This is a genomic window from Pseudomonas parafulva (assembly GCF_000800255.1).
GTDB lineage: Bacteria > Pseudomonadota > Gammaproteobacteria > Pseudomonadales > Pseudomonadaceae > Aquipseudomonas > Aquipseudomonas boreofloridensis.
Window position 1 is genome coordinate 4,448,076 of sequence record NZ_CP009747.1, and the last position, 115,343, is coordinate 4,563,418.

Genomic DNA, 115,343 nt, shown 5'->3' on the forward strand with positions numbered 1-115,343 from the left:
CAGGTCCGGCTTGCGGTCGACGATGATGGCATGGGCCTGCTGGGAGTTCTCCGCTTCGAGGCAGTCGTAGCCGGCCATTTCCAACGCAACGGCGATCATCTCGCGAATAGGCGCTTCGTCGTCGACGATCAGAATGTTCCTGCCAACCATGCTCAAACCTCTCCCATCTATGGTGTCTTGGCCCGCATTAGATAACGGAATTATTGCAGCTGTGTGACAGGGCGTTGGCCATTCTGGCGACATTGCATGAACGGAGGGGCCTCGCGGCGTGGCGGCGGCACCACTGAAAATCCGGTGCGGGAGGGGATGGAATACGGCTTGTCGGGGCGGCAGCCCATTGGCGATTGCGGCGCAGGCCGGTGCCTGCGCCGGCCAGGCGTTCAGCGCAGTGCGTAATCCAGTACCACGCCGATGAAGATCAACAGCCCCGCCCAGTGATTGTGCAGAAACGCCTTGAAGCAGGCGTCGCGCTGCCGTGTGCGGGTCGACCAGAACTCCCAGGCGAAACAGGCCAGCGCCGCCAGCAGCCCCAGGTGGAACCACCCTCCGAGCGCGAAGCGGCTGCCGGCCAGCAGCAGACAGCCCAGTGACAATACCTGCAGCGTGAGAATGATCACCCGGTCGGCGTCACCGAACAGGATCGCGGTGGACTTCACGCCGATCTTCAGGTCGTCGTCGCGATCGACCATGGCGTAATAGGTGTCGAACGCCACCGTCCACAGCAGGTTGGCGATGTACAGCAACCAGGCGGCGGCAGGCACATCGACGCCGGCCGCCGTGAAGGCCATGGGAATGCCCCAGGAATACGCCGCACCTAGGACCACCTGCGGGTAGTAGGTGTAGCGCTTCATGAACGGGTAGCAGAAGGCCAGCGCTGCGCCACCGAAGGACAGCCACACGGTACTGGCGTTGGTGCACAGCACCAGCAGGAAACTGATACCGGTCAGCACGGCGAACAGCAGGACCGCTTCGCGCGGTTTCACCCGACCGCTGGCCAGAGGGCGATCGGCAGTGCGTTTGACGTGGCCGTCCACCTTGCGGTCGGCGAAATCGTTGATCGCGCAGCCCGCCGCTCGCATCAGCGCTACGCCCAGGCCGAAGATCAGCACATTGGCCAGGGTCGGTGAACCGTTGCCAGCGATCCACACCGCCGACAGCGTTGGCCACAGCAGCAGGTAGATGCCGATGGGGCGATCCAGGCGACTGAGCTGCACGAAGTCCCAGGCCCGGGGGTGCAGGCGGTTCAGCGATTTGAGCAGGTTCAGGTACATCAGGACGACACCTCTTGCTCAGCCTGCCACAGTGCCGGCAGGAAGACCTCGGCGACCAGCAGGTCGAGGCCGTCGCGGGAGAAGCGCGAGCGTCGTCCCCACAGTCCGGCGCTGGCGCTGGGCGCGGGCAGCCAGGCTTCGGGATAGCGGCACACTTCGATGGGCTGGCGAACGAACGCCTGGTCGCAGAACAGCAGCTCGCCCAGCGAGCGGCTGCCCAGCGTTTCCAGATCCAGGCCACCACGCTCCAGCGCTGCACGGCTGGCGACGCTGCGGGCGAACACCCAGGGCTGATCGTGGCCGCGCAGGAACACTTCGCGGACCCAACCCTGGGCGCCGGGCTCCAGGCTCAGTGCCTGGCATTCGTCGGCACGCAGCGGCTGCCAGCCTTCGCTCAGGGGCGTCACGCAGAAGTGATCGTCGGACAGGTGTGTCAGGCGGCGGGTCAGGGAGCCCTCGTCGAACAACCAGTCGCGGGTGCGCGGGTCGAGCTCGCTCGCCAGCTGTGAATACGCCAGCCACGCGACAGCGGCTGCTTGCGGGGATTCGTACGGCACGTCGGTATGCTTGCTACATCCAGAGAGGCGGCGAGCTTAGCATGATTGCCCGGTAGGCTTGCATCCTGCCCGCCGGGCCAGTAAAAAGCCCCCATGAATTGCGCGGTGAGTGCAGTGCGGGCCTGCCCGCGCAGCCGTCACCCGACGCAACACGACGCCTGACCGAGGATCACCAATGAAGAAGTGGCAATGCATCGTCTGTGGCCTGATCTATGACGAAGCCGAGGGCTGGCCGGACGACGGCATCGCGCCCGGCACCCGTTGGGAAGACGTGCCAGACGACTGGCTGTGCCCGGACTGCGGCGTAGGCAAGAGCGACTTCGAAATGATCGCCATCGGCTGATCGAAGACCCTTTCAGAGAGGAACCCCGACATGACGTCACCTGTAGTGATCATCGGCACCGGCCTTGCGGGCTACAACCTGGCCCGAGAGTTTCGCAAGCTCGACAGCGAAACGCCGCTGCTGCTGATCACCGCCGACGACGGGCGTTCCTATTCCAAGCCGATGCTGTCCACCGGCTTCGCCAAGCAAAAAGGCGCCGACGAGCTGTGCATGGCAGAGCCCGGCGCGATGGCCGAGCAGCTCAACGCCGAGATCCGCACCCATACGCGTATCAGCGGTATCGACCCCGGCCACAAGCGCCTGTGGATCGGCGAGGAGGCTGTGGCCTATCGCGACCTGGTGCTGGCCTGGGGCGCACAGACGGTACAGGTACCGGTAGAAGGCGATGGTGGGCAGCACATTTTTCCGATCAATGACCTGGAGGATTACGCCCGCTTTCGCGCCGCGGCTGTCGGCAAGCGGCGCGTCCTGGTGCTCGGCGCGGGGCTGATTGGCTGTGAGTTTGCCAACGACCTCACCTTGGGTGGCTACCAGTGCGAGGTGGTCGCGCCGTGCGAGCAACTGATGCCGACGCTGCTGCACCCCGCTGCCGCGCATGCAGTGCAGGCTGGCCTGGAGCAGTTGGGCGTGCGCTTCCATCTCGGACCGGTGCTGACGCGACTGCAGCGTGTCGACGAGGGTTTGCAGGCGCAACTGTCCGATGGCAGCGTGATTGCCTGCGACCTGGTGGTATCCGCCGTGGGCCTGCGGCCTCGCACCGATCTGGCGGCGGCGGCTGGGCTGCTGGTCAATCGAGGCGTGGTTGTGGATCGCCAGTTACGCACATCCCACGCCAACATCTTTGCCCTGGGCGACTGCGCCGAGGTCGACGGTCTCAACCTGCTCTACGTCATGCCCTTGATGACCTGCGCCCGCGCCTTGGCGCAGACGCTTGCCGGCAATCTCACGGGCGTGACTTACGGACCGATGCCGGTGACGGTGAAGACGCCAGCATGCCCGCTGGTAGTTTCGCCCCCGCCACTGGGGCGAGAGGGGACTTGGCGTATCGAAGGGCAGGGCAACGACCTGAAAGTGCTGTGCCACAGCGCTGAAGGCGAGCTGCTCGGCTATGCGCTCACGGGCACGGCGGTCATGGAAAAATTGGCCTTGAATCGACGGCTGCCACCGCTGTTGGCGTGAATGGCGTCCGGAGTGTCCTTTGCGTCGTGTTCTAGACGCGACAATGGCCGCGCAGATACTGGCGCGCCCCCGGCCTGCATGCCATTCTCACTGGCGTCTGCCGCAGACTAGAGCCTGTGGCGCCTTGGGCGCTGCATTCGCAGGCAGTACGGCATAACAACAAAAAATCCCGTCTAAGAGGCTTCACTATGCGTAAACCAGAACTCGCCGCCGTCATCGCTGAAAAGACCGACTTGACCAAGGACAAGGCCAATCAGGTCCTGAACGCGATTCTCGACAGCATCACTGGCGCGCTCGACAAAGATACCGTCACGTTGGTTGGTTTCGGTACCTTCGAAAAACGTCATCGTGGTGCGCGCACTGGCAAGAACCCGCAGACTGGACAACCGGTCAAGATCAAGGCCAGCAATACCGTAGCGTTCAAACCGGGTAAGAACCTGCGTGACACCGTCATGACCTCCGGCAAGCCGGCTAAACCGGCGAAGAAAGCCAAGTAACCGACAGACATTACAGTGTCATCCAGACGGGCGCCTATGGGCGCCCGTCGTATTTGGCACAAACACCCCTGTGCGCACTGGCGTAATCGGTTCGATAAAAAGCTAGAATCCGCGCTTCGGTCACTTTTCCATCGAGGCACCCTGATGAAGTTTCGCTTTCTGCTCTGGGCCATGGGGCTGCTGATGGCCCGGGCCAGCCGCAACAATCCGGCGTTTCAGCAACAGCTTCGCGGCAAGGACTTGGTGTTCCAGATGCAGACGCTGGACGGCAAGGTGGCGCGGCACTTCAAGGTCAGTGGCGAGCGCATCAGCAGCAAGGGCGGCCTGCATCCTGATCCCGCCTTCGCCATCGCCTTCAAGGATGCGGCGTTCGGCTTCGCCACCTTGCAGGCGAGCAACAAGCAACTGGCCTTCATGCAGGGCATTCAGGACAAGAGCATCCAGATCAAGGGCAACCCGGCCCTGGTGATCTGGTTCCAGGGCCTGATGAAGTACCTCAAGCCGCGCAAGAAGGCGTGAGGCGGTCGCGCACGGTCAGTGCGGGGTGTGGAATTGCGAGGCCAGTTCGCGCAGCAGTGCTTCGGCCTCCAGCACCTTGCTGACCACCTCCTCGGCCTTGTTGCGTGTCAGCCCCAGGCGTTCGAGCAGCGCCTCGGGAATCTCCTCCTGTGGCCCCGCGCCGATGCCCCGCGAGCGCAGCAGCGAAGTGGCCAGGCTCACCAGGTTGGGATAGGCCGAATATTCCCCTTCATAGCTTGGATCGTGCTGGAAGCGCAGCGCCGTGGACAGTTCGTCCGGCATGTCCCACAGCTTCATCAGCCAGGCGCCGATCTGCTCGCGGCTGATGCCCAGCAGGTGCTGTTCGACGTAGCTGTGATAGAGGTGCGGGTTGACCTCCAGATGGCGACAAATCAGCGAGAAGTGCGGTGGGAACACGTGGGCCAGCAGCAGGTAACCGAAGTTGTGCAGCAGCCCGGCCAGGTAGGTAAGCCCCGCCTCTGGACGCTCGGTACGTGGCATCGCGCGGGTCAGGCCTTCGATCACCGCGGCGGTGTAGATCGATTGCTGCCAATATGGGGTGGCCTGCTGCGGATTGTCCTTGGGCAGGCTCAGGGTTTTGCCCAAGGCCAGACCCAACGCCAGGTTGATCACCAGATCGAAGCCCAGCACCCGCACGATGGCATCTTCCACCGAGCGGATCTTGCCCGGTGAAGCGTAGTAGGGCGAGGCGGCCCAACTGACCACCTGAGCGGCCAGCGCCGGATCGGTTTCCACCACGCCGGTGATGTCGTCGAGGCTGGCATTGGGGTCGACGCGCAGCTTGATGATCTTCTGCGCGGTGTCGGCCAGCGGCGGGATCTCGATGGTCTGTTCGAGGCGTTGCTGGATGCGTCGGGCGGTGAAGGCTTGAACCGCATGGGAAATCTCGCGGGTGTCGTCGTGCGGACGGTCGAGGTTGCGGCGGATGCCCTCGACTTCCACACCGAAGCTGCCGGCACTGGCCTTGCTCAGCATGCGCTTGAAATCGTCTCGGGCAATTTCCAGCAGCAGACCGGTTTCTCCCGACTGGATCAGCAGCGCATCGGCGCTCAGTAGCCGTTCATCGTACAGACAGGGGGAACTGGTCAGCGCGGGCAGCCCAGGCAGGGCCTTGAGCGAATGCTTGTCGAGCATCTTCCTCAGGCGCTCCACCGGGACCGCGGTCAGCGTGCGGCCGGTGAGCTCTTCGAGACGCTTGAGGTCGAGCAGTTGGCTCTGTGCGAACAGCACCATGAGTGCGCCGACTTCATCGTCCAGCAGGATCGCCTGGACACGCGAACTGGCAGGCAGGTGTGGGTGCTCCGGCACCTCGCGGTAGCCGATGCCAAGTTTTTCCAGCAGCAGCCGGATGACCGGCGGGGCGTGCGGGTGTGCGGTATCCAGGGCCACTTCAGTCATGGTCTGTTTTCCAATGTGTCTTTTTCAAATGCGAAGTATAACCATCCTGCGCCCCAAGCTGGGGCGCGAATGGGACCAAGGTCACACTTGGCCGTACTGTTGGCCGTGACGCAACCAGCGGTCGAGCAGTGGGCTGACATGCTCCGGCCAGCGTGACAGCAGGGCCTGCGCCGCATCGCGCACCGCTGGCAGCAGATCGGCATCGCGCATCAGGTCGGCCACCTTGAACTGCAACAGACCCGTCTGCCGGGTGCCGAGCATTTCTCCAGGCCCCCGCAGTTCCAGATCCTTTTCCGCGATGACGAAGCCGTCGTTGGTTTCGCGCATGATGCCCAGACGTTCGCGACCGATCTGCGACAGCGGCGGATGATAGAGCAGTACGCAGTGGCTGGCTGCGCTGCCCCGGCCGACCCGGCCGCGTAGCTGGTGAAGCTGAGCCAGCCCCAGGCGCTCGGGGTTCTCGATGATCATCAAGCTGGCGTTGGGCACGTCGACGCCCACTTCGATCACCGTGGTGGCGACCAGCAATTGCAGCCCGCCCGCCTTGAACTCGGCCATGACCGCAGCCTTTTCGGCAGGCTTCATGCGTCCGTGGATCAAGCCCACGCGCAGCTCGCCCAATGCGCTGCCCAGTTCCTCGAAGGTGCTTTCGGCCGCCTGGCAGGTCAGCTCTTCGGATTCTTCGATCAGCGTGCACACCCAGTACGCCTGGCGACCCTCGGCGCAGGCAGCGCGCACGCGCTCGACCACCTCGAATCGACGGCTGTCGGCTACCAGCACCGTATTGACCGGCGTTCGCCCGGGAGGCAGCTCATCGAGAATGGAGGTGTCCAGGTCGGCGTAGGCGCTCATGGCCAGGGTGCGCGGGATGGGGGTGGCGGTCATGATCAACTGGTGCGGACAGAGCAGACCATTCACGCCTTTCTTGCGCAGGGCCAGGCGCTGCTGCACGCCGAAGCGGTGCTGTTCATCGATGATCGCCAGGGCCAGGTTGCGAAAGACCACTTCCTCTTGGAACAGCGCGTGGGTGCCGACCACCATCGGTGCGCCGCCGGCGATCTGTTCGAGCGCGCTGGCGCGGGCCTTGCCCTTGAGCTTGCCGGCCAGCCAGGCGACCTCGATGCCCAGCGGTTCGAGCCAACGCTTGAACGTGAGGTAATGCTGCTCGGCGAGAATCTCCGTAGGCGCCATGAGCGCAACCTGGTAACCCGCCTCCAGCGCCTGCAGGGCGGCGAGCGCAGCGACGACCGTCTTGCCGGCGCCGACATCGCCCTGGACCAGGCGCATCATCGGCTCAGGCTGGCTGAGGTCGTAGGCGATCTCGTTGCCGACACGCTGTTGTGCACCGGTGGGGGCGAAGCCGAGATTGGCCAGGTAGCGCTCGGGCAGGCGGCTGGCCTTGGGCAGCGCCGGTGCCCGCAAAGCTCGCAGGCTTTCGCGCAGGCGCTGCTGGGAAAGCTGATGGGTCAGCAACTCCTCGAAAGCAAGCCGGTGCTGAGCCCAGTGCTGGCCTTCGGCGAGCTCGTCGAGGTCGGCGTCGGCAGGTGGGTTGTGCAGGTAGCGGATCGCATCGTCCAACGGCGCCAGGTGATAGTCGCGGGCCAGCTCGTCAGGCAGCCAGTCGGGCAGGCTGCGTGGCCCGAGCTTGCTCAGGCTGAGTTGGCAGAGCTGACGCAGACGCTGCTGCGTCAGGCCTTCGGTGGTCGGGTAGATCGGCGTGAGGGTCTGCTCGACTGGAGGCGGCGGCTCGTCGCCGTTGAGCGCCCGATATTCGGGATGGTAGATCTCCAGGCCCGAGGCGCCGGGGCGGGCCTCACCGTAGCAGCGCAGGTGGGTGCCGCGTTTGAGGCCCTCCTTCTGCGCATTGCTGAAATGATAGAAGCGCAGGCTCAGCACGCCGGTGCCGTCGCCCAGGCGCACGACCAGACTGCGGCGCTTGCCCATGGTCACATCGGCGCCGCTGACCACACCTTCGATCACCGCGTCCTGGCCAGGACGCAGCGCGCCGATGGGCACCACGCGGGTGCGGTCCTGATAACGCAGGGGCAGATGGAACAGCAGATCCTGCAGGTTCTCCAGCCCGACCTTGGCGAGCTTTTCCGCCATGGCCTCGCCGACGCCCTTGAGCTCGGTGACCGGAACCTTCGACAGCTCGGTCATGGGATCAGGCCGGCTGTTGCGTGGGCGTCTTGGCCACCGAGCACAGGCGGATCGAGTCGGCGAGGATCTCGATGGCCTTGGGCCGTGGGAAGCTGGCACGCCAGGCGATGGCCACGGTGCGGAACGGCGCAGGGGCGGTGAGCGGGCGTACTTCGATCACACCGGGTGCATAGTGGTGACTGTGCACGGCAGACAGCGGCAGGATGGAGACGCCCAGGCCGGAGGCGACCATGTGACGGATGGTTTCCAGCGAGCTGGATTCCACCGTGGTGTGCTTGGAGGCATCCGCACCCTTGTTCAGGGTCGGGCAGGCTTCGAGCACCTGGTCGCGGAAGCAGTGACCTTCACCGAGCAGCAGCAGGCTCTTGTCGTTGAGCAGAGCGGTGTCGATGGTCTTCTTCGCGGTCCATGGGTGATCGGCCGGCATCAGCGCGCAGAACGGCTCGTCGTACAGCGGCAGGGTGAGCACGTCGGCCTCGTTGAACGGCAAGGCGATGATCACTGCATCCAGCTCGCCGTTGCGCAGCTTCTCGCGCAGCACGTGGGTGAAGTTTTCCTCGATGTACAGCGGCATCTGCGGCGCGACCCGGTGCAGCTGTGGAATGAGGTGGGGGAACAGGTAGGGGCCGACGGTATAGATGGCGCCGACCTTCAGCGGGGCGGTGAGCTGGTTCTTGCCGGCCTGGGCCAGTTCGCGGATGCCCTGGGCCTGCTCCAGCACCTTCTGCGCCTGGGCGACGATGCTTTCGCCGACAGGCGTGAGGCGCACCGCACTCTTGCTGCGCTCGAAGATCAGCACCCCCAGCTCGTCCTCGAGCTTCTTCACACCGACCGACAGGGTAGGCTGGCTGACGTGGCAACGCTCAGCCGCGTGGCCGAAGTGTTGCTCCTGGGCGAGTGTGACGATGTAGCGGAGTTCTGTGAGGGTCATAACGTGCGTCCATGAAGTTGCGGCCCCAGCATAGCGGGTGCAATCGATAGACGCACGTTATCAGACTTGCGGCTGTGTGACAGATTCAATGTGTCAGCGCTTGTCCAGCGAGAAGACAAAGGGCGCGACCACTTCGATCTGACCGTTGTTCAGCAGCTCCGGCGGCGGCTTCGGCACCGTGCCCGCGCGGCGGATCATGTCCATGGTCGCTCGGTCCAGCGAAGCGCTGCCTGAACCTGCTGCCATCGAGTAGGACAGAATCTTGCCGTCGGCATCGACCACGAAACGCAGTCGGTTGATGCCTTGCAGGCCGCGACGGCGCGCGTCCTCCGGGTACTTCTTGTACTTGGCCAGATGGCGCAGCAGGTCACTCTGCCAGTTCGGCAGGGCATTGCTGTTGGACGCGATACTTGGCTGCGGTGCGACCGACTTCTGCGGTGGCGCATTGCTGGGCGGCGTATCGGCGACCTGCTCCTTGGCGGGAGGCTCGTCCTTCGGCGGCTCGGGCTTCTTCTCAGGCTTGGGCGGCTGCGGCTTGACCTTCGGCTTGGGCGGCTTGTTGATGGCGATCTTCGGCTTCGGCGCCTCGGCGACCTTCGGCAGCGGCGGCTCTTCGACCGGCGCCGGCGGCGGTGGGGCGACTTTCGGTGGCGGCGGCGGTGCCGGCTCCGGCAAAGGCGCCAATTCGACCATCATCGCTGCCGGAGGCAGTTCGATGGCCTGGGGCACCGTCCAATTGAGCATGAGCAGCACGGCGATCGCGTGCACACCCAGCACGACCGCCAGGCCTACACCGTAGCGCGCCAGGTTGGAGCGCGTCTTTGTCATTTCTTCGCTGCCGTCTCGAGTCCGACCAGACCGACCTTGAGATAGCCGGCCGCACGCATGGTGTTCATCACTTCCATCAGGTCGCCGTAGTCGACCCCCTTGTCAGCCTGGAAGAAGATGGTGGTTTCCTTGTCACCCTTGGTCTTGCCGTCGAGCATCGCGCCAAGCTGATCGGGTGTGGCCACCGGGTCATCGCCGACATACAGCTTCTTGTCGGCCTTGACGCTGACGAACACCGGCTTCTCCGGCCTCGGCGCCGGTTTGGCGGTGGAGGCGGGCAGATCGACCTTGATGTCGACCGTCGCCAAAGGCGCGGCAACCATGAAGATGATCAGCAGTACCAGCATCACGTCGATGAACGGGGTGACGTTGATTTCGTGGTTTTCGGCGAGGTCGTCGCCACCTTCGTTGAGATGCAGGCCCATGGCTTACCCCACTTTCACCATGTGCGGGGCGGCGCGATCGCCAGCCTGGTGGTCGAGGTCGCGGCTGACCAGCAGCAGGACCTGCGCCGAAGCGTCGGACACCTGCGCCTTGTAGCCGGCGATGGAGCGGGCGAAGACGTTGTAGATGACCACCGCCGGGATGGCGGCGACCAGACCCAGTGCCGTTGCCAGCAGGGCCTCGGCGATACCCGGTGCGACCACGGCCAGGTTGGTGGTCTGGGTCTTGGCGATGCCGATGAAGCTGTTCATGATGCCCCATACGGTACCGAACAGACCGACGAACGGTGCGGTGGAACCGATGGTCGCCAGTACGCCGGTGCCGCTGCTCATGGCGCGGCCGCTGGCGGCCACCAGGCGTTCCAGACGGAAGCTGACGCGTTCTTTGATGCCTTCTTTCTCGCGGCTGTTGGCCGACAGGCGCATTTCCTCGAGGGCGTCATGCACCAGGGTATGGGCCAGGGTGCCTTCCTTGTTGGCGACCGTGCTGGCCTCCTTGAGGCTGGCGGACTTCTTCAGCACGGCGATTTCGCCACGCAGACGGCGCTTGGCGCCCAGCAGCTCGAAGCCTTTGGCGATCCAGATGGTCCAGGTGATGATGGAGGCGATGGCCAAGCCGATCATCACGGCCTTGACCACCACGTCGGCGTTCTTGTACATGCCCCAGGGCGACAGGTCGTGAGCCATGCCCAGTGAGGTGTCCTCGACCAGCGCCTGAGTGCTGTCGTCGGCAGGTGCCGGGGCGTCGACGGGTGCGGCGGCGGTGTCTGTCGTCGACGGCTGGGCAGCAGTGGGGGCTGCCGGGGTCGCCGGGGCTGCGGCGGCTGGCGCGGCTGCGCCATTGGCGGCGGGCTCATCAGCCATGGCGGCCGGTGCCAGTACCAGGCTGAACATCAGCGCGGCGATGGCGCCCCAGGCGCGCGATGTGGTTGGCGAAGCGGAGGGTTGAGTACGAGTCATGCTGGCCGGACCTGATGAAGAAAAGAGGGTGACGTTCTTCACGGCCTCGAGGCAGGCCGAGAATTTTTCAGGGCGCCATTATTGCAACTAATTCTTGTTAACAAAAGCAATACAGTAACTTTTTTTATATGTTCCATAGCCGCTGATCGTCAGAAGGGGCTAGCCTGAGGCTTTGGAATTGGAGTGTGTGATGCCCGATTTATCCGCAATGATCGTAGGCTGCGGCGATGTAGGCGGGCGATTGGCTCGACAGTTGCTCGCGCGTGGCTGGCAGGTGCATGGCCTGCGAAGGTCCGTCGATCAACTGCCCAATGGCGTGCTGCCGGTGGCGGCGGACCTCGCCCAAGTCGAGATGCCAGCGGCTTGGCCCGAGGGCTCTTTCGATTACCTGGTCTACTGCGTGGCAGCCAGTCAGCACGACGAGCCCGGTTATCGTGCAGCCTATGTCGAGGGGTTGCGTAACGTGCTGTCGTGGATGGCGCAGCGGGCACAGCGGCCTCGCCGAATCCTCTTCGTCTCCAGCAGCAGCGTCTATGCCCAGAAGGATGGCGCCTGGGTCGATGAGCGTGCGGCTACCGAACCAGAGGCCTATTCCGGTCGAGTCATGCTTGAGGCTGAAAAGCTGGCACTGAACAGTGGCATGCCCGCCAGTGTGGTGCGCCTCACCGGCATCTACGGACCAGGCCGTGAATGGCTCTTGAGTCAAGTGCGTCAGGGCTACCGGGTGGCCGAAGAGCCGCCGTTGTACGGCAACCGAATCCATGCCGATGATGCCGCAGGTCTGCTGGCGTTTCTTCTGCAGGCCGATGCCGGTGGGCAGGTGCTGCAAGACTGTTATATCGGCGTCGATGACGATCCGGCGCCACTGGCCGACGTGGTCACCTGGTTGCGCCAGTACCTGGGCATCACAGAATGGTCGGACGAGCAGCGCGTGCGTCGTACCGGGAGCAAGCGGTGCAGCAACGCGCGTGCTCGGGCACTGGGCTGGGCGCCGCAGTATCCGAGCTACAAGGAGGGTTACGCCGCGATTCTGCTGGGTCAGGGTTAAGGCGGTGCCGCTTAGTTGCGCTGAAGTACCCACTGGCGCGGGCCAGGTGCCAGCTGTGGCATGTCATCGGGCTGGGCACGATTGATCGCGCGGAAGATCTCGAGTCGGTCGGGGCTGCGCCGGAAAATCCAAGGCCCGCCTTGTTGATCGCGCTCGAGCCATAGGCTGTCGTTGCCATTGCCGATGGTGGCGCAGTCGCCGGCCAGGCACAGCGCATAGCGGTCAAGCGCCGGCAAGCCAGTGACGCTGCCGTCATCGCCGAAGCGGACCTTGGCGCCTTGGCCCGGTCCTTCGGTGATCGTCCACTCACCGCCCAGGTAGGTCTGGTACAGCGTCTTTTCGAAGCTGCTGCCTACAGGTGAATCGGCCGCTTCGGGCAAGGTGCTGCGTATGAACGTCTGGCGGGTGCCGCTGGCGTCGGTCGTTTGCAGCTCGTTGCCGCTCAGGCTCAGCTGTTCGCTTTGGCCGCCTTCGAACGTGGCTTGCCATTGCTTGTCGTTGGCGAGCAAGCGGCCATCGACGGTCTCCACGCCATTCATGTAGCTGGCCTGTTGACCGGCGACATTGATCTTCCATTCGAAGACCGGACCATTGCTAGCCAGCGCATTGCGTAGGCTCTCGCCCTTGGCCGCTGCATCGATCGCTTTCTGATTGATCCAAGTACCGTTGTAGTCTTCGGGTTTGTGGCTGGCGCAGCCGCCCAGAATCAGGGCTGCCAGCGCGAGGGGCAGGGCATGACGCATGAGGGGAACCTTCAGGCAGGAGGAGCGGCAGGCGAGTGCCTGCCGCTTGGGCATCACTCGATGACGAGGATGGCGTCCATCTCGACTTGCGAGCCTTTTGGCAGCGCTGCTACGCCGATCGCGGCGCGCGCGGGGTAGGGCTGCTCGAAGTAACGGCCCATGACCTCATTGACCTTGGCGAAGTGGCTGAGGTCGGTGAGGAAGATGTTCAGCTTGACGATGTCTTTGAACGACCCACCAGCCGCTTCAGCGACCGCCTTGAGGTTCTCGAAGACCTGCACGGTCTGGGCCTCGAAGCCTTCGACCAGTTCCATGGTCTTGGGGTCCAACGGAATCTGCCCCGACATGTATACGGTATTGCCAGCCTTGATCGCCTGGGAGTAGGTGCCGATGGCGGCCGGGGCCTTGTCGCTGTTGATGACGGTCTTGGTCATGTTGACTCCTTGCGGTTGACGGACTACGCACGCGTGCGGGTAATGCGGACCACGCCGGTCAGGGTGCGCAGCTTCTTGATCACGCGCGCCAGGTGCACGCGGTCGCGCACGCTGACCACCAGCTGGACCACGCTGACGCGACCGTCGCGCTCATCCATGCTGATCTTCTCGATGTTGCCGTCGGCGGCATTGACGCTGCTCGCCAGCAGCGCGATCAGGCCGCGCTGGTGCTCCAGCTCGACGCGCAGTTCGACATTGAACTCGCCGGTGACGTCCTTGGCCCAAGAGAGCTGCAAGCACTTTTCCGGGTTGTGTCGGATTTCGCTGATATTTCGGCAGTCTTCCAAGTGAACGACCATACCTTTGCCTGCCGACAGGTGGCCCACGATGGGGTCACCTGGAATCGGTGTGCAGCACTTGGCGTAGCTGAGCACCAAGCCTTCGGTACCGCGGATTGCCAGTGGCCCTTCGGGCGATGGCAACTGCTCGCCCTCAGCGGACAGCAGGCGTCGGGCCACCACATAGGCCATGCGGTTGCCCAGACCGATGTCCTCAAGCAAATCCTCGATCAATTCCAGGCGGTATTCGCTGAGGATGGCCTGCACGCGCTCGCTCGGGATCTTGTCCAGGCTGCTGTCGAAGCCGGTGAGCACTTTGTTCAACAGGCGTTCGCCGAGATTGATCGACTCGGAGCGGCGTTGCTGTTTGAGGGCATGACGGATGTGGGTACGGGCCTTGCCGGTGACCACGAAGTTGAGCCAGGCCGGGTTCGGGCGCGCGCCGGGCGCGCTGACGATCTCCACCGTCGAGCCACTTTGCAGCGGTTCGGAAAGCGGCGCCAGGCGACGGTTGATGCGGCAGGCGATACAACTGTTGCCCACGTCGGTGTGCACGGCGTAGGCGAAGTCGACGGCCGTGGAGCCTTTGGGCAGCTCCATGATCCGGCCTTTGGGGGTGAAGACGTAGACCTCGTCGGGGAACAGGTCGATCTTCACGCTCTCGATGAATTCCAGCGAGTTGCCGGCCCGCTGCTGCAACTCAAGAATGCCTTTGACCCACTGGCGGGCACGGGCGTGGTTGCCCTTGGGCTGCTCATCCTCGTTGGACTTGTACAGCCAGTGTGCGGCGATGCCGTTGTTGGCCATCTCTTCCATTTCGCGGGTGCGGATCTGGATCTCGATGGGTACACCATGCATGCCGAACAGCGTGGTATGCAACGACTGATAGCCGTTGGCCTTGGGAATGGCAATGTAGTCCTTGAAGCGACCCGGCAGGGGTTTGTACAAATTGTGTACAGCGCCCAGTACGCGATAGCAGGTATCGACCTTGTCGACCACGATGCGGAAGGCGTACACGTCCATGATTTCGGTGAAGGCGCGGCGTTTGCCGCGCATCTTCTTGTAGATACCGTAGAGGTGCTTCTGTCGCCCACTGACCTCGCCGGCGATGCCGTCCGCTGCCAGGCAATTGGCCAGGGAGGTTTCGATCTTGGCGACGATTTCCTTGCGGTTACCGCGCGCACTCTTGACCGCTCGATGGATCAGCGCTGAGCGCATGGGGTGCATGGCCTTGAACCCCAGGTCTTCGAATTCCACGCGCACGGTGTGCATGCCCAGGCGGTTGGCGATGGGGGCGTAGATCTCGAGGGTTTCCTTGGCGATGCGCCGGCGTTTTTCCCCGGACAGCACTTCAAGCGTGCGCATGTTGTGCAGGCGGTCGGCGAGCTTGACCAGGATCACACGGATATCGCGGGCCATGGCCATGGCCATCTTCTGGAAGTTTTCGGCCTGCGCTTCGGCTTTGGTCTCGAAATTCATCTGGGTCAGCTTGCTGACCCCGTCGACCAACTCGGCGACGGTCTCGCCGAACTGCTGGCTGAGGGCTTCCTTGGCGATGCCGGTGTCTTCGATGACGTCGTGCAACATGGCTGCCATCAGGCTCTGATGGTCCATGTGCATGTCGGCGAGAATGCTGGCCACTGCCAGCGGGTGGGTCACGTAGGGCTCGCCACTGCGGCGGCGCTGCCCATCGTGTGCCTGCTCGGCATAGAAATAGGCCCGGCGAACCAGGTTGACCTGTTCGGGACCTAAGTAGGTCGACAGCCGCTCGGCAAGGGCTTCTATACCCGCCATGATTTCACCTCTTGCACAGGAAGAGGATCGGGTGCCGCGCGACGTCGACAGGGCATGAATCAGACGGCCTCGTTGTTCTCGTCCTCGAACGCGGCGAACACCGGATCCTCGGTGACGATCTCTTCAGCGGCGATGAATTCATTGGTCACGATGCCTTCGGCGATTTCGCGCAGGGCAACGACGGTCGGCTTGTCGTTTTCCCACGCCACGCGTGGTTCCTTGCCGCCGGTGGCCAGTTGGCGGGCGCGCTTGGTCGAGAGCATGACCAGCTCGAAGCGGTTATCCACGTGTTCCAGGCAGTCTTCAACAGTTACGCGGGCCATGGTGTTCCTCAGTAGCAGATGCGTTAGGCGTACAGCCCAGAATGGGCAGGCGGACTCGATAGTTTAAAAAATCACCAGCCAATAGGGAAGGACTGTTTCGCTCCACGCCCGGGTTTCGCCGGGCAGTGCCCACGAAACAGGCGCCGCAGACGGCCTTTTGCACGACGCTGACGATAACGCCTCCCGCCCCGCGAACACAACAGCCTCAACGCATCGCGTCACGCAGCCGCGGCGTCAGTTCCTCGAACAGGGTCTGCACCGAGCGCAGGGCCCGGCAGTCTGGGCGGGTGAGAAGCCATAACTGGGTGTCGCAGCCTGGCAGCGGGCCGCTCAGGGCCTCGACTCCGGGCAGGGTGTCGACCATGTAGTCCGCCAGCGCGGCCACGCCCATGCCGCTACTGACCAGTTGGGCGATGGTCGACATGCCACTGCATTGGTAGCGCGGAACGAGGTCGGGGTGGTGCTGCGTGCGCCAGATGACCGTGGGATGTTCGTGCATGCTGTCGTCCGGGGCGATCCAGGGCACGTTGTTCGGCGACTCGGTCAGGCGTTCGCGAAACGCCGCGTGGCCGCAGATCACGTAGGAGGTCGACCCCAAGCAACGCCCGACCAGATGTTCCGGCGGCGTGTTGGTCAAGCGCAGGGCGATGTCGGCGTCGCGACGGCTCAGATTGGCGAAGGAATTGGAGGTGCCCATCTCCAGCGAGAGTGCCGGGTAGTTGGGCATGAACTCGACCAGCGCCGGTAGCAGCAGACTGTGCAGCACCGCTTCCGTACAGGTCAGTCGCACGGTGCCGCTGACCACCTGTTCGCCGCTGGTCAGCGCGATTCGCGCCGCATCGAGCGCTTGTTCGGCACGTTCGGCCTGCTCGGCCAGGGCCTGGGCAGTGTCGGTCGGCAGATAACCCTTGCGGCTCTTGACGAACAACGCAGTCCCCAGCGCCGATTCCAGTCGACGGATGGAGCGAAACACCGTGGAAACATCGACCTTGAGCAGCTCCGCTGCTTTTGCCAGCGAGCGACCGCGCTCCAGCGCCAGCACCAGGGCCAGATCGGCATGAGAGATTTGATATTGCATGGTTGCACGCTCTGCTTGCTGGTCTGCCAATGTCTGTTGCATTGGAGCCCACTTTATAGTGCAACGACTGGCGTGAATCAATGTGGCGCCGCGCAACGCAATGCCCCTCGAATGGGGTCGTTAGAACAACAACCAGCGCAACCCTCGTCGCCTTCCAGGCGTCCTCCTATCCCTGAATCGTCGCTTTTGATCACAGGATGTACAGCCATGACGTCGGTCTTCTCGTGCCCCCGTTTCCGCGACATGATGCCTGCCGACAAGGCACGTCCATGAGCACTCGCAAGCCGCCCCTGATCGGCGTCAGCGCCTGCCGCCAGCAGGTCGGCCGGAACTCTTCGCACACGGTAGGCGCCAAGTACGTCGAGGCCGCAGCCTTTGCGGGGCTGCCGCTGATCCTGCCGGCCCGCGATACCCCCGACGAGCCGCATGCGCTGCTGGCGCACCTGAACGGCATTCTTTTCACCGGCTCGCCTTCAAATGTCGAGCCGCATCATTACAATGGCGCCCCCAGCGCGGTCGGCACCCGGCATGACGCTGCGCGCGATCGTTTGACGCTGCCGTTGCTGCAGTCGGCGATTGCCGCAGGCGTGCCGGTGCTGTGCATTTGCCGGGGCTTCCAGGAGCTCAACGTGGCCTTGGGCGGAACCTTGCACCCGCGTGTGCATGCGTTGCCCGGCCATCTGGACCACCGCGAGCCCGAGGAGGCGCCGCTGCAGGTGCAGTATGGCCCCCGGCATCGGGTCGACAGTGCGCCGGGCGGCCTGTTCGAGCGCCTGGGCCTGGCGGCGCAGTTCGAGGTCAACTCGCTGCACAGTCAAGGTATCGACCGTTTGGCGTGCGGCCTGCGAGTCGAAGCGCGGGCGCCGGATGGCTTGATCGAAGCGGTATCGATGCCGGGCGCACCGGGGTTCGTCCTCGGCGTGCAGTGGCACCCGGAATGGCAGCTCGCCGAAAACCCGGTCTCCCTACGTCTGTTTCAGGCGTTTCGCGAGGCCTGTATCGCCCATGCTGCAGGGGAGGGCGCGCGTTAGAAGGCATTCTGACGCGGCCCCAAGGTCGCGGACGACTCACCCCAGCAGCAAGCTTTCAATGAGTGGAAGCGGGCCTTGCGCGCAAGGTCTGTGAAAAAACAATACCAATAGCAACGGCAAATACTCATGAGCGAATACACAGAAACCGGCCGCCCTCCCGATGCGGCCGCCGATGCAGGCAGTACCGCCCAAGCCCCAGGCAAGGGCCTGGCCAAAGGCCGCCTGGGCCTGCTGGCCAGCGTCGTGCTGGGCATTTCCACCATCGCGCCGGTCTACACCCTGACCGGCGCGCTCGGCCCGACCGTGCGCGAAGTCGGCGCCCATCTCCCCGCGGTGTTCATCGTCGGTTTCCTGCCGATGCTGCTGGTCGCGTTGGGCTACCGCGAGCTCAACGCCGCCGAGCCCGACAGCGGCACCTCCTTCACCTGGTCAGCCCGCGCGTTCGGTCCGATGATCGGCTGGATCGGCGGTTGGGGGTTGGTGGTGGCGACCACCATCGTGTTGTCGAACCTGGCGGGCGTCGCGGTTGATTTCTTCTACCTGTTCATTGGCCAGATCAGCAGCCACCATGAGCTTGCCGCGCTGGCAGACAACTTGCTGATCAACGTCAGCACCTGTTGCGCCTTCATCGCCTTGGCGGTGTGGATCTGTTGCCGAGGCATGGGCACCACCATGACCGTGCAATACGGTCTGGTCGCCTTGCAACTGCTGGTGCTGGTGGGCTTCGGTTTTGCCGCGTTCGGCGAAACCACCGCACCGCCGCCGTTGGAATTCGACTTCGCCTGGTTCAACCCTTTCGGTGTCGAGTCGTTCTCGGCCTTCGCGGCCGGGCTGTCGTTGTCGATCTTCATCTTCTGGGGGTGGGACGTGTGCCTGACCGTCAGCGAAGAGTCGGTCGGCAGCGATGAGGTGCCTGGCAAAGCTGCCACCTGGACCGTGCTGCTGATATTGGGGCTGTACCTGTTCACTGCCATCGCCACGTTGCAGTTCGCCGGCATCAGCGACAGTGGTCTGGGGCTGGGTAATCCGCGTATCCAGGAGAACGTTTTCGCCCACTTGGCCGGCCCGGTGATGGGGCCGCTGGCGATCCTGATGTCGATCGCCGTGCTGGCCAGTACGGCGGCCTCGTTGCAGTCGACCTTCGTCTCGCCGGCGCGCACGCTGCTTGCCATGGGCTATTACGGCGCGGTGCCGCAGCGCTTCGCCAGTGTCTGTCCGCGCTCGCAGACACCGCGTTACGCGACCGTCTGCGCTGGGCTGGCGGCGGCGGTGTTCTACGTGACCATGCGCACCTTGAGCGAAAACGTGCTGGCCGACACCATCACCGCACTGGGCATGATGATCTGTTTCTACTACTCGCTGACGGCCTTCGCCTGCGTCTGGTATTTCCGCAGCAGCCTGTTCGACCGCCTGCGCCACTTCTTCATGCGCGGCGTGTGCCCGCTGGTGGGCGGTGTGATCTTGTCGGTGATCTTCGTGCGCACCGCGCTCGACAGCGCGTCGCCGGACTTCGGCAGCGGCTCGCACGTGGGCGGGCTGGGGCTGGTGTTCGTGATCGCGGCGATCATCTCGGTACTGGGCATCGTGCTGATGATGCTGTCGCGGCTGCGAGCGCCGGCGTTCTTCCTCGGCGCGACCTTGCAGCAGCAGGCCAAGCTGCAATTGCAGGAATGACCCAGGGGGCGCCGAGCGCCCCCGATGTCTTCAGCCGACCAACTGCTCGAGCAGCGCCGCATGGCGCTGTTGCTGTTTCTTGAGCAACAGGCGGTTGGCCCGGAACACCGATTGCAGATCGTCCAGCGCGTGGGCGAAATCGTCGTTGACGATGACATAGTCGAACTCGGCGTAATGCACCATCTCGCTGACTGCTTCCTTCATGCGGCCGGCGATGATGTCCTCGCTGTCCTGGCCGCGGCCGTCCAGACGCTGACGCAGTGCCTCTCGGCTGGGCGGCAGAATGAAGATCGACAGCGCTTCGGGCATCAGCTTGCGTACCTGCTGAGCGCCCTGCCAGTCGATCTCCAGGATCAGGTCGAAGCCTTGGGCGAGGGTTGCCTGCAGTGCGCTGCGCGAGGTGCCGTAGAAGTTGCCGAACACCTCGGCGTGTTCGAGGAAGTCGTCCTGGGCGATCAGCGTCTTGAAGGCGTCGTGGTCCACGAAGTGGTAGTTCACGCCGTGGGCCTCGCCGGGACGCATGGCCCGCGTGGTGTGGGACACCGAGACGCGGATCTGCGTGTCCTGTTGCCTGAGGGCGTTGACCAGGCTGGTCTTGCCGGCGCCCGAAGGGGCCGAGACGATGTAGAGGGTGCCGCTGGTGTGGGTCATGGTCGGGTTAGCCTTACTCGATGTTCTGTACTTGTTCACGCATCTGTTCGATCAGCACCTTCAGATTGACGGCCGCCTGGGTGCTGCGCGGGTCGAAGGCCTTGGAGCCGAGGGTATTGGCTTCGCGATTGAGCTCCTGCATCAGGAAGTCAAGCCGCCGTCCGGCCGCACCGCCGGACTTGAGCACCCGGCGTACTTCGGTGACATGGGTGCTCAGGCGGTCGAGCTCTTCGGCCACGTCGCTCTTCTGCGCCAACAGCACCATCTCCTGCTCCAGGCGCTGGGGCTCGAGCTCGGCCTGCATATCGGCGAAGCGGTCAAGAATACGCTGGCGTTGCGCAGCCAGCATCTGCGGCACCAGCGCGCGCAGGGTGGCCACTTCGTGGGTCATGGCCTCCAGGCGTTCGTCGATCAGCCGTGCCAGCTCCTGGCCTTCGCGCTGACGGCCAGCTTTGAGCTCGGCAAGCGCTTCGTCGAACAGCGCCAGGGCCTCGGCGTTCAGCGCCTGCGGGTCGGCGGCATCGGCCACCAGTACACCGGGCCAGGCCAGCACTTCGAGGGGGTTGAGCGGTGCCGGCTGGTTGATGAGCCCGGCCACGGTTTCAGCGGCGGCGACCAGTTGCGCGGCGCGCTCGCGATCGACCTGCAGTGGCTTGCCGCTGCTCTCTTCGCACAGGCGCAGGGTACATTCGACCTTGCCGCGCGAGAGCCCTTGGCGCAGGCCTTCGCGGACCGCGCCTTCGAGATCGCGCAGGGCCTCGGGCAGACGCAGGTGCGGCTCCAGGTAGCGGTGGTTGACCGAGCGCAACTCCCAGCTCAGGGTGCCCTGGCTGCCGGCGCGCTCGACGCGGGCAAAGGCGGTCATGCTGTGCACCATGGGGAGAACCTCGCGAATTTCGGGATGACGGAGCGCCTTTCGGCTGCAAGGCGCAGGATTGTAGCGCAGTGCGGCGACGGCGCCCAATCGCGCCGCGCCGCGCACCGGTGACAGAGCAGACAGGTCGACGGATGGCACGCCCGAGACATTAGGCATGTCCTCGTGCGTTTAGCAGCCCTATAATGGCCGCCTGATTCGCATTCCAGTACAGGTATCCCAGATGAAACGTCCAAGTGGTCGCGCCGCCGATCAGCTTCGCTCGATCCGCATCACCCGCAACTACACCAAACACGCCGAGGGGTCGGTACTGGTCGAGTTCGGTGACACCAAGGTCATCTGCACGGTCAGCGTCGAGAACGGCGTTCCGCGCTTCCTTAAAGGTCAGGGCCAAGGCTGGCTGACTGCCGAGTACGGCATGCTGCCGCGCTCGACCGGCGAGCGGAACCAGCGCGAGGCCAGTCGTGGCAAGCAGGGTGGTCGCACCCTGGAGATCCAGCGCCTGATCGGCCGCTCCCTGCGCGCCGCGCTGGACATGAGCAAGCTCGGCGATATCACGCTCTACGTCGATTGCGACGTCATCCAGGCCGATGGCGGTACCCGCACGGCGTCGATCACCGGTGCCATGGTCGCCCTGTGCGACGCGCTGGCGGTGATCAAGAAGCGCGGCGGCCTTAAGGGCGGCAACCCGCTCAAGCACATGATCGCGGCTGTCTCGGTAGGCATGTACCAGGGCGAGGCGGTGCTGGACCTGGACTATCTGGAAGATTCCGCCGCCGAGACCGACCTCAATGTGGTCATGACCAGCGCGGGCGGCTTCATCGAAGTGCAGGGCACTGCCGAAGGCGCGCCGTTCCAGCCTGAAGACTTCAATGCCATGCTGGCACTGGCCCAGAAGGGCATGACCGAGATCTTCGATCTGCAAACTGCCGCACTGGCCGACTGAGCGCTTCCCAAGAGGACCATTGATCCATGAATGAGCCAAATCCACCGATCGGAACCGTCAGCGCCGAAGCCCGGCAATGGGCGATGTTCTGTCACTTCAGTGCGTTTCTCGGGCTGGTGATGCCGTTGGGACATCTGCTCGGGCCGTTGGTGATGTGGCTCTGGAAGCGCGAATCGGACCCCTTCGTCGATGCCCAAGGCAAGGAGGCGCTGAATTTCCAGATCACCGTCACCCTGGCCGGGTTCATCTGCTTCCTGCTGATGTTCGTGGTGATCGGTGTCGTGCTGCTCGCCATCCTCGCGGTGGCGATGCTGATTCTGATCATTCTGGCCGGCGTTCGCGCGAACGAAGGCAAAGCCTATCGCTACCCGTTCATCTGGCGTCCGATCAAGTAACCGCTACGTTCAAGGCAGCTGCAAACCGCCGGCTGCCTTGTGCAACGCCCTCAGATGTTCGCCGATCTGCTTGACGTTGGTCTCGATAGCGGCAATTTCTTTGGCCCTCGCGGGCTCCAGCAGTGCTCTCACCTCCTTGTCCAGATCGGTGCTCAGGCGCAGCAATTGCGCCTGACGCTCGCTGCTGACTTTCTCCAGATGCGCGCGCTCTTGCGGTTGCGGCAGACCATAGCCCCGCGACTCCAGCAATTCGGCCGGCCGGCTGAGGAAGCCGCTGTTGGCGAGCATCTGCTGCAGAGTCGCATTGGCTTTGTCGATGCTGCCGTCCTTTAATGCGGCCGCGTTCAGATAACGCTGCTTGACCTCATCCTGTGCCAGTAGCAGTTGGCGACGCAGGCTGGCCTGCTCCAGCAGTAGCAGGGCCGCGCTGGTGCGCAGATTGGCCTGGGCGAACCAGGGCCGACGCTGTTCGGCGTCCTGTGCAAGCCAGTCCTCCACGGCGGTCTGCGGGATCGGGAGCTGTTTTCTCAACACCTCGAACATCGCCTGGTAGCGGTCTCGATAGGAGTCGAACCGATAGCCCAGGCGCAAGGCTTCGCGCGGATCGTCGAGCACGTGGGTATCGGCCAGGCCGCGGCCCTTGAGCACTTCCAGCAAGCCGTTGGGCATGATCGAATCGAGGTCGCTCAAGCGTGGATCGGCGGTGCCGCTGCGCATCAGCTTTAGGGTTTCCACCGCACAGTTGTTGGACAGGAAGTAGTAGTTGCCGTCATAGCTCCAGTGCATCTCCGCTGCCTGGCGCACCAGGTCCTCGATCTGCTGACGATCAAGCTTGAGCGGCACCGACGACAGGCTGCGCAGTTCGGTCTTGGTGTATTCGTCGATGACCTGGCCCAGCGGCAACACGAACAGCCGCGAGGGGTAGGCTCCGATCAGGCCGTCCCAACTGGACAATTGCACATCGTTGACGAAGGCACGGTAGGAAAGCACCAGGTGGCGGTCCAGGTCCAAGCGGCAGTCCGGACCGCGTGGCCGACCTGGGGCGCAGATCACCAGCCGCAGCATGCTGTGCCCCCAGCGGCTCACCCAGTTCTGGTTGGCTTCGGCGAGCAGGTAGTCGACCTGGTAGACGCGCTCGGGATCGATATCGCCCAGCGGCTCGCGGGCGAAGTCGCTGCCGGCATTCAGGAAGGGCAGGCCTTGGGCGCAGGTGTCTTGCGCCGGTGCCCAGGCGAAATGCTCGCGCAGGTATTGGTTCAGCGCTGGCCGGCGACAGCCGTAGCTCGGGTCGAGGAGGAAGTACTCCATGTTGACCGCGATGAATTCCTTGGGGCTGCTCAACTCGTAGGCGTCAGGCGTGCGCACCAACTGGCCGTTGTGCTGTTCGCGCTCGCCGCGACGGCCTACGTATTGTGGCCAGCCGGCCAGATCGAGCAAGCGTGGGTCGTCGCTGAGGGTGAAGCGGCGCTCGGTCTCGCCACGGCATTGCTGCGGTAGGCCGATATCGCCGAGCGTCGTGTACTGCCGCTTGCAGCGGGCGATGCGTGAGCGCTCCGCACCTTGCCATAGGCGTGCGCGGTCATAGATGTGGGTCAGCTCGTGGAGCACGGTGGCGAGCAGTTCTTCGCGGACCGTGCCATGGGGGCGCTGGGTCTTTTCAGTGGCGGCGCTGCCGTCGACCAGACCAGGCAGCAAGCGGCGATTGAGTTCCAGGCTGGCTACCGGCGACGCCTGCCCGTAGGCATCGGCCGGCATGCGGTCGCTCCAGCTGACGTCAATTCGCCGATCCAGGCGCTGCTTGAAGGTCGGCGGCAGTTTGGACAGGGCCTCATCGAGCAAGGCCTGGGACGCTTGCCGTTGGTGAGCGTCGAGACCGTGAGTCTGCAAGTCCAGTCGCAGGTCCGCCAGGGCGGGCGTGCCGAGCAGCGTCAGGGCGCAGCCGAGCAGCCAGGCACGCGCGCGCTTCACAGCGAGAGGATGGCTTCGGCCAGAACCTGATCGCTGGCGTCGCGTGCCTCGGGCACACGGTCGCGCAGGGTGTCGAAGGCCGCCTCGAGCTGAGCGCCGCGGATATCGCCGTTGCTGGCGACGAAGCTGGCCGCATCGTCACGGGCTTCGCGCACGACCTTGGAGTCGCGGATCGAGGTGGTGGTGTCGGAGGTGAAGTCGATCGAGCGGCCAAAGGCACGCACGATGATGTTGCTGGTGGCCACCAGGGTCTGTGCCTGGGCCAGGTCGGCCAGCAGCAGCATGCCGAGGGTGGCGGCGATCAGCGGTTTACGCATGGAGCATCTCCGAAGAATACGAGGAGTCAGGGGTGATCATTGGACGAGAATTGCCTCTGCCAGTTCAAGGTCGTCGTGATTGCCAAGCCAATGATGGCGGCGCAGTTCGACGAGCGCAGCCTGGAGACGGGCGCTGCGTATCTGTCCGCCACTGGCGACGAACGTGGCGGCGTCATCGCGGGCCATGCCGACGATCTTGCGATCGAACGGCGCGGTGGTCACTTGGGTGGTGACGTAGCCGGTCATGATTGGAAACTGAGTGGTGACGTCCATGGCGTGGACGCTTCCCACACTGGCGAAGGCAAGCAGCAGGGTTATCAGGTAACGCATGGGCTTAACGTTCTGTCGGCTGGGCGAGGCTTGCAGTGCAGTCGGTGTGTAACGCCGACTGCGCGAACCTGAAGGCGTAATCAATAGGCCAGGATGGCCTGGGCCAATTGTGCATCGCTCGCTTGCAGCGTCGGCACCTGCTCGCGGATGTGGGCAAAGGCGCTTTCCAGCTTGGCGCCGCGAATGGCGCCCTGACTGCCGACGAAGCTGGCGGCGTCGTCGCGTGCGGCTTCGACGATTTTCTTGTCACGCAGCGACGAGCTGGCGTCAGAGGTGGCGTCGGTGGACGCTGCGACCCCGCGAACAACGGTATCGGTGGTGACCACGAAGCTGCTGGCCTGGGCGGTGCTGGTCAGGGCCAGCAGCAGGGCTGCGCCGAACAGGGATTTACGGGACATGGATGGTGCTCCTGCGAAGGGACGGTTCTGGTTACTCGGACGCTTGCGGGACCGCACAGGATACCTGTGGGCACACTGACACGCGCGGACACGCTAACAGGCGGGTGACGCAAGCGTACCACGGGGCATTGTTTCAGGATGTTAAGGGAAGGTCGCTTCAAACTGTTTCGGTTATTTCGGATTTCATTCGAACTGTACCTGTTCAGCACGGTTTTACCATTCCCAATAAAAAACCCGTCACAGTTGCCTGTGACGGGTTTTCAAGAATGCAGTGCCGATCAGTGTCGGCACACCAGCGCTTAGCGCCAGAAAGGCTTGCTCAGCTCTTGGTAGCGCTGCGATTCGCTGATACCCGCATCAGCGAGCAGGCGTGCATCCAGGCGAGCGAGTTGACGACGACTGGCGATGCGGCGTTGCCACAGCAGCAGGGTCGAAACGACGCGCAGTGGCGCCGAGGCTTTGGATTCAGTGTTGTTGTCGAAAACCAGACCGGAACTGAGGGTACGTTCCATGATGTGTCATCCTTCCGCTTATGGCGGGACTAGATAGTGATTTAACTGGTGCCAATGATCCTCTCGTCTTGTCCAGTACAGTAGATACAGTTCAACAGTATTGAGTGGGCTCAGTTAACTGTTTGTGGGCACTGTTGCACTCAAAATTGGCGCAACTGTATTGGTGTGCGCCATTGTGGTGCGAATTTGGAGGGGTTAAGTCTTTTTAGTGAGTATGGGCGGGGGTTATTGCAATACAGTAGTACAGTTTTATTCGTCTGACTTGGGCCAACTGTTTTATGCCGGTCACCGCAGAGTGCGTCCGCGATGACCATCGCTGGAAAGCGTTCTGATCAGCCTGCCAGCATCCGCCCGTTCTCTTCCAGGTTTTCGTGCCAGCTCAGCGCCTCGCGCAGAATGTGCGGCGTATGCCCACCGCGCGCGCAGGCCCGTTCGAAGTAGTCGTTCAGCGCCGCGCGGTAGTCAGGGTGCACGCAATTGTCGATGATGACCCGGGCGCGCTCGCGCGGTGCCAGGCCGCGCAGGTCGGCAAGCCCTTGTTCGGTGACCAGGATGTCGACGTCATGCTCGGTATGATCGACATGGCTGACCATCGGTACCACGCTGGAGATCGCCCCGCCTTTGGCGATCGACTTGGTGACGAACACCGACAGATGCGCGTTACGGGCGAAGTCACCGGAGCCGCCGATGCCATTCATCATCCGCGTGCCGCAGACATGGGTGGAGTTGACGTTGCCGTAGATGTCGAACTCCAGCGCCGTGTTGATACCGATGATGCCCAGGCGACGGACTACTTCGGGGTGGTTGGAAATTTCCTGAGGACGCAGCACGAGCTTGTCTTTGTAGCGTTCCAGGTTGCCGAACACGTCGGCGTTGCGCCGGCTCGACAGGGTGATCGAGCTGCCCGAGGCGAAGCGCAGTTTGCCTGCGTCGATCAGCTCGAAGGTCGAGTCCTGCAGCACTTCGGAGTACATGGTCAGGTCTTCGAACGGCGATTCGATCAGCCCGCACATCACTGCGTTGGCAATGCTGCCGATGCCAGCCTGCAATGGGCCGAGGCTGTTGCTCATGCGCCCGGCGGCCACTTCGCGCTTTAGGAAGTCGATCAGGTGATTGGCGATGCCCTGGGTCTCGTGATCCGGCGGCAGCACGGTGGAGGGCGAGTCGGGCTGGTCGCTGATGACGATGCCGACGATCTTCGCCGGATCGATCGGGATAGCGGTGCTGCCGATGCGGTCATCGACCTTGACCAGCGGGATCGGCGTGCGGGTTGGACGATAGGTAGGAATATAGATGTCGTGCAAGCCTTCGAGATTGGGGTTGTGCGACAGGTTGATCTCGATGATGACGTGCTTGGCGAAGATCGCGAAGCTGGCCGAATTGCCCACCGAGGTGGTCGGCACGATGTGACCTTGTTCAGTGATTGCGACGGCTTCGATGACCGCGATGTCCGGTAGCGTCAGTTGCTTGTTGCGCAACTGCTCCACGGTTTCGGACAGGTGCTGGTCGATGAACATCACCTGGCCGTCGTTGATCGCCTTGCGCAACGTGCTGTCGACCTGGAACGGCATGCGCCGGGCCAGCACGCCGGCCTCGGTCAGTTGCTTGTCCAGGTCGTTGCCCAGGCTGGCGCCGGTCATCAGGCTGATCTTCAGTGGCGATTTTTTCGCCCGTTCGGCCAGGGCGTGGGGCACGGCCTTGGCTTCGCCGGCGCGGGTGAAGCCGCTCATGCCGACGGTCATGCCGTCCTCGATCAGGCCAGCGGCATCGGCCGCACTCATTACCTTGCTGTGCAGGGAGGACAAGCGGATACGATCACGGTACATGGGGTGTCATCTCGGGCTACTTGGCTACTGCAGCGCAGTCTAGTGATTTCGCCCGGGGCCGTCCCGCGACCATGGTCGTATGAGAAGCCCGGTCGTAGAGCCGTTGATCTGGATCAGCAAAACGACAAGGCCCCAGGAAAGATCTTCCTGGGGCCTTCTTCATGTCGCTCGGTTCAGCAGGAAAAGTGCTACTCCACGGCCTTGACCATGTCTTCGATGACCTTCTTCGCGTCACCGAACACCATCATGGTCTTGTCCAGGTAGAACAATTCGTTGTCGAGCCCGGCATAGCCGCTGGCCATGGAGCGCTTGTTGACGATGATGGTCTTGGCCTTGAAGGCCTCGAGAATCGGCATGCCGGCGATTGGCGACTTGGGATCGTTCTTCGCCGCCGGGTTGACCACGTCGTTGGCGCCAAGCACCAGCACCACGTCGGCTTGCCCGAACTCGGCGTTGATGTCTTCCATTTCGAAGACCTGGTCATAGGGGACTTCTGCCTCGGCCAGGAGCACGTTCATATGGCCAGGCATGCGCCCCGCCACCGGGTGGATGGCGTACTTCACGGTCACGCCGTTGTGCGTCAGCTTCTCCGTCAGTTCCTTCAGCGCATGCTGCGCGCGCGCTACCGCCAGGCCGTAGCCGGGGACGATGATCACGCTGTCGGCGTTGCTCAACAGGAAGGTCGCGTCATCGGCCGAGCCGGATTTCACCGGGCGCTGTTCCTGAGTGCCCGCCGAGGCGCCGGCACCGGCATCGCCACCGAAGCCACCGAGAATGACATTGAAGAACGAGCGGTTCATGGCCTTGCACATGATGTACGACAGAATCGCGCCGCTGGAGCCGACCAGGGAGCCGGCGATGATCAGCATCGAGTTGTTCAGCGAGAAGCCGATACCCGCCGCCGCCCAGCCCGAGTAACTGTTGAGCATCGAAACCACCACCGGCATGTCGGCGCCGCCGATGGGGATGATGATCAGCACGCCCATGATGAAGGCCAGCACCAGCATCAGGGTGAACGCGCTGTAATGGCCGGTGAAGGTGAACAGCAGGCCCAGGGCCAGTGTCGTGATACCCAGGATCAGGTTCAGCTTGTGCTGGCCTGCGAACTGGACCGGAGCGCCTTGGAAAAGGCGGAACTTGTACTTGCCCGACAGCTTGCCAAAGGCGATGACCGAGCCGGAGAAGGTGATAGCGCCGATGGCGGCGCCGAGGAACAGTTCGAGCCGGTTGCCGGTCGGGATCGGATCGCTGATGAGCGCGACGATGCCCAGCGACTGCGGTTCCAGCACTGCAGCGATCGCGATGAAGACCGCAGCCAGGCCGATCATGCTGTGCATGAAGGCGACCAGTTCGGGCATCTTGGTCATTTCCACGCGCTTGGCCATGATCGCGCCCGCGCTGCCGCCAATCAGCAGGCCGACGAGCACGTAGCCGATGCCTGCCGTGGCGCCGCCGTTGCCCACCGAGAGCGCGGCCAGCTTGTAGATCAGGCCGATGGTGGTCAGCGTGGCGATCGCCATGCCGATCATGCCGAACAGGTTGCCGCGTCGCGACGTGGTCGGGTGCGACAGGCCTTTGAGTGCCTGGATGAAACAGATCGAAGCGACCAGATAAAGGAGGGTGACCAGATTCATGCTCATGGTTGCTTCTGCCCCGCGTTCTTGGTTTTCTTCTTGAACATTTCCAGCATGCGGCGAGTGACCAGGAAGCCGCCGAACACATTGACCGCAGCCAAAGCCACGGCCAGTGTGCCCATCACTTTGCCGGCTGGCGTCACGGTCAGGGCGGCTGCGAGCATGGCGCCGACGATGACGATCGCGGAAATGGCGTTGGTCACGGCCATCAGTGGCGTGTGCAGCGCGGGAGTGACATTCCAGACCACGTGATAGCCGACATAGATCGCCAGCACGAAGATGATCAGGTTGTAGATGCCGTGGGAAATCAGCATGTCTTCCATAGTCGTATTCCTCAGCCGTTCTTGCGCACGATCTGGCCGTCGCGGCACATCAGGCACGCGGCGACGATGTCGTCTTCGAGGTTGATCGCCAGAGCGCCGTCCTTGTCGAACAGCAGCTTCATGAAATCCAGCAGGTTGCGTGCGTACAGCGCCGAGGCGTCGGCCGCCAGCTGTGCGGGAAGGTTGGTCGGACCTACGAGGGTCACGCCATGCGCCATCACCACCTGGTCGGCCACGGTGAGGGGGCAGTTGCCACCTTGGGCTGCGGCCAAGTCGATGACCACCGAGCCAGGCTTCATCTGCGCAACGGTTTCTGCGCTCAGCAGCGTCGGTGCCTTGCGTCCTGGAATCAGTGCCGTGGTGATGATGATGTCGGCCTGCTTGGCGCGTTCGTGGACCGCCTGTGCCTGACGCTGCATCCAACTGGCCGGCATGGGGCGGGCATAGCCACCGACGCCTTCGGCGCACTCGCGTTCTTCATCGGTCTCGTAGGGGACGTCGATGAATTTCGCACCCAGCGACTCGATCTGCTCCTTGACTGCCGGGCGTACGTCCGAGGCTTCGATCACCGCACCCAGGCGCTTGGCTGTTGCGATGGCCTGTAGCCCGGCGACACCAGCGCCCAGGATCAGTACGCGGGCAGCCTTCACCGTACCGGCGGCGGTCATCAGCATGGGCATGAAGCGCGGATAATGGTGGGCGGCAAGCAGTACGGCCTTGTAGCCGGCGATGTTGGCTTGTGACGACAGCACGTCCAGGCTCTGGGCCCGCGACGTGCGGGTGCCGCTTCTAGGGCAAAGGCCGTGATGCCGCGATCGGCCATCTTGGCGATCAAATCATTGTTGAAGGGGTTGAGCATGCCCGCCAGAACGCTACCAGGGTTGATCTGGCCTAATTCTTGGTCGTTGGGGGCCACCACCTTCAGCACCAACTGTGCGCCCAGTGCGTCGGCGGCCTCGCCCAGGGTGGCGCCTGCGGCTTCATAGGCCGTATCCGGAATGCTGGCCTTGAGCCCGGCCCCACGTTCGACGGTGATCCGATGGCCTTGGCCAACCAGTTTCTTGATGGTTTCCGGGGTCGCAGCGACCCTCGTCTCACCCGTCTGCGTCTCGAGAGGAACACCAATGTGCACGACTTTTTCTCCTGCGGTGACCTTTGTCATTGTTGATTTCCAGCCCACTTCGGGTGGTGCGGCTGGAGCGGTCGTTGAGCATGCATACCGCCGGTTCCGGGGCGGGCGAGGCATTTTGCAGAGGAACCGAAACGGCATCAACCAGTTCTGAAGCGAAACGAAGTTAAAACTACAAGTCACACTGTGACCATGTGTCGCAACGCATGGGCTTCGACGCGTCTAGAATGGGACATTCGCATCATAGATGAGGAAAACGAGATTTTTTCCTGTGTTTCGCTCACAGATTGGTGAATGTCGTAAATGTCACCTCTAGCTCACGCTGTGCGGGACGTTCAGAGATTTCGTCGAGGTCATAAGATTGTTTATGGATAGGCGACATATCCATACATCTGTAGGTTTGTCTGACTAGGAACTACAGCACAGGCGGGCTACATGAGTCGGGTGTAGGCGTGCGCTTGACCTATCAGCCAATCGCGGAAAGCACGAAGCGAAGCCGACTCGATCTTGCGCTCCGGAATCATCAGATGGTAGGCCTTGTCGCTGGTCAGCACATGCCTGTTTGCGACCACCAGGCGTCCGTCCTCCAGCTCGCGTTGGATGAGGAAAGGGGGGATCAAGGCGATGCCCATCTGGTGCATGGCCGCCTGGGCCAACATTGAGAACAGTTCATAGCGCGGCCCGGTCATGTCCCGCTCCACAGTCATGCCGAGACTGGTGAACCACTGTCGCCACGCGTAGGGGCGAGTGGTCTGCTGCAGCAAGGGTAGCTGTGCGATTTCTCCCGGCTCGATGCAGTCCTGCTTTTCGAGCCAGTGCGGACAGCACACCGGCACCGGGTTCTCGCCCATCAACCGGTGCGATTGGGTGCCAGACCAGTCGGCATCGCCGAAGTAGATGGCCGCATCAAAAGGCGTGTCGGCGAACAGGAAGGGCCGAGTACGGTTGGTCAGGTTGACCGTCACCTGCGGATGACGTTGCTGGAAATCCTTGAGTCGTGGCAGCAGCCATTGAGTGCCGAAGGTAGGCACCACGGCCAGTTCGATGACACTGGCGCCTTGCTGGCGCATCACCGACAGTGTGTCGCGCTCCACCGCATCGAGCTGCGCTGCCACCTGGCGGCTATAGGAAAGGCCGGCTTCGCTCAGCTTGACTCCGCGTTGCGAGCGTCGAAACAGCTCTACATTGAGGAAGCTTTCCAGGCTGGCGATCTGTCGGCACACGGCGCCCTGGGTCAGTGCCAGCTCCTGTGCGGCCTTGGTGAAGCTCTCGTGGCGGGCTGCAGCTTCGAAGCAGACCAACGCGGCGGTGCTAGGGATCTTCCGGCGCATGTACGTCAATCTCACTCATCAAGGGTCACTCAGGCGATTCTGTCCTCTCTTGGAGTGAGAAAACAACACAGGTAGGTGCGCAATCCTCGTTTGTCGTGCTGCCGATTCGGACCTAGGATCAACTCCAGCCCTATTCATCGGACATCTGCAGAGGACTCATCACATGGCCGGTAAAGCAAGCTTCAACTGGATCGATCCGCTGCTGCTGGATCAGCAGCTCACCGAAGAAGAACGCATGGTGCGCGACAGCGCCTACCAGTTCGCCCAGGACAAGCTGGCGCCGCGTGTGGTCGAGGCCTTTCGTCATGAGCGTACCGATGCAGCGATTTTCCGCGAGATGGGCGAGGTCGGTCTGCTGGGCGCAACCATCCCGGTGGAGTATGGCGGCAGTGGCCTGAACTACGTGTGCTACGGATTGATCGCTCGCGAGGTGGAGCGCATCGACTCCGGTTATCGCTCGATGATGAGCGTGCAGTCTTCCTTGGTGATGGTGCCCATCGATACCTTTGGCAGCGAGGCGCAGAAGCAGAAATATCTGCCGAAGCTGGCCAGCGGCGAATGGATCGGTTGCTTCGGTCTGACCGAGCCCAACCATGGTTCCGATCCTGGGGCGATGATCACTCGGGCACGCAAGGTCGAAGGTGGCTACAGCCTGACTGGCAGCAAGATGTGGATCACCAACAGCCCCATTGCCGACGTATTCGTGGTTTGGGCCAAGGATGATGCCGGTGATATTCGTGGCTTCATTCTGGAAAAAGGCTGGAAAGGCCTGAGCGCGCCGGCCATTCACGGCAAGGTGGGCCTGCGTGCTTCGATCACTGGCGAGATCGTCATGGACAGTGTGTTTGTGCCGGAGGAGAACATCTTCCCTGAAGTGCGTGGTCTCAAGGGGCCGTTTACATGCCTGAATTCAGCGCGATACGGCATCTCGTGGGGAGCACTGGGCGCGGCGGAAGCCTGCTGGCACACCGCGCGCCAGTACACGCTCGATCGCCAGCAGTTCGGCCGCCCGCTGGCGGCCAATCAGTTGATCCAGAAGAAGCTCGCCGACATGCAGACTGAAATCACCCTGGGCCTGCAGGGCTGCCTGCGTCTGGGGCGGATGAAGGATGAGGGCACGGCGGCGGTGGAAATCACCTCGATCATGAAGCGCAATTCTTGCGGCAAGGCGCTTGAAATCGCCCGTCTGGCCCGCGACATGCTTGGCGGTAATGGCATTTCCGATGAGTTCGGTGTGGCCCGGCATCTGGTCAACCTCGAAGTGGTCAACACTTATGAAGGTACCCATGACATTCATGCGCTGATCCTCGGGCGTGCCCAGACTGGCATCCAGGCGTTCTATTAATAGAAGGAGCAGGCCATGGGAGCGCTTTCTCACCTGCGGGTGTTGGATCTGTCTCGGGTGTTGGCCGGACCTTGGTGTGGACAGATTCTCGCCGACTTGGGCGCGGATGTGATCAAGGTCGAGCGTCCCGGCAGTGGCGACGATACACGCGCCTGGGGGCCGCCCTTCCTCAAGGATGCGCAGGGCGAGAGTACCAGTGAAGCTGCTTACTACCTGTCCGCTAATCGCAACAAGCGCTCGGTCACGATTGATTTCACCCAGCCCGAGGGTCAGCGCCTGGTGCGTGAGCTGGCGGCCAAGTCCGATATCGTCATCGAGAACTTCAAGGTGGGCGGTCTGGCCAGCTATGGGCTGGATTATCACAGCCTGAAGATGGTCAACCCCACCCTTATCTATTGTTCGATCACGGGCTTTGGCCAGACCGGTCCATATGCCAAAAGAGCGGGCTACGATTTCATGATTCAGGGGCTGGGCGGGTTGATGAGCCTGACCGGGCGCCCTGAGGGCGAGGAGGGCGCGGGGCCGATAAAAGTCGGGGTGGCGCTGACGGATATCCTGACGGGCTTGTATTCCACGGTTGCGATTCTGGCTGCGCTTGCCCATCGCGACCAGATGGGCGAAGGCCAGCATATCGATATGGCGTTGCTGGATGTGCAAGTGGCGTGTCTGGCGAATCAGGCGATGAACTACCTGACCACCGGAGTTGCACCGAAACGGCTGGGTAACGCGCACCCCAACATCGTTCCTTACCAGGACTTCCCCACTGCAGACGGCGATTTCATTCTTACCGTGGGGAACGATGGGCAGTTTCGCAAGTTCGCTGAGGTGGCGGGTCAGCCCCAGTGGGCGGATGACCCGCGGTTTGCCACGAACAAGCTGCGGGTAGCGCATCGGGCGGAGCTCATCCCGCTGATCCGTCAGGTGACGGTGTTCAAGACTACGGCGCAGTGGGTTGGCCTTCTGGAGCAGGCGGGTGTGCCGTGCGGACCGATCAACGACCTGGCGCAAATGTTCCAGGATCCGCAGGTGCTGGCCCGTGGGCTGGCGCTGGATGTGCCGCATGCGTTGGCGGGCAGTGTGCCGCAGGTGGCGAGTCCTATCCGGCTGTCGCGTACACCGGTGGAGTACCGTCACGCGCCGCCCTTGCTGGGTGAGCATACTCAGGCGGTACTCGAAGAGGTGCTGGGGCTGGAGGCGAGTGTCGTGCAAGGGTTGAGGGATGCCGGCGTGGTGTAGGTGGGGTGGTAGACCTCTCTATAAGTGAGTGGGGTGGCCGGTAGGCCACCCCGCTTTGTTTCAACTATTTGAATTTATTTGAAATTAAGCCTTGACCGCTGTTCAGATCCCCTTATAATGCGCCCCACTTCCGCAGCAAACGGAACGCGAAACTCCTTGAGAATCAACGAGTTAAGCGAGTTCGGCGCGGTGCGAAGGGCTTCGATCCTCGGGTTGAAAGCGGTGAAAAAGGCAGTTGACAGCATCGTTTGGTGCTGTATGATTCGCCTCCCGCTGCGAGAGATCGCAGCGAGTCAAGTGTTTGAAGCTAAACGAGTTTCTCGGAAAGAACTTCAAAATAAACGCTTGACACGAAGTAAGGCTGCTGTAGAATGCGCGGCCTCGGTTGAGACGAAACGCTCTTAGCCAAACGCTCTTTAACAAATCGAATCAAGCAATTCGTGTGGGTGCTTGTGAGTACGGACTGATCGTCGCCTAGATTATCAGCATCACAAGTGGCCATGCGAGAAATCACATAGTCATTTGAGATTGCTGAGCCAAGTTTAGGGTTTCTTAAAAACCCAAGCAGTATTGAACTGAAGAGTTTGATCATGGCTCAGATTGAACGCTGGCGGCAGGCCTAACACATGCAAGTCGAGCGGATGAGAGGAGCTTGCTTCTCGATTCAGCGGCGGACGGGTGAGTAATGCCTAGGAATCTGCCTGGTAGTGGGGGACAACGTTTCGAAAGGAACGCTAATACCGCATACGTCCTACGGGAGAAAGCAGGGGACCTTCGGGCCTTGCGCTATCAGATGAGCCTAGGTCGGATTAGCTAGTTGGTGAGGTAATGGCTCACCAAGGCGACGATCCGTAACTGGTCTGAGAGGATGATCAGTCACACTGGAACTGAGACACGGTCCAGACTCCTACGGGAGGCAGCAGTGGGGAATATTGGACAATGGGCGAAAGCCTGATCCAGCCATGCCGCGTGTGTGAAGAAGGTCTTCGGATTGTAAAGCACTTTAAGTTGGGAGGAAGGGTTGTAGATTAATACTCTGCAATTTTGACGTTACCGACAGAATAAGCACCGGCTAACTCTGTGCCAGCAGCCGCGGTAATACAGAGGGTGCAAGCGTTAATCGGAATTACTGGGCGTAAAGCGCGCGTAGGTGGTTTGTTAAGTTGGATGTGAAAGCCCCGGGCTCAACCTGGGAACTGCATCCAAAACTGGCAAGCTAGAGTACGGTAGAGGGTGGTGGAATTTCCTGTGTAGCGGTGAAATGCGTAGATATAGGAAGGAACACCAGTGGCGAAGGCGACCACCTGGACTGATACTGACACTGAGGTGCGAAAGCGTGGGGAGCAAACAGGATTAGATACCCTGGTAGTCCACGCCGTAAACGATGTCAACTAGCCGTTGGAATCCTTGAGATTTTAGTGGCGCAGCTAACGCATTAAGTTGACCGCCTGGGGAGTACGGCCGCAAGGTTAAAACTCAAATGAATTGACGGGGGCCCGCACAAGCGGTGGAGCATGTGGTTTAATTCGAAGCAACGCGAAGAACCTTACCAGGCCTTGACATGCAGAGAACTTTCCAGAGATGGATTGGTGCCTTCGGGAACTCTGACACAGGTGCTGCATGGCTGTCGTCAGCTCGTGTCGTGAGATGTTGGGTTAAGTCCCGTAACGAGCGCAACCCTTGTCCTTAGTTACCAGCACGTCATGGTGGGCACTCTAAGGAGACTGCCGGTGACAAACCGGAGGAAGGTGGGGATGACGTCAAGTCATCATGGCCCTTACGGCCTGGGCTACACACGTGCTACAATGGTCGGTACAGAGGGTTGCCAAGCCGCGAGGTGGAGCTAATCTCACAAAACCGATCGTAGTCCGGATCGCAGTCTGCAACTCGACTGCGTGAAGTCGGAATCGCTAGTAATCGCGAATCAGAATGTCGCGGTGAATACGTTCCCGGGCCTTGTACACACCGCCCGTCACACCATGGGAGTGGGTTGCACCAGAAGTAGCTAGTCTAACCTTCGGGGGGACGGTTACCACGGTGTGATTCATGACTGGGGTGAAGTCGTAACAAGGTAGCCGTAGGGGAACCTGCGGCTGGATCACCTCCTTAATCGAAGACATCAGCCTGCTGATGAGCTCCCACACGAATTGCTTGATTCATTGTGAAAAGACGATGCTGTAACGCGACCCTGTTATAGGTCTGTAGCTCAGTTGGTTAGAGCGCACCCCTGATAAGGGTGAGGTCGGCAGTTCAAATCTGCCCAGACCTACCAATTACTTGGTGCGGCCTACGAGATGTAGCAGATACACGGGGCCATAGCTCAGCTGGGAGAGCGCCTGCCTTGCACGCAGGAGGTCAGCGGTTCGATCCCGCTTGGCTCCACCACCTTTGTACAGCACTGTTAGAACTCAGAAATGAGCATTCGCGCGTCGCGTTGACGCCGCGTTGGAATGTTGATTTCTGGCTTTTGCCAGATCGTTCTTTAAAAATTCGGATATGTGATAGATACAGACTGATGACCAGTTTCACTGCTGGAAATCAGGCTGAGGTAAAATTTGTGAGTTCTGCTCGAAAGAGCGACGTGCGAATTTTCGGCGAATGTCGTCTTCACAGTATAACCAGATTGCTTGGGGTTATATGGTCAAGTGAAGAAGCGCATACGGTGGATGCCTTGGCAGTCAGAGGCGATGAAAGACGTGGTAGCCTGCGATAAGCTTTGGGGAGTCGGCAAACAGACTGTGATCCAGAGATCTCTGAATGGGGGAACCCACCTAGGATAACCTAGGTATCTTGTACTGAATCCATAGGTGCAAGAGGCGAACCAGGGGAACTGAAACATCTAAGTACCCTGAGGAATAGAAATCAACCGAGATTCCCTTAGTAGTGGCGAGCGAACGGGGACCAGCCCTTAAGTTGATTTGAGATTAGTGGAACGCTCTGGAAAGTGCGGCCATAGTGGGTGATAGCCCCGTACACGAAAGTCTCTTTTCAATGAAATCGAGTAGGACGGAGCACGAGAAACTTTGTCTGAACATGGGGGGACCATCCTCCAAGGCTAAATACTACTGACTGACCGATAGTGAACCAGTACCGTGAGGGAAAGGCGAAAAGAACCCCGGAGAGGGGAGTGAAATAGAACCTGAAACCGTATGCGTACAAGCAGTGGGAGCCTACTTTGTTAGGTGACTGCGTACCTTTTGTATAATGGGTCAGCGACTTATATTCAGTGGCGAGCTTAACCGAATAGGGGAGGCGTAGCGAAAGCGAGTCTTAATAGGGCGCTTAGTCGCTGGGTATAGACCCGAAACCGGGCGATCTATCCATGGGCAGGTTGAAGGTTAGGTAACACTGACTGGAGGACCGAACCGACTACCGTTGAAAAGTTAGCGGATGACCTGTGGATCGGAGTGAAAGGCTAATCAAGCTCGGAGATAGCTGGTTCTCCTCGAAAGCTATTTAGGTAGCGCCTCATGTATCACTGCTGGGGGTAGAGCACTGTTTCGGCTAGGGGGTCATCCCGACTTACCAAACCGATGCAAACTCCGAATACCAGCAAGTGCCGAGCATGGGAGACACACGGCGGGTGCTAACGTCCGTCGTGAAAAGGGAAACAACCCAGACCGTCAGCTAAGGTCCCAAAGTCATGGTTAAGTGGGAAACGATGTGGGAAGGCTTAGACAGCTAGGAGGTTGGCTTAGAAGCAGCCATCCTTTAAAGAAAGCGTAATAGCTCACTAGTCGAGTCGGCCTGCGCGGAAGATGTAACGGGGCTCAAACCATGCACCGAAGCTACGGGTATCACCTTTGGTGATGCGGTAGAGGAGCGTTCTGTAAGCCTGTGAAGGTGAGTTGAGAAGCTTGCTGGAGGTATCAGAAGTGCGAATGCTGACATGAGTAACGACAATGCGAGTGAAAAACTCGCACGCCGAAAGACCAAGGTTTCCTGCGCAACGTTAATCGACGCAGGGTTAGTCGGTCCCTAAGGCGAGGCTGAAAAGCGTAGTCGATGGAAAACAGGTTAATATTCCTGTACTTGCAGTTATTGCGATGGAGGGACGGAGAAGGCTAGGCCAGCCTGGCGTTGGTTGTCCAGGTTTAAGGTGGTAGGCTGAAATCTTAGGCAAATCCGGGATTTCAAGGCCGAGAGCTGATGACGAGTTGCCTTTAGGCGACGAAGTGGTTGATGCCATGCTTCCAAGAAAAGCTCCTAAGCTTCAGATAACTGGGAACCGTACCCCAAACCGACACAGGTGGTTAGGTAGAGAATACCAAGGCGCTTGAGAGAACTCGGGTGAAGGAACTAGGCAAAATGGCACCGTAACTTCGGGAGAAGGTGCGCCGGCGAGGGTGAAGGACTTGCTCCGTAAGCCCATGCCGGTCGAAGATACCAGGCCGCTGCGACTGTTTATTAAAAACACAGCACTCTGCAAACACGAAAGTGGACGTATAGGGTGTGACGCCTGCCCGGTGCCGGAAGGTTAATTGATGGGGTTAGCGCAAGCGAAGCTCTTGATCGAAGCCCCGGTAAACGGCGGCCGTAACTATAACGGTCCTAAGGTAGCGAAATTCCTTGTCGGGTAAGTTCCGACCTGCACGAATGGCGTAACGATGGCGGCGCTGTCTCCACCCGAGACTCAGTGAAATTGAAATCGCTGTGAAGATGCAGTGTATCCGCGGCTAGACGGAAAGACCCCGTGAACCTTTACTATAGCTTTGCACTGGACTTTGAGCTTGCTTGTGTAGGATAGGTGGGAGGCTTTGAAGTGGGGACGCCAGTTCTCATGGAGCCATCCTTGAAATACCACCCTGGCAACCTTGAGGTTCTAACTCAGGTCCGTGATCCGGATCGAGGACAGTGTATGGTGGGTAGTTTGACTGGGGCGGTCTCCTCCCAAAGAGTAACGGAGGAGTACGAAGGTGCGCTCAGACCGGTCGGAAATCGGTCGTAGAGTATAAAGGCAAAAGCGCGCTTGACTGCGAGACAGACACGTCGAGCAGGTACGAAAGTAGGTCTTAGTGATCCGGTGGTTCTGTATGGAAGGGCCATCGCTCAACGGATAAAAGGTACTCCGGGGATAACAGGCTGATACCGCCCAAGAGTTCATATCGACGGCGGTGTTTGGCACCTCGATGTCGGCTCATCACATCCTGGGGCTGAAGCCGGTCCCAAGGGTATGGCTGTTCGCCATTTAAAGTGGTACGCGAGCTGGGTTTAGAACGTCGTGAGACAGTTCGGTCCCTATCTGCCGTGGACGTTTGAGATTTGAGAGGGGCTGCTCCTAGTACGAGAGGACCGGAGTGGACGAACCTCTGGTGTTCCGGTTGTCACGCCAGTGGCATTGCCGGGTAGCTATGTTCGGAAGAGATAACCGCTGAAAGCATCTAAGCGGGAAACTTGCCTCAAGATGAGATCTCACTGGGATCTAGAATCCCCTGAAGGGCCGTCGAAGACTACGACGTTGATAGGTGGGGTGTGTAAGCGCTGTGAGGCGTTGAGCTAACCCATACTAATTGCCCGTGAGGCTTGACCATATAACACCCAAGCAATTTGAGCGTGAGCGCCGAATTGTGGTGGTGAAGACGAGAGAACCGAAAGTTCGCGACGAACCACAGAATCACATATCCGAATAGGCTGGGGTGTCCGTAAGGACGCACTGGCAACCGAATTTCTTGACGACCATAGAGCATTGGAACCACCTGATCCCATCCCGAACTCAGCAGTGAAACGATGCATCGCCGATGGTAGTGTGGGGTTTCCCCATGTGAGAGTAGGTCATCGTCAAGATTCATTTCGCAAAACCCCTATCTGCGTGAGCAGGTAGGGGTTTTGTCTTTAAGTAGAGACTACAGAGATTCGCAGACACGTCCTTGGGACGGGCCTGCACACAGAATTTCTTGACGACCATAGAGCATTGGAACCACCTGATCCCATCCCGAACTCAGCAGTGAAACGATGCATCGCCGATGGTAGTGTGGGGTTTCCCCATGTGAGAGTAGGTCATCGTCAAGATTCATTTCGCAAAACCCCTATCTGCGCAAGCAGGTAGGGGTTTTGTCTTTCAGGGGGATCTGTCAGGTCAGCAGATTACGTACGTTGCCCATCGCTTGATCGGCAAAGCCCTGCAAGAAAGCCTGGAATTCCGGTAGCGCCTGCGGTCCTCCTTCCCAAGGCTCTGCCTGGATAGTCCAAGTCGCTCGGCTGGATTGGGCGTCAATGTGCTCGACCTGCATGGCTGCCCACAAATTGCCGATATTCAGGCTGGTATAGATCAGGCTCCACGTCATGTGCATCGCTTCGTCATCCCGCGAGTTCAACTGCTCGATCACCACATGACCGTCCTTGAACAGCTTCTTGCGTACCGAGCGCACCCCGCTGCCGGTCATCTCGATATGCGAGAGGGCCGGGATGAACACCGGAAAGCCAGCGAAGTTGCCCACCATGCTCCACACAGCGGAGGCCGGTGCGGTGATGTCCACGCTGGAGACCACCAGGCAACCTTGTGGATTGCGAATCAGGGTATCGGGTTTGAGTGCTTGCATGTCGTATTGCTCCTGTTGTGATAAAGCGAAGAGTCAGAGAAAACCGATGTCGCTGAGGTAGCGGCAACCGCGTTGCAATAGCGCTGTGTCCTTGACCGGATAGCACGCGCCCATGCGTCGCACGCCCTCTCGGGCATTGCCATGCTCGATCCCGGCGATATCGCCGATGTCCTCCTCGAACCCTTCGAGGTAGAAGCCCAGCACGTCGAACAGCGCGTTGTCGCGATCGACCCGTCCCAACTGACGCTGCCATTGCGCGACATCGACCACGTCGAAGGCGTGGCCCTGTTCCCGAAACGCAGCCAGGTAGTCCTGCCAACGCAGGGGCTCGGGATTGTGCAGATTGAAGACACAGTGCCCAGGGTGGTACCGGCTGCTGTGAAAGGCGATGAAGCGGCTGAGGAAGTCCACCGGCATGAGGTCGAAATCGATCTCCAGGTGGGGGGCCTGACCCAGTTGCAGTGAACCCTTGAGCATCAGCATCAAGCGATTACGGTGTGGCTGACAGACGCCATTACGACTGTCGAAAGTGATGTTGCCAGGCCGGAACAGATTCACCCGTACGCCCGCCTCACGAGCACGATGCAGAATGCGCTCGCCAACCCATTTGCTCAGGTTGTAACCATTGCGCAGGTAGATGGGCGGCGTGACGGCCGGGTCTTGTTCCAGTACACGCCCATCACCGCTCACCGCGCTGCAGGCTGACAGTGTCGAGACGAAGTTGAAGATCTTCTTGCGCCGTCCTTCGCACAGCCGCAGGCATTCGAACAGCGGCTCGATGTTATCCACAGCCAGTGCTTGGTAATCCAGCACGTGATTGACCTGCGCTGCGTTGTGCAGCAAGGCACCGAAGTTCAGATCAAGGTCGTCGTAATCCGCCTCGCCAAGCCCCAATCGCGGGTGGCGCAGATCCGCGGCAAGCACCCGCACCCGTGTCAGGTCGAAGTCCAGCTGGTTATCGCGCATGGCTTGGGCAAAGCGTTCGTTGGCCGTCTGCTCAGCGCTGCTGCGCACCAGGCACGCCACCTCCGTAGCTCCCCAGTCGAGCAGCGCCTCGACCAAGTGGACGCCGAGGAAACTGTTGGCGCCGGTGACGATGACCTTGTGCACATCGCCCATGGCCTCCAAGGGCAGCACGTGCAGATCCAGCGGCCGATTGGCGTCCTGTTCCAGACGGTCCAAGCCCGCGTCGATTCCCCCCTCTTCACCGTCGAGCAGCGCCGCCAGCCGTTGCAGCGTCGGCTGCTCGATGAAGCGGTTGATGGCAACCCCGCAGCCAAACAGCTGACGCACCTCCAGCAATAGCCTGGAGAGCAGAATGGAATGGCCGCCGAGGTTGAAGAAGCTGTCGTCCACGGAGATGTCCGCCTCTGCCAGCTCCAGCAGTTCGCTCCACAGCACCAGCAGACGCTGCTCGGTGGCGGTGCTGGGGCCGACCCGTGCGCTGGGAGGCAACGCCAGCGGTCGCGCCCGTAGGGCCTGGCGGTCGACCTTGCCGTTGGCCGTGAACGGCATCCGCTCCAACACCTGATAGAACACTGGGCGCATGTAATCCGGTAGATGCGCTTCGGCGTGTTGGCGCAGCGCTGTCAGAGCATTCTGGGCAGCGGGCTGCGCCATGAACGCCAGCACCCGCCGCTGCTCGTCGATCACTACCACCAGTTGCTTGTACAGTCCGCTTGCACGCAGACAGTGTTCGATTTCCTCCGGCTCCACGCGAAAGCCGCGGATCTTCACTTGGTTATCGAGTCGCCCACACAGCTCGATACCTTGGTCTGTCCATTTGCCGATATCCCCTGTGCGATAGGCGCGCAAAGCGCGGCCGTCTGGCAGGTCGAGGGTGACGAAGCGTTCTTGGGTGAGTGTCGGATTATTCAGATAACCCAGACCGACCCCAGGCCCGCAAAGGTAGAGTTCGCCCGGCGTCTGCTCGACGACCGGTTGCAGATGCGGATCGAGGATCAGCACCTGAGTGTTGGCGATCGGCTTGCCGAGGTTTCGGTTGCTCGTACCGACAGCGAACACCCGGGTGGTCGCCAGCACAGTAGTTTCGGTCGGTCCGTAGATATTGTGCATCTGGCACTGCTGGCTGTAGCGCGCGATCACCTCCGGCTCGCAGACATCGCCTCCCGTCACCAGGTGCCGCAGACCCAAAGGCGCGTCACTGGGCAGGATGCTCAACAACGCGGGTGGCAGAAATGCATGGCTCACCGCTTGGCTGTGGATAAGTGTGACCAGCCGCTGTGGATCACGGCGGTGCTCTTCGTCCGGAATCACCAACTCCGCGCCGCTGGCGAAGGTGGGCAGGATATCCAGCAGCGAGGCGTCGAAGCCGATGGTGGAGAACTGCAATACACGACTGTCGGCATCCAGTTCGACATGCTCGCGATACCAGGCGATGAAGTGCAAGAGGTTGCGCTGGCTGAGCAGCACGCCCTTGGGCTGCCCGGTGGTGCCGGAGGTGTAGATCGCCACGCACGCGCGGTCTGGCTCACCCGGACGTTGCTGCAGCGAAGGCACGTCCGCCCGCTGGGCCGACGACAATCGGCTTACATCCAGCGAAGGTAGGGCTGTCTGCACCGTGCCATCGTGCAGCAGCACCTGCGCGCCGGCGTCCTCGAGAATGCGTCTGCGACGATCAGCGGGGGTTGCAGGGTCCAGTGGCAGGTAGATAGCGCCGCAACCCAGCACGGCCAGCAGGCTTGCATAGAGGGCGGGTGACTTGGCCATGCACACACCCACTACCGCAGGCTGGTCAGCGTGTTCGGGCAGCAGCGGCAACAGCGCCTGCTGCAGCGCGACGGCTAGCCCGTGCAGTTCGCGATAGCCAATACGTTCGCCATTGCTGTTGAGAGCGGGTCTGCGCGGCGCTTGGCGCAGGCCCTGCTCCAGGTACTGCATCAAGTCGCCTTCAGCCTGCTCCAGCAGGTCTGCGCGCTGTGTGCGGTTGAAGGGGTGATGGAAAGCCAGCGACTCCAGCCACTGCAGTCCATGCTCGCGCTCATGCAGCCCAGCCAGCGCTGTGGGCATCTCGCGAAGTGCACAGGCATCGCGGGCCAGTCGAGTGCTCAGCAGGGTGACCTGCTCGGCAATGACCTGCAGAGCCTCTTCGCGCACTTGCTGGCCGTTGCCTGAAACGGGTGCCGCCAGCGCCACCCGTGCGATCAGACGCTGGGCCGTGGCGCTGCCATACCAGCACAGCAGCTCGAGTGCGGGCAGCGTAGTCGCGTGATGGGTGCCCAGTCGCAGCCTGAGCAGAGGGGCATCGGCAAGGCCCTGCCAGTCGCTGGAGGACAGCGCCAGGCTGCCATCGTCCAATGCCAGCGAGTGCGTTGCGCTCAGCGCCTGACGAAGCGCCGCCGGGCTTTCGGCCAGCACGCAGGCATGGCCGTGATCGTCGAGCATCTGCGCCAGTGCGTGCAGCGCCGGGCTGATGCCGACCAGAATGATGTTGAGACGTCGCATGCGCAGCTCCTCAGGGCAGGTAATCACGCAGGGCGTCCTGCACACACGGCGACTCGAGCATCGAGCTGGCGCGGAAAAAGCGCAGGATGTTGCCCAGCAGCGGATGCTGGTGATTGATCGGATAGGCCAGGCCGAGCACTTCCTCGCGCAGCGCCTGACGCAGGTCTTCGCTGATGGGCAAGGCCTGGATCAGGCTGAAGTCGAAGGTCTGCTGGATCTCGTTGGTCAGGTACTGGCCGAGGAACACCGGCAGCACGCGGGCGATGGCTTCGCGCTCGTGTTCAGGCGCGGCCTGCCAGTAGATCCGGGTCAGACGTGCCCAGAAGCTGGAATGACGCCCTTCGTCGAGCAGGTGATCGGCCATCAACCCTTTCACCGAGGGCTTGACCGTGTCGTCGCGGGCAAACGCTGCGACGTCATCGGTGAGGGTGTTCTCGGCGATGCCGACGCAGATCAGCTCCAAGGCATCGCGCAAGGACGCCGGTACCTGGGCCAGCGCTGCAGGTATGGCGCGGCTGAGTTCGATCTCGCCAGGCAGGACGATGGGCTCGATGCCGGTGAGGGCGATGGTCTGCTGCAGAAAGTCCATGGCCACCAGCGCGTGATAGTCCTCATCGACCACCACGGTCATCGCGTCATAGCGGCAGGCGAACGGGAAGCGCACGGCGAAGTGGTCCTTGGCGATGCGCCGGGCGGTGCGGTCGACGATCTCGGTCTCGAAGATCACCACATCGTTGATGAACTTGTAGAGGCTCTGCACCAGCACGAAGTCGCGCAACTGCGGGCAGCCTTGCTGGAAGGTGGCACTGAGCACCAGCGGTTGGCGACTGAGGGGATAGATCAACCGCTGGTCGTCCTCGACCCGGCGACGCGGCCGCGTGCGGATGGTGGCGCGCTCTTCCCAGGCCTCGGCGAAAGAACGGTAGTCCAGCGCATTCATGGCAGCACCTCACCGGCCGGCACCTGCAACGAAGCGCGCAGACGGTCCCACAGCGCGGTACGACTCTGCACGGCAGTGATGGCGGCCTCGTAGACCTCTTCCTGACGCTGTGGGTCGCCATCGACCAGGCGCGCCAGCAGTTGCTCCGCCGCGGGACCATGGTCCTCGGAGTCCACCTCGATATGCCGTTGCAGGTAGTAGCGGAACGTCGGCGCTTGGGCCTGACCAATGCCCCATTCATCGAGGATCTGCTGGAACATCGCGGGAATGACGCTCTCGCGGCCATGCAGGAACGCGGCGGCCACGCGGTGCGCTGGAGCGTGCAGGGCCACGTCGAGGGTATCGCTGACGAAGCGCCTGGCCGCCTCGCTGGCGCCTGAACGTTGCAGCGCGGTGAGGTAGTCCACGCCTTGCTGCTGCAAGCTGACGAAGTGTTCGATGGCCTGCGTACTGGCCCCGACCTCGCGCATGGCGTCGAGGTACAGTTCGAAATGACTGTAGTGGCCATGTTGCAGGCGGTCATCGGACTCTTCACCGAGCACGATCTCGTTGATCAGCCGTGCCGCGGCGGGATCCGACGGCGGCAGCCAGGGCAGGCGGACACAGGTCAGTTCCTGTTGCAGACGTTTGGTCAGCGACATGAAATCCCACACGGCGAAAACATGGGTTTCCATGAACCGTCGCAATGTTTCGAGCGAATCGATCTCGGAAAACAATGGGTGCCGGGCAAGGGCGCTCTTATGGTTGGACAGGGTGCTGTTCAATGGGCTCATCACAATTATTCCTCGTGGAAATTAGGCGCTTAGTTACCGTGCCGTTACAGCCATTACAAAGTCTGTGCGAACGAGTGCCTCGATCTAAGTTCGATGGCTGAGCAGTCTCGGTATAGCCGGCGGACCATGAAGCATGCGGCCTGCAGCAGGCCAGGCAAGTTCCAGGGGTCGGCGATGAAAAGTTAGAACAACTTCAAAGTTGTCGGCAAATGTTTTTTGAAATAATTTTGGGGAGTGGGAATGTTGAAAAATGGGAGCCCGTATAAAACTTTTTGAGAGTTTTATTTAATTAAGCAGTGCCCCTTCCGATAACTAAGATCAGAAAATTAAAGTTGAGTGAATGCCTCACTCGGAGCACTGGTAAAGGTCGTTGCGGGAGTGTTTCGCTTTACGGGGGCGGCTGATCGCCATGCGGCCCTTGCCCCGATATCAGACTCCTTCTGCGGGTGTATGGAAGGCCTGCGACCGGGCCCCGAACAGGGCGATCAGCAGTCACGGCGCAACTAGAGTGGGGGTAAACGGCGCGCGCTGCCACGGCCTTTGGCAGCACACTGGGGGAAATCCTGCCAACGCGAGGCAATTACGCCGTGTGTCAGGGTTCAGAAGCTCAATAAGCCGAGGTGCGTGTCGAAGATTCGCACGAGCCGTTGATCCACATGGGAAGGGTCTGCCGAAGCGTCCGGTAACTCGATGAGCTCCAGCTCCCGCCGGACGAAGGCGTGCCAGCCGAGCATTTGAGAGAGTGAGCCGGCGGGATAGAGAACCGTCATCGGCACTTGGATGGCGCTGATGCTGGCCCGAGGTTCGGTAGCCCTCGGGCTGTCACAGCTCGAAACAAACAAATGACGAGTCTGCCCAGGGTGCTCGCGCTCTGCCAGTTGAGTGAGCTCGAAGGCCAGGTGCGCGCCCAGACGCTGACCAAAGATGGCATGCGGTTGGCTGAGGTAAGGGTGCAGGTGGTCGACCAGGGTACGGGCTAGGGGCGAAGGGCCCTGCTGGAGGTCGCTTGGCGCGCAGTCGGCGTGGCGCTGGACATCGACCGCGATCAGCTCGATGGGGTCGCTCAGGGCATAGGCCCAGGCTCGATAGCGTTCCAGGTGCTGCGGGCTGCAAGCCAGGCAGATGAGGCGGACTTGCGCGGATGACCCGCTGTCTTCGGGGGCTGGTAGGTTCTGGACGTGCACTGTCTGTCCTTCATCCCGAGGTGTGCCGGGCGTGATGACCGTTAGGGCTTGCGGCCGTCGCGGCTGAGAATTCACTTGGCGGCTTGCGAGCTCAAGTAGCGTCTGATGGTCTGCGCTGCGGTGTTCAGGTGTTTTTCCAGCACTTCGATGGCCTGTTCCACCAGCTTGTCATTGGCCGCATCCACCAGGGCGATGTGGTCATCCTGAGTGAGCTTGCCCAGGCCCATGGCCGAGAGGTGAAAACGCAGGAAGCGCTCTTCCTCGTTGAGTTCGATCTCGATGAGACGCAGCAGCTTTTGATTGGAGGCCTTGCTGTACAGCGTCATGTGGAACAGGCGGTTGAGGCGGCCGATTTCGGCGTGCCGGGTTTCTTCTTCCAACTGAGCGATGTAGCCGCGGGCAAGCGCGATATCGGCAGCGTCCAGGTTGGGGATGGACTGACGCAGCGCCTCGGTTTCCAGGAGCACGCGCAAGTTGTAGGTATCGACGGCGTCTTCACCGATCAGGGGAGCGACCACCGCGCCCTTGTGCATCACCACCTTCAGCAGCGATTGCGCCTCCAACTGGCGCAGCGCTTCGCGCACCGGCATGCGGCTGACCCCGAACAGACCTGCCAATTCTTCCTGACGCAACGCGGTGCCCGGCGGCAGGCGACCATCGAGGATGGCACTGCGCAGGCGCTCTTCGATAACGCTGCGGGCAAGATGAGCGGGTACTTGCTCATTACCCAGCACGGAGCTTAGGAGTCGGATTTTCTCGGCCACGCGGAGTCTGCCTTGATGAATAGCGATGATTGGATCCAATAACCCTAGTGATCAGGGTGGTCACTTGTCAAACCGAGGCGATGGGCTGCTGCGGCGCTGGAGTGCAGCTATCGTGAATGAAGTCGCCAGGCAAGGGAAGTCGGCCCGTTCCTGATCGGCAGTTGGCAAATGCCGGGGCATCGGCGTCCAGCGCCGTGATTGTAAGGTGCCATTGTCTTTTACACGGGTAAGCCGCACCATCGCGGCTTTCGTCTGTTCTGGAAAGGTGTTCGCAGTGGCGATACCTGAAGTGCTCAAGCAGCTCGTGCATCGCCTCGGCCTCGCCGTGCTGGTAGGCTGCCTGCTGCTGGGCGGCCTGCACGCCGATTGGGATTTCGCCCAGATCAGCCGCCGCGCGGAGCAGTTGTACGGGCCGCTCGGCGCCGGACAGGGGCGCATCGATGCCTGGCAGCGTTTGATGGCGACCCAGAATCAGGGCAGCGAGCTGGACAAGCTGCAGGTGGTGAACCTGTTCTTCAACAAACAGATGCGCTACGTGGAGGACATCGACCTGTGGCATGAGGTCGACTACTGGGCCACCCCGGTGCAGTCGCTGATCAAGGGCGCGGGCGATTGCGAAGACTACGCCATCGCCAAATACTTCAGTCTGCGGCGCATGGGCATCCCGGCCGACAAGCTGCGAATCACCTACGTCAAGGCGCTGCGGCTGAACCGCGCGCACATGGTTCTGACTTACTACGCCAGTCCCCAGGCTCAGCCGCTGGTGCTGGACAGCTTGATGGACTCGATCAAGCCGGCCAGCCAGCGCACCGACCTGCTGCCGGTGTATGCCTTCAACGGCGAGGGCTTGTGGATAACCGGCGCCGCCGGCAACAAGAAAGTCGGCGACACCAAGCGCCTGTCTCGCTGGCAGGACGTGCTGAAGAAAATGCAGGCCGAAGGGTTCCCGGCCGAACCGGTCTATTGAGGAGCACAGATGTCACTGTTCAAACAATTGCTGCTTGCCATATGCCTGCTCCTGACGATCGCCTTCAGCGGCAGCTTCATGGTCAGCCTGGAAAGTTCGCGCACCCAGTACGTCAACCAGTTGCGCTCCCACGCTCAGGATGCCGCGACCGCGCTTGCCCTGTCATTGACCCCTAATATCGACGATCCGGCCATGGTCGAGCTGATGGTCAGCTCGATCTTCGACAGCGGCTATTACTCGAGCATCAAGGTCGTCGACCTGGATTCCAACGCAGTGCTGGTCGAGCGCCATGCCGAGCCCGACAGCAACGGTGTGCCGGCCTGGTTCATCGGCCTGATCGGCCTGGAGCCTGCCGGGGGCGATGCCATCGTCAGCCGCGGCTGGCAGCAGGCGGCACGGGTCGAGGTGATCAGCCATCCGATGTTCGCCCTGGCCAAATTGTGGCAAAGCGCTTTGGGCAGCCTCGGCCTGCTGCTGCTGTGTGGCGTGGTGAGTGCGATCCTCGGCGCGCTGTTGCTGCGTCGCCAACTGCGCCCGTTGGATTACCTGGTGGCGCAATCCCACGCCATTGCCCGGCGCGAGTTCCTTAGCTTGCCGGAATTGCCACGCACGCCTGAGTTTCGTCGGGTGGTGCAGGCCATGAACCAGATGGTCGAGAAGCTGCAGACGCTGTTCACCGAGCAGGCCGAGCGCAGCGAAAAGCTGCGGGTCGAGTCGTACCAGGACAGCCTCACCGGCCTTGCCAACCGCCGCTATTTCGAAATGCAGCTCAATGCTCGGGTCAGCAATCTGGAAGAGGCGCGCGCGGGTTACCTGCTGTTGTTGCGGGTGCAGGACTTGGCCGGCCTCAACGCGCGTCTGGGTGGCCAACGCACCGACCAGCTGTTGCAAGCCGTCGGTGAACAGTTGCGGCGCACCTGTGCCAGCTTCCCGGAAACCAAGGACCTGATCACCCGCAGTCGTGGCGGTGAATTCGCCGTGCTGGCGCCAGGCATGGTGCACGAGGAGGCCATTCAACTGGCCCAGGCTCTGGAGGCGATCCTGCAGAGCCTGCATGTGACCGGCGCCAGTGATGTCGATCCGGTGGCCTGCATCGGCCTTGCGCCCTACAGTCCAGGGGATGCGCCGCAGGCGCTGCTCAAGCTCGCCGACGAGGCGCTGGCGCGTGCCGAGAGCCAGCCAGAGCCGGGCTGGGTCTGCCTGGAGCAAGGCGCTGCCGCGCAAGCTGCCGACAGCCATCACGCCTGGCACACGCGTCTGGATCAGGCCCTGACCAACGGCCAGTTCGAGCTGTTCTTCCAGCCGGTCGTGGACTGCCAAACGCCGGAGCGGATTCTGCACTACAAGGTGATTTCCCGTCTGCACGACGAGCAGGGCGAGGCACTGGCGGCCGGACGCTTCCTGCCCTGGCTCGAACGCTTCGGCTGGATGCCGCGGCTTGACCTGCTGGTGCTGGAGAAGGTGCTTCGGCACTTGCAGAGCCATGGTGAGTCGCTGGCGCTGAACCTGTCTGCCGCGACGCTGGCCGATCCCAAGGCGCTGCAGCGAGTGTATGAACTGCTGGCACAGCATGCGGCGCTAGGACGTCGGCTGACCTTCGAGATCGGCGAGGAACAGTTGCCGGAGCAGGCGCAGTTGGAGAAGCTCAACCGCCGCCTGCACGAACTGGGCTACGGCCTGGCGCTCCAGCGTTTCGGCGGGCGCTTCAGCATGATCGGCAACCTGGCGCACTTGGGTCTGGCCTATCTCAAGATCGATGGCGGTTACATCCGCAGCATCGATCAAGAGCGGCACAAGCGGCTGTTCATCGAGGCGATCCAAGGTGCGGCGCACAGCATCGACCTGCCGCTGATCGCCGAACGGGTCGAGACCGAGGGCGAGTTGCAGGTACTGCGCGAGATGGGTGTGCAGGGGATCCAGGGACAATGGGTGGGTGAGCCTGCGCCCTGGAAGTGATACAGGCCCGGGCCGCATCCGCTCAGGGTGCGGCCTGATTCAGATCAGCCCGCCTTCTTCCTCTTCCTCGATCAGGTTATTGAGGCTGCCCAGCGCCTTGCGCGCGGAGGCCCGGCTGAGCAACTTGGCCTGGGCGCCCGGCGGCAGGTCGGTGATGCTGAACACGCCCTTGGCGGTCAGCACCTCGATCAAGTCCTCGAGCACACGAATCATGTCCAGGTCGCTCTGCTTGAGCTGCTTGAGACTGGTTTCCACGACATCGTCGGCGAACCATTCCTGGATATCGGCATGGTCGGCCGGCAGCGACTCGGTGTACTCGTCAAACGGGGTAGCTTCTACCCGCAGCAGCTGGCCGTCGGCGTCGCGTTGCACGTAGAACATGGCATCGACCCTCGTCACGATGATTCCTTTTGGTTGTCAGGAGCATAGGCAAAGTTCAGCGGCCTTGCAGCGGCCGACCTGCGAGTATGCCCCGCACGGCGATGACAGGAAAGCGCGGCCCCCAGGCGGCGGTTGAAGCCGCCTGGAGTTCACGCATCAGCTGTTGGCGTTGTCGATCTTGATGATCGGGTCCGCACCGGCGATCAACGAGTTGATCGACGAGTGTGACCAGTCCACGCCTTGCAGCTTGATGCTGACGTCGGCGTTGGCCACGCCGCCGCTGGCATTGAGCTTGCCTTCGGAACTGACCTGCAGGGTCGACTCGCCATTGACGGTGGTGATCTTCAGGAAGTTGTCGATGGTGCTGGCCTTCTCGCCCTGCAGCAGATCGCGCAGATCGAGGCGGTCGCCTTCCTGCTGGTTGAAGTCCTTGATCACATCGTTGCCGAAATCGCCGGCCTTCCACACGAAGGTATCTGCGCCGCTCCCGCCGATGAGGATATCGTCGCCCTTGCCGCCGATGAGGATGTCGTTGCCGGCACCGCCGATCAGCAGGTCGTTGCCTTCACCACCGATCAGCGTGTCGTTGCCGGTGCCGCCGAGCAGGATGTCGTTGCCGCGCCCGCCGTCGAGGTAGTCGTCACCGCCCTGGCCGAAGAGGATATCGTCACCGTCGCCACCGATCAGGGTGTCGTTGCCGTCGCTGCTGCGCGAGATATCGAACTCGGTGTAATGCTCGGTGACGTACTGATGCATCATCCGGGCATCCACGTCGCCCACGTCAACGCCCAACTTGTTGGCGACATAGCCCTGGATCGCTTCGACGCCGGTGCCGGGCACCGAATCGAAGGTCACCAGATCACCGAAGATGATGTCGTTGCCGTCGCCGCCGTTGACGGTGTCGGCGCCAGGGTTCATCACCTCGGTGTGACCAAGGATGGCCTCGGCCAGCTTGCTCGGGTCGATGTTGGTCTGCGGCACGCCATCGGAATCGTACGGCTTCAGGTCGCTGGCATTGACATCGTTGTTCAGGCCGATGGCTTCGACGTTGGACAGGTTCGACAGCAGCTTGAAGGTGTCCTTGGAGTTGGCCAGGGTCGCCGAGTCGGTGCTATAGCCGGTGCCTGAAAGCGACGAGACCTCATAGGTGCCATCGCCTTGGGCATGGATATAGCCCGAGCCGTAGTTGTACCAGCTCGACCCGGACTTGTACTGCACGGACAGGTAGCCCTTGGAGTCGATGTCGGCCCGCGTGCTGCTGTCGATCATGCCACGGGAGATCACGTCGCCGATCTTGTAGTTGATCGAAGACAGGTAGCCGTCCAGGGTCGAGCCGGCGTAGCCCAGGTTCGGGTTGGTCTGCTCGTTGGACTGGTAGTACGTCGGCTGACCGTCGGTGATGAAGTAGGTCTGGTTGCTGCCGGTGCTACCGGCATTCTTCAGGCTCTGGAACCAGTTCGCCGTGGTCTTGAAGGCATCTTCGTAGTTGGTACCGCCGCCCGCGCTGAGGGTGCTCAGCTGGCTTTGCAGCTTTTGCAGACCGGCATCGTTCAAGGTGACGGAAACCGACGACTTGACCTGGGTGGCGAAGTCCACGAGCAGGATGTTGACGCTGCCGGACTGCGCACCCTTGACGCTGGCCGCGAGGGTCTTGAACACCGACTCCAGCGATTTCTTCGCCGCATCCACGCCCGAGGCGCCCATGCTGCCGGAGGTGTCGACGATGAAGGCGATGTTGTAGTCCTTGCCCGGCACCACGTGCAGGCCGCCGACGTCGGCAACGATGATGTCGTTACCGTCGGTGCCGGTGAAGTTATCGGCATTGGCGGTCAGGTTGCTGGTGCTGTAGGACTGCGGGTACACCGTGACCTTGAAGGTGCCTTCATTGGTCGCGGTGCTGCCGCCAACGCTCTCGCTGGAGATCGAACTGACCTTCACGTCGAACTGGCCGTTGTAGTAGGCCGGTGGCTTGATCGCCAGGCTGTTGAGGTTCCAGCCGGTGACGTCCACGGCACTGCTGCCCACGGTGAAGCTGTGGCCAGCGTTGTCGCTGACCACCGAGCCTGCCGGAATGCCACTGAGCTTGACGCTCAGGGTTTCCGAGCCGTCGGTGTCGGTCAGGTTGGTGCTGATGCCCACCAGTTTGACCGGCGCGCCGTTTTCACGGCCTTCGTTGAGCTTGTAGCCGTCGTAGTAACCCTGGCCGTTGCTGCCATGCAGGTCGGAGACGGTCAGGCCTGCGCCGGTCATCGAACCGAGGTTCGGGTACAGCGGGATGTTCGAGGCGCTCAGGTCCGTCACCGGGCCGTTGCCGACCTTGATGTTGACGTCCAGGCTACCCGGGCCCGCCTGGTTGGCGTTGTAGATCTCCAGGGTGTAGTAGCCGTTAGTGGTCGGCGTGAAGCTGCCGCTGATGGCGCCGCTGGCGTTGCCCCAGGTGGCACCGGCGACGTTTTTGCCGCCGACAACGATCTGCAGGCTGTCGTCCGCCGTGCCGCTGAAGGTGTAGGTCTTGCCGGCTTCCATGTAGATCAGGCCGGACGTTTTCGAACCGGTGCCAGGGCTGACGGTGGCTGCGGTATCGACCGTGGTGACCTGCTCGCTCTTATTGGCGCTGCCGGAGTTGGCGAACACGTTCTTCAACTGGTCGCCCGTGATGCCGTTGCCGTTGGTGCCCAGGCCATTGAGGCTGTTCCAGCTTTCTTTGGTCAGGCCGATCGACGCGACGTTGTTGTTGCCGATCGACAGGTCAGGGCGGTCGGCGACCGGCGTGATGTCCACCTTCATGGTCACTTCACTACCGGTATTGGTGCCGTCGTTCGGCTTGTACTTGATCTGTGCGTAGTCGGCCTGCTGGTTGCCCACGCCGTTGCCGCCATAGCCGTCCACGCCGGACTGGTTCGCCAGTGGCACGAACTTGAGCTTGCCGGCGGTGATGTCGGCCTGGCTGACCGTCTGGTTCAGCGACACGTTGACCCAGGCGCTGCCGTTGAAGAACTTGAGGCTGCCCAGGTCCGGCAGTTTGCTGATGACCACGGCCAGTCCGGTGTTGCCATCGGCATCGGTAACGTTGAAGTCGCCCCACTTGAACACGTAGTCGGTGTCCTCGGTGCCGGTGACGGCGCCGCCGGGCGACTCGGGCATGTGGTCGTTGTCGATGATGGTGGTGGTCACGCTACCCTTGTTCGCGTCGACCTGCAGGTTCTCGAAACCACCCCCGCTGGTGCCGGTGATCTTGACGGTAAAGTTCTCCGAGCCCTCGACGAGTTGGTCGTCGATGGTCTTCACGTCGAAGTTGGCCGTGCTGGCGCCCGCCGGAATCTTCACGGTGACCACACCGGTGTAGTCCTGGCCGTTGGTGGCGGTGCCGCTGTAGCTCAGGGTGACGGTGACATCGGTCTTCGATGGACTGGTCAGGGTGAGCGTGTAGTGCGCGGTATCGCCCTCGGTCACCGACGTGTCGCCGCTGATGCTCACCGTGGTCAGGTCGCCCTGGCCGCTCGGTTCGTCGGTCACGGTGGTGGTGAGGGTGTTGCCGCCCAGGGTCAGTTTCTCGAAGTTGTCGCCGCCGGCAACGGACTCGAGCTTGTTGACGATCGGCGCTTGCCCGCCGACGTACACGTCGTCCTTGGCGGTGATGGTCGCGGTGCCGCTGGCGCTGCCCGCAGCGATGTTGACCTTGGTGCCGTCGCTCAGGGTGAAGACCAGGCCTTGGTGGCCGGTGACCGACAGGCCTTGAGCGTTGCTCAGGGTGACGGTGTAGGTAACGGTGCCGCCTTCGGCCACGGTCGTCTTGTCGGCAGTCAGCGTGGCAACGACTTCGCTGATGGTGTCGCTGATCTGCACGGTCGCGCTGCCACCCAGCTCCAGGTTTTCGAAGGTCTTGCCGGTAACGCTAGCATCGGTAATGCCGACGGTGAGCGAGCCGGCGTCTTTGAAGACGTCTTCGCCTTGAGCAGGGGCCTTGTACTCGACCTGGGTCTGGCCTGCAGCGATGGTGACCTTGTCGCCGGTGCTCAGGGTTACCGTCAATGGGCGATCCAGAACTTGGCTGACTTTCACCGTGAAGCTTGGCTGCTGGGCCTCGTTCACGTCGCCATTGCTGACAATAGTGACCGAGACTTTGTCGCCTTGGTTGCCCGAACCTGGCGTGCCCGAACCTGGCTCGTCGGTGACCGTGGTGGTCACGGAGTTGCTGCCGAGGGTCAGTTTCTCGAAGTTGTCGCCGCCGGTGACGGCGGTGATTTTGTTGACGATTGGCGCCTGACCACCGACGTAGACGTCGTCTTTGGCAGTGATGGTCGCGGTGCCGGTGGCGCTACCTGCAGCAATGTTGACCTTGGTGCCGTCGCTCAGGGTGAAGACCAGACCTTGGTGACCTGTGACCGACAGGCCTTGAGCGTTGCTCAGGGTGACGGTGTAGGTAACGGTGCCGCCTTCGGCCACGGTCGTCTTGTCGGCAGTCAGCGTGGCAACGACTTCGCTGATGGTGTCGCTGATTTGTACGGTGGCAGGTGCACCCAGCTCCAGGTTTTCGAAGGTCTTGCCTTCGACGGTGGCGCTGTTGATACCGACGGTGAGCGAGCCGGCATCTTTGAAGACGTCTTCGCCTTGAGCTGGAGCCTTGTACTCGACCTGAGTTTGGCCGGCAGCGATGGTGACCTTGTCGCCGTTGCTCAGAGTGACAGTCAAAGGACGGTCCAGCGGCTGATTCACTTTGACGGTGAAGCTTGGCTGCTGGGCCTCGTTCACATCGCCATTGCTGACGATAGTGACCGAGACTTTGTCGCCTTGGTTACCCGAACCTGGTGTACCCGAACCTGGCTCGTCGGTGACGGTGGTGGTCACGGAGTTGCTGCCGAGGGTCAGCTTCTCGAAGTTGTCGCCGCCAGTGACGGATTCGATCTTGTTGACGATCGGCGCTTGGCCGCCGACGTAGACGTCGTCTTTGGCAGTGATAACGGCGGTGCCAGTCGAGCTGCCAGCGGCCACGTTGACTTTGGTGCCGTCGCTCAGGGTGAAGACCAGACCCTGGTGACCCGTTACCGACAGGCCTTGGGCGTTGCTCAGGGTGACGGTGTAGGTGACTTGGCCGCCTTCAGCCACGGTCGTCTTGTCGGCAGTCAGTGTGGCAACGACTTCGCTGATGGTGTCGCTGATTTGCACGGTGGCAGGTGCACCCAGCTCCAGGTTTTCGAAGGTCTTGCCTTCGACGGTGGCGCTGTTGATACCGACGGTGAGTGAACCGGCATCCTTGAAGACGTCTTCGCCTTGAGCGGGGGCCTTGTATTCCACTTGAGTCTGACCGGCCGCGATGGTGACTTTGTCGCCGTTGCTCAGGGTGACAGTCAGCGGACGATCCAGCGGCTGATTCACTTTGACGGTGAAGCTTGGCTGCTGGGCCTCGTTCACATCGCCATTGCTGACGATAGTGACCGAGACTTTGTCGCCTTGGTTACCCGAACCTGGAGTACCCGAACCTGGCTCGTCGGTGACGGTGGTGGTCACGGAGTTGCTGCCGAGGGTCAGCTTCTCGAAGTTGTCGCCGCCAGTGACGGATTCGATCTTGTTGACGATCGGAGCCTGGCCGCCGACGTAGACGTCGTCTTTGGCAGTGATAACGGCGGTGCCAGTCGAGCTACCAGCGGCCACGTTAACTTTGGTGCCGTCGCTCAGGGTGAAGACCAGACCCTGGTGACCCGTTACCGACAGGCCTTGGGCGTTGCTCAAGGTGACGGTGTAGGTGACTTGGCCGCCTTCGGCCACGGTCGTCTTGTCAGCAGTCAGTGTGGCAACGACTTCGCTGATGGTGTCGCTGATTTGCACGGTCGCAGGTGCACCCAGCTCCAGGTTTTCGAAGGTTTTGCCTTCGACGGTGGCGCTGTTGACGCCGACGGTGAGCGAGCCGGCATCCTTGAAGACGTCTTCGCCTTGAGCGGGGGCCTTGTATTCCACTTGAGTCTGACCGGCCGCGATGGTGACTTTGTCGCCGTTGCTCAGGGTGACAGTCAGCGGACGATCCAGCGGCTGATTCACTTTGACGGTGAAGCTTGGCTGCTGGGCCTCGTTCACATCGCCATTGCTGACGATAGTGACCGAGACTTTGTCGCCTTGGTTGCCCGAACCTGGCGTGCCCGAACCTGGCTCGTCGGTGACCGTGGTGGTCACGGAGTTGCTGCCGAGGGTCAGTTTCTCGAAGTTGTCGCCGCCGGTGACGGCGGTGATTTTGTTGACGATTGGCGCCTGACCACCGACGTAGACGTCGTCTTTGGCAGTGATGGTCGCGGTGCCGGTGGCGCTACCTGCAGCAATGTTGACCTTGGTGCCGTCGCTCAGGGTGAAGACCAGACCCTGGTGACCCGTTACCGACAGGCCTTGGGCGTTGCTCAAGGTGACGGTGTAGGTGACTTGGCCGCCTTCGGCCACGGTCGTCTTGTCAGCAGTCAGTGTGGCAACGACTTCGCTGATGGTGTCGCTGATTTGCACGGTCGCAGGTGCACCCAGCTCCAGGTTTTCGAAGGTTTTGCCTTCGACGGTGGCGCTGTTGACGCCGACGGTGAGCGAGCCGGCATCCTTGAAGACGTCTTCGCCTTGAGCGGGGGCCTTGTATTCCACTTGAGTCTGACCGGCCGCGATGGTGACTTTGTCGCCGTTGCTCAGGGTGACAGTCAGCGGACGATCCAGCGGCTGATTCACTTTGACGGTGAAGCTTGGCTGCTGGGCCTCGTTCACATCGCCATTGCTGACGATAGTGACCGAGACTTTGTCGCCTTGGTTACCCGAACCTGGAGTACCCGAACCTGGCTCGTCGGTGACGGTGGTGGTCACGGAGTTGCTGCCGAGGGTCAGCTTCTCGAAGTTGTCGCCGCCAGTGACGGATTCGATCTTGTTGACGATCGGCGCTTGGCCGCCAACGTAGACGTCGTCTTTGGCAGTGATAACGGCGGTGCCAGTCGAGCTGCCAGCGGCCACGTTGACTTTGGTGCCGTCGCTCAGGGTGAAGACCAGACCCTGGTGACCCGTTACCGACAGGCCTTGGGCGTTGCTCAGGGTGACGGTGTAGGTGACTTGGCCGCCTTCAGCCACGGTCGTCTTGTCGGCAGTCAGTGTGGCAACGACTTCGCTGATGGTGTCGCTGATTTGTACGGTGGCAGGTGCACCCAGCTCCAGGTTTTCGAAGGTCTTGCCTTCGACGGTGGCGCTGTTGATACCGACGGTGAGTGAACCGGCATCTTTGAAGACGTCTTCGCCTTGAGCTGGAGCCTTGTACTCGACCTGAGTTTGGCCGGCAGCGATGGTGACCTTGTCGCCGTTGCTCAGGGTGACAGTCAGCGGACGATCCAGCGGCTGATTCACTTTGACGGTGAAGCTTGGCTGCTGGGCCTCGTTCACATCGCCATTGCTGACGATAGTGACCGAGACTTTGTCGCCTTGGTTACCCGAACCTGGTGTGCCCGAACCTGGCTCGTCGGTGACGGTGGTGGTCACGGAGTTGCTGCCGAGGGTCAGTTTCTCGAAGTTGTCGCCGCCGGTGACGGATTCGATCTTGTTGACGATCGGAGCCTGGCCGCCGACGTAGACGTCGTCTTTGGCAGTGATAACGGCGGTGCCAGTCGAGCTGCCAGCGGCCACGTTGACTTTGGTGCCGTCGCTCAACGTGAAGACCAGACCCTGGTGACCAGTCACCGACAGCCCTTGGGCGTTGCTCAAGGTGACGGTGTAGGTGACTTGGCCGCCTTCAGCGACAGTGGACTTGTCGGCAGTCAGCGTTGCTACCACTTCGCTGATCGTGTCAGCGATTTGTACGGTAGCGCTGCCGCCGAGTTCCAGGTTCTCGAACGTTTTGCCAGCAACGCTGGCGTCGGTGATGCCGACAGTCAGTGAACCGGCATCCTTGAAGACGTCATCGCCTTGAGCCGGAGCCTTGTATTCCACTTCAGTCTGGCCTGCAGCGATGGTGACTTTATCGCCATTGCTCAGGGTGACAGTCAGCGGACGATCCAGTGGCTGATTAACTTTGACAGTGAACGACGGCTGCTGAGCCTCGTTCACGTCGCCATTGCTGACGATGGTGACGGAAACTTTATCGCCTTGGTTACCCGAACCTGGAGTACCCGAACCTGGCTCGTCGGTGACGGTGGTGGTCACGGAGTTGCTGCCTAGGGTCAGCTTCTCGAAGTTGTCGCCGCCAGTGACAGATTCGATCTTGTTGACGATTGGCGCTTGGCCGCCGACGTAGACGTCGTCTTTGGCAGTGATGGTCGCGGTGCCGGTGGCGCTACCTGCAGCAATGTTGACCTTGGTGCCGTCGCTCAGGGTGAAGACCAGGCCTTGGTGACCTGTGACCGACAGGCCTTGAGCGTTGCTCAGGGTGACGGTGTAGGTGACTTGGCCGCCTTCAGCGACAGTGGATTTGTCTGCGGTGAGGGTCGCAACCACTTCGCTGATGGTGTCAGCGATCTGAACTGTGGCCGAACCACCCAGCTCAAGATTCTCGAAGGTTTTGCCAGCAACGCTGGCGTCGGTAATACCGACAGTCAGCGAGCCGGCATCTTTGAAGACGTCTTCGCCTTGAGCCGGAGCCTTGTACTCAACTTCGGTCTGGCCCGCAGCGATGGTGACTTTATCGCCATTACTCAAGGTGACGGTGAGTGGACGATCCAGTGGCTGATTGACCTTCACGGTGAACGATGGCTGTTGAGCCTCGTTCACATCGCCATTGCTAACGATAGTGACGGCAACCTTGTCGCCTTCGTTACCAGCACCTGGCGTACCTGTGCCTGGTTCATCAGTAACTTCAGTCCTAACTTCGCCCTGGCCCAGCGTCAGTTTTTCGAAGTTATCGCCACCAGTGACGGACTCGATCTTGTTGACTATCGGAGCCTGGCCGCCGACGTAAACGTCGTCTTTCGCTGTGATGGTCGCAGTGCCGGTGGCGCTGCCAGCAGCGACGTTAACTTTGGTGCCATCGCTCAGGGTAAAGGTGAGTCCTTGGTGACCGGTAACCGACAGGCCTTGAGCATTGCTCAGTGTGACGGTGTAGGTGACTTGGCCACCTTCAGCGACAGTGGATTTGTCTGCGGTCAGTGTGGCAACGACTTCGCTGATCGTGTCAGCGATTTGTACGGTCGCGCTGTCGCCGAGTTCCAAGTTCTCGAAGGTTTTGCCAGCAACACTGGCATCGGTGATACCGACAGTCAGCGAACCTGCGTCTTTGAAGACGTCTTCGCCCTGAGCCGGAGCCTTGTACTCAACCTCGGTCTGGCCTGCAGCGATGGTGACTTTGTCGCCGTTGCTCAGGGTGACGGTGAGTGGACGATCCAGTGGCTGGTTGACCTTCACGGTGAACGACGGCTGTTGAGCCTCATTCACGTCGCCATTGCTAACGATAGTGACGGCAACCTTGTCACCTTCGTTGCCAGCACCTGGAGTACCAGTGCCTGGCTCATCGATGACGGTAGTGGTGATCGAGTTGTCGCCGAGGGTCAATTTCTCGAAGTTATCCGCACCGGTAACCGACTCCAGCTTGTTAACGATGGATGGTTGACCACCCACGTACACATCATCTGGAGCTTGGATGGTCGCAGTGCCGGTTGCGCTGCCAGCGGCCACGTTGACTTTGGTGCCGTCCGAGAGGGTGAAGACCAGACCCTGGTGACCAGTCACCGACAGACCTTGAGCATTGCTTAAGGTGACGGTGTAGGTAACGGTGCCGCCTTCGGCCACGGTCGATTTGTCGGCGGTCAGTGTGGCAACGACTTCGCTGATGGTATCGGCGATTTGTACGGTAGCGCTGCCGCCGAGTTCCAGGTTCTCGAAGGTTTTGCCAGCAACACTGGCATCGGTGATACCGACAGTCAGCGAACCTGCGTCTTTGAAGACGTCTTCGCCCTGAGCCGGAGCCTTGTATTCAACTTCGGTCTGGCCTGCAGCGATGGTGACTTTATCGCCGTTGCTCAGGGTGACGGTGAGCGGACGATCCAGTGGCTGAGTAACTTTGACAGTGAACGACGGCTGCTGAGCCTCGTTCACGTCGCCATTGCTGACGATGGTGACGGAGACCTTGTCACCTTCGTTGCCCGCGCCTGGAGTACCAGTGCCTGGTTCATCGGTGACGGTAGTGGTAACCGAGTTATCGCCCAGAGTCAGTTTTTCGAAGTTATCCGCACCGGTCACCGATTCAAGCTTGTTAACGATGGATGGTTGGCCACCCACGTACACATCATCTGGAGCTTGGATGGTCGCAGTACCCGTGGCGCTGCCAGCCGGGACGGTGACTTTAGTGCCATCGCTCAGGGTGAACACCAGGCCTTGGTGACCGGTAACCGACAGGCCTTGAGCGTTGCTCAGGGTGACGGTGTAAGTGACTTGGCCACCTTCAGCGACAGTGGATTTGTCTGCGGTCAGTGTGGCAACGACTTCGCTGATGGTGTCGGCGATTTGTACGGTCGCGCTGCCGCCGAGTTCCAAGTTCTCGAAGGTTTTGCCAGCAACGCTGGCATCGGTAATGCCGACGGTGAGCGAACCCGCGTCTTTGAAGACGTCCTCGCCTTGAGCCGGGGCCTTGTATTCCACTTCGGTCTGACCGGCAGCAATGGTGACTTTATCGCCGTTGCTCAGGGTGACAGTCAGCGGACGATCCAGCGGCTGATTCACTTTAACGGTGAACGACGGCTGTTGAGCCTCATTCACGTCGCCATTGCTAATGATAGTGACGGCAACCTTGTCGCCTTCGTTACCAGCACCTGGAGTACCAGTGCCAGGTTCATCGGTGACAGTAGTGGTGATCGAGTTGTCGCCGAGGGTCAACTTCTCGAAGTTATCCGCACCGGTGACCGATTCCAGTTTGTTAACGATGGATGGTTGGCCACCCACGTACACATCATCTGGAGCTTGGATGGTCGCAGTGCCGGTTGCGCTGCCAGCGGCCACGTTGACTTTGGTGCCGTCCGAGAGGGTGAAGACCAGACCCTGGTGACCAGTCACCGACAGACCTTGAGCATTGCTTAAGGTGACGGTGTAGGTAACGGTGCCGCCTTCGGCCACGGTCGATTTGTCGGCGGTCAGTGTGGCAACGACTTCGCTGATGGTATCGGCGATTTGTACGGTAGCGCTGCCGCCGAGTTCCAGGTTCTCGAAGGTTTTGCCAGCAACACTGGCATCGGTGATACCGACAGTCAGCGAACCTGCGTCTTTGAAGACGTCTTCGCCCTGAGCCGGAGCCTTGTATTCAACTTCGGTCTGGCCTGCAGCGATGGTGACTTTATCGCCGTTGCTCAGGGTGACAGTCAGCGGACGATCCAGCACTTGGCTGACTTTCACGGTGAAGCTTGGCTGCTGAGCTTCGTTCACGTCGCCATTGCTGACGATGGTGACCGATACCTTATCGCCTTCGTTGCCAGCGCCTGGAGTACCGGTACCTGGCTCATCGGTAACTTCGGTTCTAACTTCGCCCTGGCCCAGCGTCAGTTTTTCGAAGTTATCGCCACCAGTGACGGACTCGATCTTGTTGACGATCGGAGCTTGGCCGCCGACGTACACGTCGTCTTTCGCTGTGATGGTCGCAGTGCCGGTGGCGCTGCCAGCAGCGACGTTAACTTTGGTGCCATCGCTCAGGGTGAAGGTGAGGCCCTGATGACCGGTAACCGACAGGCCTTGAGCATTGCTCAGGGTGACGGTGTAAGTGACTTGACCGCCCTCAGCGACGGTGGACTTATCAGCGGTGAGAGTCGCAACCACTTCGCTGATCGTGTCGGCGATCTGAACAGTTGCCGAACCACCCAGCTCGAGGTTCTCGAAGGTCTTGCCAGCAACGCTGGCATCGGTGATGCCAACAGTCAGCGAACCGGCATCTTTGAAGACGTCTTCGCCTTGAGCTGGAGCCTTGTACTCAACTTCGGTCTGACCGGCAGCGATGGTGACTTTATCGCCATTGCTCAGAGTGACGGTGAGCGGACGATCCAGTGGCTGATTCACCTTCACGGTGAACGACGGCTGCTGAGCTTCGTTCACATCGCCATTGCTGACGATGGTGACGGAGACCTTATCTCCTTCGTTACCTGCGCCCGGAGTACCGGTACCTGGCTCATCGGTAACTTCAGTTCTAACTTCGCCCTGACCCAGGGTCAGTTTCTCGAAGTTATCGCCGCCAGTGACGGACTCGATCTTGTTGACGATCGGAGCTTGGCCGCCGACGTAGACGTCGTCGTTGGCAGTAATGGTCGCGGTGCCAGTGGCGCTGCCAGCAGGCACAGTAACTTTAGTGCCGTCGCTCAGGGTGAAGGTGAGGCCTTGGTGACCGGTAACCGACAGGTCTTGAGCATTGCTCAGGGTGACGGTGTAAGTGACTTGGCCGCCTTCAGCGACGGTGGTCTTGTCAGCGGTAAGAGTCGCGACCACTTCGCTGATCGTGTCAGCGATTTGTACGGTAGCACTGCCGCCGAGTTCCAGGTTCTCGAACGTTTTGCCAGCAACGCTGGCGTCGGTGATGCCAACAGTCAGCGAGCCGGCATCCTTGAAGACATCTTCGCCTTGAGCCGGGGCCTTGTACTCAACCTCGGTCTGGCCTGCAGCAATGGTGACTTTATCGCCATTGCTCAGAGTGACGGTGAGCGGACGATCCAGTGGCTGATTCACCTTCACGGTGAACGACGGCTGTTGAGCCTCGTTCACATCGCCATTGCTAACGATAGTGACGGCAACCTTGTCGCCTTCGTTACCAGCACCTGGAGTACCAGTGCCTGGTTCATCAGTAACTTCAGTCCTAACTTCGCCCTGACCCAGCGTCAGTTTTTCGAAGTTATCGCCGCCAGTGACGGACTCGATCTTGTTGACGATCGGCGCTTGCCCGCCGACATAGACGTCGTCGTTGGCAGTGATGGTCGCGGTGCCAGTGGCGCTGCCAGCAGGGACAGTAACTTTAGTACCGTCGCTCAGGGTGAAGGTGAGGCCTTGGTGACCGGAAACCGACAGGCCTTGGGAGTTGCTCAGGGTAACGGTGTAAGTGACTTGACCGCCTTCAGCAACGGTGGACTTGTCGGCAGTGAGGGTCGCAACCACTTCGCTGATGGTGTCAGCAATCTGAACAGTTGCCGAACCACCCAGCTCCAGGTTCTCGAAGGTTTTGCCTGCAACGCTGGCGTCGGTGATGCCAACAGTCAGCGAACCGGCATCTTTGAAGACGTCATCGCCTTGAGCCGGAGCCTTGTACTCAACTTCGGTCTGGCCTGCAGCGATGGTGACTTTATCGCCATTGCTCAGGGTGACGGTGAGCGGACGATCCAGCGGCTGATTCACCTTAACGGTGAACGACGGCTGTTGAGCCTCATTCACGTCGCCATTGCTAACAATGGTGACGGAAACCTTATCGCCTTCGTTACCAGCGCCTGGAGTGCCAGCACCTGGCTCGTCAGTGACTTCGGTTCTAACTTCACCCTGACCCAGAGTCAGTTTTTCGAAGTTATCGCCGCCAGTGACGGACTCGATCTTGTTGACGATCGGAGCCTGGCCGCCGACGTAGACGTCGTCTTTGGCAGTGATAACGGCGGTGCCAGTCGAGCTACCAGCGGCCACGTTGACTTTGGTGCCGTCGCTCAGGGTGAACACCAGACCCTGGTGACCAGTCACCGACAGACCTTGAGCATTGCTCAGGGTAACGGTGTAGGTGACTTGGCCGCCTTCAGCGACAGTGGATTTGTCTGCGGTGAGGGTCGCAACCACTTCGCTGATGGTGTCAGCGATCTGAACAGTTGCCGAACCACCCAGCTCAAGGTTCTCGAAGGTTTTGCCAGCAACACTGGCATCGGTGATGCCAACAGTCAGCGAGCCGGCATCCTTGAAGACATCTTCGCCCTGAGCTGGAGCCTTGTATTCAACTTCGGTCTGGCCTGCAGCGATGGTGACTTTATCGCCGTTGCTCAGGGTGACAGTCAGCGGACGATCCAGCGGCTGATTCACTTTAACGGTGAACGACGGCTGTTGAGCCTCATTCACATCGCCATTGCTAACGATGGTGACGGAAACCTTGTCACCTTCGTTACCAGCACCTGGCGTACCAGTGCCTGGCTCATCGGTGACGGTAGTGGTGATCGAGTTGTCGCCGAGGGTCAACTTCTCGAAGTTATCCGCACCGGTAACCGACTCCAGTTTGTTAACGATGGATGGCTGACCACCCACGTACACATCATCTGGAGCCTGGATGGTGGAAGTGCCCGTGGCGCTGCCCGCCGGGACGGTAACTTTGGTGCCGTCGCTCAGGGTGAAGGTGAGGCCTTGGTGGCCCGCCACAGAAAGGCCTTGAGCGTTGCTAAGGGTGACGGTGTAGGTAACGGTGCCGCCTTCGGCCACGGTCGATTTGTCGGCGGTCAGTGTGGCAACGACTTCGCTGATGGTATCGGCGATTTGTACGGTCGCGCTGCCGCCGAGTTCCAAGTTCTCGAAGGTTTTGCCAGCAACGCTTGCATCGGTAATGCCGACAGTCAGCGAGCCGGCATCTTTGAAGACGTCCTCGCCTTGGGCCGGAGCCTTGTACTCAACTTCGGTCTGGCCGGCAGCGAGGGTGACTTTGTCGCCGTTGCTCAAGGTGACGGTGAGCGGACGATCCAGCGGCTGATTCACTTTAACGGTGAACGACGGCTGCTGAGCTTCGTTCACATCGCCATTGCTGACGATGGTGACGGAAACTTTATCGCCTTCGTTGCCAGCACCTGGAGTACCAGTGCCTGGCTCATCGGTGACGGTAGTGGTGATCGAGTTGTCGCCGAGAGTCAGCTTCTCGAAGTTATCCGCACCGGTGACCGATTCCAGTTTGTTGACGATCGGAGCTTGCCCGCCGACGTAGACGTCGTCGTTGGCAGTGATGGTCGCAGTACCCGTGGCGCTGCCAGCCGGGACGGTAACTTTGGTGCCGTCGCTCAGGGTGAAGGTGAGGCCTTGGTGACCGGTAACCGACAGGCCTTGGGCGTTGCTGAGAGTGACGGTGTAAGTGACTTGGCCGCCTTCAGCGACGGTGGTCTTGTCAGCGGTAAGAGTCGCGACCACTTCGCTGATCGTGTCAGCGATTTGCACGGTCGCGCTGCCGCCGAGTTCCAAGTTCTCGAAGGTTTTGCCAGCAACGCTTGCATCGGTAATGCCGACAGTCAGCGAGCCGGCATCTTTGAAGACGTCCTCGCCCTGAGCTGGAGCCTTGTATTCAACTTCGGTCTGGCCGGCAGCGAGGGTGACTTTGTCGCCGTTGCTCAAGGTGACGGTGAGCGGACGATCCAGCGGCTGATTCACTTTAACGGTGAACGACGGCTGCTGAGCTTCGTTCACATCGCCATTGCTAACGATGGTGACGGAAACCTTGTCACCTTCGTTACCAGCACCTGAAATACCAGTGCCAGGCTCATCGGTGACAGTAGTGGTGATCGAGTTGTCGCCGAGGGTCAACTTCTCGAAGTTATCCGCACCGGTGACCGACTCCAGTTTGTTAACGATTGAAGGCTGACCACCGACGTAAACATCGTCAGCAGCTTGAATAGTGGCCGATGCAGAGGCGCTGCCTGCCGGAATGGTCACTTTGGTGCCATCCGAGAGCGTGAACGTCAGGCCCTGATGGCCGGTGACATCCAAGCCTTGGGCATTGGTCAGCGTGACGGTGTAAGTAACCTGCCCACCTTCGGCGACGGTAGCCTTGTCCGCAGTGAGCGTCGCAACGACTTCGCTCACGGTATCGGTGATCTGCACGGTAGCTGCGCCGCCGAGCTGCAGATTCTCGAAGGTCTTGCCTGGCACGCTGGCATCGGTGACGCCCACGGTCACGGAACCTGGATCCTTGAAAACGTCATCGCCTTGGGCTGGCAGGCTGTAGGTCGCCTGGGTCTGGCCAGCAGCGATTACCACTTTGTCACCGTTGCTGAGGGTGACGGTCAGATCGCGATCCAGTTGTTGACTGACTGATACGGTGAAGGTCGGTTGCTGGGCCTCGGTCACATTGCCGTTGCTGGCGATGTTGACGGTCACGGTATCGATGCTGTCACTGACCACAGTTTGTGCAGGGGTCGGATTGGTGACCAGGTTCTCGAAATTGCCGCCGGTCGCACTGGTGATCGTGGTGTTGACGGTGCTGCCGTTGACATAAACATCGTTGGGCGGCGTCTGGAAATCAATCGAGCCGCTGGACTTACCTGCCTCAACGGTGATGGTCTGGCCGTTGGACAGGGTCACGGTCACCGGTGTCTGAGCCGGGTTGGTCAGGCTGACGGTGTAGGTGATCACACCGCCTTCCGTGACGCTTGGGGTGGCGGTCAGCGTGGCAGTGGTGGTGTCGATCGAATCGTTGATAACGGTCTGCGCTGGCGTCGGGTTCGGTACCAGATTCTCGAAGTTGCCGCCGGTAGCACTGGTGATCGTGGTGTTGACGGTGCTGCCGTTGTTGTAGACGTCATTCGCAGGCGTCTGGAAATCAATCGAGCCGCTGGATTTACCTGCCTCAACGGTGATGGTCTGGCCGTTGGACAGGGTCACGGTCACCGGTGTCTGAGCCGGGTTGGTCAGGCTGACGGTGTAGGTGATCACGCCGCCTTCGGTGACGCTCGGGGTGGCGGTCAGCGTGGCAGTGGTGGTGTCGATCGAATCGTTGATAACGGTCTGCGCTGGCGTCGGATTCGGTACCAGGTTCTCGAAGTTGCCGCCGGTAGCACTGGTGATCGTGGTGTTGACGGTGCTGCCGTTGTTGTAGACGTCATTCGCAGGCGTCTGGAAATCAATCGAGCCGCTGGATTTACCTGCTTCAACGGTAATGGTCTGGCCGTTGGACAAGGTCACGGTGACCGGCGTCTGCGCTGGATTAGTCAGGCTGACGGTGTAGGTGATGACGCCGCCTTCGGTGACGCTTGGGGAGGCCGTCAAGGTAGCGGTAGTCGTGTCGATCGAATCGTTGATAACGGTCTGCGCCGGCGTCGGATTCGGTACCAGATTCTCGAAGTTGCCGCCGGTAGCACTGGTGATCGTGGTGTTGACGGTGCTGCCGTTGTTGTAGACGTCATTCGCCGGCGTCTGGAAATCAATCGAGCCGCTGGATTTACCTGCCTCAACCGTGATGGTCTGGCCATTGGACAAGGTCACGGTCACCGGCGTCTGCGCCGGATTAGTCAGGCTGACGGTGTAGGTGATCACACCGCCTTCGGTGACGCTTGGGGTGGCGGTCAGCGTGGCAGTGGTGGTGTCAACGGAATCGTTGATAACGGTCTGTGCCGGCGTCGGATTCGGTACCAGATTTTCGAAGTTGCCGCCGGTAGCGCTGGTGATCGTGGTGTTGACGGTGCTGCCGTTGTTGTAGACGTCATTCGCCGGCGTCTGGAAATCAATCGAGCCGCTGGATTTACCTGCCTCAACCGTGATGGTCTGGCCATTGGACAAGGTCACGGTCACCGGCGTCTGCGCCGGATTAGTCAGGCTGACGGTGTAGGTGATCACACCGCCTTCGGTGACGCTTGGGGTGGCGGTCAGCGTGGCAGTGGTGGTGTCGATCGAGTCGTTGATAACGGTCTGCGCTGGCGTCGGATTCGGTACCAGATTTTCGAAGTTGCCGCCGGTAGCGCTGGTGATCGTGGTGTTAACGGTGCTGCCGTTGTTGTAGACGTCGTTGGCTGGCGTCTGGAAATCGATCGAGCCGCTGGACTTGCCTGCTTCAACGGTGATGGTCTGGCCGTTGGACAAGGTCACGGTGACCGGCGTCTGCGCTGGATTGGTCAGGCTGACGGTGTAGGTGATGACGCCGCCTTCGGTGACGCTCGGAGTAGCCGTCAAGGTAGCGGTAGTCGTGTCGATCGAATCGTTGATAACGGTCTGCGCCGGCGTCGGATTCGGTACCAGATTCTCGAAGTTGCCGCCGGTAGCACTGGTGATCGTGGTGTTGACGGTGCTGCCGTTGTTGTAGACGTCATTCGCCGGCGTCTGGAAATCAATCGAGCCGCTGGATTTACCTGCCTCAACCGTGATGGTCTGGCCATTGGACAAGGTCACGGTCACCGGCGTCTGCGCCGGATTAGTCAGGCTGACGGTGTAGGTGATCACACCGCCTTCGGTGACGCTTGGGGTGGCGGTCAGCGTGGCAGTGGTGGTGTCAACGGAATCGTTGATAACGGTCTGTGCCGGCGTCGGATTCGGTACCAGATTTTCGAAGTTGCCGCCGGTAGCGCTGGTGATCGTGGTGTTGACGGTGCTGCCGTTGTTGTAGACGTCATTCGCCGGCGTCTGGAAATCAATCGAGCCGCTGGATTTACCTGCCTCAACCGTGATGGTCTGGCCATTGGACAAGGTCACGGTCACCGGCGTCTGCGCCGGATTAGTCAGGCTGACGGTGTAGGTGATCACACCGCCTTCGGTGACGCTTGGGGTGGCGGTCAGCGTGGCAGTGGTGGTGTCGATCGAGTCGTTGATAACGGTCTGCGCTGGCGTCGGATTCGGTACCAGATTTTCGAAGTTGCCGCCGGTAGCGCTGGTGATCGTGGTGTTAACGGTGCTGCCGTTGTTGTAGACGTCGTTGGCTGGCGTCTGGAAATCGATCGAGCCGCTGGACTTGCCTGCTTCAACGGTGATGGTCTGGCCGTTGGACAAGGTCACGGTGACCGGCGTCTGCGCTGGATTAGTCAGGCTGACGGTGTAGGTGATGACGCCGCCTTCGGTGACGCTTGGGGAGGCGGTCAACGTGGCAGTGGTGGTGTCGATGGTGTCAGTGATCTGGGTCACTGCTGGCGTGTCACTTGGCGTGACGATCAACCCAGTGCCGCCCGAGGTGCTGGTAATGGTGGTAGAGATCTGCCCGCCATCGATGTACGGCGTATCGTTGGCTGGAATGTTGACGTTTACCGAACCGCTGGTTTGACCGGCCTGAATCACGACCACCGCGCCATTGGACAGGGTCACGGTCAGGTCGCTCTGGGGCGCCTGGCCGACGTTGGCGGTGTAGACGATGACGCCACCCGCCTCGCTGATCGAGGGGGTGGCGGTCAGGGTGAGGCCGGTGGCCACGGGCACCGTATTGGTCGTGGTGGCGTTATTGGCATTCAGGCCACCGACCTGTTGCGTGTTCAGCGCAGCGGCGAAGTTGAGCGGATCGGTAGGGAAACCGATGGTCGGATCCACCACACCTGCCGTTTCTTCCAACAGAACGAAGCTGTGTCCGCCACCCACCGAGCCGCCACCTGCGGCCGTCGGGCCTGCGGCGGGTGCTTCCAGATCGGTGGTCGGGTCGGCACCCGCGGCAATGGCTTGCTGCAGCTCTTCAACCGATGGCGCGGCCTGGGCAGTGACCTGTCCCAGGTCAGCGCTGCTGGCGGGTGTGTCCGCACTCCATTGACTGTCGCGGCCCAGGTCGAGCATTCGCCCGTCGGCCAGTTCCAGGGTCACGGCGCCGCCCGGGCCGGTGAGGACTTCTTCGCCTGCGAACAGGCGGTCGCCCTCGATCAGCACGCGCTTGATGCCTTCCGGGGATACTGCGATGACTTGGCCAACAATGCTTTTGACGATGGCAACGACAGTGCTCATGGAACTCTCCGGGGTGTGTCTCAGTTGGCTTCCGGCCGGCGTGCGAACCTGCTTCCGCTGGAATGTTACGAAATAGATTTGACGCTTTTATGCGTCAACTTTCTGTCGATAACTTTTGGCTATTAAGTTTATGCCAAAGTATTGACCCTTGTCTTGTCATCCTAAACAATCGGCAAAGTAATGTCACATTGATATTTAGTCCGACACCAATCTTCCTTTTGTATTAATTACCTAACAGCTCGCGTTTTTTCTAAACGTTCCGTCGAGACCGCTATTCTCCTGAGCTACGCGCCTGTTGGCAGTGACTTGGGGCAAGTCTGCGACTGGGAAATGACCCACACTGCGTGTCGTGAGTTTCATCAATGTGTCACTTGAGGTGCAGGCTTTGGTCTTTAAGCACAAACCTTGCCGACCACCATTAATTTGGCGCTTACCGTTCGTCAGGAGAATAGCCGCGAAATCAGTTTCTGCGCAGACGCTCGCAGTCCTTCGCGCGCGGTGTACAGCGGGGATCTGGCGTGCACAGCAAGAAGGGATTCGCAGCCCGGTTTACCCTCCTGAATAGGATTGGATGGCTATAAGACATCATCTTGCTGAGTCAAATAACCGTCTCTGGCGAGGGATCATGAGGATTAGGCGCGGTGTGGGCGTCAAACGCTCAGAATCGATGGACGGTCTGTTGCCTATGCGGAACCGGAGCTTCCAGTCGTCACGACACGCGCCGTGATTCGGGCGCTGGTTTTTTGCCATATGGCCTTGCGCCAGCGTCATGAGCAGTTAGGCTTTGCAGAGTGAGTTGTGAAAATGCCCTGGAGCGCATTCCTCGCAAGAACCGTGCACTGCACGCGAGTCAGCCGCCGCTGGTAGCGACTTTGCCCAGTCTGCGACACCGCGTAAATGAAACCTTCACTGTGCACTGTCGTCTGGTGCAGGTGACATATAAGCAGTTGTTTACTCAGTACCGAATCAAGGCGACCATTGGTCGGCTGCCGAAGGACAGGGTGTCGATGCCCGCTGCCTGCAGCACGACCTCAAGCCCAGGGTGAGACGGCCAGACCTGACTGGCAGGCGCACCCGCCCCAACCACTGCAAGGATGAAGAGAGCGCCGCGTGGAATCTGAAGTCAGTCGAGTACAGCTCAACCATGATCCACGCAGTCAGCACGACGATCCGCTGCTGGACAGCCTGCTGACCCTGTGCGTGTTGCACCAGAAGCCTGCCAGCCGGGCGATGCTCACCACTGGCCTGCCGTTGCCAGCACAGCGCTTGAGCCCGGAACTGCTTCCGCGTGCGGCTGCGCGGGCGGGCCTGCAAGGGCGCCTGCTGCAACGCAAGCTCGAGCAGATCCCCACCATCGCCATGCCTGCCATGCTCCTGCTCAAGGATGGCCGCAGCGCCGTGCTGCTGGGCTGGGAGAATGAAGACAGCGCGCGCCTGCTGCTCAGCGAGAGCGACGGTGGCGAAGTGCTGGTCACCCGCGAGGCTTTGACCGGCGACTACAGCGGCAAGGTGTTCTTCGCCCAGCCGCAGCACAAGTTCGACGTCAACCACGGCAACCTCATTCCACGCACCCGTTCCTGGTTCCGCGACACGCTGCTGCGCAGCAAGTGGCTGTACATCGACGCCATCGCCGCGAGCCTGGTGATCAACCTGATCGCCCTGGCGGCACCGCTGTTCGTGATGAACGTGTACGACCGCGTGGTGCCCAACCAGGCCACCTCGACCCTGTGGGTGCTGGCAGTGGGCATCGCCGGTGCCTACGTCTTCGACCTCATTCTCAAGGGGCTGCGCAGCTTGTGCCTGGACCTGGCCGGCAAAAAGACCGACCTGATCATCTCCGCCACCTTGTTCGAGCGCATCGTCGGCATGTCGATGAAGTACCGGCCCGCGCGGGTCGGCAGCTTCGCCCAGAACATCCACGAGTTCCAAGGCCTGCGTGATTTCCTCGCCTCGCTGACCCTCACCAGCCTGATCGACCTGCCGTTCACCCTGCTGATCCTCATGGTGATCGCCATCATCGGCGGGCACCTGGTGTGGATTCCGGTGCTGGCTTTCCCGCTGGCGCTGGGCATCGGCTATGCCTTGCAGAAGCCGTTGATGTCGACCATGGAGCGAACCATGGCGCTGGCCTCCGAGCGCCAGTCCAGCCTGATCGAGACCCTCGCCGGCCTGGACGCGGTGAAGGTCAACAACGCCGAGAGCGAACGCCAGTACATGTGGGAGCAAACCCTCGGTACCCTCAGCCGCCTGGAGCTGCGGGTCAAGGTGCTGTCTGGCCTGGCGATGAACATCACCCTGCTGATCCAGCAACTGGCCGGTGTGGCGATGATCTGCGTCGGCGTCTATCTGATCATCGACGGCAACCTGAGCATGGGTGGGCTGGTGGCCTGCTACATGCTCAGCGGTCGCGCACTCGGCCCACTGGGCCAGCTCAACGGCTTGCTGGCGCGTTACCAGCAGGCCAAGGTGACCATGGTCGCCACCGACCAGATGATGGGCCTGCCCCAGGAACGCAACTTCGAAGAGCGTCCGCTGAGCCGTCAGGTGCTGCAAGGCGCGGTAGAGTTCCGCGGGCTGGAGTTCACTTACCCGAACCAGCAGAACCAGGCGCTCAAGGGCATCAACCTGGTCATTCGTCCCGGCGAGAAGATCGGCATCATCGGTCGCAGCGGCTCGGGCAAGAGTTCGCTGGCCAAGCTGATCGTCGGGCTTTACGAGGCCGATAACGGTTCGCTGCTGGTCGATGGCGTCGATATTCGTCAGATCGACGTCAGCGAGCTGCGCCACAACATCGGCTACGTGCCCCAGGACATCCAACTGCTGGCGGGCACCTTGCGCGACAACCTGGTCAGCGGCGCACGTTACATCGAGGACGAATTGATCCTGCAAGCGGCCGAACTCGCCGGCGTGCACGAATTCGCCCGCTTGCACCCGGACGGCTACGAACTGCAGGTCGGCGAGCGCGGGCAGAACCTGTCCGGCGGCCAGCGGCAGAACGTCGCCTTGGCCCGCGCGCTGCTGCTCAACCCGCAAATCCTGCTGCTCGACGAACCCACCAGTGCCATGGACAACACCGGCGAGGAGCGCCTCAAGCAGCGCCTGGCGGCTGTCATCGAAGGCAAGACCGTGCTGCTGGTGACTCACCGTGCATCGCTGCTGTCGCTGGTGGATCGGTTGATCGTCATCGACCGCGGACAAATCGTCGCCGATGGCCCGAAAGTGGCTGTCATGGAAGCGCTGAAGAAGGGGCAGATCAGTGTTGCATAAGCTGGATTTCGCACGTTTCAAGGATCAGATGCGGCGCTACTTCAAGGGCTCGGAGTCGATGGCCGGCCAGCCTCTGCCGGAAGTGCCCAAGGCGTTGATCGAAGATGCCCCGCGCGTGGTGCGTTTGACCATCTGGGGTGTGATCGCCTTCTTCCTGTTCCTGATCGTCTGGGCCTGCTTCGCCCCCATCGACGAAGTGACGCGCGGGGAGGGCAAGGCCATTCCGTCGTCCAAGGTGCAGAAAGTGCAGAACCTGGAGGGCGGCATCGTCGCGCAGATCTATGCGAAGGAGGGCGAAATCGTCGAGGTCGGCCAGCCGCTGCTGCGTTTAGATGAAACGCGCTTTGCCTCCAACGTCGGCGAAACCGAGGCCTCGCGCCTGGCCATGGCGCTGCGCGTGCAACGCCTGAGCGCGGAGGTGGAGGGCACACCGCTGCAGATCGACGAAGAACTGCGCAAGGCTGCACCCAACCAGGCGGCCGACGAGCTTTCGTTGTATCAGAGCCGTCGCCAGCAATTGCAGGATGAGATCGGTGGTCTGGACCAGCAGTTGGTGCAGAAGCAGCAGGAGCTGCGCGAGTTCAATTCCAAACGTGCCCAGTACGCCAACAGCTTGCAGTTGCTGCGTCAGGAAATCTCCATGTCCGAGCCGCTGGTGGCCCGGGGCGCGATTTCTCAGGTGGAGATGCTGCGTCTGCGCCGTTCCGAGGTGGAAACGCGCGGCCAGATGGACTCCACCGCGCTGGCCATTCCCCGCGCCGAAGCGGCGATCAAGGAAGTGCAGAGCAAGATCGAAGAAACCCGCGGCAAGTTCCGCAGCGAGGCGCTGACACAGTTGAACGAGGCGCGCACCGAGCTGAACAAGGCCACTGCCACCAGCAAGGCGCTGGACGACCGGGTCAACCGCACCATGGTCACTTCGCCGGTACGCGGTATCGTCAAGCAGTTGCTGGTCAACACCATCGGCGGCGTGATCCAGCCGGGCAGCGACATCATCGAGATCGTGCCGTTGGACGACACGCTGGTGATCGAAGCCAAGATCCTGCCCAAGGACATTGCCTTCCTGCATCCGGGCCAGGAAGCCACGGTGAAGTTCAGCGCCTATGACTACACCATCTATGGTGGTCTGAAGGCCAAGCTGGAGCAGATCGGTGCCGACACCATTACCGACGAAGACAAGAAGACCACCTACTACCTGATCCGGCTGCGTACCGATAAAAGCCATTTGGGCACGGACGAGAAACCGCTGCTGATCATCCCGGGCATGGTCGCCACGGTGGATATCCTCACCGGCAAGAAGACCATCATGAGCTACCTGCTCAAGCCGATCATCAAGGCGCGTACCGAGGCGCTGCGCGAGCGGTGAGGGCTTGGTATCGCGGCTAGACTGCGCCGCAGCCCCCTCTATCTGGGTTTCAGCCAAGAATGGATGGGGCTGCTATGCAGCCCAATCGCGACACAAGGCCGCTCCTACCGCGTCCGCGCAAACCCTGAAACACGAGGCGGAGCTCAGGTTCCTGTGGGAGCGGCCTTGTGCCGCGATGGGCTGCGCAGCAGCCCAATTCCAGCCATCCAGATCTTAAGTGAACAGCATTACGCGCCATCACGGCCGTATAAACCCTGAATCATGCGGGGCCGCATAGCATCTGGGAGCGGCCTTGCGTCGCGATTGGACCGCAGAGCCGTCCCGGCAATGGCACGTGATCATGGTTGTATGCATATTCTTTAAAGGTATTTAAATTTTCATTCTTATGACTTTATAGTTTGCCCCACTGCGTACCTGCCGACCAATCGGCGCGCCGCACGACTCGAACCCACACGGCAAACCCGTGCGGTCATGAATCGATGCGCGCCCTTTGACGTCGCGCACTGCGTGGGAGTGAACAATGTCAGCCGCCTTGAACGCTGTGTCGACCATCCACAGCGCACCGCCGCAAGCCTTCGAGATTCGTCCTTTCAGCGGCGCCGTCGGTGCCGAAATCGTTGGGCTGGATCTGTCCCGCCCCGTCAATGCCGACGACTTCCAGCGTATTCACCGCGCCCATCTGGATCATCACGTGCTGGTGTTTCGCGAGCAGCGCATCAGTCCCGACCAGCAGATCGCGTTCAGCCGCCGTTTCGGTGAGCTGCAGATCCACGTGCTCAAACAGTTTTTGCTGCAGGGCCATCCCGAGATTCTCATCGTCTCCAACATCGTCGAGGACGGTCGCAACATCGGCCTGGGCGATGCCGGCAAGTTCTGGCATTCCGACCTCTCCTACAAGGAACTGCCGAGCCTGGGCTCGATGCTGCACGCCCAGGAACTGCCCAGCGAGGGCGGCGACACCCTGTTCGCCGACATGCACAAGGCCTGGGACGCCGTTCCCCAAGCGTTGCGCGACGTGGTGCAGGGCCGCAGCGCTGCCCACTCCTACACCGCGCGTTACGCGGAAACCAAGTTCGAAGGCAATTGGCGCCCGACCCTGACGGCCGAGCAGTTGGCCCAGGTCAACGAGGTGGTTCATCCGATCGTGCGGACCCACCCGGAAAATGGCCGCAAAGCGTTGTTCGTCAGCGAAGGCTTCACCACCCGCATCGTCGGGCTGCCGGAGGACGAAAGTCGCGATGTGCTGCAGCAGCTCTACGCCCTCAGCGTGCTGGAGCACAACCTGTATCGCCATCGCTGGCAGCCCCATGACCTGGTGTTCTGGGACAACCGCTCGCTGATCCACCTGGCCACCGGCTGTCCTGCTCACCTGCGGCGCAAGCTGTACCGCACCACCATCCAGGGCGACGCCCCGTTCTGACTGTCGAGGATCTTCATCATGCGCACCTCCATCGGCCGCCTGGCGGCCACTATCGGCCTGGGCATCAGCCTGGTCATCGGCGGTCTTGCGGTTCCCAGCCTGGCCCAGGCCGAAGGCAAGATTCGCATCGCCGAGCAGTTCGGCATCGTCTACCTGCTGCTCAATGTGGTCCGCGACCAGCAACTGATCGAGAAGCACGGCAAGGCCCAAGGCATCGATATCCAGGTCGACTGGGCGCAGTTGTCCGGCGGCGCTGCGATCAACGACGCGCTGCTGTCCGGCTCGGTGGACATCGCCGGTGCCGGCGTCGGCCCGCTGCTGACCGTCTGGGACCGCACCTACGGGCGGCAGAACGTCAAGGCGGTGGCCTCGCTGGGCAACTTCCCTTACTACCTGGTCAGCAGCAACCCCGAGGTGAAGACCATCGCCGACTTCTCCGCCAAGGATCGCATTGCCGTGCCGGCGGTAGGCGTCTCGGTGCAGTCGCGCTTCCTGCAATACGCCGCCGCCAAGCAATGGGGCGACAAGGAATACAACCGCCTGGACAAGTACACCCTCGCGGTGCCGCACCCCGATGCCGCCGCTGCACTGTTGGCCGGCGGCACCGAACTCAACGGACATTTCTCCAACCCGCCGTTCCAGGACCAGGAGTTGGCCAATCCCAACGTGCACGTGGTGCTCGACAGCTACGACCTGCTCGGCCCCAACTCGCCGACGCTGCTGTTTGCCACCGAGAAATTCCGCCAGGACAACCCCAAGACCTACAAAGCCTTCGTCGATGCGCTGGCCGAGGCCGCCGACTTCGCCCAGCGCGACAAAGCGGCTGCCGCCGACACCTACCTGCGCGTGACCAAGGCCAAGATCGACCGCGACGCGCTGATCAAGCTGATCGACAACCCGCGCTACGAGTTCACCGTCACGCCGAAGAACACCTACCCGCTGGCCGAGTTTCTCTATCGGGTCGGCGCCCTCAAGCACAAGCCCGCGTCGTGGAAGGACTACTTCTTCCAGGATGAGCGGCCGTTGCAAGGGAGCTGACCGATCATGACCGCCCCTTTGCCAGGCCACGCGGCCAGCAACCTGCGCCGTGTCGACAGCCCGACGTTGCTCGCGGTGGATAACCTGAGTCTGGAGTACCGCACCCCGCAGCGCGTGGTGCGGGCCACCCACCAAGTCAGTTTCGAGGTCGATCGCACTGATCGATTCGTGCTGCTCGGCCCTTCCGGGTGCGGCAAGTCCACCCTGCTCAAGGCAGTGGCCGGCTTCATCGAGCCGCGCGAAGGCCACATTCTGCTCAACGGCCAGCCCGTCAAAGGGCCTGGGCCAGACCGCATCGTCGTGTTTCAGGAGTTCGACCAACTGCCGCCCTGGAAGACGGTGAAGCAGAACGTGATGTTCCCCCTGTTGGTCTCTGGGCAGCTCAAGCGCGGCGAAGCCCATGATCGCGCGTTGCATTACCTGGAGAAAGTCGGTCTGGCGGCGTTCGCCGATGCCTACCCGCATACGCTGTCTGGCGGCATGAAGGCACGCGTGGCGATTGCCCGGGCGCTGGCCACGCAGCCGCAGATCCTGCTGATGGACGAGCCATTCGCCGCCCTGGATGCACTGACCCGCCGCAAGATGCAGGAGGAACTCTTGCTGCTGTGGGAGGAGGTGCGCTTCACCTTGCTGTTCGTCACCCACTCCATCGAAGAGGCGCTGGTGGTGGGCAACCGCATCTTGCTGCTGTCGCCGCATCCAGGGCGGGTGCGGGCCGAGGTGCACAGCCACCAGTACCATCTTGGCAGCCTGGGCGGCAGCGACTTCCAGGCCAGCGCCCGGCGCATCCACCGCCTGCTGTTCGACCAGGCCGGCGAGCCCGAGCCTGCTGCGCCGCTGGGCTTCAACGACATCCGCATCGCCTACTGACAGGAGCTGGATATGAGCACGACGTCTGCGCGTCAGGAATACGAAGTGGCGCTGCAACCGCTGCCAGGGCTATCGCTGCACCGTGAGCTGCCGCTGGCCCAGCGCCTGTGGCAGCAAGCCTGGATACGCAAGGGCCTGATCCTGCTGTTGCTGGCGGTGATCTGGGAAGCGGTGGCGCGCTACACCGACAATGACCTGCTGCTGCCCACCTTCGGGCAAACCGCAGCGGCCTTGTGGGATGGCCTGGCCAGTGGCGAGTTGCCGGCCAAGGTCGCGGTGTCGCTGGTGGTGCTGCTCAAGGGCTATGTGCTGGGGATCGTGCTGGCATTCGGGTTGACCAGCCTGGCGGTCTCGACCCAGTTCGGTCGCGACCTGCTCGGCACCCTGACCTCGATGTTCAACCCATTGCCGGCCATCGCTCTGCTACCGCTGGCGCTGCTGTGGTTCGGGCTGGGCGACAACAGCCTGATCTTCGTGCTAGTGCACTCGGTGCTGTGGGCCCTGGCGCTGAACACCTATGCCGGCTTTCTGGGCGTGTCCGAGACCCTGCGCATGGCGGGGCGCAACTATGGCCTGCGCGGGCTGCGCCTGGTGCTGCATATCCTGGTGCCGGCGGCGCTGCCGTCGATTCTGTCGGGGCTGAAGATCGGCTGGGCTTTCGCCTGGCGTACGCTGATCGCGGCCGAGCTGGTGTTCGGCGCCAGCAGCGGCAAGGGCGGCCTGGGCTGGTACATCTTCCAGAACCGCAACGAGCTGTACACCGACAAGGTGTTCGCCGGGCTGGCGGTGGTGATCCTGATCGGCCTGCTGGTGGAGGGGCTGGTGTTCAACACGCTGGAGCGGCTGACCGTGCGCCGCTGGGGCATGCAGCGCTGACGGCAGCGCGTTTCAGTCGCGGTAGCGTGCTGCCGCGCTGGCGAGGATACGGCCGATTTCCTCGCGCAGCGCCTGGGGCAGTTCCACCATCAGATCGTCACCCTGGCCCAGCAGCCACCAGCGCAGCGGCGCGTCGTCGCTGACCGTCGCGCGCAGGCGGTGACCCTGCTCCAGCGCGGTCAAGTGCATGTCCGCGCCCAGCGGCGTTTCGCGCAGCCGTCGCGCCAAGGCGTCGCTGACCCAGGCTTGCAGCGCCAGGCCTTGGCCAGGCGCGGCCTTGAGCGGATCGTCACGCAGATAGTCCAGCAGGTCGAAATGGCCGCGCAGCTCGCCTGCGCTGGCTGACCAGTGCCAGCCGAACGGGATGCTCTTGTCGTTGCGCTCGAGCGGGAAGATCAGTGACAGCTCATTGAGGTCACGTTCCACGGTGCGCTTGCTGACCGTGAAGCCCACGTCGCGCAGGCGCCACACCAGTTCGGCACTGGTGACCCCGGGCGAGCGGCTGGGCAACTGGCGCAACAAGGCCCACTGGCGACTAAGGGTGGCGCGGGTTGTGGCGAACGGCAAAGGTTAACGTCCTTGTCTAGGCTTGCGACAAATAGCATGGCGGGCGCGGTGCGGGATGGCAATTCGCTACTTTGCGCTGAGATCAACAAACCCGCTATTTGTTGCGTGCGCGCAGATCGTTCGCGACAGGTTTTGTCGTATCGTCGCGCAGAATCGCCTCATCACAGTCGAGGTCGGAACTGTGGGCCGTTCAATGAGGATGAACATGTCTGCTGCCAGCAATATCCATTCGCTGCTTGCCCGCCTTCTGCCCGAGCATGTGGTACCGGTGCCCGCCATCCCACGTCGGCACCTGCGTGCGTTTGCCGGGGTGGGGCTGCCCACCCAATGGGCATTGCTGGGCGAGCGCTCGGCCTTGGTCAGTCGTCTGGACGAGGCGGTGGATGTGCAGGCGATCTACAGCGACCTGCGGCATCAGGCGCTGCAAGGCAACGCGGCGGTGCTCAACGACCTGGGCTGGATCTGGCTCAATGGCCGCTACTGGCGCGCGGACACCGCACTGGCCAGCCATCTGCTGCGCATGGCGGCGTTGCAGGGCAATGCGGCGGCCTGGTTCAACCTTGGCCAGCAGCATTACTTCGGCAAGGGCGTGGCGGTGTGTTACGCCAATGCCGCCGAGTACTACCGGCATGCCTTCGAGCGCGGCCTGTCGCATGCGGCCGCAGCGCTGGGCGATCTTTATGAAGAAGAGGTGTGCGAGACCGACCAGCCGTGGCAGGTGGACCCGGTTCAAGCCTACGGCTGGTTCCTGCGCGGTGCTCAGCGTGGCGAGGCGCGTTGCCGGTTCGAGGTGGGCTACCGGCAGTTGCATGGTTTGCATGTGCCGGCGGACATCAAGGCCGGGCTGTACTGGCTGGAGCTGGCGGCCGGCGCCGGGGTGATGCAGGCCGCCGAGGAGTTGGCCGTGCACTTCAGCCGGCGCGACGCCTCACGCTACCTGGCCTGGCGCGACCAGGCGATCGGGCTGGGCAGCACGCTGGCCTTGACCATGAAGCTGGAGGATCAGGTGCAGACCTGAACACGCTGTTCATCGCCTCCGGTTGACGACGGGGGGAGGGGCGGGCGTATATTGATAGTTAGCAAACTATGATTACCCTCGGTTTCCCCTGATGACACTCGACGCACTGCACTTGAAAGTCAGCAGCGGCCTGGTGGTTGCCGCCCGCCACTGGCGGCGCATCTGCCACGCCGCGCTGACCGGCTACGGCATTTCCGAGGCCTGTGCGGTGCCGCTGCTGATGATCGTGCGCCTGGGCGATGGCGTGCATCAGGTGGCGGTGGCGCAGGCCGCTGGGCTGGAAAGTCCGTCGCTGGTGCGCCTGCTCGATCAATTGTGCAAGGCCGGGCTGGTCTGTCGCAGCGAAGATCCCCTGGACCGACGCGCCAAGGCCCTGAGCCTGACCGCCGAAGGTCGCACGTTGGCCGAATCCATCGAAGCCGAACTGGTCCGCCAGCGCCGCGACGTGCTGCACGGCCTGCCGGCCGACGATCTGGAGGCGACCCTGCGGGTGATCCGCGCATTCGAAACCGCCGGCTCGGGCAGCGCGTCATGAAGCACTTCTTCAGCTCGGTGCCGCCGGCGCGCGACTGGTTCTACGGCGTACGCACCTTCGCCGCGTCGATGATCGCCCTGTACATCGCCCTGCTGATGCAACTGCCGCGTCCCTACTGGGCGATGGCCACGGTGTACATCGTCTCCAGCCCGTTCGTCGGGCCGACCAGCTCCAAAGCCCTGTACCGCGCCGTCGGCACCCTGCTCGGCGCCGCTGGCGCGGTCCTGCTGGTGCCGCCGCTGGTGCAGTCGCCGCTGCTGCTGAGCATCGCCATCGCCCTGTGGACTGGCACCTTGCTGTACTTGTCGCTGAACCTGCGCACAGCGAACAACTACATGTTCATGTTGGCCGGCTACACCTTGCCGATGATCGCCCTGGCGGTGGTCGACAACCCGCTGGCGGTGTTCGACGTGGCGGCCTCACGCGCCCAGGAGATTTGCCTGGGCATCGTCTGTGCGGCCGTGGTGGGCGCGATTTTCTGGCCCCGGCGCCTGGCACCGGTGGTAGTCGGCGCCACGGGCAAGTGGTTCGCCGAGGCCATCCGCTACAGCGACCTGTACCTGAGCCGCGACGCCGCTGCCGAACAGGTCGGCGCCCTGCGCAGCTCGATGGTGGCCACCTTCAACAGCCTGGAGTTGATGATCGGTCAGCTCGGCCACGAGGGCGCGGGACCGCACACGCTGAAGAACGCCCGCGAACTGCGCGGGCGGATGATCCATCTGCTGCCGGTGATCGACGCCCTTGACGATGCCCTGGTGGCCTTGCAGGGCCGCGCCCCGGTGCAGTACGCGCAGCTCGAAGCGTTGCTGGCCGACGCCCGCGCCTGGCTCGAAAGCACCGCCGACGATCCCTCGATCGGGCGCTGGAGCGCCCTGCACGTGCAGATCGAGCACCTGCAGCCCGACGCCGAGGCGCTCGATCAGCGCCAGGCCTTGCTGCTGTCGAACGCGCTCTACCGGCTGAGCGAATGGATCGACCTCTGGCAGGACTGCTGCACCCTGCAGCACGCCCTGCGCGACGATGACGCGCGGCCCTGGCGGGCGGTGTACCGGCACTGGCGCCTGGGCCGTCTGACGCCTTTCTTCGACCGCGGCCTGATGCTCTACTCGGTGCTCTCCACCGTGGTCGCCATCGTCGTCGCCTGTGGCCTGTGGATCGGCCTGGGCTGGGCCGACGGCGCCAGCGCGGTGATCCTCGCCGCCGTCGCATGCAGCTTCTTCGCCGCGATGGACGACCCGGCGCCGCAGATCTACCGGTTCTTCTTCTGGACGTTGATCTCGGTGATTCTCTCCAGCCTGTACCTGTTCCTGGTGCTGCCCAACCTGCATGATTTCGCCATGCTGGTGCTGGCGTTCGCCGTGCCGTTCATCGTCATCGGCACCCTGACCGTGCAGCCGGCCTTCTACCTGGGCACCTTGCTGACCATCGTCAACACCTCGAACTTCATCAGTATCCAGGGCGCCTACGACGCCGACTTCTTCACCTTCGTCAATTCCAACCTGGCCGGCCCCGTGGGGCTGCTGTTCGCCTTCATCTGGACCTTGGTGATGCGCCCGTTCGGCGTGGAACTGGCCGCCAAGCGCATGACCCGCTTCGCCTGGCGCGACATCGTCGAGATGACCGAGCCGGCGACCCTGGCCGAACAGCGCAAGGTCGGCGTGCAGATGCTCGACCGCCTGATGCAGCACCTGCCGCGCCTGTTGCAGACCGGCCAGGACACCGGCACGGCGCTGCGTGACCTGCGCGTGGGGTTGAACCTGCTGGACCTGCTGGCGTACTTGCCGCGTGCCGGCGACGACGCCCGCGCGCGCCTGCGCACGGTGATCGAGGAAGTCGGCGCCCACTACGCCGCGTGCCTGCGCAGCGGCGAACGCCTGCACGCGTCGGCGGCGCTGCTGCGGCACATGGAGCGGGCGCGTCTGGCCTTGGCCCAGGATCGACTGAACGAGCGCGGCGAGCCCCGGGTCCATCTGCTGCATGCCCTCTCCGGTTTGCGCCTGTCGCTGCTGCCGGGTGTCGAGGTGATGCTCGAACCGGACGCGCAAGCGCAACTGCCCCCTGCCATCGATGGAGCACCGCTGTGATTGGCGAAGTGGATATCAGCGGAGTCTTCCTGCCTACGCTGCTGGTGATGATGCTGGGCACCTATGTGGTGTTCCTGGGCCTGCACGCGGTGCTGGTGCGCCTGCATTTCTACCGCCTGGTCTGGCACCGGGCGCTGTTCAACGTTGCTCTCTACGCCGTGCTGCTGGGCGCGGTGGATCACTTTTGTCGAAGCCTGATGCTGCCATGAAAAAACCGTTGTTGACCTTGGGCCGCGTGGTCCTGACTTTGCTGGTGGTGACCCTGGCGGCCGTGCTGGTCTGGCAGATGGTCGTGTACTACATGTTCGCGCCCTGGACCCGCGATGGGCACATCCGTGCCGACGTGATCCAGATCGCCCCGGACGTGTCCGGGTTGATCCAGCAGGTGAGCGTGCGCGACAACCAGGTGGTCAAGCGCGGCGACGTGTTGTTCACCATCGACCAGGACCGTTTCTCGCTGGCCTTGCGCCAGGCCCAGGCGAGCCTGGCCGAGCGCCAGGAAACCCTGGCCCAGGCCGCCCGCGAAACCCGACGCAACCGCAAGCTGGGCAACCTGGTGGCCGCCGAGCAGCTCGAAGAGAGCCAGTCGCGTGAAGCCCGTGCCCGCTCGGCGGTGAGCGAGGCGCAGGTGGCGGTGGACATCGCCAAGCTCAACCTCGAGCGCTCGGTGGTGCGCAGCCCGGTGGACGGTTACCTCAACGACCGCGCTCCGCGCGCCCACGAGTTCGTCACCGCAGGCCGAGCCGTGCTGTCGGTGGTCGACAGCACCTCGTACCACGTCGACGGCTACTTCGAGGAAACCAAGCTCGGTGGCATCAACGTCGGTGACGCCGTGGACATCCGCGTGATGGGTGATGACACGCGCCTGCGCGGGCATGTGCAAAGCCTGTCGGCGGGCATCGAAGACCGTGACCGGGTCAGCGGCGCCAACCTGCTGCCCAACGTCAATCCTGCTTTCAGTTGGGTGCGCCTGGCCCAGCGGATTCCGGTGCGCATCGCCTTCGACGAGGTGCCCGCAGACTTTCGCCTGATCGCCGGGCGCACCGCGACGGTCTCGATCGTCGAAGGGCAGCGGCCATGAAACGCCTGATGCTCACGGTCCTGGCGCTGGCACTGGGTGCTTGCACCACGGTCGGCCCCGACTACCACGTGCCCGCCGACGCCGCCGTGCAGCGCAGCGACCTGAACGGTCCGTTGCGCGAGGATGCCAGCAGCGTGGTGTCGGCGCCGGTGCCGGACGATTGGTGGCAGTTGTATCAGGATCCACGGCTCAACGCGCTGGTGCGCCAGGCGTTGGCGGCCAACAGTCAATTGCGCGTGGCGGCGGCGAACATCGCCAAGGCCCGTGCCCAGGTGGAAGTGGCTGAGTCGCAGGGCGGTTTTGGCGCGGGCGCCAAAGCCGGTGCCCAGCGCCTGCAAGAGTCTGGCGAAGCCTTTCTGCAGCCGAATAAAGTGCCGGTGGCCAATATCGGCGAAGCGATCATCAGCGCCTCGTACCAGTTCGACCTGTGGGGCACGCTCAAGCGTGGCACCGAGGCGGCCAAGGCCAATGCCGATGCCGTCCAGGCCGCCGCCGACACCGCGCGCATCACGGTAGTGGCCGACGTGGTCAAGGCCTACACCCAGGTGTGCTCGGCCAATGAGGAATACCACATCGCCCGGCAATCGCTGGACCTGCAACAGCAGGGCGTGCAACTCAACCAGCGTCTGCGCGATGCCGGGCGCGGCGACGAGACCCTGGTCACCCGTTCGCAGACCCAATTCAAATCGTTGCGCGCCGAGTTGCCGCGCTTCCAGGCCGAGCGCGAGGCGGGCCTGTATACCCTGGCGGCACTGCTGGCCGTGCCGGTCGGCCAGTTGCCCGCCGGCACTGCCGAGTGCGCCGAACTGCCTCACCTGGCGCAACTGATTCCGGTGGGCGACGGCGCCGCACTGCTCAAGCGTCGGCCCGACGTGCGCCAGGCCGAGCGGCAGTTGGCAGCAGCCACGGCGAACATCGGTGTGGCGACCGGCGCGTTGTACCCGAACATCAGCTTCGGCGCGCAGATCGGCACCCTCGGCATCATCGACAACCTGGGCGAGCCTTCCACCAATCGCTGGGGCTTCGGCCCGCAGATCAGTTGGACGCTGCCCACCAACGGTACGCGTGCGCGCATCCGCGAGGCCGAGGCGTCGACCCAGGCCGCGCTGGCGCACTTCGACGGTGTGGTGCTCGACGCCCTGCGCGAAACCCAGACGCGGCTGGCGCAATACAGCGCTTTGCTCGAACGACGCGACGCGCTGGCCGATGCCGAACGCTCGGCCAAGGACGCCGCCGACCAGACTCATCGCCGTTACGAGGCTGGGCGCGAGTCGTTCCTGGCCGATTTGCAGGCCACCCGCGCGTACACCGATGTGCGTGGCCAGTTGGCTGCGGCCAACAGTCAGGTAGCGATGGGGCAGGTCGGCGTGTTCCTGGCGTTGGGCGGTGGTTGGAAAGCAGCGGCTGCGCCGTGAAGGCGCCGGCTTGACCGGTGAATCGCTGCGCGCTATTCGCCGCAAGTCGCCGACAAAGCCCGACGCAAAACGTTTGCGTATTCCCGCGTCCGACACTCAAGTATTCATCGGCGACGCCGATCTACTGGCACCAGCGTCCCGGAAGAGGACGCCCGTTCCCGTCGATAATAAAAGCGGGTGGTCAGCGTGATCAGGACGATCCCGGCCCCTTGCCAGGAGCTTCGCCATGCCTCGACCCCGTGCCCGGATCGCCTCGCAACTCGGTATCGCCCTCGCCATCGTGCTGGCGTTGGTGATCACCGGCAGTACCCTGTTCGCCCTGCGCTCGCTCGACGACGCCAACCTCGCCACCCGCCAGCAGCACTTGGGTAGCGAAGCGCGGCTGCTCGCCGATCAGCTCGATACCTTCCACGGCTCGCTCAAGGACAACACCCAGCGCCTGAGCGGGCTGTTCGAACGCCGCTTCGCCTCTGGCCTGAGGATTCAGGACGACCAGAGCGTGCAGGTCGCCGGTGTCGCCACCCCAGCGCTGTACCTGGGCGACCACCTGCTCAACAACGACCTGAGCATCGTCGATGAATTCCAGCAGATGACTGCCGGTATCGCCACGCTGTTCGTGCGCAGTGGCGACGACTTCGTGCGCATCGCCACCAACCTCAAGAAGCAGGACGGCAGCCGCGCCATCGGCACCCAGCTCGACCGCGCGCACCCGGCCTATGCGCGGCTGCTGGCCGGGCAGATGTACGTGGGCCGCGCCGTGCTGTTCGAGCGCAACTACATGACCCGCTACGTGCCGGTCAGCGACACCAGCGGTCGGGTGATCGCCGTGCTGTTCGTCGGCTTCGACTACACCGATGCGCAAAACGCCCAGTTCACCAACCTCAAGCGCTTCCGCATCGGCCAGACCGGCTCGCTGGCGCTGCTCGACAACCAAGGTCAGTGGCTGGTGCCGCCGGCGGGGGTGGCCGATACCCAGGCTGCGGCGACGGCCATCAAGGGCCTGGGGGCGCACGCGCAGTTCTGGAACAGCGGTGACCAGCGTTTCTTCAGCGTGGTGCAGCCGTTCGCCGAAGGCCCGTGGACCGTGGTGGCGAGCATGCCCGAGGCGGAAATCCGCGAAGTGACCTGGAGCGTCGGCCTGCGCCTGGCGATTGGCAGTCTGCTGGCCATGCTGCTGGCGGTGCTCGCCACCTTGTGGTTGCTGCGGCGCAAGCTGCGTCCGCTGGACGACCTGGTGCGCCAGGCCCAGGCGTTGGGCGCAGGCGACCTCAGTGCGCGGCTGACCCTGACCAGCGATGACGAGATCGGTCAGTTGGCGCGCAGCTTCAACCAGATGGCCGACGCCCTGGCGACCATGGTCACGCACATTCGCAGCGCCTCCGAACAGGTCAGCGCCCGCTCGCAGTCGTTGGCCGGATTATCGTCCGGGGCGTGCGAGGGTATGGAACAGCAGTCCGGCGAGATCACCAGCATGGCGGGTGCCGTGGAGGAATTCAGCGCCACGTCGATGAACATTGCCGAGAACATGGCGGGCACCGAGCGCATGGCCCAGGACAACGCCCAGCAGACCCGTATCGGGCGTTCGGCCATGGACCAGGCGTCCGCCTCGCTGCGGCAGATCGCCGAAGCGCTGGGCGGCACGGCGACGGTGATGGACAGCCTGGGTGCGCGTTCGCAGGAAATCGGCGGCATCGTCGGGGTGATCACCGCGATCGCCGAGCAGACCAACTTGCTGGCGCTCAACGCCGCCATCGAAGCGGCGCGCGCTGGCGAGCAAGGCCGCGGCTTCGCCGTGGTGGCCGATGAGGTGCGTGGCTTGGCGGCGCGGACCCGCCAGGCCACCGAGGAAATTTCCACCATGATCGCCAGCATCCAGCAGCAGACGGGTCAGGCGATCAGCACCCTGGAGCAGGGCAATCGGTTGATGCAGGATGGCCTGGAGCGCAACGACAAGGTAGCCCAGGCGCTGGCCCGCATCGACGAGCAGAGCCGTGCGGCGGGCGAGCAGTTCACCGTGATCAGCACGGCAACCCAGGAGCAGAGCAGCACCGCCAACCTGCTCAGCCGCAACCTGCAGAGCATCGCCCAGGCCAACAGTGAGCAGCATGACGTGGCCAACGAGCTGGCGGCGACGGCCCGGGAGCTGGAAGGGCTGGCCGAGCAGTTGCGCCAGGAAGTGGACCGCTTTCGCGTCGCCGGGTAAGGGCGGCTAGGCCAGGGTCACGCCCAGGGCCTGGGCGCAGGCCTGCAGCGAACGCTGTTCGGCCTGCGCATACAGGGCCAACTCGTCCAGCACCGCAAGGCCCAGCGCGGCCTCGAAGGCCTCGCGGTTGGCGTTGCTGCCGTAGTGGGCCTGTGCGTCGTCGCCCAGGTTCGACTGGAAGATCCCGGCGGCGCTGACCGGCAGGAAGTCTTCGTAGACCAGCGCTTCGAAATGCACGTGCCCGGCATCGATCAGACCTTGTAGCGTGTCAGGGCGATCCTGGCGGGTACGTTCGGCCAGGCCTTTTTCGGTGGCGAAGTAGCGGAAATAGGCCAGGCCCTGTTCGCGCATCTGCGCCAGGTCATCGGGGAACTCGGCGAAGTGGCTGGCCAGCAGCGTTCGATAGCGCTCGGCATTGGCCTCGGCGGGCACGCCGCCCAGGGCCGCGCGGGTGGCGTCGAGCAGGCGGTCGTAGAGCCTGCGGCCCTTGGCCGTGAGCGCCGCGCCGCGCTGTTCGATCTCGCCGAAACGTGCGGTGTGACTGCCTTGGGCATCGCTGAAGGCGACCGTTTCCTGCAGCGCTTTGAAGCTGGTCTGGCGCAGCAGGATCGGATGGCGTCGAGTGGGTGGGCCTTCGACCACGGCCTTGGGCGCGATGCCTTTGGCCGGCATGCCCGCCTGGATGGCGTCGATGTCCAGGGTGCGCGGCGTCAGGTGGTTGATGTGCGGGCCTTTGAAGGCCACCACATCGGCGATCAGGCGGTGCTGCTGGTGCAACTGCTGGTACTGCTCGGCGCTGACCGTCGCCTGCGGATGCCAGCGGAACGTGTGCAGGGCTTGCTCGACGAAGGTCTCGGCATCGGCGGCGCTCAGGCCGCCGTCGCGCTCGTGCTGGGCGATCAGTTCGAGTACGCGCGGGGTGAAGATGCTGCGTTTGGCCAGGATATCGCGGGCCAGCTCGCGCAGGCTGAGATCGTCGATCAGCTCCAGGCGCAGCAGCGAGGTGAAGACCCGGAACGGGCTGATGTGCAGCGATTGCTCGTGCACCGCGCGGAAGGCGGTGGAGTGCACCGGCACGCCCGCCGGGCTCAGGTCGTAATAGCCGACCGGCAGCATGCCCATGACCGCGAACAGTCGGGCGATGGTCGCCAGTTCCTCGGCCGTGCCGACGCGGATCGCGCCATGGCGCTCCTGGTCCAGACGCTCGATTTCGCCGGTCCAGCGCAGGGCCTGGGCCACGTCGGGCTGTTCGGCCAGGATCTGCTGGTTGACCTCGCTCACCAGCTCCAGCAGCGTGCCGTACAGCGGCACCTCTTCTTTGTACAGGCGCGACATGGCTGCGGAGAACTGCGTGCGAATGCTGTCGGGGCTGACGAAATGGTGGGCGGGCATCGCGGGGTTCCTGAAGGTGGTAGAGACCCTGACATGAAAGCGAGGAATGCACTTTCTCTACAAGCGAAAAAAAGTGCGAGGGTCATTCCTTTTTTGATCGAACCTGCTGCGCGGCCCAGCCCGTCACCGGGCGGTCACCACCAACTTGCCGACCGCTTGGCGCTGGGCCAGGCAATCGATGGCATGCCCGGCCTGCGCCAGCGGATAGGTCTGTGACACGCGCGGCTTGAGCTTGCCTTCGCTGTACCAGGCGAACAGTCGCCTGAAGTTGTCGGCGTTGTCCTGGGGCTGGCGCTGAGCGAAGGCGCCCCAGAACACGCCGAGCACGGCCGCGCCCTTGAGCAGTACCAGGTTGGCGGCCAGTTGCGGGATGCTGCCGCTGGCGAAACCCACGACCAACAGTCGGCCGTTCCAGGCCAGGCTGCGTACCGCCTGGTCGAACAGCTCGCCGCCGACCGGGTCGTAGATCACGTCTGCGCCCTGGCCGCCAGTCAGGCGTTTGACTTCGTCTTTCAGACTGGCCTGGCTGTAGTCGATCAGTTCGTCGGCGCCGGCAGCCTGGGCGACGGCCAGCTTCTCGGCACTGCTGGCGGCGGCGATCACTCGCGCGCCCAGGGCCTTGCCGATCTCCACGGCCGCCAGGCCCACACCACCCGAGGCGCCGAGCACCAACAGGGTTTCGCCGGCCTTGAGCTGGCCGCGCTGGCTGAGGGCGTGCATGGAGGTGCCGTAGGTCATGCTGAAGGCGGCGGCGGTAGTGAAGTCCATGTCGTCGGGAATCGGCAAGGCGTTGTAGTGCGGCACCGCGACCTGTTCGGCGAAGGCGCCCCAGCCGGTCAACGCCATGACCCGTTGGCCGACCTTGAACGTGCCCGCCTTCTCGCCGACCGCCGCCACCACACCGGCCGCTTCGCCGCCGGGCGAGAAGGGCAGTGGTGGCTGAAACTGATACTTGCCCTGGATGATCAGCGTGTCGGGAAAGTTGACCCCGGCGGCGTGCACGTCGAGCAGCAGCTCGTTGGGCTTGGGCACCGGGCTGGCGACCTCTTCGAGCACCAGGTCGCCTGCCGGCCCCAGGGTTTTGCACAACACAGCTTTCATCGGGCTATTCCTTTGCGGGTGTTGGCCGATAAGTGTAGGAGGGCAAAGGGGTGGGTCAACGAGCATGGCCTGTTCTGATAGGCCGGCATAAGCCCTAATGCGGTTCACTTAAGATCTGTATTGCTGGAATTGGAGCTGCTGCGCAGCCCATCGCGGCGCAAGACCGCTCCCACAGGGTCCGTACAGCCCCCTGTTTCAGGGTTTGCGCGGACTTTGTGGGAGCGGCCTTGTGCCGCGAAAGGGCCGCGAAGCGGCCCCAGCATTCTTTAAGTGGACAGCATTACGGCATAAGCCTGGGCTTGGGTTTGTACGCGGTGCTGGGTAAGCTGGCGCCCATTGTGTCGAGGAGCGAAGTCGTGAAAGCGTGGATCTTGATGGTGCTGGCGCTGCTGCTGCCGGTCGCGGCCCTGGCCGAAGAAGCCAAGGAAGGGGAACCGAAGGTGGCCTACATCAGCCTGAGCCCGCCCTTCGTCGGCAACTATGCGCTCGATGGCGGGCCCAAGCTGCGGGTATTCAAGGCCGACGTGGCCCTGCGCGTCACCGGTGATGCCGCTGTGGCGGCGGTCAAGCACCATGAGCCGCTGATCCGCAACCAGTTGGTGGCGTTGTTCACCCAGCAGGGTGTGGACAACATGAGCAGCGTCGAGGCCAAGGAGGCGTTGCGTCAGGAGGCGCTCAAGCAGGTGCAGCAGGTGATGCAGGCCGAGGAAGGCAAGCCGATTGTCGAAGACTTGCTCTTCAATAACCTGATCGTGCAGTGACGCCGGCTAGCTGCCGTGTGATTACCGCACCAGCGCGCAAATCGCCTGCCATTGCTCCGTCGTCACCGGCATCACTGACAGCCGGCTACCCTTCTGAACCAACGGCAGTTCGGCGAGTGCCGTCTGCTGCTTGAGCTGCCCCAATTCCAGTACCTGATCGAAAGTGCGTACCGGCTCCACGTCGACTGCGCTCCAGGGGTTCTTGTCGGCGCTGGCCTTGGCGTCGAAGTAGGGGCTCTGTGGGTCCAGCGCGGTGGGGTCCGGGTAGGCGCCCGCGCTGATCCGGGCGATGCCGGCGATGCCGGGCTGCGGGCAACTGGAGTGGTAGAAGAAGAACTCGTCGCCGACGCTCATGGCGCGCAGGAAATTGCGCGCCTGATAGTTGCGCACGCCGTCCCAGCGCGCCTGGCCCAGGCGCGACAAATCGGCACTGGACAGCTCGTCGGGTTCGGATTTCATCAGCCAATAGGCCATGGGCGCTGCTCCTGACAAGTTTGGAAATAAGATGTTGCATCTAACCGACAGCCGGTTGGCGTCAACGTTTGCGTGTTGCGTCACGTTGGCGGAAAATGCGCCGATTTTAACGCTAGGGGCTCCGGCGATGCCGAGAAAGTCGTCGAGCCTGAACAGTTTGCCGAGGGGGCAATCATGAACAAACGCAAACCGGACCTACTGTGGATCCTGGCCTTCATCTTCGGTCTGGGCGTGGTCACCACCGGTTATGCGCAGGGTTTGTGGGAGCGCAAGCTCGACGCGTCATATCAGACGTCGGCCGTGTCCACCCCTCAACAGTCACGCTGATCGCTGCGGCGCGCGGCCTTCAAGCCGGCGCCAGGTACCAGTTGCGGTCCGAGACGGTTCCGCGCAACGGTACATCCCAACTGGCCTGAGCCAGGCGCTCCACCTTCTGGCATTCATGGGCCAGACCCAGCAGCAGCGGTTTCTTCCAGGATTGGCGCCGGCCTTGATAGGCCAGGCTGCGATCATAGAAGCCTCCGCCCATCCCCAGGCGTCCGCCTGCCTCGTCGAAGCCCACCAGTGGCAGCAGAATCAGGTCCAGTGCCCACACCGGCCGCTGACGCTTGCGCTCGATCACCGGCTCGGCAATACGGAAACGGTTGCGCCGCAGTGGCTCGCCGCGTTCGAAGCGCTGGAACACCATGCGCGTGCGCGGCCAGGCGTGCAGGACCGGCAAGTAAGTGCGCTTGCCACGGCGCTGCGCTTCACGCAGCAACAGGCGCGGGTCGATCTCACCGTCGTTGGGCAAATACAGGGCGATGTGCCGGGCACGTCGAAACAGCGGATGCTGCGCCAACTGGCGGTACAGGCCCAGGGCGGCCTGGCGCTGCTGAGCTGGGGTGAGTGCACGGCGGGCGTTGCGCAACACGCGACGCAGTTGTGGGCGGGTGAGCGGCGCGGTGTCGGTCATGGCACAGGCGATCCCGGAAGCGAGCCGTGGCAGGCGGCCTAAGCGAAAATGCCCGCCGAAGGGGCGGGCATCGAATATTCAGGCTCCCCGATAAGACCGCTATCGGTGTAGCCCTTGAACCCGAAAGTTCAAGGTGGAGATTGCAGGAGGCTTTAAGGCTTTCCGTCGAGCGGACATGCACACCGGCCCCACGTGCAAGCCCCGTGGTTGTGCGTATCGGCTCAGGGACATAACCGACTGGCGCATCCACCAGGGAGTGGCGCCAGTATACCTATCTCAATCCTTTTTGCTAACCGGGTCGTCGGACAGCGCCTGATCGACCCGCTCGAGCAGGTCACGCACCTGCTCGCGGGTGGTGCCCGCGCTGGCGCCCTCGGGACGCTCCTGGCGGTGCAGCAATTCGTGGGTGATGTTCAGGGCGGCCATGACCGCGATGCGATCGGCGCCGATCACCTTGCCGCTGCTGCGGATCTCGCGCATCTTGCCGTCCAGGTAGCGCGCCGCGCCGACCAGATTGCTGCGCTCTTCCGGCGGGCAGATGATCGAGTACTCCTTGTCCAGGATGTGCACGGTGACGCTATTGCTTGAACTCATGAGTCTTGCTCCAGGGCCTTCAGACGCAAGATCATCGACTCGATCTTGTGCCGGGCGATCTCGTTCTTTTCGATGAGGTGGGCGCGCTCTTCGCGCCAGGACCGTTCCTGCGCTACTAGGAGTGCATTTTGCCGTTTTAGTTGCTCGACGCGTGCAATCAGCAGCTCGAAACGGCTCATCAGCGCCTGCAGGTCATTGTCTTGCGTGGGTTGCACTCGATCCGCTCCTTCGTCGATCGCCTGGCGATCTTGCGTCTGCCCGAGCCGGGGCGGGCGGCGCAGATGGTCTTGGCGCGCCTGCCGGTGCTAGGATACAAGGCCTTCATTCTAGTCATATGCGCCGTCTGGCGCCTAGCCGCCCATGCCCAATACCCAATCGCCTTACACCGCCTTCGCCTCGTTGCTGTCGAGCAACGGTCATCCTGTCTCTCCGGCCGAGTTGCATGGTCTGCTGATCGGCCGCAGTTGCGCCGGTGCCGGCTTCGATGCCGAGGCCTGGCTGGCCGACGCCGCGGCTGCGCTGGAGAGCGAACCGCAAGACAACGTCCGTGCGGCCCTGATCGGCCTGCAGGAGATGGTCAAGGCCGAACTCACCGGCGAAGACGTCGCCATCGTCCTGCTGCTGCCGGGCGATGAAACCTCGCTGACCGAACGGGCCACTGCCCTGGGCCAGTGGTGCCAGGGCTTCATTGCCGGCTTCGGCCTGAACGCCGGCGGCAAGGACCTGTCCACCGATGCCAAGGACGTGCTGCAGGACCTGGTGGCCATTTCCCAGGTCCAGGAAGCACTGGAAGAATCCGAGGACGGCGAGAACGACTACATGGAAGTCATGGAGTACCTGCGCGTCGCCCCGTTGCTGCTGTACACGGAGCTGGCCGCACCCGTCGCGCCAGCGCCCAAGCCATCGCTGCATTGATCGTTCCGGGGGTCGTTTGCCCATGAGCCACATACCCAAGGCGGAGTACGCCCGTCGGCGCAAGGCGCTGATGGCGCAGATGGTCCCCAACAGCATCGCCATCCTGCCGGCGGCAGCGGTGGCGATTCGTAACCGCGACGTCGAGCACGTCTATCGCCAGGACAGCGATTTCCAGTACCTGAGCGGCTTCCCCGAGCCCGAGGCGGTGATCGCCCTGATTCCCGGGCGCGAGCACGGCGAGTACGTGCTGTTCTGCCGCGAGCGCAACCCAGAGCGCGAGCTCTGGGACGGCCTGCGCGCAGGTCAGGAAGGGGCGATTCGCGACTACGGCGCCGACGATGCCTTCCCCATCACCGACATCGACGAGATCCTGCCGGGGCTGATCGAGGGGCGCGAGCGGGTCTACAGCGCCATGGGCAGCAACCCCGAATTCGACCGACGGCTGATGGACTGGATCAACGTGATTCGCTCCAAGGCCCGTCTCGGCGCCCAGCCACCGAATGAATTCGTTGCCCTGGATCATCTGCTGCACGACATGCGCCTGTATAAATCGGCGGCGGAAGTGAAGGTGATGCGCGAGGCCGCGGCGATTTCCGCGCGTGCCCATGTGCGGGCCATGCAGGCTTGCCGCGCCGGACTGCATGAATTCAGCCTGGAGGCCGAACTGGACTACGTGTTCCGTCAGGGGGGCGCGAAGATGCCGGCCTACGGCTCGATCGTCGCCGCTGGGCGCAACGCTTGCATCCTGCATTACCAGCAGAACGATGCACCGCTCAAGGACGGCGACCTGGTGCTGATCGACGCGGGCTGCGAAATCGACTGCTATGCCAGCGACATCACCCGCACCTTCCCGGTCAGCGGGCGCTTCTCGCCTGAGCAGAAGGCGATCTACGAGCTGGTGCTGGAGTCCCAACACGCCGCCTTCGCCGAGATCGCGCCCGGCAAGCACTGGAATCACGCCCACGAGGCGACGGTGCGGGTCATCACCGAAGGGCTGGTCAGGCTGGGGCTGCTGCAGGGCGAGGTCCAGGCGCTGATCGACAGCGAGGCCTACCGCGCCTTCTACATGCATCGCGCCGGACACTGGCTGGGCATGGACGTGCACGACGTGGGCGAATACAAGGTCGGTGGTCAGTGGCGCGTGCTCGAACCGGGCATGGCGCTGACCGTCGAGCCGGGCATCTACATCGCCCCGGACAACACGCGCGTGGCGAAGAAATGGCGTGGTATCGGGGTTCGAATCGAGGACGACGTGGTGGTCACCAGAAAAGGCTGTGAAATCCTCACCTCAGGCGTGCCGAAGACGGTCGCCGAGATCGAGGCCTTGATGGCCGACGCGCGCAAGGACGTGGCATGAATCGGGTCAATCTGGCGATCATCGGCGGTGGTCTGGTCGGTGCCAGCCTGGCGCTGGCCTTGCAGGCCGGGGCCAAGGCGCGTGGATGGCGCATTCTGCTGATCGAGCCGTTCGCCCCCGGTGACAGCTTCCAGCCCAGCTACGATGCGCGCTCTTCAGCGCTGTCCTTCGGCACGCGGCAGATCTACGACCAACTGGGCCTGTGGCACGGTATCGAGCGTCGTGCCGAGCCGATCCGCCAGATCCAGGTGTCCGATCGCGGCCGCTTCGGCGCAACGCGCCTGGATGCCCAGGAGGAGGGCGTGCCGGCGTTGGGCTACGTGGTGGAGAACGCCTGGCTCGGCCAATGCCTGTGGCAGGGCCTGGACAGCGAAGTGGTGAGCTGGCGCTGCCCGGCCGAGGTCAAGGCCTTGCAGCCGATCGCCGGCGGCTACCGCCTGCAACTGGACGACGACACCCGCGTGGAGTGCGACCTGGCGATTCTGGCCGACGGCGGCCGCTCCGGCCTGCGCGAGCAGTTGGGTATCCATGTGCGGCGCATCCCCTATGAGCAGAGTGCGCTGATCGCCAACATCACCCCTGGCCAGGCCCATCATGGCCAGGCCTTCGAACGCTTCACCGAACAAGGCCCCATGGCCTTGCTGCCGCTGCCGGAGAATCGCTGCGCGCTGGTCTGGACCCGACAGGGCATGGACGCGCGGCGCCTGGCCGACCTCGACGAGCGCGCATTCCTCGGCGAGTTGCAAGAGGCCTTCGGTTATCGCCTGGGGGCCTTGCGCCAGGTCGGCGCACGGCATCTGTATCCGCTGGCGCTGGTCGAGGCCCAAGAGCAGGTGCGTCCGCACCTGGTGGTGCTGGGCAATGCCGCGCACAGCCTGCACCCGATTGCCGGCCAAGGCTTCAACCTGTCGCTGCGCGATGTGCAAGCCCTGGCCGAGGCCTTGCTCGCCGGTCCGCAACAGCCGGGCGACCTCGCCACGTTGCAGGCCTACCGTGAACGTCAGCGCCTCGATCAAGCCTTGACCATTGGCTTTTCCGACCAGGTCACACGCCTGTTCGGCACGGCTCAGCCACTGTTGGCCGGCGGTCGCAACCTCGGCCTGCTGGGCCTGGACCTGCTGCCCCCGGCGAAAAGTTGGTTCGCCCGCCAGGCCATGGGCCTGGGCACTCGCGCCGATCTGCGAGGCCAGGCATGAGCGATGCGCGCAAGCTCGCCCGTCGCGCCCGCCTGCTGCGCTGGCTGCTGAATCTCTACCCGCCCTACCTGGGCGCCGGCATCCGCGTGCAACGCATCAGCCCGGACATGCGCAGCGTCAAGGTGCGCATGAGCCTGACGCGCTGGAACCGCAACTACGTCGGCACCCAGTTCGGCGGCAGCCTGTATTCGATGGTCGACCCCTTCTACATGCTGTTGCTGATCGAGCAGCTGGGCAGCGAGTACATCGTCTGGGACAAGGCCGCCAGCATCGACTTCATCGCACCGGGCAAAGGTCCGGTGTTCGCCGAACTGCACATCGACGATGCCCTGCTGGACGACATCCGTCAGCAGACGGCCAGTGGCAAGAAATGCCTGCCGCGTCTGCAGGTGGACATCCGTGACGGCGCTGGCGAGCTGGTGGCCCGCGTCGACAAAACCCTATATGTGCGGCTCAAGCCGCAAGCGAGGCAGGCGTAAGGCATGGACATGCGCGCGGATCTGTTGATTGTCGGAGCCGGTATGGTCGGCAGCGCCCTGGCGCTCGCCTTGCGCCACAGCGGGCTGCAGGTGCTGCTGGTCGATGGCGGGCCTCTGTCGGTCAAGCCGTTCGAGGCGGCGGCGCCCTTCGAGCCGCGGGTCAGTGCCCTGTCGGCCGCTAGCCAGCGCATCCTTGAGCGCCTCGGCGCCTGGGAAGGCATCGCCGGGCGACGCGTGTGTCCATATTCGGACATGCAGGTGTGGGACGGCAGCGGCACCGGGCAGATCCACTTCTCGGCGGCCAGCGTGCATGCCCAGGTGCTGGGCCACATCGTCGAGAACCGCGTAGTCCAGGACGGCCTGCTCGAGCGCCTGCACGACAGCGATGTCGGCCTCGTGCCCAATGCCCGTCTGGAACAGCTGCGTCGCTCCGGTGACGAGTGGCTGGTCACGCTGGCCGACGGTCGACGCGTGCGCGCACCGTTGGTGGTGGCGGCCGACGGCGCCCACTCGGCCGTGCGTCGCCTGGCCGGTTGCGCCACCCGCGAATGGGATTACCTGCATCACGCCATCGTCACCAGCGTGCGGTGCAGTGCGCCGCACCAGGCCACGGCCTGGCAGCGCTTCACCGACGAGGGGCCGCTGGCGTTCCTGCCGCTGGCGCGCGATGGCGGGCAACACTGGTGCTCGATCGTCTGGTCCACCACGCCGGAGCAGGCCGAGCAGGCCATGGCGTTGGACGACGCGGCATTCTGCCGGGCGCTGGAGCGCGCCTTCGAGGGGCGCCTGGGCGAGGTCGAGCATGCCGATCCGCGTCTGTGCGTGCCGCTGCGTCAGCGCCATGCCAAGCGCTATGTGGACGAAGGCCTGGTGCTGATTGGCGATGCCGCCCATACCATTCACCCACTGGCGGGGCAGGGGGTCAACCTGGGGTTCCTCGACGCTGCCGTGCTGGCCGAGGAGCTGATGCGCGCCAGCGAGCGTGGCGAGCGCCTGGCGGACGTCAAGGTGCTGAGTCGCTACGAGCGCCGACGCATGCCGCACAACCTGGCGTTGATGGCGGCCATGGAGGGCTTCGAGCGCCTGTTCCAGGCCAATCCGCTGCCGCTGCGCTGGCTGCGCAACACGGGGCTGAAAGTGGTGCAGGACTTGCCCGAGGCCAAGGCGCTGTTCGTGCGTCAGGCGCTGGGCTTGAGCGGCGATCTGCCGGCGCTGGCAAAAGCCTGAGGGTCAGCCGTTCCCTTGCAACATCTGGTAACGGCTCAGTGGGTGAGCAGGCAAATGAGATTCACTACCCTTTGCGCCTCACTTACCCCTGGAGCCCTCGCCATGTCGCCCCGCAAGCCTCTGTTCGCCGCCCTGGCGCTGACCCTGTTCGCTGGCACTGCCCAGGCGGCGGACGACGAAGTGGTGGTGTATTCCTCGCGCATCGACGAGTTGATCAAGCCAGTGTTCGACGCCTACACCGCCGAAACAGGGGTGAAGATCAAGTTCATCACCGACAAGGAAGCGCCGTTGATGCAGCGCATCAAGGCCGAGGGCCAGAACGGCGTGGCCGACCTGCTGCTCACCGTCGATGCCGGCAACTTGTGGCAGGCCGAGCAGATGGGCATCCTGCAGCCGATCAAGTCGGACATCATCGACCGCAACATTCCGCCCCAGTACCGCGCCGCTTCCCATGACTGGACGGGCCTGAGCCTGCGGGCACGGACCATCGTCTATGCCAGTGACCGGGTCAAGCCCGCTGAACTGAGCACCTACGAAGCCCTGGCCGACAAGCAGTGGGAAGGCCGTCTGTGCCTGCGCACGGCGAAGAAGGTCTACAACCAGTCGCTCACCGCCACGCTGATCGAGGCGCATGGCGAGGCCGAGACCGAGAAGCTGGTCAAAGGCTGGGTCAACAACTTGTCCACCGATGTGTTCTCCGACGACAACGCCGTGATTCAGGCCGTGGCGGCCGGTCAGTGCGATGTCGGCGTGGTCAATACGTACTATTACGGCCGCCTGCACAAGATCGATCCGAACCTGCCGGTGAAGATCTTCTGGCCTAACCAGGGCGACCGTGGCGTGCACGTCAACCTGTCGGGCATCGGCCTGACCCAGCACGCGCCTCACCCCGAGGCGGCGAAGAAGCTGGTGGAGTGGATGACCGGTGAGCAGGCGCAGAAGCTGTTCGCCGACATCAACCAGGAGTTTCCGGCCAATCCCAAGGTCAAGCCGTCGGACGAGGTCGCGGCCTGGGGCAGCTTCAAGGCTGACAGCCTGCCGGTGGAGGTGGCTGGCAAGCGTCAGGCCCAAGCCATTCGCTTGATGGACCGGGCTGGCTGGAACTGAGTCATGAACCTGATCGCGGGTTCACCCCGCGATCGCCGCAACGCAACCAACCCAGCCACCGGACTCAGCCACTTTGCCCCACACACCCCAACGCCGCTGGTATGTCCCGGTCTCGCTCATCGCCGCCCTGGTGCTGCTGCCCCTGAGCGTGCTGGTGCTGTCCTGGCAGTCGATCGATGTTCAGATCTGGTCGCACCTGCTCGACACCCAGATGAGTCGTCTGCTGGGCAATACCTTGACGCTGGTGGTGGGCGTTGGCTTGGGCGTCACCCTGCTCGGCGTCAGCCTGGCGTGGCTGACTAGCCTCTGCGAATTCCCCGGCAGGCGCTGGCTGGACTGGGCGCTGATGCTGCCCTTCGCCATTCCGGCCTACGTGCTGGCGTTCGTCTTCGTCGGCCTGCTGGATTTCGCCGGTCCCGTGCAAAGTGCGTTGCGTGAACTGTTCGGTCCTCTGCGCCTGCCCCGTGTGCGCTCAACCGGCGGTGTGATCGTGGTGCTGGTGCTGGTGTTCTATCCCTACGTCTACCTGCTGGCTCGCAGTGCGTTTCTGGCCCAGGGCCGGGGGCTGATGGAGGCGGCGCGGATACTGGGCCTCTCACCGCTGCAGGCCTTCTGGCGGGTGGCGTTGCCCATGGCGCGGCCAGCCATCGGCGCCGGGGTTGCCCTGGCGCTGATGGAAACCCTGGCCGATTTCGGCGCGGTGGCGGTGTTCAACTTCGATACCTTCACCACGGCCATCTACAAGACCTGGTACGGCTTCTTCAGCCTGTCCAGCGCCGCGCAGTTGGCCAGCCTGCTGCTGTTGGCGGTCATGCTGGTGCTGTACGGTGAGCGCCGCGTCCGTGGCGCGACGCGCAGCGCCAACGAGCGTGCGCGTGGCCAGGCCCTGTATCACCTGCGTGGACTCAAGGCCCTGGCCGCCAGTGGCTGGTGCCTGCTGGTCTTCGCCTGCGCGTTCGTGATTCCGCTGCTGCAACTGCTGGCGTGGTTCTGGCAGCGTGGCCGCCATGACCTGGACGAGCGCTATGCCGGGTTGATCCTGCATACCCTCTCTCTCGGTGGCATGGCGGCGCTGGTCACCGTGTGCGTGGCGCTGGTGCTGGCCTTCGCCCGACGCCAGGCGCCCAGTGCCTCGATCCGCGCCGGCGTCGGGCTGGCCAATCTGGGCTATGCCTTGCCGGGATCTGTGCTGGCGGTATCGATCATGTTGGCCTTCAGCTACTTGGATAACCACGTGGTGATCCCGCTGTCCAGTTGGCTCGGTGGCGCGGGCAAGCCATTGCTATTGGGGAGCGTATCCGCCCTATTGCTGGCGTATCTGGTGCGGTTCATCGCCGTGGCCTATGGGCCGCTGGAGAGCAGCCTGGCGCGGGTCAGGCCCTCGCTTCCGGAGGCTTCGCGCAGCCTGGGCGTGGCCGGGCCGCGATTGTTTTTCAGGGTGTATCTGCCGTTGCTGGTGCCGGGTGTGTTGAGCGCTGCGTTGCTGGTCTTCGTCGATGTGCTGAAGGAAATGCCGGCGACCTTGCTCATGCGTCCGTTCGGCTGGGACACCCTGGCCGTGCGCGTCTTCGAGATGACCAGCGAAGGGGAGTGGGCGCGCGCTTCGCTGCCGGCCCTGACCCTGGTGCTGGTCGGGCTGCTGCCGGTCATCCTGCTGATCCGCCGCTCGGCGCGCGGCCCTGGGCAAGCGTGCTGAGGGTGTCAGCCCTGGCCCTTGCCGCTACAATGCGCGGCATTCGCCGAGGCCGGTCCTGCAATAGCCCGCGCTGATCGAACAGCGCCGACCGCCTCTGCCTCGCCACGCCCGGAAGGAGAAACCCATGGGACAGCGCACGCCCCTGTACGACCTGCACCTGGCGCTTGGCGCCAAGACGGTCGACTTCGGTGGTTGGGACATGCCCCTGCATTACGGCTCGCAGGTCGAAGAACATCATCAGGTGCGCCGCGATTGCGGCGTTTTCGATGTTTCCCACATGAGTGTGATCGACCTTGACGGTGCAGATGCCATGCCCTGGCTGCGCCGTCTGCTGGCCAACGATGTGATCCGCCTCGACCGCACCGGCAAGGCGCTCTACAGCCCGTTGCTCAACGAGCAGGGCGGGGTCATCGATGACCTCATCGCCTACCGAACCGAGGCGGGCTACCGACTGGTGGCCAATGCCGCCTCCCGCGACAAGGTGCTGGCCTGGTTGAATGCCTGCTGCGCAGGCCATGCCGTAAACCTGGTCCCGCGCACGGATCTGGCCATTCTGGCCATCCAGGGCCCGCAGGCGCGCGAGAAGGTCGCAGCGCTGCTGAGTGCCGCGCGGGCGGCGCTGATCCGCACGCTCCAGCCGTTCGAGGGGGTGACCGACGGGGACTGGTTCATCGCCCGCACCGGCTATACCGGCGAGGACGGTCTGGAAATCATCCTGCCGGCCGATCAGGCGGCCACCTTTTTCTACGACCTGGTCGGCGCCGGCATCGCGCCCAGCGGCCTCGGCGCGCGCGATACCTTGCGTCTGGAAGCCGGTATGAACCTGTACGGCCAGGATATCGACGAACGCCATACGCCGCTCACGTCCAACCTGGGCTGGAGCATCGCCTGGGAGCCGGCGGAGCGCGATTTCATCGGGCGCGGCGGTCTGCTCGCGGAAATCGAGCGCGGGGTTGAAGAGAAATTGGTCGGCCTGGTATTGGAAGAACGCGGTGTCCTGCGCGCTCATCAGACCGTTCGCGTCGCCGGGATTGGCGAAGGAGAGATTACCAGTGGTAGTTTCTCTCCTACGCTGATCAAGTCCATCGCCTTGGCGCGGGTACCCATGGCCACGGGTGAGCGTGCCGAGGTGGAAATTCGCGGCAAGTGGTATCCGGTGCGCGTGGTCAAACCCACCTTCGTGCGCCACGGCAAGATTCTGATCTGAACCATTACCGGCGGTACGCCGCTGAGCCAATCGAGGAAAACGACACATGAGCAATATCCCCGCCGACCTGCGTTTCGCTGAAAGTCACGAGTGGGCTCGCCTGGAGGCTGACGGTAGCGTCACCGTGGGCATCAGCGACCATGCCCAGGAAGCTCTGGGCGATGTGGTCTTCGTCGAACTGGCCGAAGTCGGCAAGGTGTTCGCGGCGGGTGATGCCGCAGGTGTGGTCGAATCGGTCAAGGCCGCGTCGGACATCTATGCCCCAGTGAGTGGCGAAGTGATTGCCGTCAACGAAGCACTGGCCGACAGCCCGGAGCAGCTCAACGAAACACCTTACGAGGCCTGGATCTTCAAGCTCAAGCCGAACAATGCGGCCGAACTGGACAAGCTGCTGGATGCTGCCGGTTACCAGGCGGCCATCGGGGAATGAGTGACAGGGGCGGCCATCAGGCTGCCCCGCACTGCACGCGAGGTGACTACTTCGCGTCGAGGTTGCTGGCCAGGATGGCGTTGGCCAAGTCCATGTCGGTGGCTTGTACACCGGGGTTCTCAGCCCGTACCTGACGCATCGCGGCTTCCAGGTAAGGACCGCGGATCGCGCCATCACTGGCGACGAAGCTGCCGGCGTCGTCCTGTGCCGCCGCGACCAGCTTGTGGTCCTTGAAGGTCAGGTACGTGGAGGCGGTGGTTGCGCCGGAAGAGATGATGTCGCGCCAGGATGCCAGGGCGGAGCCCACGGGCAGAGACAGCATGACAGCGGCCGCAATGGCGGATTTGAGACGCATGTTGAATACCTCGGAAGGTTAGGGCGCACAGGTGCCAGATTCGATCGCTTTGCCTGAGGCAAGTTCCTTTGCGCGCAAGATAGGGGCGGTGCTCAGGGGCATACCCGCAGAACCTCCTGCAGGCTGGTCAGCCCCTGTGCAACCTTGTCTTCGCCGCATCGGCGCAAGTCCCGCATACCTCTGGCAAAAGCTTGCTGTCGCAGGCTCGCCAGGTCCATCCGGGCGCCGATTCGCGCTCGCAGAGCTTCGCAGAGCACCAGCAGTTCGAACAGTCCGGTACGCCCCTTGTAGCCAGTTCCGCGACAGGTCCTACACGACGCATCGTTCTCCCCTGACCTGCCGTGGCAAGCCACGCAAAAGGTCCGGACCAGACGCTGAGCCATGACCGCGATCAGCGTGGCTTTGATCAGGTAGTCGGCAACGCCCAGTTCCTGCAAGCGGGTGATAGCGCTGCAGGCGTCGTTGGTGTGCAGGGTGGAAAGTACCAGATGACCGGTCAAGGCGGCTTGCACCGCGACCTGCGCCGTTTCCCGGTCACGGATTTCGCCGATCATGATGATGTCAGGGTCCTGGCGCAGCAACGCTCGCACTCCATTGGCGAAGCTCAAGTCGAGCGCCGGCTGGACCTGCAATTGGTTCAGGCCGGGCTCCAGCCGTTCGATGGGATCTTCGATGGTGCACAGGTTGATCTCGGGTGTAGCGAGGTACTTGAGGCTGGCATAGAGCGTGCTGGTCTTGCCGGAGCCGGTGGGGCCGGTCAGCAGGACAATGCCCTGGCGCCGGGCCAGCAGCGTTTGCCACTGCCCGAGCAAGCTGCCTTCCAGCCCCAGGCGCTCGAAGTCTTCATGCAACTGTTCCGGATCGAAAATGCGTAGCACCAGCTTTTCGCCGAAGGGAGTCGGCAGGGTGGACAGGCGCAATTCGATTTCGCTGGCGTCGGGCAGACGGCTTTTCAAACGACCATCCTGAGGGCGGCGTTTCTCGGCCACGTCCATTCGCCCCAGATGCTTCAGGCGGCTGACCAGTGCCAAGGTCACACTGGCCGGAAACACGTACACCGTGTGCAGCAAGCCGTCGATGCGATAGCGCAGTTGGCCCTGATCGCCACGTGGCTCCAGGTGGATATCGCTGGCGCGCTGCTCGACGGCGTACTGCAGGAGCCAGTCGGCGATGTGCACGATGTGCGCGTCGTCGGCGTTGTTGGCCGTCGTTCTGCCACTCTGTTCCAGCAGGTGTTCCAGTGCGCCCAGGCTGGCGCGCTGCTGCTGGGCACCTTGTACCGAGTGCGCCAGGTGCTGGTAGGTGTCCGTGAGTTGGCGCAGTTGCGCCGGATTGGCCAGCACGCGACGGATCGGCTGGCCAAGGCTGCGCCCCAGGTCGGCCTCCCATTCGCGCTGATAGGGCTGGGTACTGGCCACGGTGACCGCGGTGTCGTCCCTGTCCACGGCGAGGATGCCATGACGGCGAGCGAAGGCCGGGGAGATCAGGTCCGCCACCCCGGCCAGGTCGATGGTCAGGGGGTCAAGGCGTACATAGGGCAGGCCGGTCTTGTCTGCCAGCCATTGGCAGAGGGTATCCAGATCCAGTGTATGACCGGGCCGCAGGCGGTCTTTCAGGGACAGGCTGGCGAGAATCTCGAGGGGGTGGCTCGGCGGGTGACTGGTGTGCTCGAGCACGCGCAGCGTATCGGCAGGGTCCAGGCGCTGCTCGGCCAGCAGCGCTTCGAGTAGGCGATTGAGGTCGAGGCTGTGATCGTGTGGGCTGTGCATGGCGGCATCCTTGCCGGGCTGCTGAAGGCCCGGGCAAGCTTAGCCGGGGTTGAAATACGGTCCGGGAAAAATGGGTTTCCGGATCTTGCGCGGTCGCAGCGGCACGCGTCTCAGCCAGCGACGACTTCCGACAGCCTGGGTACGTTTTCCAGCAGTACTTCGCCCACGCACACCAGGTTGCGCATTTTCTGTGCGATCACACCGGCACGATGCCAGCTCAGTCCGGCGATACCGATTTCCACGTGCAGCACGTCATCGTGCTGACAGACCTGCACACTGTGTGGCGTGAGAAATTGCAGAGCGAAGAGGTTCAGCACTCGACACAAACTGTCGGGTTCGGCCTCGATATCCAGGCGATAACGCACCTCGGTAAGGTGGACACTGGCCGCCCAGGCATCGCTGCGCGTGGGGGTGTCTTGGCGTTCGAGTGCATTCATGAAGGTCTCCCATTGGATGCAGAGCATTCTCCCAGGTCGAAACAGGCATTTCTTCGTTATTATTCCTCGTTTGAACTGAGCCTGAGACTAGATCAAGTCTCATAACCGTAAATAAAAGGATCAATCATGCACGGCGAACTGGATGCCTATGACCGGCGCATTCTCGAATTGCTCCAAGAGGATGCGTCCTTGTCCAGCGCGCAGATTGCCGAGCGCGTGGGGCTTTCCCAGTCCCCCTGCTGGCGACGGATACAGCGGTTGAAAGACGAAGGGGTCATCCGCGCTCAGGTCACCCTGCTCGATCGCCGTAAAGTGGGTCTGAACACGCAGATTTTCGCGGAGGTCAAGCTCAACGCCCATGGCCGCTCCAACTTCACCGAGTTCACCGAGGCGATCCGTGGATTTCCCGAAGTGCTGGAGTGCTACGTGCTGATGGGCTCGGTGGATTTCCTGCTGCGGATCGTCACGGCCGATATCGAGGCCTACGAGCGCTTCTTCTTCGAGAAGTTGTCGAACGTGCCGGGGATCCAGGAAGTGAATTCGATCGTGGCGCTGTCCGAGATCAAGTCGACCACCAGCCTGCCGCTGTAATGCAAACTGCGGGCGCAAAAAAAACCGGCGCCTTGGGCGCCGGTTCGGTCAGGCTCGCAACCTTCAGAGGCCGTCGAGCATGGCTTTGTTGCGTACCGCGCCTTTGTCAGCGCTGGTCGCCAGCAGCGCGTAAGCCTTCAGGGCGGTGGTCACCTTGCGTGGTCGCGCTTCGGCGGGCTTCCAGCCTTTCTTGTCCTGATCGGCACGGCGCGCCGCCAGCTCCTCGTCGCTGACCAACAGGTTGATCGAGCGGTTGGGAATGTCGATCAGCACCTTGTCGCCATCCTTCACCAGACCAATCGCGCCGCCCGACGCCGCTTCCGGCGAGGCATGGCCGATGGACAGACCCGAGGTGCCGCCGGAGAAGCGACCGTCGGTGAGCAAGGCGCAGGCTTTGCCCAGGCCCTTGGACTTCAGGTACGAGGTGGGGTAGAGCATTTCCTGCATGCCCGGACCGCCTTTCGGACCTTCGTAACGGATGATCACGATGTCGCCGGCCTTCACTTCGTCGGCGAGGATGCCCCGCACGGCGCTGTCCTGGCTTTCGAAGATCTTGGCGGTGCCCTCGAACACGTGGATCGACTCGTCCACACCGGCGGTTTTCACGACGCAGCCGTCCAGGGCGATATTGCCGTACAGCACGGCCAGGCCACCTTCCTGCGAGTAGGCGTGTTCGACGCTGCGGATGCAACCGTTCTCGCGGTCGTCATCGAGCGTGTCCCAGCGAGTCGACTGGCTGAAGGCGGTCTGGGTCGGGATGCCGGCTGGGCCTGCCTTGAAGAAGGTGTGCACGGCGGCGTCATCGGTCTGGGTGATGTCCCACTTGGCGATGGCTTCTTCCATGCTGCGGCTGTGCACGGTCGGCAGGTCCGTGTGCAGCAGCCCGCCACGGGCCAGCGAGCCGAGGATGCTGAAGATGCCACCGGCGCGGTGCACGTCTTCCATGTGGTACTTCTGGATGTTCGGCGCCACCTTGCACAGCTGCGGTACCGTGCGTGACAGGCGATCGATGTCGCGCAGGTCGAAGGCCACCTCGGCTTCCTGGGCCGCGGCCAGCAGGTGCAGGATGGTGTTGGTCGAGCCGCCCATGGCGATGTCGAGCATCATGGCGTTCTCGAACGCCTTGAAGTTGGCGATGTTGCGCGGCAGCACCGACTCGTCGTTCTCGCCGTAGTAGCGCTTGCACAGCTCGACGATGGTGCGTCCGGCAGTGAGGAACAACTGCTCGCGGTCGGCGTGAGTGGCGAGGGTCGAACCGTTGCCCGGCAAGGCCAGGCCCAGGGCTTCGGTCAGGCAGTTCATCGAGTTGGCGGTGAACATGCCGGAGCACGAGCCACAGGTCGGGCAGGCGCTGCGCTCGTACTCGGCGACTTTTTCGTCGGAGGCCGACGAGTCGGCGGCGATGACCATGGCATCGACCAGGTCCAGGCCGTGGCTGGCCAGCTTGGTCTTGCCGGCTTCCATCGGCCCACCGGAGACGAAGATCACCGGGATGTTCAGGCGCAGGGCGGCCATCAGCATGCCGGGGGTGATCTTGTCGCAGTTGGAGATGCAGACGATGGCGTCGGCGCAGTGGGCGTTGACCATGTACTCGACGGCGTCGGCGATGATCTCGCGGCTGGGCAGCGAGTACAGCATGCCGTCGTGGCCCATGGCGATGCCGTCGTCCACGGCGATGGTGTTGAATTCCTTGGCGACGCCACCGGCGCGTTCGATTTCTCGAGCGACCAACTGGCCCAGGTCCTTCAGGTGCACATGACCCGGGACGAACTGGGTGAAGGAGTTGGCGATGGCGATGATCGGCTTCTTGAAGTCATCGTCCTTCATGCCGGTGGCACGCCACAGCGCGCGGGCACCGGCCATGTTGCGGCCGTGGGTGGAGGTCTTGGAACGGTAATCAGGCATGACGCACTCCTGGCGGCTTGATCAGGTCACTGGTAAGGGGAGTGAGCTTCGCTTGTCCTTGGCGCCGCAGGCCGGTTGCCGCTGCACGGATGGGGCCGGGACTGCGCGGGATCGCCGCGTGCCTGGCCAGAGCTCATAAACCCGCCTGGGGATGTCTGGCGATGAATAGGCCGATTCTACACCGCTGGGGCGGTGAGGAAATGGCGATGTGTCTGGACGGTGGCTTTCACGACTCGCTGCGGTAGTTGTAGGACTTGTCCCAAACGCGAGTTGGGCGGTGTTCTTCCCTCGCCACGCTCCCTATCATCCCCGCGCCGCATGTGCGGCTTCACGAGCTATTACCTCAATGGACCTTCCCAGTTTCAGTTCATCGCGAACTTGCATTCTGGCACTGAGCGCGCCGTCGCCAGGGCTTGCGAAGGCTTGAGCCCGCGTGGCTGAGGTCAGCAGGCGCCTGTCACGGCGCCTGGAGAATCTCCCATGCACTACACCCCATCCAATCCGCTCGAATTGCGCCAGGCCGCCCAGGCGCAGCGGGACCAGTTTCTGCAGGCCGACACCTATGAGACCGGTACAGCGGGCGCGCTGATGATCAGCCAGTACACGCACCTCGATAGCGGGCTTACGGCCAGTCAGGCCGTCGCCATGTTGCGCCGCGAGGCCGCAGATGCCGAAACCATCTATCAGTCCTACGTGGTGGATGCCGCGCGCAACCTGCTTGGCACCCTGTCGCTGCGCGAGCTGATCCTGGCGGCGCCCGACCAGCCGATAGACGCCATCATGGTGCGCAAGGTGCTTTGCGTCAGCACCGCCACACGCCAGGAGGAAGTCGCGCGGCTGATCCGCGAGCACGATCTGCTGGCCGTGCCGGTGCTCGACGAACTCGGGCGCCTGGTGGGTATCGTCACCTGCGACGAAGCGCTGGACGTGATGGTGGAAGAGGCCACCGAGGACTTTCACAAAGGCGCGTCGATCACCAACCACATCGGCAACCTCAAGGACGCCACCATCGGCCTGATGTACCGCAAGCGCGTGCTCTGGCTGGTGGTGCTGGTGTTCGGCAATCTGTTTTCCGGGGCCGGTATCGCAGCGTTCGAAGACACCATCGCCGCGCACATCGCTTTGGTCTTCTTCCTGCCCCTGCTGGTGGACAGCGGCGGTAATGCCGGTGCCCAGTCCGCGACCTTGATGGTGCGCGGTTTGGCCACGGGCGAAGTGGTGATGCGCGACTGGATGCGAATGCTGGCCCGCGAGTGCGGCGTGGCACTGGCCTTGGGCGGCACCATGGCCGTGGCCGTGGCATCGCTCGGCGTATTGCGCGGTGGGCCGGAGATTGCCGTGATCGTGGCCAGCAGCATGCTGGTGATCGTGCTGATCGGCAGCCTCATCGGCATGAGCCTGCCGTTCCTGCTCAGCCGCTTCAAGCTGGATCCGGCTACCGCCAGTGGCCCGTTGGTGACATCGATCGCCGACGCAGTGGGCGTGTTGATCTACTTCGGTATCGCTTCGGTGGTGCTGGAGTTGTGAGTCTGGCGCAGACGGAGTGACAGGGGGCATGCAGGCCTGGGAGCTCGTCCTCAGCCGGGCGCGCGCGTCGAGTCTGACATTGGTCTTCTCGGGCTTGCTGCTCCTGCTGCTCAAGGGGGTGTTGCAGTGGGCTCGGCTGCAACGGACGACAGCCTTTCGAGCACCACCGCGCCGCACAGGCTCACGCAGATGAAGCCCAAGCCCAGGCTCATCGGTAGGCTGGCTTCCATCATCGCGATCAGCCCGCTCGCCGCGCCCCCAATCGCGAACAGCAACGTATTACCGAGCGCCGCTGCGGCGCCTGCGCGTTCAGGATGACGTTCCAGTGGTGCGCAGGTGGCCGCGGGCCTGACGATCGTGGTGCCTGCCGTGCAGACGATCATGGGCACCAAGAGCGCCGTGATGGACAACACGGTCCATGTGAGCCAGACGACCAGCACCCCACCTGCCAGACCGATGAGCCCAAGGCCGACGCGAATCTGAGTGCGTGTCGGTATCCGCCCGTTGATCGCACTGGCGATGATGCCGCCGGCCAGGTAGGCACATCCATAGCCAAGAAAAACCATCGAAAAGCCGTACTCGGAAAGGCCCAAGCGGTTCATGAGCAGTAACGGTGATACGACGATGAAGGAAAAATGGCAGGCGAATGCAAAAGCAGAAAGGATCGAGTAGGCCATAAAGCGAGGGTCGCGAATCAGGATGCTGTAGCTTTTCATCGCACCGGGTAGGGGAGGTTTCGAGCGGTTCTCTGTCAGTTCTTTCGCGCACAGAACGATAGCCAGGAAAGCGAAACCACTGAACACATAAAAGCTTCCCTGCCAGCCGAAAAAATTTTGCAATACGCTGCCCGCCAGCGGCGCAATGGAAATGAACAATCCGCTTGCAGTGGTCAAGATTATCCTCAAGGTATTGCGTCGATGGTCCGAGTATCGATCCTGGATGATGGCCTGGCTTAATACGAAACAGCCGCAGCCAACGGCTTGAAGTATCCGAAAGACTGTAAAACTTATGTAATCACCCGATAAGGTGCAGCCAACCGCTCCGATGATCGATAAGTAAAGGCCGGCCTGTAGAAGTCTTTTGCGACCCATCCGGTCTGACAACGGTCCGATTGCGCACTGAGAAATGGCCACGCCGATTGCGAACAAACTGACGGAATAGGAAGCGCTTACGAGGCTGACAGAAAACGCTTGGCTGACTGCTTGGAGTGAAGGGAGCACCACATCCACAGGGAAGACGCCTAATAGCGTCATCAATGCGAGTAAAGCAAGCAGTCGTCGGCCAGGGGGGGAGGGTGGGGTCGAGTTCATGCGATTATTCCAGCGCTTTTTATAAATGGAGCGTCTAATTGTTCTTGAGAAATTCTGACCGCATTGACGTATGTAGTGGCCTCAACCAGCGAAGCTGCTCGCGCTGTTGATCGATCATTCGGTCGAACACAATCTAACGTGCTCGTTAAACGGCATCATTGCGACATTTCTTAGAGTAGAAAAAAGATCTAGAGAGGCAAGCTTCTATATCGGCTGAAAATTCTCAGCAACTCGTAGGAGCTTTCCGCTGTTGCTTCGCAGGTTATCTAACGCGTAAAAAAAGCCCGGCATTGGCTATCCAATACCGGGCTTTTTCAAACCGCGCCGAACCGTGGTCAGCTATTAGGCAGCAACCGGCAGGTGATGCTCTTGATGTAGCGCGTTTCGGCGATGGCCGGGTGCACCGGATGGTCCGGGCCCTGACCGCCACGCTCGAGCAGTTGCAGGTTGCGGTCCAGGTGGCGGGCGCTGGTCAGCAGGATATTGTGCAGATCGTCCTCGGGCAGGTGCATCGAGCACGAGGCGCTGACCAGGATGCCGTCCTTGTTCAGCATGCGCATGGCCTGTTCGTTGAGGCGACGGTAGGCCGCTTCGCCGTTCTTCAGGTCCTTCTTGCGTTTGATGAAGGCGGGTGGGTCGGCGATGATCACGTCGAAGCGCTCTTCGGCGGCCTTGAGTTCGCGCAGTGCTTCGAACACATCGCCTTCGATGCAGGTCAGCTTGTCGGCGATGCCGTTCAGCGCGGCGTTGCGCTCGACGCCATCCAGGGCGAAGCCCGAGGCATCGACGCAGAACACTTCACTGGCGCCGAAGGCACCGGCCTGCACGCCCCAGCCACCGATGTAGCTGAACAGGTCGAGCACGCGCTTGCCTTTGACGTAGGGCGCCAGGCGCGCACGGTTCATGCGGTGGTCGTAGAACCAGCCGGTCTTCTGGCCTTCGCGCACGGGGGCTTCGAACTTCACACCGTTCTCTTCCAAGGCGACCCAATCCGGCACGTCGCCGTAGACCGTCTCGACATAGCGCGCGAGGCCTTCGGCGTCGCGTGCGGCGGAGTCGTTCTTGAACAGGATGCCGCTGGGCTTGAGCACCTGCACCAGCGCGGCGATCACTTCGTCCTTGTGCGCTTCCATGGTGGCCGAGGCCAGTTGCACCACCAGAATGTCGTAGAAGCGATCGACCACCAGCCCAGGCAGCAAGTCGGAATCGCCGTAGACCAGGCGATAGCAGGGCTGCTCGAAGAGCCGTTCGCGCAGCGACAAGGCCACGTTCAAACGGTGCACCAGCAGCGACTTGTCCAGCGCCAGCTTGCTGTCGCGCGACAGCAGGCGCGCGCAGATGAGGTTGTTCGGGCTGACGGCGACCACGCCCAGCGGCTTGCCGTTGGCCGCTTCGAGGATCGCCTGCTGCCCGGCCTTCAGGCCCTGCAGCGGGGTCGCAGCCACGTCGATCTCGTTGCTGTAGACCCACAGGTGACCGGCGCGCAAACGGCGGTCGGCATTGGCTTTGAGACGAAGGCTGGGCAGGGACATGACGTCGCTCCGGAAAAAAGAGCGGGAGTATAGCGTGTCGCTGGCTGGATTCGCAGCGCAGCGCGACGAGGCGCAAAGCGACCTCGCCGTGGCTGCGGTTCAGGCCGCGAGAGGCTCAGCTCAGCGCTTTGATCAATTGCGCGTTGAATGCCGGGATATCGTCAGGCTGGCGGCTGCTGATCAGGTTGCCGTCCACCACCACCTCTTCATCCACCCACTGACCGCCTGCATTGCGAATGTCGTCCTGCAAGGTCTTGAAGCTGGTCATGCGCTTGCCTTTGACCAGGTCGCAGGAAATCAGCAACCAGCCGCCGTGGCAGATCACCGCCAGGGGTTTGCCCGCTGCGGCGTGGCTTTTCACCAGTTTCTGCGCGCCCGAAATCAGACGGATGGTGTCGGAGTTCTGCACGCCGCCTGGCAGTACGATGGCGTCGTAGGTCGTGTCCTGGGCGTCATCGAACGTGGCATCGACCTGGAAGGCATCGGCCGGCTTGTCGTGGTTCCAGCCGCGCACGCTGCCGGTCTCCTCGCCGAGCACATCCACTTGGGCGCCGGCCTGCAGCAGCGCATCGCGCGGGCCGGTCAGCTCGACTTGCTCGAAGCCGTCGGTCACCAGAAAGGCCACGCGCTTGCCGTTGAGTTGTGCGGTCATGAGTTGCTACTCCATTTCTTCGATAGGTGTGAGAAAAGAGGCCGCCGGCCCTAAAGTAAAGTTCCCGGCGAACGATTCAGTGGTTGGTGCCCTGCCGGCGTACAGGGTTAGAATTCCCCCTTATCCCCGAGTGCGCAGCCATGTCCCAGGAACTTACCGCCGAACAGATCCAGCAAGCCTTGCAGGGCATCACCATCCCGCCCCAGCCGCAGATCATGGTGGACCTGCAGTTCGAGCAGTACATGCCCGACCCGGACCTGGAAACCATCGCCAAGCTCATCGCCCAAGACCCCGGTCTGTCCGGCGCGTTGCTCAAGTTGGTGAACTCGCCGCATTTCGGCCTGGCCAACAAGATCGGTTCGATCCAGCGCGCGGTGAACCTGCTGGGCAGCCGCTCGATCATCAACTTGATCAACGCCCAGTCGATCAAGGGCGAGATGAGCGACGAGACCATCGTCACCCTCAACCGGTTCTGGGATACCGCCCAGGACGTGGCCATGACCTGCCTGACCCTGGCCAAGCGCACCGGCATCCAGGCGGTGGACGAGGCCTACACGCTCGGCCTGTTCCATGACTGCGGCGTGCCGCTGATGCTCAAGCGTTTCCCCAACTATATGGACGTGCTGGAAGACGCCTACGCCAATGCCAGCGCGGACAACCGCGTGGTCGACACCGAAAACCGCGCCCTCAACACCAACCACTCGGTGGTGGGCTACTTCACGGCCAAGTCGTGGCGCCTGCCCGAGCACATCAGCGGCGCCATCGCCAATCACCACAACGCGCTGTCGATCTTCCGCGACGACACGTCGCGCAATGGCCAGACTCAATTGAAGAACCTGCTGGCGGTGCTGAAGATGGCCGAGCACATCTGCGCGTCCTACCGGGTGCTGGGCAACCAGAGCGAAGATCACGAATGGAACGCGGTCGGCCCGCTGGTACTCGATTACATCGGGCTGTCGGAATACGACTTCGACAGCCTCAAGCAGAACATTCGCGAACTGAGTGGCCGTTGATCCATGCCTGAGTTGCCGGAAGTCGAAACAACCCGACGCGGTATCGCGCCGTACCTCGAAGGGCAGCGGGTCAGCCGGGTGGTGGTGCGTGATCGCCGCTTGCGCTGGCCGATCCCTGAAGACCTGGATGTGCGCCTCTCGGGCCAACGCATTCTCAGCGTCGAGCGGCGGGCCAAGTACCTGCTGATCAACGCCGAGGTGGGTACGCTGATCAGTCACTTGGGCATGTCTGGCAACCTGCGCCTGGTCGAGCAGGGCTTGCCGGCGGCCAAGCACGAACACGTGGACATCGAGCTGGAATCCGGGCTGATGCTGCGCTACACGGACCCGCGTCGCT

Annotated in this window: 87 protein-coding genes, 2 tRNA genes, 4 rRNA genes, 1 other RNA gene and 3 pseudogenes (2 of these 97 cut by a window edge); 48 read left to right on the forward strand and 49 right to left on the reverse strand. The window is 62.5% G+C overall.

Annotated elements, in window-relative coordinates; all coding sequences use genetic code 11:
• The 3 genes from phoB to NJ69_RS19510 all read right to left on the reverse strand — a co-directional run.
• On the reverse strand, window positions 1-150 hold the beginning of the coding sequence (gene phoB, locus NJ69_RS19500; RefSeq protein ID WP_003253341.1) for a phosphate regulon transcriptional regulator PhoB. The gene continues 540 nt to the left of window position 1, outside the view; 150 of the gene's 690 nt are visible here — the first part of the coding sequence; it begins with the start codon at window positions 148-150; its stop codon lies beyond the left edge, outside the window.
• A gap of 230 nt (window positions 151-380) precedes the next feature.
• Complete coding sequence (gene ubiA / locus NJ69_RS19505; RefSeq protein WP_039582431.1) at window positions 381-1,271, reverse strand: 4-hydroxybenzoate octaprenyltransferase; 891 nt, start codon at window positions 1,269-1,271, stop codon at window positions 381-383.
• Window positions 1,271-1,828 (reverse strand): chorismate--pyruvate lyase family protein, encoded by a 558-nt coding sequence (locus tag NJ69_RS19510; RefSeq protein WP_039582433.1) that lies wholly within the window; start codon window positions 1,826-1,828, stop codon window positions 1,271-1,273. Before NJ69_RS19510 ends, ubiA begins: the two co-directional genes overlap by 1 nt.
• Window positions 1,829-2,003: 175 nt before the next feature.
• On the opposite strand from NJ69_RS19510, the gene rubA reads away from it, so the two are divergent.
• The 4 genes from rubA (at window position 2,004) to NJ69_RS19530 (ending at window position 4,366) form a co-directional block, all read left to right on the forward strand.
• Window positions 2,004-2,171, forward strand: coding sequence for a rubredoxin RubA (gene rubA, locus NJ69_RS19515; protein WP_029612269.1), 168 nt, complete (start codon window positions 2,004-2,006; stop codon window positions 2,169-2,171).
• Between the two features lie 30 nt (window positions 2,172-2,201).
• Entirely contained in the window at window positions 2,202-3,350 is a 1,149-nt protein-coding gene (locus NJ69_RS19520) for an NAD(P)/FAD-dependent oxidoreductase (protein WP_039582436.1), read from the forward strand.
• Window positions 3,351-3,538: 188 nt separating this feature from the next.
• The gene (locus NJ69_RS19525; protein WP_029612270.1) at window positions 3,539-3,847 is read left to right on the forward strand and encodes an HU family DNA-binding protein; all 309 of its coding nucleotides are present in this window, start codon (window positions 3,539-3,541) and stop codon (window positions 3,845-3,847) included.
• Window positions 3,848-3,991: 144 nt separating this feature from the next.
• Complete coding sequence (locus NJ69_RS19530; RefSeq protein WP_029612272.1) at window positions 3,992-4,366, forward strand: hypothetical protein; 375 nt, start codon at window positions 3,992-3,994, stop codon at window positions 4,364-4,366.
• 15 nt (window positions 4,367-4,381) lie between these two features.
• Here NJ69_RS19530 and NJ69_RS19535 read toward each other — a convergent pair whose 3' ends face one another.
• The 6 genes from NJ69_RS19535 to exbB form a co-directional block, all read right to left on the reverse strand.
• Entirely contained in the window at window positions 4,382-5,785 is a 1,404-nt protein-coding gene (locus tag NJ69_RS19535; protein WP_039582437.1) for an aminoacyl-tRNA deacylase and HDOD domain-containing protein, read from the reverse strand.
• Window positions 5,786-5,866: 81 nt separating this feature from the next.
• Window positions 5,867-7,945, reverse strand: a complete 2,079-nt coding sequence (recG, locus tag NJ69_RS19540) for an ATP-dependent DNA helicase RecG (RefSeq protein WP_039582439.1) — start codon at window positions 7,943-7,945, stop codon at window positions 5,867-5,869.
• Window positions 7,946-7,949: 4 nt separating this feature from the next.
• Window positions 7,950-8,876 (reverse strand): hydrogen peroxide-inducible genes activator, encoded by a 927-nt coding sequence (locus tag NJ69_RS19545; RefSeq protein ID WP_029612275.1) that lies wholly within the window; start codon window positions 8,874-8,876, stop codon window positions 7,950-7,952.
• A gap of 93 nt (window positions 8,877-8,969) precedes the next feature.
• Window positions 8,970-9,704 carry an energy transducer TonB gene (locus NJ69_RS19550; protein ID WP_039582441.1) on the reverse strand — a complete coding sequence of 245 codons (735 nt, stop codon included), beginning with the start codon at window positions 9,702-9,704 and terminating at the stop codon, window positions 8,970-8,972.
• On the reverse strand, window positions 9,701-10,129 hold the full coding sequence (gene exbD / locus NJ69_RS19555; protein ID WP_039582442.1) for a TonB system transport protein ExbD: 429 nt from the start codon (window positions 10,127-10,129) through the stop codon (window positions 9,701-9,703). The genes NJ69_RS19550 and exbD overlap by 4 nt, the downstream gene beginning before the upstream one ends.
• 3 nt (window positions 10,130-10,132) lie before the next feature.
• Window positions 10,133-11,107: a tonB-system energizer ExbB gene (gene exbB / locus NJ69_RS19560; protein ID WP_039582443.1), complete on the reverse strand. Its 975-nt coding sequence runs from the start codon at window positions 11,105-11,107 to the stop codon at window positions 10,133-10,135.
• Between the two features lie 190 nt (window positions 11,108-11,297).
• Here exbB and NJ69_RS19565 point away from each other — a divergent pair, with 190 nt between their 5' ends.
• The gene (locus tag NJ69_RS19565; RefSeq protein ID WP_039582445.1) at window positions 11,298-12,155 is read left to right on the forward strand and encodes an SDR family oxidoreductase; all 858 of its coding nucleotides are present in this window, start codon (window positions 11,298-11,300) and stop codon (window positions 12,153-12,155) included.
• Window positions 12,156-12,166: 11 nt separating this feature from the next.
• Here the strand turns inward: NJ69_RS19565 and NJ69_RS19570 are convergent, their stop codons facing one another.
• From NJ69_RS19570 to NJ69_RS19590, 5 genes are all read right to left on the reverse strand, one after another.
• A complete protein-coding gene (locus tag NJ69_RS19570) occupies window positions 12,167-12,898 on the reverse strand; it encodes a hypothetical protein (protein WP_039582447.1) in 732 nt (243 codons plus the stop codon).
• A gap of 53 nt (window positions 12,899-12,951) precedes the next feature.
• Entirely contained in the window at window positions 12,952-13,332 is a 381-nt protein-coding gene (locus NJ69_RS19575) for a RidA family protein (protein ID WP_029612280.1), read from the reverse strand.
• A 23-nt stretch (window positions 13,333-13,355) separates the two neighbouring features.
• A complete protein-coding gene (gene spoT, locus NJ69_RS19580; RefSeq protein WP_029612282.1) occupies window positions 13,356-15,464 on the reverse strand; it encodes a bifunctional GTP diphosphokinase/guanosine-3',5'-bis pyrophosphate 3'-pyrophosphohydrolase in 2,109 nt (702 codons plus the stop codon).
• A 59-nt stretch (window positions 15,465-15,523) separates the two neighbouring features.
• Complete coding sequence (gene rpoZ, locus NJ69_RS19585) at window positions 15,524-15,787, reverse strand: DNA-directed RNA polymerase subunit omega (RefSeq protein ID WP_003253383.1); 264 nt, start codon at window positions 15,785-15,787, stop codon at window positions 15,524-15,526.
• A gap of 205 nt (window positions 15,788-15,992) precedes the next feature.
• The gene (locus tag NJ69_RS19590; protein ID WP_029612284.1) at window positions 15,993-16,865 is read right to left on the reverse strand and encodes a LysR family transcriptional regulator; all 873 of its coding nucleotides are present in this window, start codon (window positions 16,863-16,865) and stop codon (window positions 15,993-15,995) included.
• 269 nt (window positions 16,866-17,134) lie between these two features.
• Here NJ69_RS19590 and NJ69_RS19595 point away from each other — a divergent pair, with 269 nt between their 5' ends.
• Window positions 17,135-17,896: a gamma-glutamyl-gamma-aminobutyrate hydrolase family protein gene (locus NJ69_RS19595; protein ID WP_039582451.1), complete on the forward strand. Its 762-nt coding sequence runs from the start codon at window positions 17,135-17,137 to the stop codon at window positions 17,894-17,896.
• Window positions 17,897-18,022: 126 nt separating this feature from the next.
• A complete protein-coding gene (locus NJ69_RS19600; RefSeq protein WP_039582454.1) occupies window positions 18,023-19,570 on the forward strand; it encodes an APC family permease in 1,548 nt (515 codons plus the stop codon).
• 30 nt (window positions 19,571-19,600) lie between these two features.
• On the opposite strand, the gene gmk is transcribed toward NJ69_RS19600, so the two are convergent.
• A complete protein-coding gene (gene gmk / locus NJ69_RS19605; protein WP_039582455.1) occupies window positions 19,601-20,221 on the reverse strand; it encodes a guanylate kinase in 621 nt (206 codons plus the stop codon).
• Window positions 20,222-20,234: 13 nt separating this feature from the next.
• Entirely contained in the window at window positions 20,235-21,098 is an 864-nt protein-coding gene (locus tag NJ69_RS19610; protein WP_039582457.1) for a YicC/YloC family endoribonuclease, read from the reverse strand.
• A 220-nt stretch (window positions 21,099-21,318) separates the two neighbouring features.
• On the opposite strand from NJ69_RS19610, the gene rph reads away from it, so the two are divergent.
• Both rph and NJ69_RS19620 read left to right on the forward strand, forming a co-directional pair.
• On the forward strand, window positions 21,319-22,041 hold the full coding sequence (gene rph, locus NJ69_RS19615; protein WP_029612290.1) for a ribonuclease PH: 723 nt from the start codon (window positions 21,319-21,321) through the stop codon (window positions 22,039-22,041).
• Between the two features lie 26 nt (window positions 22,042-22,067).
• Window positions 22,068-22,436, forward strand: coding sequence for a DUF4870 domain-containing protein (locus NJ69_RS19620; RefSeq protein ID WP_029612291.1), 369 nt, complete (start codon window positions 22,068-22,070; stop codon window positions 22,434-22,436).
• 9 nt (window positions 22,437-22,445) lie between these two features.
• On the opposite strand, the gene NJ69_RS19625 is transcribed toward NJ69_RS19620, so the two are convergent.
• The 10 genes and pseudogenes from NJ69_RS19625 to NJ69_RS19670 all read right to left on the reverse strand — a co-directional run bounded on the left by NJ69_RS19625 (window position 22,446) and on the right by NJ69_RS19670 (window position 32,204).
• On the reverse strand, window positions 22,446-24,404 hold the full coding sequence (locus tag NJ69_RS19625; protein ID WP_039582459.1) for a DUF4105 domain-containing protein: 1,959 nt from the start codon (window positions 24,402-24,404) through the stop codon (window positions 22,446-22,448).
• Complete coding sequence (locus tag NJ69_RS19630) at window positions 24,401-24,721, reverse strand: DUF2388 domain-containing protein (protein WP_029612292.1); 321 nt, start codon at window positions 24,719-24,721, stop codon at window positions 24,401-24,403. The genes NJ69_RS19625 and NJ69_RS19630 overlap by 4 nt, the downstream gene beginning before the upstream one ends.
• A gap of 36 nt (window positions 24,722-24,757) precedes the next feature.
• Window positions 24,758-25,051 carry a DUF2388 domain-containing protein gene (locus NJ69_RS19635; protein WP_029612293.1) on the reverse strand — a complete coding sequence of 98 codons (294 nt, stop codon included), beginning with the start codon at window positions 25,049-25,051 and terminating at the stop codon, window positions 24,758-24,760.
• Window positions 25,052-25,131: 80 nt separating this feature from the next.
• Window positions 25,132-25,449, reverse strand: a complete 318-nt coding sequence (locus NJ69_RS19640) for a DUF2388 domain-containing protein (protein WP_029612295.1) — start codon at window positions 25,447-25,449, stop codon at window positions 25,132-25,134.
• A 299-nt stretch (window positions 25,450-25,748) separates the two neighbouring features.
• Entirely contained in the window at window positions 25,749-25,961 is a 213-nt protein-coding gene (locus NJ69_RS19645) for a DUF1127 domain-containing protein (protein ID WP_029612296.1), read from the reverse strand.
• A gap of 332 nt (window positions 25,962-26,293) precedes the next feature.
• Window positions 26,294-27,787 carry an acetyl-CoA hydrolase/transferase family protein gene (locus NJ69_RS19650; protein ID WP_039582460.1) on the reverse strand — a complete coding sequence of 498 codons (1,494 nt, stop codon included), beginning with the start codon at window positions 27,785-27,787 and terminating at the stop codon, window positions 26,294-26,296.
• Window positions 27,788-27,975: 188 nt separating this feature from the next.
• Window positions 27,976-29,427 carry an NAD(P)(+) transhydrogenase (Re/Si-specific) subunit beta gene (locus NJ69_RS19655; protein WP_039582462.1) on the reverse strand — a complete coding sequence of 484 codons (1,452 nt, stop codon included), beginning with the start codon at window positions 29,425-29,427 and terminating at the stop codon, window positions 27,976-27,978.
• On the reverse strand, window positions 29,424-29,744 hold the full coding sequence (locus NJ69_RS19660; RefSeq protein ID WP_039582464.1) for an NAD(P) transhydrogenase subunit alpha: 321 nt from the start codon (window positions 29,742-29,744) through the stop codon (window positions 29,424-29,426). The genes NJ69_RS19655 and NJ69_RS19660 overlap by 4 nt, the downstream gene beginning before the upstream one ends.
• A gap of 11 nt (window positions 29,745-29,755) precedes the next feature.
• A pseudogene (locus tag NJ69_RS19665) lies at window positions 29,756-30,876 on the reverse strand (Re/Si-specific NAD(P)(+) transhydrogenase subunit alpha).
• 428 nt (window positions 30,877-31,304) lie between these two features.
• The gene (locus NJ69_RS19670) at window positions 31,305-32,204 is read right to left on the reverse strand and encodes a LysR family transcriptional regulator (protein ID WP_029612298.1); all 900 of its coding nucleotides are present in this window, start codon (window positions 32,202-32,204) and stop codon (window positions 31,305-31,307) included.
• Between the two features lie 163 nt (window positions 32,205-32,367).
• Here NJ69_RS19670 and NJ69_RS19675 point away from each other — a divergent pair, with 163 nt between their 5' ends.
• From NJ69_RS19675 to rrf (NJ69_RS19710), 8 genes are all read left to right on the forward strand, one after another.
• Complete coding sequence (locus NJ69_RS19675; protein WP_039582465.1) at window positions 32,368-33,549, forward strand: acyl-CoA dehydrogenase; 1,182 nt, start codon at window positions 32,368-32,370, stop codon at window positions 33,547-33,549.
• 15 nt (window positions 33,550-33,564) lie between these two features.
• Window positions 33,565-34,785, forward strand: coding sequence for a CaiB/BaiF CoA transferase family protein (locus NJ69_RS19680; protein ID WP_039582466.1), 1,221 nt, complete (start codon window positions 33,565-33,567; stop codon window positions 34,783-34,785).
• Window positions 34,786-35,357: 572 nt separating this feature from the next.
• Window positions 35,358-36,894 (forward strand): 16S ribosomal RNA (locus tag NJ69_RS19685).
• Window positions 36,895-36,980: 86 nt separating this feature from the next.
• A tRNA-Ile gene (locus tag NJ69_RS19690) sits at window positions 36,981-37,057 on the forward strand.
• 37 nt (window positions 37,058-37,094) lie between these two features.
• Window positions 37,095-37,170: transfer RNA gene (locus NJ69_RS19695), tRNA-Ala, on the forward strand.
• A gap of 254 nt (window positions 37,171-37,424) precedes the next feature.
• A 23S ribosomal RNA gene (locus NJ69_RS19700) occupies window positions 37,425-40,316 on the forward strand.
• 137 nt (window positions 40,317-40,453) lie between these two features.
• Window positions 40,454-40,569 (forward strand): 5S ribosomal RNA (gene rrf / locus NJ69_RS19705).
• Window positions 40,570-40,678: 109 nt separating this feature from the next.
• Window positions 40,679-40,794 (forward strand): 5S ribosomal RNA (gene rrf, locus NJ69_RS19710).
• Together the 16S, 23S and 5S rRNA genes with 2 tRNA genes alongside form the textbook arrangement of a ribosomal RNA operon.
• Window positions 40,795-40,856: 62 nt before the next feature.
• Here the strand turns inward: rrf (NJ69_RS19710) and NJ69_RS19715 are convergent.
• From NJ69_RS19715 to NJ69_RS19740, 6 genes are all read right to left on the reverse strand, one after another.
• Window positions 40,857-41,324: an SRPBCC family protein gene (locus NJ69_RS19715; RefSeq protein WP_039582467.1), complete on the reverse strand. Its 468-nt coding sequence runs from the start codon at window positions 41,322-41,324 to the stop codon at window positions 40,857-40,859.
• Between the two features lie 33 nt (window positions 41,325-41,357).
• Window positions 41,358-44,789, reverse strand: a complete 3,432-nt coding sequence (locus NJ69_RS19720; protein ID WP_039582469.1) for an amino acid adenylation domain-containing protein — start codon at window positions 44,787-44,789, stop codon at window positions 41,358-41,360.
• A 10-nt stretch (window positions 44,790-44,799) separates the two neighbouring features.
• Window positions 44,800-45,729 (reverse strand): diiron oxygenase, encoded by a 930-nt coding sequence (locus NJ69_RS19725; protein WP_039582471.1) that lies wholly within the window; start codon window positions 45,727-45,729, stop codon window positions 44,800-44,802.
• Window positions 45,726-46,502, reverse strand: a complete 777-nt coding sequence (locus NJ69_RS19730; RefSeq protein WP_029614631.1) for a DUF3050 domain-containing protein — start codon at window positions 46,500-46,502, stop codon at window positions 45,726-45,728. Before NJ69_RS19730 ends, NJ69_RS19725 begins: the two co-directional genes overlap by 4 nt.
• A 599-nt stretch (window positions 46,503-47,101) precedes the next feature.
• On the reverse strand, window positions 47,102-47,686 hold the full coding sequence (locus NJ69_RS19735; protein ID WP_039582473.1) for a thioesterase II family protein: 585 nt from the start codon (window positions 47,684-47,686) through the stop codon (window positions 47,102-47,104).
• A 71-nt stretch (window positions 47,687-47,757) separates the two neighbouring features.
• A complete protein-coding gene (locus NJ69_RS19740) occupies window positions 47,758-48,450 on the reverse strand; it encodes a GntR family transcriptional regulator (RefSeq protein ID WP_029614629.1) in 693 nt (230 codons plus the stop codon).
• 205 nt (window positions 48,451-48,655) lie between these two features.
• On the opposite strand from NJ69_RS19740, the gene lapG reads away from it, so the two are divergent.
• Both lapG and lapD read left to right on the forward strand, forming a co-directional pair.
• Window positions 48,656-49,417, forward strand: coding sequence for a cysteine protease LapG (gene lapG / locus NJ69_RS19745; RefSeq protein WP_080754783.1), 762 nt, complete (start codon window positions 48,656-48,658; stop codon window positions 49,415-49,417).
• 9 nt (window positions 49,418-49,426) lie between these two features.
• Window positions 49,427-51,373: a cyclic di-GMP receptor LapD gene (gene lapD / locus NJ69_RS19750; RefSeq protein ID WP_039582476.1), complete on the forward strand. Its 1,947-nt coding sequence runs from the start codon at window positions 49,427-49,429 to the stop codon at window positions 51,371-51,373.
• 39 nt (window positions 51,374-51,412) lie between these two features.
• Here lapD and NJ69_RS19755 read toward each other — a convergent pair whose 3' ends face one another.
• Together NJ69_RS19755 and NJ69_RS19760 are read right to left on the reverse strand one after the other, a co-directional pair.
• Window positions 51,413-51,754, reverse strand: coding sequence for a hypothetical protein (locus tag NJ69_RS19755; RefSeq protein ID WP_029614627.1), 342 nt, complete (start codon window positions 51,752-51,754; stop codon window positions 51,413-51,415).
• A gap of 156 nt (window positions 51,755-51,910) precedes the next feature.
• On the reverse strand, window positions 51,911-71,284 hold the full coding sequence (locus NJ69_RS19760; protein ID WP_039582479.1) for an immunoglobulin-like domain-containing protein: 19,374 nt from the start codon (window positions 71,282-71,284) through the stop codon (window positions 51,911-51,913).
• 1,110 nt (window positions 71,285-72,394) lie between these two features.
• On the opposite strand from NJ69_RS19760, the gene NJ69_RS19765 reads away from it, so the two are divergent.
• The 6 genes from NJ69_RS19765 (at window position 72,395) to NJ69_RS19790 (ending at window position 80,121) form a co-directional block, all read left to right on the forward strand.
• A complete protein-coding gene (locus NJ69_RS19765) occupies window positions 72,395-74,551 on the forward strand; it encodes a type I secretion system permease/ATPase (protein ID WP_039582481.1) in 2,157 nt (718 codons plus the stop codon).
• Window positions 74,552-74,579: 28 nt separating this feature from the next.
• Window positions 74,580-75,917 (forward strand): HlyD family type I secretion periplasmic adaptor subunit, encoded by a 1,338-nt coding sequence (locus tag NJ69_RS19770; protein WP_205419314.1) that lies wholly within the window; start codon window positions 74,580-74,582, stop codon window positions 75,915-75,917.
• Between the two features lie 541 nt (window positions 75,918-76,458).
• On the forward strand, window positions 76,459-77,337 hold the full coding sequence (locus NJ69_RS19775; RefSeq protein WP_369811541.1) for a TauD/TfdA dioxygenase family protein: 879 nt from the start codon (window positions 76,459-76,461) through the stop codon (window positions 77,335-77,337).
• 18 nt (window positions 77,338-77,355) lie between these two features.
• Entirely contained in the window at window positions 77,356-78,375 is a 1,020-nt protein-coding gene (locus NJ69_RS19780; RefSeq protein ID WP_039582487.1) for an ABC transporter substrate-binding protein, read from the forward strand.
• Window positions 78,376-78,381: 6 nt separating this feature from the next.
• The gene (locus NJ69_RS19785; RefSeq protein ID WP_039582488.1) at window positions 78,382-79,245 is read left to right on the forward strand and encodes an ABC transporter ATP-binding protein; all 864 of its coding nucleotides are present in this window, start codon (window positions 78,382-78,384) and stop codon (window positions 79,243-79,245) included.
• A gap of 12 nt (window positions 79,246-79,257) precedes the next feature.
• A complete protein-coding gene (locus tag NJ69_RS19790) occupies window positions 79,258-80,121 on the forward strand; it encodes an ABC transporter permease (RefSeq protein ID WP_039582489.1) in 864 nt (287 codons plus the stop codon).
• A 12-nt stretch (window positions 80,122-80,133) separates the two neighbouring features.
• Here the strand turns inward: NJ69_RS19790 and NJ69_RS19795 are convergent, their stop codons facing one another.
• Complete coding sequence (locus tag NJ69_RS19795; protein WP_039582490.1) at window positions 80,134-80,688, reverse strand: WYL domain-containing protein; 555 nt, start codon at window positions 80,686-80,688, stop codon at window positions 80,134-80,136.
• 205 nt (window positions 80,689-80,893) lie between these two features.
• Here NJ69_RS19795 and NJ69_RS19800 point away from each other — a divergent pair, with 205 nt between their 5' ends.
• From NJ69_RS19800 to NJ69_RS23280, 8 genes and pseudogenes are all read left to right on the forward strand, one after another.
• On the forward strand, window positions 80,894-81,706 hold the full coding sequence (locus tag NJ69_RS19800; protein ID WP_029615221.1) for a tetratricopeptide repeat protein: 813 nt from the start codon (window positions 80,894-80,896) through the stop codon (window positions 81,704-81,706).
• Between the two features lie 91 nt (window positions 81,707-81,797).
• Window positions 81,798-82,241, forward strand: a complete 444-nt coding sequence (locus NJ69_RS19805) for a MarR family winged helix-turn-helix transcriptional regulator (protein WP_039582492.1) — start codon at window positions 81,798-81,800, stop codon at window positions 82,239-82,241.
• Window positions 82,238-84,325 carry an FUSC family protein gene (locus NJ69_RS19810; RefSeq protein WP_039582495.1) on the forward strand — a complete coding sequence of 696 codons (2,088 nt, stop codon included), beginning with the start codon at window positions 82,238-82,240 and terminating at the stop codon, window positions 84,323-84,325. Before NJ69_RS19805 ends, NJ69_RS19810 begins: the two co-directional genes overlap by 4 nt.
• Complete coding sequence (locus NJ69_RS19815) at window positions 84,322-84,534, forward strand: DUF1656 domain-containing protein (RefSeq protein WP_029615220.1); 213 nt, start codon at window positions 84,322-84,324, stop codon at window positions 84,532-84,534. Before NJ69_RS19810 ends, NJ69_RS19815 begins: the two co-directional genes overlap by 4 nt.
• Entirely contained in the window at window positions 84,531-85,406 is an 876-nt protein-coding gene (locus tag NJ69_RS19820; protein WP_039582496.1) for an efflux RND transporter periplasmic adaptor subunit, read from the forward strand. Before NJ69_RS19815 ends, NJ69_RS19820 begins: the two co-directional genes overlap by 4 nt.
• Window positions 85,403-86,821, forward strand: a complete 1,419-nt coding sequence (locus tag NJ69_RS19825; RefSeq protein WP_039582498.1) for an efflux transporter outer membrane subunit — start codon at window positions 85,403-85,405, stop codon at window positions 86,819-86,821. The genes NJ69_RS19820 and NJ69_RS19825 overlap by 4 nt, the downstream gene beginning before the upstream one ends.
• 226 nt (window positions 86,822-87,047) lie before the next feature.
• Window positions 87,048-88,157: pseudogene (locus tag NJ69_RS23275) on the forward strand (Cache 3/Cache 2 fusion domain-containing protein); the annotation flags it as partial.
• Between the two features lie 291 nt (window positions 88,158-88,448).
• Window positions 88,449-89,024, forward strand: a pseudogene (locus NJ69_RS23280) (methyl-accepting chemotaxis protein); the annotation flags it as partial.
• A 6-nt stretch (window positions 89,025-89,030) separates the two neighbouring features.
• Here NJ69_RS23280 and hglS read toward each other — a convergent pair.
• Entirely contained in the window at window positions 89,031-90,416 is a 1,386-nt protein-coding gene (hglS, locus tag NJ69_RS19835) for a 2-oxoadipate dioxygenase/decarboxylase HglS (protein ID WP_039582501.1), read from the reverse strand.
• Between the two features lie 123 nt (window positions 90,417-90,539).
• Window positions 90,540-91,517: an NADPH:quinone oxidoreductase family protein gene (locus tag NJ69_RS19840; RefSeq protein ID WP_039582502.1), complete on the reverse strand. Its 978-nt coding sequence runs from the start codon at window positions 91,515-91,517 to the stop codon at window positions 90,540-90,542.
• A gap of 356 nt (window positions 91,518-91,873) precedes the next feature.
• Here NJ69_RS19840 and NJ69_RS19845 point away from each other — a divergent pair, with 356 nt between their 5' ends.
• Window positions 91,874-92,278, forward strand: a complete 405-nt coding sequence (locus NJ69_RS19845; RefSeq protein ID WP_029614651.1) for a flagellar basal body-associated protein FliL — start codon at window positions 91,874-91,876, stop codon at window positions 92,276-92,278.
• Between the two features lie 21 nt (window positions 92,279-92,299).
• Here the strand turns inward: NJ69_RS19845 and NJ69_RS19850 are convergent, their stop codons facing one another.
• Window positions 92,300-92,752 carry an EVE domain-containing protein gene (locus NJ69_RS19850; protein WP_029614652.1) on the reverse strand — a complete coding sequence of 151 codons (453 nt, stop codon included), beginning with the start codon at window positions 92,750-92,752 and terminating at the stop codon, window positions 92,300-92,302.
• Window positions 92,753-92,926: 174 nt separating this feature from the next.
• Here NJ69_RS19850 and NJ69_RS22795 point away from each other — a divergent pair, with 174 nt between their 5' ends.
• Window positions 92,927-93,079: a hypothetical protein gene (locus tag NJ69_RS22795; RefSeq protein WP_162889483.1), complete on the forward strand. Its 153-nt coding sequence runs from the start codon at window positions 92,927-92,929 to the stop codon at window positions 93,077-93,079.
• A gap of 19 nt (window positions 93,080-93,098) precedes the next feature.
• Here NJ69_RS22795 and NJ69_RS19855 read toward each other — a convergent pair whose 3' ends face one another.
• From NJ69_RS19855 to NJ69_RS19865, 4 genes are all read right to left on the reverse strand, one after another.
• Complete coding sequence (locus tag NJ69_RS19855; protein ID WP_029614653.1) at window positions 93,099-93,707, reverse strand: 5-formyltetrahydrofolate cyclo-ligase; 609 nt, start codon at window positions 93,705-93,707, stop codon at window positions 93,099-93,101.
• 80 nt (window positions 93,708-93,787) lie between these two features.
• Window positions 93,788-93,966, reverse strand: a non-coding RNA gene (gene ssrS / locus NJ69_RS22530) — 6S RNA.
• 17 nt (window positions 93,967-93,983) lie between these two features.
• Window positions 93,984-94,301, reverse strand: coding sequence for a cell division protein ZapA (locus tag NJ69_RS19860; RefSeq protein ID WP_029614654.1), 318 nt, complete (start codon window positions 94,299-94,301; stop codon window positions 93,984-93,986).
• Window positions 94,298-94,480, reverse strand: a complete 183-nt coding sequence (locus NJ69_RS19865) for a TIGR02449 family protein (protein WP_037028563.1) — start codon at window positions 94,478-94,480, stop codon at window positions 94,298-94,300. The genes NJ69_RS19860 and NJ69_RS19865 overlap by 4 nt, the downstream gene beginning before the upstream one ends.
• Before the next feature lie 181 nt (window positions 94,481-94,661).
• Between NJ69_RS19865 and NJ69_RS19870 the strand changes: the two genes are divergently transcribed.
• The 9 genes from NJ69_RS19870 (at window position 94,662) to gcvH (ending at window position 103,915) form a co-directional block, all read left to right on the forward strand.
• Complete coding sequence (locus NJ69_RS19870) at window positions 94,662-95,216, forward strand: YecA family protein (RefSeq protein ID WP_039582505.1); 555 nt, start codon at window positions 94,662-94,664, stop codon at window positions 95,214-95,216.
• Between the two features lie 22 nt (window positions 95,217-95,238).
• Window positions 95,239-96,573, forward strand: a complete 1,335-nt coding sequence (pepP, locus tag NJ69_RS19875) for a Xaa-Pro aminopeptidase (RefSeq protein ID WP_039582507.1) — start codon at window positions 95,239-95,241, stop codon at window positions 96,571-96,573.
• The gene (gene ubiH, locus NJ69_RS19880; RefSeq protein WP_039582509.1) at window positions 96,570-97,769 is read left to right on the forward strand and encodes a 2-octaprenyl-6-methoxyphenyl hydroxylase; all 1,200 of its coding nucleotides are present in this window, start codon (window positions 96,570-96,572) and stop codon (window positions 97,767-97,769) included. Before pepP ends, ubiH begins: the two co-directional genes overlap by 4 nt.
• Complete coding sequence (locus NJ69_RS19885) at window positions 97,766-98,248, forward strand: DUF4442 domain-containing protein (protein ID WP_039582510.1); 483 nt, start codon at window positions 97,766-97,768, stop codon at window positions 98,246-98,248. Before ubiH ends, NJ69_RS19885 begins: the two co-directional genes overlap by 4 nt.
• A 9-nt stretch (window positions 98,249-98,257) precedes the next feature.
• Window positions 98,258-99,475 carry a 2-octaprenyl-3-methyl-6-methoxy-1,4-benzoquinol hydroxylase gene (locus NJ69_RS19890; RefSeq protein WP_167335986.1) on the forward strand — a complete coding sequence of 406 codons (1,218 nt, stop codon included), beginning with the start codon at window positions 98,258-98,260 and terminating at the stop codon, window positions 99,473-99,475.
• Between the two features lie 102 nt (window positions 99,476-99,577).
• The gene (locus tag NJ69_RS19895; RefSeq protein WP_039582514.1) at window positions 99,578-100,582 is read left to right on the forward strand and encodes an extracellular solute-binding protein; all 1,005 of its coding nucleotides are present in this window, start codon (window positions 99,578-99,580) and stop codon (window positions 100,580-100,582) included.
• 73 nt (window positions 100,583-100,655) lie between these two features.
• Window positions 100,656-102,278, forward strand: a complete 1,623-nt coding sequence (locus tag NJ69_RS19900) for an ABC transporter permease (protein ID WP_039582515.1) — start codon at window positions 100,656-100,658, stop codon at window positions 102,276-102,278.
• A 124-nt stretch (window positions 102,279-102,402) separates the two neighbouring features.
• Window positions 102,403-103,485 (forward strand): glycine cleavage system aminomethyltransferase GcvT, encoded by a 1,083-nt coding sequence (gene gcvT / locus NJ69_RS19905; RefSeq protein WP_039582517.1) that lies wholly within the window; start codon window positions 102,403-102,405, stop codon window positions 103,483-103,485.
• A gap of 46 nt (window positions 103,486-103,531) precedes the next feature.
• Entirely contained in the window at window positions 103,532-103,915 is a 384-nt protein-coding gene (gcvH, locus tag NJ69_RS19910) for a glycine cleavage system protein GcvH (protein ID WP_039582519.1), read from the forward strand.
• A 46-nt stretch (window positions 103,916-103,961) separates the two neighbouring features.
• On the opposite strand, the gene NJ69_RS19915 is transcribed toward gcvH, so the two are convergent.
• The 3 genes from NJ69_RS19915 to NJ69_RS19925 all read right to left on the reverse strand — a co-directional run bounded on the left by NJ69_RS19915 (window position 103,962) and on the right by NJ69_RS19925 (window position 106,476).
• Window positions 103,962-104,270: a DUF2388 domain-containing protein gene (locus NJ69_RS19915; protein WP_039582522.1), complete on the reverse strand. Its 309-nt coding sequence runs from the start codon at window positions 104,268-104,270 to the stop codon at window positions 103,962-103,964.
• A gap of 92 nt (window positions 104,271-104,362) precedes the next feature.
• Window positions 104,363-106,039 carry a GspE/PulE family protein gene (locus tag NJ69_RS19920; protein WP_039582525.1) on the reverse strand — a complete coding sequence of 559 codons (1,677 nt, stop codon included), beginning with the start codon at window positions 106,037-106,039 and terminating at the stop codon, window positions 104,363-104,365.
• 110 nt (window positions 106,040-106,149) lie between these two features.
• The gene (locus tag NJ69_RS19925) at window positions 106,150-106,476 is read right to left on the reverse strand and encodes a hypothetical protein (protein ID WP_029612401.1); all 327 of its coding nucleotides are present in this window, start codon (window positions 106,474-106,476) and stop codon (window positions 106,150-106,152) included.
• Window positions 106,477-106,602: 126 nt separating this feature from the next.
• Here NJ69_RS19925 and NJ69_RS19930 point away from each other — a divergent pair, with 126 nt between their 5' ends.
• Window positions 106,603-107,067 carry an Lrp/AsnC family transcriptional regulator gene (locus NJ69_RS19930; protein ID WP_039582527.1) on the forward strand — a complete coding sequence of 155 codons (465 nt, stop codon included), beginning with the start codon at window positions 106,603-106,605 and terminating at the stop codon, window positions 107,065-107,067.
• Window positions 107,068-107,130: 63 nt separating this feature from the next.
• Here the strand turns inward: NJ69_RS19930 and ilvD are convergent, their stop codons facing one another.
• Window positions 107,131-108,972 carry a dihydroxy-acid dehydratase gene (gene ilvD / locus NJ69_RS19935; protein ID WP_029612398.1) on the reverse strand — a complete coding sequence of 614 codons (1,842 nt, stop codon included), beginning with the start codon at window positions 108,970-108,972 and terminating at the stop codon, window positions 107,131-107,133.
• A gap of 480 nt (window positions 108,973-109,452) precedes the next feature.
• Between ilvD and mgtE the strand changes: the two genes are divergently transcribed.
• Window positions 109,453-110,499, forward strand: a complete 1,047-nt coding sequence (gene mgtE, locus NJ69_RS19940; protein WP_039582528.1) for a magnesium transporter — start codon at window positions 109,453-109,455, stop codon at window positions 110,497-110,499.
• A gap of 110 nt (window positions 110,500-110,609) precedes the next feature.
• Here the strand turns inward: mgtE and NJ69_RS19945 are convergent, their stop codons facing one another.
• The 3 genes from NJ69_RS19945 to NJ69_RS19955 all read right to left on the reverse strand — a co-directional run bounded on the left by NJ69_RS19945 (window position 110,610) and on the right by NJ69_RS19955 (window position 113,993).
• The gene (locus NJ69_RS19945; RefSeq protein ID WP_052192166.1) at window positions 110,610-111,809 is read right to left on the reverse strand and encodes an MFS transporter; all 1,200 of its coding nucleotides are present in this window, start codon (window positions 111,807-111,809) and stop codon (window positions 110,610-110,612) included.
• A 335-nt stretch (window positions 111,810-112,144) separates the two neighbouring features.
• The gene (locus NJ69_RS19950; protein ID WP_039582530.1) at window positions 112,145-113,341 is read right to left on the reverse strand and encodes a class I SAM-dependent rRNA methyltransferase; all 1,197 of its coding nucleotides are present in this window, start codon (window positions 113,339-113,341) and stop codon (window positions 112,145-112,147) included.
• A 115-nt stretch (window positions 113,342-113,456) separates the two neighbouring features.
• Entirely contained in the window at window positions 113,457-113,993 is a 537-nt protein-coding gene (locus NJ69_RS19955; RefSeq protein WP_029612394.1) for a type 1 glutamine amidotransferase domain-containing protein, read from the reverse strand.
• A gap of 194 nt (window positions 113,994-114,187) precedes the next feature.
• On the opposite strand from NJ69_RS19955, the gene NJ69_RS19960 reads away from it, so the two are divergent.
• Both NJ69_RS19960 and mutM read left to right on the forward strand, forming a co-directional pair.
• A complete protein-coding gene (locus NJ69_RS19960; protein WP_205419315.1) occupies window positions 114,188-115,006 on the forward strand; it encodes an HDOD domain-containing protein in 819 nt (272 codons plus the stop codon).
• A gap of 3 nt (window positions 115,007-115,009) precedes the next feature.
• Window positions 115,010-115,343: the start of a bifunctional DNA-formamidopyrimidine glycosylase/DNA-(apurinic or apyrimidinic site) lyase gene (gene mutM, locus NJ69_RS19965; protein WP_039582533.1), read on the forward strand. The gene runs 479 nt beyond the window's last position; 334 of the gene's 813 nt are visible here — the first part of the coding sequence; the start codon lies at window positions 115,010-115,012; its stop codon lies beyond the right edge, outside the window.

What these genes read in the sequence shown, in the direction of transcription:
- NJ69_RS19755 (WP_029614627.1), bottom strand. Translation starts at nt 51,754, where the DNA reads ATGTTCTACGTGCAACGCGACGCCGACGGCCAGCTGCTGCGGGTAGAA.
- ubiH (WP_039582509.1), top strand. Translation starts at nt 96,570, where the DNA reads ATGAATCGGGTCAATCTGGCGATCATCGGCGGTGGTCTGGTCGGTGCC.
- exbD (WP_039582442.1), bottom strand. Translation starts at nt 10,129, where the DNA reads ATGGGCCTGCATCTCAACGAAGGTGGCGACGACCTCGCCGAAAACCAC.
- NJ69_RS19770 (WP_205419314.1), top strand. Translation starts at nt 74,580, where the DNA reads ATGCGGCGCTACTTCAAGGGCTCGGAGTCGATGGCCGGCCAGCCTCTG.
- gcvH (WP_039582519.1), top strand. Translation starts at nt 103,532, where the DNA reads ATGAGCAATATCCCCGCCGACCTGCGTTTCGCTGAAAGTCACGAGTGG.
- ubiA (WP_039582431.1), bottom strand. Translation starts at nt 1,271, where the DNA reads ATGTACCTGAACCTGCTCAAATCGCTGAACCGCCTGCACCCCCGGGCC.
- NJ69_RS19550 (WP_039582441.1), bottom strand. Translation starts at nt 9,704, where the DNA reads ATGACAAAGACGCGCTCCAACCTGGCGCGCTACGGTGTAGGCCTGGCG.
- NJ69_RS19565 (WP_039582445.1), top strand. Translation starts at nt 11,298, where the DNA reads ATGCCCGATTTATCCGCAATGATCGTAGGCTGCGGCGATGTAGGCGGG.
- NJ69_RS19590 (WP_029612284.1), bottom strand. Translation starts at nt 16,865, where the DNA reads ATGCAATATCAAATCTCTCATGCCGATCTGGCCCTGGTGCTGGCGCTG.
- NJ69_RS19530 (WP_029612272.1), top strand. Translation starts at nt 3,992, where the DNA reads ATGAAGTTTCGCTTTCTGCTCTGGGCCATGGGGCTGCTGATGGCCCGG.
- NJ69_RS19855 (WP_029614653.1), bottom strand. Translation starts at nt 93,707, where the DNA reads ATGACCGACACCGCGCCGCTCACCCGCCCACAACTGCGTCGCGTGTTG.
- spoT (WP_029612282.1), bottom strand. Translation starts at nt 15,464, where the DNA reads ATGGCGGGTATAGAAGCCCTTGCCGAGCGGCTGTCGACCTACTTAGGT.
- NJ69_RS19860 (WP_029614654.1), bottom strand. Translation starts at nt 94,301, where the DNA reads ATGAGTTCAAGCAATAGCGTCACCGTGCACATCCTGGACAAGGAGTAC.
- NJ69_RS19595 (WP_039582451.1), top strand. Translation starts at nt 17,135, where the DNA reads ATGAGCACTCGCAAGCCGCCCCTGATCGGCGTCAGCGCCTGCCGCCAG.
- exbB (WP_039582443.1), bottom strand. Translation starts at nt 11,107, where the DNA reads ATGACTCGTACTCAACCCTCCGCTTCGCCAACCACATCGCGCGCCTGG.
- NJ69_RS19825 (WP_039582498.1), top strand. Translation starts at nt 85,403, where the DNA reads ATGAAACGCCTGATGCTCACGGTCCTGGCGCTGGCACTGGGTGCTTGC.
- NJ69_RS19545 (WP_029612275.1), bottom strand. Translation starts at nt 8,876, where the DNA reads ATGACCCTCACAGAACTCCGCTACATCGTCACACTCGCCCAGGAGCAA.
- NJ69_RS19785 (WP_039582488.1), top strand. Translation starts at nt 78,382, where the DNA reads ATGACCGCCCCTTTGCCAGGCCACGCGGCCAGCAACCTGCGCCGTGTC.
- NJ69_RS19870 (WP_039582505.1), top strand. Translation starts at nt 94,662, where the DNA reads ATGCCCAATACCCAATCGCCTTACACCGCCTTCGCCTCGTTGCTGTCG.
- NJ69_RS19600 (WP_039582454.1), top strand. Translation starts at nt 18,023, where the DNA reads ATGAGCGAATACACAGAAACCGGCCGCCCTCCCGATGCGGCCGCCGAT.
- NJ69_RS19895 (WP_039582514.1), top strand. Translation starts at nt 99,578, where the DNA reads ATGTCGCCCCGCAAGCCTCTGTTCGCCGCCCTGGCGCTGACCCTGTTC.
- NJ69_RS19715 (WP_039582467.1), bottom strand. Translation starts at nt 41,324, where the DNA reads ATGCAAGCACTCAAACCCGATACCCTGATTCGCAATCCACAAGGTTGC.
- NJ69_RS19890 (WP_167335986.1), top strand. Translation starts at nt 98,258, where the DNA reads ATGCGCGCGGATCTGTTGATTGTCGGAGCCGGTATGGTCGGCAGCGCC.
- NJ69_RS19640 (WP_029612295.1), bottom strand. Translation starts at nt 25,449, where the DNA reads ATGTCCCGTAAATCCCTGTTCGGCGCAGCCCTGCTGCTGGCCCTGACC.
- pepP (WP_039582507.1), top strand. Translation starts at nt 95,239, where the DNA reads ATGAGCCACATACCCAAGGCGGAGTACGCCCGTCGGCGCAAGGCGCTG.
- NJ69_RS19720 (WP_039582469.1), bottom strand. Translation starts at nt 44,789, where the DNA reads ATGCGACGTCTCAACATCATTCTGGTCGGCATCAGCCCGGCGCTGCAC.
- NJ69_RS19800 (WP_029615221.1), top strand. Translation starts at nt 80,894, where the DNA reads ATGTCTGCTGCCAGCAATATCCATTCGCTGCTTGCCCGCCTTCTGCCC.
- NJ69_RS19645 (WP_029612296.1), bottom strand. Translation starts at nt 25,961, where the DNA reads ATGGAACGTACCCTCAGTTCCGGTCTGGTTTTCGACAACAACACTGAA.
- recG (WP_039582439.1), bottom strand. Translation starts at nt 7,945, where the DNA reads ATGACCGAGCTGTCGAAGGTTCCGGTCACCGAGCTCAAGGGCGTCGGC.
- gcvT (WP_039582517.1), top strand. Translation starts at nt 102,403, where the DNA reads ATGGGACAGCGCACGCCCCTGTACGACCTGCACCTGGCGCTTGGCGCC.
- NJ69_RS19780 (WP_039582487.1), top strand. Translation starts at nt 77,356, where the DNA reads ATGCGCACCTCCATCGGCCGCCTGGCGGCCACTATCGGCCTGGGCATC.
- rubA (WP_029612269.1), top strand. Translation starts at nt 2,004, where the DNA reads ATGAAGAAGTGGCAATGCATCGTCTGTGGCCTGATCTATGACGAAGCC.
- NJ69_RS19570 (WP_039582447.1), bottom strand. Translation starts at nt 12,898, where the DNA reads ATGCGTCATGCCCTGCCCCTCGCGCTGGCAGCCCTGATTCTGGGCGGC.
- NJ69_RS19885 (WP_039582510.1), top strand. Translation starts at nt 97,766, where the DNA reads ATGAGCGATGCGCGCAAGCTCGCCCGTCGCGCCCGCCTGCTGCGCTGG.
- NJ69_RS19920 (WP_039582525.1), bottom strand. Translation starts at nt 106,039, where the DNA reads ATGCACAGCCCACACGATCACAGCCTCGACCTCAATCGCCTACTCGAA.
- NJ69_RS19620 (WP_029612291.1), top strand. Translation starts at nt 22,068, where the DNA reads ATGAATGAGCCAAATCCACCGATCGGAACCGTCAGCGCCGAAGCCCGG.
- NJ69_RS19660 (WP_039582464.1), bottom strand. Translation starts at nt 29,744, where the DNA reads ATGGAAGACATGCTGATTTCCCACGGCATCTACAACCTGATCATCTTC.
- NJ69_RS19610 (WP_039582457.1), bottom strand. Translation starts at nt 21,098, where the DNA reads ATGGTGCACAGCATGACCGCCTTTGCCCGCGTCGAGCGCGCCGGCAGC.
- NJ69_RS19865 (WP_037028563.1), bottom strand. Translation starts at nt 94,480, where the DNA reads ATGAGCCGTTTCGAGCTGCTGATTGCACGCGTCGAGCAACTAAAACGG.
- NJ69_RS19840 (WP_039582502.1), bottom strand. Translation starts at nt 91,517, where the DNA reads ATGAAAGCTGTGTTGTGCAAAACCCTGGGGCCGGCAGGCGACCTGGTG.
- NJ69_RS19805 (WP_039582492.1), top strand. Translation starts at nt 81,798, where the DNA reads ATGACACTCGACGCACTGCACTTGAAAGTCAGCAGCGGCCTGGTGGTT.
- rph (WP_029612290.1), top strand. Translation starts at nt 21,319, where the DNA reads ATGAAACGTCCAAGTGGTCGCGCCGCCGATCAGCTTCGCTCGATCCGC.
- NJ69_RS19810 (WP_039582495.1), top strand. Translation starts at nt 82,238, where the DNA reads ATGAAGCACTTCTTCAGCTCGGTGCCGCCGGCGCGCGACTGGTTCTAC.
- NJ69_RS19680 (WP_039582466.1), top strand. Translation starts at nt 33,565, where the DNA reads ATGGGAGCGCTTTCTCACCTGCGGGTGTTGGATCTGTCTCGGGTGTTG.
- NJ69_RS19630 (WP_029612292.1), bottom strand. Translation starts at nt 24,721, where the DNA reads ATGCGTAAACCGCTGATCGCCGCCACCCTCGGCATGCTGCTGCTGGCC.
- NJ69_RS19575 (WP_029612280.1), bottom strand. Translation starts at nt 13,332, where the DNA reads ATGACCAAGACCGTCATCAACAGCGACAAGGCCCCGGCCGCCATCGGC.
- NJ69_RS19675 (WP_039582465.1), top strand. Translation starts at nt 32,368, where the DNA reads ATGGCCGGTAAAGCAAGCTTCAACTGGATCGATCCGCTGCTGCTGGAT.
- NJ69_RS19535 (WP_039582437.1), bottom strand. Translation starts at nt 5,785, where the DNA reads ATGACTGAAGTGGCCCTGGATACCGCACACCCGCACGCCCCGCCGGTC.
- NJ69_RS19760 (WP_039582479.1), bottom strand. Translation starts at nt 71,284, where the DNA reads ATGAGCACTGTCGTTGCCATCGTCAAAAGCATTGTTGGCCAAGTCATC.
- NJ69_RS19950 (WP_039582530.1), bottom strand. Translation starts at nt 113,341, where the DNA reads ATGTCCCTGCCCAGCCTTCGTCTCAAAGCCAATGCCGACCGCCGTTTG.
- NJ69_RS19945 (WP_052192166.1), bottom strand. Translation starts at nt 111,809, where the DNA reads ATGAACTCGACCCCACCCTCCCCCCCTGGCCGACGACTGCTTGCTTTA.
- NJ69_RS19790 (WP_039582489.1), top strand. Translation starts at nt 79,258, where the DNA reads ATGAGCACGACGTCTGCGCGTCAGGAATACGAAGTGGCGCTGCAACCG.
- NJ69_RS19730 (WP_029614631.1), bottom strand. Translation starts at nt 46,502, where the DNA reads ATGAGCCCATTGAACAGCACCCTGTCCAACCATAAGAGCGCCCTTGCC.
- NJ69_RS19820 (WP_039582496.1), top strand. Translation starts at nt 84,531, where the DNA reads ATGAAAAAACCGTTGTTGACCTTGGGCCGCGTGGTCCTGACTTTGCTG.
- NJ69_RS19655 (WP_039582462.1), bottom strand. Translation starts at nt 29,427, where the DNA reads ATGAGCATGAATCTGGTCACCCTCCTTTATCTGGTCGCTTCGATCTGT.
- NJ69_RS19725 (WP_039582471.1), bottom strand. Translation starts at nt 45,729, where the DNA reads ATGAATGCGCTGGACTACCGTTCTTTCGCCGAGGCCTGGGAAGAGCGC.
- NJ69_RS19925 (WP_029612401.1), bottom strand. Translation starts at nt 106,476, where the DNA reads ATGAATGCACTCGAACGCCAAGACACCCCCACGCGCAGCGATGCCTGG.
- rpoZ (WP_003253383.1), bottom strand. Translation starts at nt 15,787, where the DNA reads ATGGCCCGCGTAACTGTTGAAGACTGCCTGGAACACGTGGATAACCGC.
- NJ69_RS19850 (WP_029614652.1), bottom strand. Translation starts at nt 92,752, where the DNA reads ATGGCCTATTGGCTGATGAAATCCGAACCCGACGAGCTGTCCAGTGCC.
- NJ69_RS19955 (WP_029612394.1), bottom strand. Translation starts at nt 113,993, where the DNA reads ATGACCGCACAACTCAACGGCAAGCGCGTGGCCTTTCTGGTGACCGAC.
- mgtE (WP_039582528.1), top strand. Translation starts at nt 109,453, where the DNA reads ATGCACTACACCCCATCCAATCCGCTCGAATTGCGCCAGGCCGCCCAG.
- hglS (WP_039582501.1), bottom strand. Translation starts at nt 90,416, where the DNA reads ATGCCCGCCCACCATTTCGTCAGCCCCGACAGCATTCGCACGCAGTTC.
- NJ69_RS19670 (WP_029612298.1), bottom strand. Translation starts at nt 32,204, where the DNA reads ATGCGCCGGAAGATCCCTAGCACCGCCGCGTTGGTCTGCTTCGAAGCT.
- NJ69_RS19650 (WP_039582460.1), bottom strand. Translation starts at nt 27,787, where the DNA reads ATGTACCGTGATCGTATCCGCTTGTCCTCCCTGCACAGCAAGGTAATG.
- NJ69_RS19635 (WP_029612293.1), bottom strand. Translation starts at nt 25,051, where the DNA reads ATGCGTTACCTGATAACCCTGCTGCTTGCCTTCGCCAGTGTGGGAAGC.
- gmk (WP_039582455.1), bottom strand. Translation starts at nt 20,221, where the DNA reads ATGACCCACACCAGCGGCACCCTCTACATCGTCTCGGCCCCTTCGGGC.
- lapD (WP_039582476.1), top strand. Translation starts at nt 49,427, where the DNA reads ATGTCACTGTTCAAACAATTGCTGCTTGCCATATGCCTGCTCCTGACG.
- NJ69_RS19520 (WP_039582436.1), top strand. Translation starts at nt 2,202, where the DNA reads ATGACGTCACCTGTAGTGATCATCGGCACCGGCCTTGCGGGCTACAAC.
- ilvD (WP_029612398.1), bottom strand. Translation starts at nt 108,972, where the DNA reads ATGCCTGATTACCGTTCCAAGACCTCCACCCACGGCCGCAACATGGCC.
- NJ69_RS19915 (WP_039582522.1), bottom strand. Translation starts at nt 104,270, where the DNA reads ATGCGTCTCAAATCCGCCATTGCGGCCGCTGTCATGCTGTCTCTGCCC.
- NJ69_RS19930 (WP_039582527.1), top strand. Translation starts at nt 106,603, where the DNA reads ATGCACGGCGAACTGGATGCCTATGACCGGCGCATTCTCGAATTGCTC.
- NJ69_RS22795 (WP_162889483.1), top strand. Translation starts at nt 92,927, where the DNA reads ATGAACAAACGCAAACCGGACCTACTGTGGATCCTGGCCTTCATCTTC.
- NJ69_RS19525 (WP_029612270.1), top strand. Translation starts at nt 3,539, where the DNA reads ATGCGTAAACCAGAACTCGCCGCCGTCATCGCTGAAAAGACCGACTTG.